We start from the raw sequence: 114,414 nt of genomic DNA, 5'->3' as shown, positions 1-114,414 counted from the left end.
TGCGCAAGCAACGCTTCAAGCTGGTTGCGCAAATCCAGAATCGGCAATGCCATTCCGCTCATCATTTGGTTGAACACTTTCTTGAGCAGCAAGACAGTCAAGTCATACTGCTCGATAAGTGCCGATTTGATGTAAACTTCCTTTGCTGGCTCCTGAAATTTATCTTGATTCGCTTCATCGGCATTCTCCGTGGGGGAATCAATATTTACAGAAGGGACCAGGAAAGCTTGCAATATTTCATACTCGCGCGGAGTAATGACTCTACCTTTATGAAAAAGCACGCTGCCAAGCGGTGTGAGAACATCCTGCGCAATTTTGTCACCAAGCTTAACTTGCGAAACCGCTACTGTCCCCATAGTCATCCTCCACGATGCTTGCAAAACTCTTTAGAAAGCCTATTCCGTTGGAGACGTTCCTAGGGTCTCCCCGCCATCGGCCTCATCCTCACTATTCTCCGCCTCTTCACTCCGGGCTACGCGCGTTACCGTCGCTACAGCATCGTCATCGCGGATATTAATGAGTCTAACGCCTTGCGTGTTGCGGCCCATGGTGGAGATGCCGGCCATACTCATACGAATAAGCGTGCCTCCGGAGGTCATAATCATCAAGTCTTCGTCGTTCTGTACAACTCTCAAGCTGACGATTGCCCCGTTTTTCCCCGTGACATTGAGCGTCTTAATCCCTTTACCGCCGCGGGTCTGGCTTCGGTATTCGCTCACTGGCGTCCGTTTGCCGTAACCGTTCGCAGTAACGATCAACACATCGTTCTCAGGTACGACGACATCCATGCCGATGACTTGATCGTCTTCGTCGGAGCTAATCCCTTTAACCCCTGTTGCCGAACGTCCCATCGGACGGACATCCTGCTCCGAGAAGCGGATGGACATGCCTTGGCTCGTGCCCATAATGATTTCTTGCTTGCCGTCTGTCAGTTTCACACTGATCAGATCGTCGTCTTCGCGCAGGTTAATCGCGATGAGACCGACCTTACGGATATTGGAGTAGTCATCCAGCGGCGTTTTCTTCACAATCCCCTGCTTCGTCGCAAAGAACAGGAAACGGTCCGGCTCAAACGATTCCACCGGAATAACCGCATTGACGGTTTCTCCTTGTTCGATCTGAATAAGGTTGATGATCGGCGTACCGCGTGCCGTCCGGCTGAGATCAGGTATCTCGTACGCCTTCAGCCTATACACTTTACCCTTATTCGTAAAGAAGAGCAGGTAGTGATGCGTGTTGGAAACAAACAAATGCTCGACAAAGTCGGTATCCTTCGTATCCATCCCGATAACGCCTTTGCCGCCCCGCTTCTGGCTGCGGTATGTCGTAACCGGCAAACGTTTCACATAACCGGAGTGGGTTACCGAGATGACGACATCCTCGCGAGGAATCAAGTCCTCGTCCAGAATCTCGTCTTCGCTCACCATGAGCTCCGTACGGCGCTCATCGCCGAATTTCTCTTTCACTTCTTCGAGCTCATCATTGATGATCTGAAGCACGAGCTGCTCATCTGCGAGGATCGCTTTAAATTCCGCGATCTTGCGAAGCAGCTCCGCGTACTCGGCTTCAATCTTGTCGCGCTCGAGTCCGGTCAGGCGCTGCAAGCGCATGTCGAGAATCGCTTGCGCTTGGTCGAAGCTTAGGCTAAAGCGCGATATCAAGCCTTCGCGCGCTTCTTCCGTCGTTTGCGATGCACGGATGAGCTTAATCACTTCATCCAGATTATCGAGCGCAATGCGCAAGCCTTCAAGAATATGGGCACGGGCTTCCGCTTTCTTCAAGTCAAACTCCGTACGACGACGGATGACCTCAATTTGGTGCTCAAGGTAGTAGTAAAGAATATCGCGCAGATTCAGTACGCGCGGCTCGCCTTTTACAAGCGCCAGCATGTTGAAACCGAAGTTCATCTGCATCTGCGTTTGCTTGTACAGGTTGTTCAAGACGACCGTCGGCGTTACATCGCGGCGAAGCTCGATAACGACTCGCATGCCGTTGCGGTCGGACTCGTCACGAAGATCGGTAATGCCCTCGATCTTCTTCTCGCGGACTAGCTCGGCGATTTTCTCGACAAGTCTCGCCTTAACGACCTGGTACGGCAGCTCATGCACGATAATCCGCGCTTTTCCGCCATTCTCCTCGATTGTCGCGCGGGCGCGCATCGTAACGGATCCGCGGCCAGTCGTATATGCTTGGCGCATCCCTTCGCGTCCCATGACGAATGCGGCCGTCGGGAAATCCGGCCCTTTGATGTAATCCATTAGTTCAAGCGGCGTAATCTCAGGATTACGAATAAGCGCCTGAACGCCTTCGATAACCTCGGTCAGGTTATGAGGCGGAATGTTGGTTGCCATGCCGACGGCAATACCTGTCAAGCCATTTACGAGCAGGTTGGGGAAACGTGCCGGCAGTACTGTCGGCTCTTGCTCCTCGCCGTCGTAGTTCGGGGCAAAATCGATCGTCTCTTTATTGATATCACGAAGCATTTCCATCGCTATCTTGGAAAGGCGCGCCTCCGTATAACGCATCGCTGCCGCCATATCGCCGTCTATGGAACCAAAGTTGCCGTGACCGTCGATCAGCATATAACGCAGCGAGAAGTCTTGCGCCATCCGAACCATCGTTTCATACACGGCCGAGTCACCGTGCGGATGGTACTTACCGATGACTTCGCCGACGATTCTCGCAGACTTCTTATACGGCTTGTCCGGAGACATGCCAAGCTCGGACATCGCATACAAGATCCGGCGGTGTACCGGTTTCAATCCGTCACGGACGTCCGGAAGCGCACGGCTTACGATGATACTCATTGCATAATCCATAAACGATTCGCGCATTTCGGTACCGATATCGCGATCGCGTACTTGCAGATTTTTCTCTTCTGCCATCGTGGACCTCCTTGGGTTGCATATACCATCAACTTGAGCCTTCGAATGCGCATGCATCGCATGCCACACCGGTAGGGCAGGAATAATTCGTATAACAGAATACTAGAATCCATTATAATTTTTTCTAAATCCGGCCAAACTTAAACGTTATGTCATGCAAAACATGCCTAGTTCCTTCTTACCATAAATTACTTCTTCCACATAGGCAAACACCCACTCCATGCGACTCCGTTCGCCATAATCTAACAAGGTATGATCCTGCTCCATGACAATGACCGGGAGAATGCAAAAAATAGGCATTATCCCTATTATAACATTGAATGACACCTCTGTCTCCTGCAGGCTTGGCAGCTATCCCTATTTCCCCCTTGAAAGGCGGGGCATCGCTTGCGCATCCAACGTATCGGCAGCAAATGGGCAAAAACCAAAGTATTGCAGCAGTCTGAAGCGCTAAACGAGCTTATTCCCATCACCAACGAGTGGAGCATTTCCGTCCTTGAGCAAATGCTCGGCGAACTCCAGATGCTCTACGTCAAGCCCGATCTCGGAACCTTCGGCAAAGGCGTGTTCCGGGTTGAGAAGCAAGCCGACAATCTCTATTCCTATCAGCTCGGGACCAAGCTTAATACATTCCCCGCTTTTGAGGACATGGCCAGATCGCTGCAGGAAGCGATTCAAGGGCGCCGCTACTTGATCCAACAGGGAATCCCGCTTCTGACCTACGACAGCCGGCGGTTCGATGTACGCGTCATGGTGCAGCAAAATCCGAAGAGAAAGTGGGAGACGACCGGTATTATTGCCAGATTGGGCGACCCGTCGAAAATCGTCACGAACTGTCACAGCGGCGGAAAAGCCGTCTCCTTCGATAAGCTGATGAGGCCTTACATGACACCGTCCCAAATGAGCGGCTATAAACAATGGCTTGCCGAAATTGGCTTGGCCACCGCCCATCAACTGCAGGCTACTTACGTCGGAGTCAAGGAAATCGGCCTCGACGTCGCCATCGACGAATCGTTTCGGCCTTGGATCCTGGAGGTCAACACCATTCCGGACCCTTATATATTCCGAAAGCTGACCGATAAAAACATTTTCCGCCGGATTTACCGGTATCATAAATCGAACAACCGACGAGTGAAATAATAACAAAGCCGCCCGAATGACCGGACGGCTTTGTTTTTTTGCTCGAGCGCAGGATTAGATGTCGAGATTTTTAACCGACTTCGCGAACTCTTGAATAAATTCGCGCCGCGGCTCAACATTGTCGCCCATGAGCGTTTCGAAAATATTGTCAGCCTCAATGGCATCTTCAATCGTCACTTGCAGCATTGTGCGGCTCTCCGGATCCATCGTCGTTTCCCACAGCTGGGAAGCGTTCATTTCGCCGAGACCTTTATACCGCTGTACGTTAACCTTTGCGCCTTCGCCGAATTCCGCGATAATCGCATCGCGTTCTTTCTCGCTTTGCGCATAACGAATCACTTTGTTGCGCTCGATCTTAAAGAGCGGCGGCTGCGCGATATAAACGTAACCGGCTTCAATGATTTTGCGCATGTAGCGGAAGAAGAACGTGAGCAGCAGCGTGCGGATGTGGGCGCCGTCGACGTCGGCATCGGTCATAATGATGACCTTGTGGTAACGCGCCTTGGATAGATCGAAATCATCCGCAATGCTCGTACCAAGCGCCGTAATGATAGCCCGAATCTCCGTGTTGGACAAAATCCGGTCTAGACGCGCGCGTTCGACATTCAAAATTTTCCCCCGCAGCGGCAAGATCGCCTGGAAATGCCGATCCCGGCCTTGCTTGGCCGATCCGCCCGCGGAGTCACCTTCTACGATGTAAATTTCACTGATGGATGCGTCCTTCGAGGAGCAATCCGCCAATTTCCCCGGCAATGCGCTGACTTCGAGCGCGCTCTTGCGGCGCGTGAGCTCCCGCGCTTTACGCGCGGCTTCGCGTGCACGAGCGGCCTGCAAGCCTTTCTCGACAATTTTCTTCGAGACGGCCGGATTCTCGTCGAGAAACTCTTGGAACTTCTCGGCAAAGAACGATTCGACGATACCGCGAGCCTCGCTATTGCCCAGCTTAGTCTTCGTTTGACCCTCGAATTGCGGTTCCGGTATCTTCACGGAGATGATCGCGGTCAAGCCTTCGCGGACATCGTCGCCTGAAAGGTTATTGTCGCTCTCTTTGATCACGTTCATCTTGCGGGCATACTCGTTGATAATCCGCGTGAGCGCGCTCTTAAAGCCGGACTCGTGCGTACCGCCCTCGTGCGTATTGATGTTATTCGCGAACGAGTAGATATTCTCGGTGTAGCTGTCGTTATATTGCAGGGCGACTTCTACATGAATGTTATCCTTGTCGCCCTCGACATAGATCGGCTCTTCATGGAGCGCTTCGCGGCTGCGGTTCAAATATTTGACGAACTCGATAATGCCGCCGTCATATTTGTACGTGTTGGACGCGCCGGTCCGTTCATCGAGCAGCGAAATCTCGATCCCTTTGTTCAGGAATGCCAGTTCACGTATACGCGATTGCAGCACATCGTACTCATAAACCGTTGTTTCCGTGAAAATTTCAGCATCCGGCTTGAACCGAACGGTCGTACCCGTTTCATCCGACTCGCCGATGACTTTTAGGTCATATTGCGGCACGCCGCGTCTATATTCTTGTCTATGAATCTGGCCTTCGCGTTTAACGGTTACTTCGACCCGCTCCGACAAGGCATTCACGACGGAAATACCAACGCCATGAAGGCCGCCGGAAACTTTATAGCCTTCGCCGCCGAACTTACCGCCGGCATGCAATACCGTCATAACGACTTCCAGCGTCGATTTCTTCAGTTTGACGTTCTCGCCTACCGGAATACCCCGGCCGTTGTCGATAACGGTGATGCTATTGTCTTCGTGAATGATAACTTCGATGCGCGTACAATAGCCTGCCAGCGCCTCATCGATACTATTGTCAACAACTTCCCATACGAGATGGTGAAGCCCCTTGCCGCTGGTGGAGCCGATGTACATCCCCGGGCGTTTGCGTACCGCCTCTAGTCCTTCAAGAACCTGTATCTGACTTTCATCATACGTATGCTGATTCGACGACATGCCCTAATTCACTGCTCCTCTCAACTACTCTTGCCGCGTTATGCAGCACTTCAAATCTCTGCCGCCTAGGTGGTTGCAAAATGGTGCGATCGTTTCTTCAGCGTAGAGGATGAGATCGGCGAATAGTAGATTTTGTGCTCGGTTACTACAATGGATTTCGCTTCTTCTTCACCAATTATTTCAACGTCTTTGCGCTTACGAGCTTGCGCGACGAACTGCTTCGAAAGCTTGGATGACTGCTCGATCGAGATATCGAAAATGGCTACGAGTTCCGCAGCGCGTATAATTTTTTCCCCGCCCAAATGAATGTACATGGCCTCCACCTCTCGTAGGCAACGCCCTAAGGCTTACTGTTCGACATGACCGTCCTTCACCTGGTAAACGCGGGAGTCATGGAGCTTGCTGATATTGACGCTTTCAAGCCCGGTCGTTGTGATGAACGTCTGCACTTTACTTTGAAAAGTCTCTATTAGCTGCGTCTGACGATGCTGGTCCAGCTCGGACAATACGTCGTCGAGCAGCAGCAGCGGATACTCGCCGATTTCTTCATGGATAAGTTCGATTTCCGCCAGCTTCAGCGAAAGCGCTGTCGTTCGCTGCTGGCCCTGGGAACCGTAAACGGCGGCCTCCTTGCCATTGATAAAAAAGGCCATATCATCACGATGAGGACCAACGAGCGTCATTCCTCGACGAAGCTCCTGATCCTTTACTTGTGTTAACTTTATCATAAATTGCTCAAATAATATAGTTTCATCTTCCGTCGGGTCGCTCTCGAAGGAGGGCCGGTAAACGATCGTCAGCTCCTCGCCGCCCGCTGTAATGCCCGCATGAATGTGCTGTGCCCACTTTTGCAGCTTCTCTAAGAAGTTTTGCCTTTTTTTCACGATTTTAACACCATACTCGGCAAGCTGCATATTCCATACATCCATCATCGCTTGGTTCGCGTTTCCCGGCGCAGCGGTTTTCAAATAGTTGTTCCGCTGCATCAGTACTTTGCTGTATTGACCTAACGCATGCAAATAACCGGGCTGTACCTGGCCGATTTCCATATCGAGAAACCGCCTTCGGATGCCCGGCGTGCCTTTCACTATTTCAAGATCCTCGGGCGCAAACATGACCACGTTAAGCGAACCGATAAATTCGCTCAGTTTGCGCTGCTCCAGCCCGTTGATCTTTGCTTTCTTCCCCTGCGTGGACAACGAGAGGTCCAGCGTCAGCGGACCATATCGTTTCTCCACTTCCCCGCGTATCCGCGCCTCACTGGCTTGCCAGCCGATCAGTTCTTTATCCTTGCTCGTCCGATGAGACTTGGTCAGCGCGAGCACGAAGATCGCTTCGAGCAAATTCGTCTTTCCTTGCGCATTGCGGCCGACAAAAAGGTTCACCTGGCTGTCGGTCGCAAGCTCGATTTGCTCGTAATTCCGGTAATGCTGCAATTGAATTTTCGTTAAACGCACTTCGATAGCCTCCCGCGGCGGTAGCTGCTGACGAGCGGCTTGGCCTGCCGATACTTAACGCTTTACGATCGTAAAACTTCCGAACCCCTTCACATCGATCTTATCCCCGATGTACAGCTTGCGGCCGCGCCGATTATCCGGTTCGCCGTTAATCAGCACTTCGTTTTCTTCCAAGAAGAATTTGGCTGCGCCGCCGGTATCAATGCAGTCGGAAAGCTTCAAAAACTGGCCGAGCGCAATGTAGTCTGTCGAAATTCCGATTTGTTTCATCGTTTGCTTCTCCTTCGTTAGCCTGTTGTCCGATAAGGCAGGATCAAGTGCAGGCTGTGCGGATGATCGGTAGGCTTAATGATAATTGGGCTCATCGCGCCGTTAAAGCCGATGAACAGATATTCGCTGTCGATGACCTTCAGCGCATCGAGCATATATTTGGAGTTGAACGCGATGCGAAGCGATTCGCCGTTCATATCTTTGACATCGAGTTTCTCCGTTACGCGGCCGAGCTCGGTCGAGCTGGACGAGATTTCAATTGTGCCGTCATCTTGCGAAATAAGGCGAACAATGTTCGTTTTTTCTTCCCGCGACATCAAGTAAGCCCGGTCGATGGCGTCCGTTAATTTTTTTGTGTGCAGGACGAGTTCTGTTTTGAACTGCTGCGGAATAATTTTAGAAGTGTCCGGGTACGTCCCGTCCAAAATCCGCGAATAGAACAGCACGTTGCCGACTTTAAACAGCACTTGATTGTCCGCGACAACGATATCCACATGTGTATGACCATCCGGAACAATTTTCGAAAGCTCGTTCAGCGTTTTACCGGAAATGACGACATTGGAGAACCGGTAGCCTTCCGGCGTTTCGACAACGGCCGTGCGGCTGGCCAAACGATGCCGGTCCGTGGCCACGAATTTAAGCTGGCCCTCGGTCAAGTTCCACAGCGCGCCTGTCAAAATCGGCGTTTGTTCGCTTGTGGAAGCGGCGAATACGGTCTGTCTGATCATCGCCTTCAGCAAATCGCCGGGAACCGAGATGGTTTCGCTTTGCTCGATGGTCGGCAAAATCGGAAATTCTTCCGGATCCAGGCCAACCATCTGAATATCGGACGAACCGGAACGAATCATCGTTTGATGATGCTCCTTCACTTCGATTTCGAGCTCGTCCGACGGCAGTTTCTTTACGATTTCAACGAAAAACTTTGCTGGCAGCACGACACTGCCCGGTTTTTGAACTTTTGCGATGACGAATTCACCATTCTCTACCGGTATAAAGCTTTGAATGGAAATATCCGTGTCGCTTGCCGTTAATGTAATGCCTTGGTGGGTAACGTCGATCTTGATTCCGCCGAGAATCGGAATGGCCGGTCTGGAGGAAGAGGCTTTGGATACTTGCTGAATAGCATCGTTAAGTTGATCTTTGCGAATCGTTAATTTCATAGTTTCACTCCTAAAGTGATGGTATCAATGCGGCGGCGAGTTGAAGCTGCGTTGTCACCTATATTTGATGATGAATTATTTTAAAAATTAGTAGAAGTCGTAGTAGGGCCGCTGAATATGTGGATAAGTGGTCCAAACACGGATAAAGCAAGCCTATCCACATGTGTATAGCGTGTGCATAGGCTTGCTGATTAAATGTTGAAGACTTGAATAACTTTTGAAGTCATTTTCATAGTCTTCCTATTTACGTGTGGTTTTTAATCTTCTCCGTCAGCGTTTGGACGATCTTGAACAGCTCGGAATCCACTTTCAGCTGCTGCGAAATCTTCTCGTGAGCATGAATGACGGTGGTATGGTCACGGCCGCCGAAAGCTTCCCCGATCTTAGGCAGCGAGTAATCCGTCAATTCGCGTGACAGATACATTGCGATTTGTCTTGGGAATGCGACGGCTTTCGTTCTTTTGCGCGCTTTAAATTCCTCTAGCTTGAGACCATAGAGCTCCCCGACTTTTTGCTGGATATCCTGCATCGTAATCATTTTTGGCCGGCTGGTTGGAATAATATCTTTGAGCGCTTCGGCCGCCAAATGGGACGAGATGTCCTGATTTATAAGCGAAGAATACGCCACGACGCGGATTAAAGCACCTTCAAGCTCACGGATATTGGTATCGATCTGACTTGCGATGTAAGCCATGGCCTCGTTCGGAATGTCCAGGTTCTCGGCCTTGGCTTTCTTACGCAAGATGGCGATCCGAGTTTCCAGGTCCGGCGGCTGAATATCGATCATGAGACCCCATTCGAAACGCGAACGGAGCCGTTCTTCGAGCGTAGGTATTTCTTTTGGCGGACGGTCACTGGATATGACGATCTGCTTGCGTTCCTCGTGAAGCGCGTTAAACGTATGGAAAAACTCTTCTTGTGTCTGTTCTTTGCCGGCAAGAAACTGAATATCGTCAATGAGCAGCACATCGATGTTCCGGTATTTATTGCGGAAGCTTTCGCCTTTGTTATCCCGGATCGCATTGATGAACTCATTCGTAAATTTCTCGGAAGACAAATAGAGAACCCGCGTGTTGGGGTTATGTTCCAGAATATAATGCCCGATCGCATGCATTAAATGCGTCTTGCCCAAACCTACGCCCCCATACAGGAAAAGCGGATTGTAGGCTTTAGCCGGCGCCTCGGCCACGGCCAAAGAAGCGGCATGGGCAAACCGGTTGTTTACGCCGATGACGAACGTGTCGAACATATATTTGGGATTGAGCATATGCATGAAGGGCTCTTCCGGCCCTGTCTGCACCGCCGGTAATACGACGGGCTGGATTTCCGCAGGCTCGGGAGGCTTGTTCTCTTCGATGACAAACTTAATGTCATACTGACGCCCGTAAAATTCCTGCAGTGTGGTCCGCACAAGCTTTGTATAACGGCTTTCAAGCCATTCGGCCGCAAAAGTCGTCGGCGCTGTCACAATTACGGTAGAATCGCCGCTAAACGAAGCCTTTGTTGCTTTGAACCAAGTATCGAAACTTGGTTTGCTGAGCTTCGTTTGAATGATTGACAGCACCTGATGCCACATTTCGTGCGTATGGCTATCCACAGATTGTCACTCCTTATCCAATTCGCCGCATACGGCGCTTTCCTGCTGCAGATGTCGAAACATCGGGTATTCTGGTTACTTTCATCCACATTATTAAGGATAGACAGATATAAATTATCAAAAGGGGATGAATGTTGTTCACATTGTTATCCACAGCCTGTTAATAATGTTGAGGAGTAATTGGAGTCATCCACACAGAAAACATATTCATCATAGCATTATAACCCTTGATATTCAACGATTCCGCTGATTTTATCCACATTTTCTATAGGTTGTGTATAATAGTTATCGACAACACTAGATATTGTTTATATCTTGTTACCAATTCGACATAATACGGGAATCTCCGATAAATTCATCCACATGTTATTAATTTATCGTCATCCAGGGTGCTTTTATACGTTTATCCACAACTCGGGAATCGTTCAGGTATTGGCGACTCTTCCCACCGGCGTTTTCGGTTGACTTCCAAGGGGGGCTGTGGTTTAATTGAAAAAGGCGTTTTTTCGCGGATGGACGCTCGTGGCTTGACTATCGAGACTGCGCAGCTGTTCAGGCTAAGAAAAAACTGACGATCGCTAATTGCGCCGGACGATAGAGATATGTAAGGTGAATTTGTGTAGGGAGGTGCATTGATAATGAGACCGACATTCAAACCGAACGTTAGCAAACGTAAGAAGGTACATGGCTTCCGCAAGCGTATGGCTTCGAAAAACGGACGTAAAGTGCTAGCAGCCCGCCGTCAACGGGGAAGAAAAGTACTGAGCGCGTAACCCTAAAGACCACATTACGTGGTCTTTTTTTCATTTTTACGGGAATAATAAAGAAATAAAGGTTCGGTGAAGGTGCACCCGTGCAAAGAAAACTGCGATTGCGTAACCGCGAAGATTTCAGCCGCATTTACCGGAACGGCAAATCGTTCGCTAACAGCCAGTTTGTCGTTTATTGGTCGCGCCAGCAGCAGGCCGACCCATTGCGGCTAGGCGTATCGGCTAGCAAAAAGATAGGGAATGCCGTCGTTCGCAATCGAATGCGGCGCCTTGTTAAGGAAATTATCCGGCATCAGAAGGACCGGATTACCGGGCAGCTGGATTTAATCGTCATTGTGAGGAAGCCGGCTGTAGGTCTTGAGATGAAGGAACTCGAAAAAAGCATGCTCCATGTGCTGAAACGGGCAGGGCTTCTGAAGAGTCCGCGTTAAGGCGTGTAATCGCTTTAATGCGGAGGGAGGCTTGTTTCTTTGTGCCATAAAATGTGATATAGTTTACGTGAATGAATTCGCAGAGGTCCTTAGTTTTGAAGGATCTTATTGCCACGGTATCCAGAGAGGAGATTTACATGTTGTCCCGTATTTCGAAACGAACCTGGCTGACGGCAATTGCTCTAATTGCGGTCATGCTTTTTCTGAGCGGCTGTTCATCCGCTACTCACACGGTCTCGATGGATGACCTAGAGCACGGCAACTTCTGGGAGCGAAACGTTGTTTATTATTTTGCGTTGCTGCTTGAAGCCTTTGCAAGATGGTTCGGCGGCGAGTATGGCCTTGCGATCCTGCTCATGGTGGTCATCGTCAGAACGCTGATTCTCCCTCTTACCATTAAACAGTACCGAAGCTCGAAGGCGATGCAGGCGCTTCAGCCGGAGCTTGCTAAGTTGAAGGAGAAGCACAAGGATAACCCGCAGAAGCAGCAAGAAGAAACGATGAAGCTGTTCCAGCAGCATCAGGTAAACCCGCTTGCAGGCTGTTTGCCGCTGCTTATCCAAATGCCGGTTTTCATCGCGCTGTACAATGCGATCTATATGAACGAGAACATCCGCGAGCACACCTTCCTTTGGTTGGAGCTCGGTCAGAAGGACCACACTTATGTGCTCCCGATCCTGGCCGCGATTACAACGTTCATTCAGTCCAAAATGATGTCGTCCCAGCAGAAGACAATGCCGGCTATGCAGGGAATCATGATGATTTTCCCTGTGCTGATCTTCGTTATGGCGCTGTCGTTCCCGGCGGCACTTCCGCTTTACTGGGTGTTCAGTAACATCTATACCATTGTGCAAAATTATTTCCTATATGTACGCACTTCATCTAAGGACAAGGAGAGTGTACCTGCGAAATGAAGAAAATCGTCGCATCGGGCAAAACGATCGAAGATGCTGTACAAAACGGTTTGACGGAATTGCAAGTGTCGGCGGATCGCGTTAACGTAACTGTTTTGGAGAAACCGTCTAAAGGTTTGTTCGGCTTGATCGGCGCGCGCGCTGCGAAGGTCGAGCTGGTAATCGTCCCTGCGGTTGAGCAGGAAAAGGCGTCAGAGCCTGCGGTGGCCGCAGAAGCAGTGAGGGATCCGCTCCATGAAACGGAACGGTTCATTTCCGAAGTGGCAAGAACGATGGGGCTTGACATTACGATTACACGTAACGATTCGAAAGAAGGACTCGTCCTCGCGTTATCGGGCGGCGGCGATCTCGGAATGCTGATCGGGCGCCGGGGTCAAACGCTTGACGCACTGCAGTATCTGACCAACATTGTGGCCAACCGTTATTCCAACAGCCATCTTCGCATCGTGCTCGATGCAGAGGATTTTCGCGAGCGTCGCCGGAAGACGCTCGAGGATTTATCTGACCGTTTAGCGGGGCATGTCATCCGTACGCGCAAGGAAGTCGTACTGGAGCCGATGTCCCCGCACGAGCGGAAGATCATCCATTCGCAGCTGCAAAACCATGCGAAGGTGAAGACCTTCAGCAAAGGCGATGAACCGAATCGCCGCGTAGTCATTACGCTTAAGTAAGTACGCATACTGCTCTTTTCCAGCAATGGCTTCTTCATGGTCATTGCTCATTTTTTTAACTACGAGGGAAAATACAATGATGATACAAGATACGATTGCCGCCATTTCGACTGCTGTCGGAGAGGGCGGCATTGCCGTTATACGGGTAAGTGGACCTGACGCGATCACCGAATGCGCGAAATGCTTTCGCTCCAAATCGAATATTTTCGCGGCCGATTCGCATACCGTTCATTATGGGCATATTGTCGATCCGGCCAACGGTGAAACGGTAGAGGAGATCCTGTTGACGATTATGCGCGGGCCGCGTTCATTCACGGCAGAGGATGTAGTTGAGCTCAGCACGCATGGCGGCGTTGTCGCGGTTAAGCGCGTGTTGGAGCTGATGCTGCGATCCGGCGGCGTAAGGCTTGCTGAGCCGGGCGAATTTACGAAACGGGCTTTCCTCAATGGGCGGATCGATCTGATGCAGGCTGAGGCGGTTATCGACTTGATTCGATCGAAGTCTGACCGTGCATTCTCGGTGGCGATGAAGCAAGCGGAAGGGATGCTGTCGAAAAAAGTTAAGGCACTTCGACATAATCTGATCGAACTGTTGGCGCATATCGAAGTCAATATTGACTACCCTGAGCATGATGTCGAATCGATGACTAGCGCTTATATTCGTGAAAGATGCGGCGAAGCATGCGCGGAAATCGACCGGTTGTTAAAAACGGCAAGCGAAGGCAAGATACTAAGAGAAGGCATTATGACCGCCATTGTCGGCCGGCCTAATGTCGGCAAGTCCTCTCTGCTTAATGCGCTTGTGCAAGAGAATAAAGCGATCGTAACGGACATTCCTGGCACGACCCGCGACGTAATCGAAGAGTACGTAACGCTGGGTGGCATACCGCTGCGATTGCTGGATACGGCGGGTATTCGGGAAACGGCGGATGTGGTGGAGCGCATCGGAGTTGAGAGGTCGCGTTCTGCGCTTGAGGAAGCGGATCTGATCTTGTTCGTACTGAATGTCAATGAGCCGCTTCATCCCGATGACCGGTTGCTGATGGAGCAGCTGAGCAACAGGCCGGTTATCGTGCTTCTGAATAAAACGGACTTACCCGTCGTGATGGATACGGCTGAGGTAGAGTCGATTTTTCCTGCGGATGCTATTGTTCGGCTGTCTGTGCTGCACGAGCAAGGGCTTGAAGCATTGGAGGAAGTTATTAAACGAATGTTCTTCGGCGGGGAGATCGAGTCCGCTGATTTGACATATGTCAGCAATGTTCGTCATATTACGCTGCTTGGACATGCGCGGCAATCGCTTGTCGATGCCATAGATGCGACAGAAAACGGCATTCCGATTGATATTGTGCAAATTGATGTGCGTACTGCATGGGAGCAATTAGGCGAATTAATAGGCGATTCGGTGTCGGATTCGCTGATTGATCAAATATTCTCTCAGTTCTGTTTAGGTAAATAATTTTGATGGTGGAGAGGCAAGGAGGGATACGGTAATGGGTTACCATGCAGGGGATTTTGATGTTATCGTCGTTGGAGCGGGACACGCAGGCTGTGAAGCCGCGCTTGCTGCCGCCCGGATGGGCTGCGAGACGCTGCTGCTGACGATCAATTTGGATATGGTTGCATTTATGCCTTGCAATCCGTCAATCGGGGGACCGGCGAAGGGTCATGTCGTACGTGAGATTGATGCGCTTGGCGGCGAGATGGGACGCAATATCGATAAAACGTTCATCCAAATGAGGATGCTTAATACAGGGAAAGGGCCTGCCGTACATGCGCTCCGTGCCCAGGCGGATAAGTTTCTGTATCAGCACTTCATGAAGGAGACGATCGAGGAAACGGATCATTTGACGCTGAGACAAGGCATGGCGGAGGAGCTAATTATTGAAAATGGGGCTTGCGTCGGGATTGTGACGAAAACCGGGGCGGAATATCGCGCGAAAGCGGTCGTGGTGACGACTGGGACGTATTTGCGCGGTAAAGTCATCATGGGCGAGCTGATGTATGAGAGCGGTCCGAACAACCAGCAGCCTTCGGTTAAGCTGTCCGAAAGCCTGCGTGCGCTTGGACTGCAGCTAGTGCGGTTCAAAACCGGAACGCCGCCTCGCGTGCATAAGGATACGATTGATTTCTCCAAAACGGAGATTCAGCCGGGGGATGAGAAGCCGAAGTTTTTCTCCTACGAAACGGAGTATTCCGATAATGAACAGCTGCCATGCTGGCTGACGTATACATCTGAGGAAACGCACAAGATCATCAGTGACAACCTTCACCGCGCGCCTATGTTTTCCGGTGCGATTGAAGGAACGGGTCCGCGTTATTGCCCATCGATCGAAGATAAAATCGTCCGTTTCGCCGACAAACCGAAGCATCAGATTTTTCTTGAGCCGGAAGGCAAGAACACGTCGGAGTATTATGTACAAGGTCTTTCGACAAGCATGCCCGAAGATGTGCAGCTAAGCATTCTCCGCTCCATCCCGGGTTTGGAAAAAGTCGAGATGATGCGTACCGGCTATGCCATTGAGTATGATGCGGTTGTGCCGACGCAGCTGTGGCCTTCTCTTGAGACGAAGCTAGTGCCTGGTTTGTTCACGGCCGGGCAAATCAACGGCACGTCCGGTTATGAGGAAGCGGCAGGGCAAGGCATTATGGCCGGCATCAATGCAGCTCGCAAGGCGCAGGATAAAGAGCCGATTATTATTGACCGTTCGCAAGGCTATATTGGTGTTCTGATCGATGATTTGGTGACGAAGGGTACGACGGAACCATATCGTCTGCTTACTTCCCGGGCGGAGTACAGATTACTGCTTAGACATGACAATGCCGATCTTCGTCTAACGCCTACAGGCTATGAGATCGGACTTATTTCTGAAGGGCGCTATCAGAAGTTCACGAAGAAGAAGCTGATGGTGGAAGAGGAAATCGAGCGTTTGAGAACCGTTAAGATCCGTCCGGATGAAGCGACGCTGCAGCTGTTGGAGGAAGTTCAATCGGCGCCGATCAGTCAGACGACAGATGGATTATCACTGCTGCGCCGTCCGGAAATTACGTACGAAATGATTGAGCGATTGACTCCTTCGACTGAGGAACTGTCCGAAGATATGAAGGAGCAAGTTGAAATCCAGATTAAATATGCAGGCTACATCGAGAAGCAGCAGCTTCAAGTCGAACGTCTGGCGAAGATGGAGAAAAAGCGGATTCCGGATGACATTGATTACCATGCCGTTACCAACCTTTCAAAAGAAGCGAAGACGAATTTGTCCAATATCCGACCGCTCTCGATTGGGCAAGCCTCTAGAATCGGTGGCGTAACGCCGGCCGACATTTCGATTCTGCTCGTTTATCTGGAGCACTATAACAAGGTTATTGCGGCACGGGGGTAACTATGAATTCAACTGAAATTTGGTTTACCGGGTTGCTTGAAGAGCATGGAGTGGCACTTTCGCCGCTCCAGCTGGAGCAATTCCAAACGTATTATGAATTGCTTGTCGAATGGAACGAGAAAATGAATTTGACCGGCATAACGGAGAGGGAAGCGGTGTATGAGAAGCATTTCTACGATTCCGTGACCCTCTCTTTTTTTGTGAAGATGGATCAGGCCTCTTCATTGGCTGATATCGGCTCCGGTGCCGGATTCCCGAGCATTCCTTTGAAAATTTGTTTCCCGCATCTGAGGGTAACGATTGTAGACTCATTGAACAAGCGAATTCAGTTTCTGCAGCATGTCGTCCAAGCTTTGAAGCTCGAACAAGTGCAATGTGTGCATGGCCGTGCGGAGGATATCGCTCGACTAGCTCCACATCGGGATGCGTATGACATTGTAACGGCAAGAGCCGTCGCAAGACTAAGCGGGTTAAACGAGTTGTGTCTTCCTTTTGTCAGTGATGGCGGCGTGTTTGCGGCGATGAAAGGTGCCGATCCAGCTGATGAAGTGAATGAGGCGAAGAGAAGTATGACGGAATTAAAAGCTAAGCTTACCTCGATCGAACATTTGAAGCTGCCATTCGAACAATCGGACCGTCATATTCTACTGATGAAGAAGAATGGTGCGACACCGGCTAAATATCCTAGAAAAGCGGGTTTGCCGTTGAAACAGCCTATTTTATAATTGATGTTGTTTGATTATGTTTCACGTGGAACAATTTTGTGGTGATAAAGAATTGTCACATATTATCTCTCTGTCAAGCAGGAAATCAATTAAAAGCCGACGAATTAAGTAAGAACGACAATCCTCGGCACTTTGAAATCGGGTGGTAGTTGACAATATGAAAGAACAATTCTCGCGATTATTCGGATTAAGCGATCCGAAAACGACAAGTCAAGACGAAGTCAAACAGCTCTCGATTGCAGATGTGGATACGAGTCCATACCAGCCGCGGACAGTATTCGATGATGAACGTATCGAAGAACTTAGCCAGACCATCCGTACACACGGTATCATTCAACCAATTGTTGTGCGTCAGCGCGGCGGCAGATATGAAATCATTGCAGGAGAGCGGCGTTACCGTGCGGTTAAGAAGCTCGGTCTTGAGGCGATTCCTGCTATTATCCGCGAATTCAATGATTCACAGGCAGCTTCCATTGCATTGATTGAGAATCTTCAGCGTGAAGGATTAACCTCCATTGAAGAGGCAGTCGCTTATCAGAAATTGATCGATCTTCACAATTTGACGCAAGAAAGTTTGGCGCAGCGGCTTGGAAAGAGCCAATCTACGATTGCAAACAAAATCAGGCTGCTTGGACTCGGTGATACGATCAAGAATGCCTTGATGGAACGCAAAATTACTGAACGTCACGCAAGAGCGTTACTATCGCTTGAGTCGGAAGAGCTGCAATTGAAGGTGTTGGAAGACATAGTTTCGAAAGAACTAAATGTCAAACAAACGGAAGCGCGAGTAGCTTTCTATAAAGAAGCGGCCAAAGAAGCAAAGAAGCCGAAACGGATTTCATTCACGAAGGATGTGCGCCTGGCGCTAAACACGATTCGGCAATCGATTGAAATGGTTTCGGGTTCCGGCATGCAAATCAAAACCAAAGAACAAGACCACGAGGATCACTACGAGATTGTCATCAAAATTCCGAAACGATAATAGCGATTCAGACAGCCGTCCGAACCATGGACGGCATCGTCATTTTCATTAAACAAGAAGAAGTGGCTGTCGCCATCTCTCTAAGACGTGCAAGTTCTTTCTATTAAATAATAAGTGAAGTATAGTGTGGTTTTCACATTCTTAAGATCTGAACAAAACCTACGGTTCATAGCATCACTAAGTAATCAGCATAGAGGTGAACGGTTTGTCTAAAACGATTGCAATAACGAACCAGAAGGGCGGTGTCGGAAAAACGACCACGTCCGTGAATCTGGGCGCGTGTTTAGCTTCACTTGGCAAAAAAGTATTGCTCGTCGATATTGACCCTCAGGGAAATACGACAAGCGGAATCGGGATTAATAAAGCAGACGTGGCACATTGCATTTATGATGTGCTTATTAATGATGTCCACCCGAAAGACGCTACTTGCCCTACTAATATACCAGGACTTAATATAATCCCTGCAACCATCCAATTGGCCGGTGCAGAGATTGAACTTGTTCCTACGATTTCTCGTGAACAGCGTCTAAAAAAGTCGCTTTCGCTTGTGAAAAACCAATATGATTACATTCTTATCGATTGTCCTCCGTCGCTTGGTATTCTAACAATTAATTCGTTGACGGCATCGGATTCTGTTATCATCCCTATACAATGTGAATATTACGCGCTGGAAGGTCTTAGCCAGCTGTTAAATACAGTTCGTCTTGTACAGAAGCATTTGAACACTTCGCTGCAGATCGAAGGCGTTCTGCTCACGATGTTTGATGCCCGTACGAACCTAGGCATTCAAGTTATTGAAGAAGTTAAGAAATATTTTCAACAGAAGGTTTATCAAACGATTATCCCGAGGAACGTCCGCTTAAGTGAAGCTCCGTCGCATGGACAGTCGATCATTACTTACGATCCAAGATCCAAAGGGGCAGAGGTGTATCTTGAACTCGCGAAGGAAGTGATAATGTATGAGCAAGCGGCTAGGTAGAGGACTTGATGCGCTTATTCCATCGCTTTCTGTAAGCGAGGACGACAAGGTGGTTGAGGTTTCGATATCTCAACTGCGTCCGAATCCGTATCAACCGCGTAAAACGTTTGATGATGATGCAATTAAGGAGTTAGCAGAATCCATCAAGCAGCATGGCGTTATTCAACCGATTATTGTCCGAACGGTTCTCAAAGGCTATGAAATTATCGCCGGCGAAAGACGGTTCCGTGCATCGCAGCTTTGCGGTAATACAACGATCCCAGCAGTCGTTCGCAACTTTACGGATCAGCAGGTTATGGAGATTGCGCTAATCGAGAACCTTCAACGCGAGGATCTCAATGCAATGGAGCTTGCGATTGCATATCAAGCGTTAATGGACAAGTTCAATCTTACTCAGGAAGAATTATCCATGAAAGTAGGGAAGTCCAGATCGCATATTGCAAACTTCCTTCGCTTGCTGTCGCTGCCAGAGCAGATCAAAGATAATGTTTCACGTGGAACAATTTCAATGGGTCATGCAAGGGCAATTGTGGGAGTGAAGGAAGATGCGCGCAAGAAAGAGCTTGCAGAGTTAACGATAACGAATGAGTGGAGCGTTCGCCAATTGGAGGAAGCAATTAAGAACTTGGATCAGCCTGCAGCTGCAAAGGCGAAGCCGCTTCCTTCGAAAAAACGGGATCCTTATATCGATCAACTCGAGGAAACACTGCGCGAGCAGTTTAAGACAACGGTTAAAATCAAACAGCAGAAAGATAAAGGGCGTATTGAACTCCTTTACTTCAACAAACAAGATTTAGAACGGTTGCTGGAGCTGTTGCAGCAGTTGTCCTAATTCGAATAGCCAACAACCTAAATAGCATACTCGATTGGCGGAGTCCGAATTTGATGCGGGCGTACCAATCGAGTATGCTATTGTTAGGATTGCAGAAATGATCGGTTTGTTTGAGGAGGGGATTGAAATGGAGCGAACGTCGGAACGGAAATTGATTTATCTTGATCATGCCGCAACCTCTTGGCCGAAGCCGCCGGAGGTGCTGAAGGCAGTTATGGACGCGATGGAGCAGGATGGGGCGAATCCGGGCAGAGGCAGTCATGCGATGGCGGTGCGGGCGAGCAGGATCTTGTTTAATACAAGAAAAGCGTTGTCGAAACTGTTTCATGTCTCCAATCCAAACGATATTGCGTTCGCACTGAATACGACTATGGCGTTAAATACCGCGATTAAAGGGTTGTTAATCAGTGGAGATCATGTAATTGCAACTGCTGTGGAACATAACTCGGTAAGAAGGCCATTGGAATATTTGAAGCGATTCATGGAGATTGAGGTCACCTATGTTGAACCTAACCAATTCGGCGAATTGGATGCCAAACAGATCGAAGCTGCTATTCAGTCCAATACAAAGCTTGTCGTCGTGAATCACAGTTCGAATCTGTTAGGTACTATACTCCCGGTTGCCGAAATCGGTGAAATCTCGCGAAAGCGCGGCGTTAAACTTCTTGTAGATGCAGCGCAGACAGCAGGGCTGCTGGAGATCGACGTTGAGCAGATGGGGATTGATATGCTCGCGTTTCCGGGCCATAAAGGGCTGCTGGGGCCGCAGGGGACAGGCGGGCTGTACATTCACCCCAATTTGGAGTTGGAGCCTCTCCTGCACGGTGGGACGGGCAGTCAATCGGAAGCGATTGAGCAGCCAAAAGTGCGTCCGGATCGGTATGAGGCAGGAACGCAAAATGCCGCTGGCATTAATGGGTTGAAAGCTGGTATTCAGCATATTCTGCATGAGACGGTACAAAACATCCATACTAGAGAATGGACGCTGACGCAGCAAATGATGGAGGGGCTGCTTGCCATTGATGGGCTGAAAATTCTGGGTCCGGAACTTGGGAAGCCGCGGACGGGAATTGTATCCTTTGTTATGCATGGGGCCGACCCGTCCGAGATTGGTTTTATTTTGGACCAGCATTATCAGATCGCCGTTCGAACGGGATTTCATTGTACGCCGCTTGCACATGCGACAGCGGGGACGGTGGATACAGGGGCAATACGGGCAAGTGTCGGATGCTTCACTACGCAACAAGAAGTTGAAGCATTCATTGCGGCTGTAAAAGAAATTAAGCAGCATTACAGCTAAAGTGGGATAAGTGGGGAGAGCTAAGCATCATGGATCAACTTATAGATACACCGTCGGATTGGGTGACGGCCGGTTTGCTGCTGGTCGTGCTTATTTTGGTGGTTCGCAGTTTTGTCATTGGCAGTAAGTTGAAGCGGTTGAGGAAAAGCTACAAGCAATTTATGAGCGGTGCAGGCGTAGAGGAACTGGAGAGCGTCATCATTGATTTGAAACAACGATTGGCCGAACAAGAAGAAGGACAGAACAAACTGAAGCAGAGCGTTAGATCCTTGAATGATACGTTGAAGAAAAAGAAAGGGAACATCGGCATTCATCGTTATAATGCGTTTGCGGAGCGCGGGAGCGATCTTAGCTTCTCGATTGCGGTTATAGATGATGCCGAAGATGGAATGGTGTTAAGCGGCATCCATGGCCGCGAGAATACGTTTTTGTACGCGAAGCCGGTTCAAGAAGGACAATCGAAATATCCGCTGACGCCGGAAGAAATCGAAGCGATCAATCTTGCGTCGCAGCGGGGATCGAAGTAGGGCGAACGCATTTCATAATGGATGAGAACAGGCTGTGCGAAATAATATCGGCCATTCGCATAACGAGATGAAGGCGCGTGTTTTGAAGGACGAAGTACTCCATAAATCCACCCACGTTAACGATTCCGGTAATATGAATGTCACCGACGGGAGGAAGATCTTTATTAACGCCGGCTCCTGGGCGAACAGGTCCCGTGCCGACTTGGATGCAACCAACGCTCGCGGCTTGGCCTAGACAAGCATCGATGCCAATGACAAAAGGCTTGCGGATGTACTTGTTGATGTCGAATAAGGTTTCATCCAGGTTCATGGCATGGACCGGTTCTTCCAGTGTGCCATATAGATCGAAGAAGGGGCTGCGGAATTTGCTGAGCGACGTGCCGACAAGCGGGCCGAGCGAATCGCCGGTGGAACGGTCTGTGCCCACGCAAACCACGACAAGCCTGCGATCGGCAGGAATACTGTCGAGGTGGTACGTGATGCGATTAATCAGAAGTCCGTTGATATTAGGCTCCGTGTACGGTACTTTGAGCGGTGTTTCTTTCATTCCTGGCAATTTCATAGATTCCCCTCCCGCCAACTCTATGAATTACGATAACTGGATAAAACGCGTGCTAGACTTCATGCAAAATGATAGAGCGGCTGTACTTGACGCTTGGTTACTAGTATATGGTTGAGACAACCATTTTATACTTGGCAGCCCTAACGAAACGCAATAAAATCAGTCTGGAGGTGCGATGCGTGCTTATAGCCTTTGACTCTACCCAGCAGGCGCTGCGGGCGGAGATGCTATTAGAATATGCAGAGATTGAAATAGATATCTGTCCTACTCCGAAGCAAATAACCGCTGGTTGTGCACTCTCAATCCACTTTCCTGAGTCGGATTTGCTAGCCGTGAAAGAAGTCATCACTGGGGAACAGGTAGAGATCAGAGGGATATTCCGGCGGATTGAGGATCGGTACGAGCCCATTGAGTTATGAGGTTCGAACAGATACGATAAAGATAAAGAAGCAAACATTGGATTAGGGGAGCGGATTGCGATGGAGAGGAAGCAGTTTGAGCTGGGCGATGTCGTCCAAATGAAAAAACAGCATCCTTGCGGAACGAACGAGATGGAGATCATCCGGATGGGGATGGATATTCGCATCAAATGCGTCGGGTGCAAACACAGCGTACTTATACCGCGTGCTAAATTCGAGAAGAACATGAAGAAGGTGTTGAGATCAAAATCTGCTGAGGGTGTAAACGAGGAAGAAGGCGGAAACGAACAAGCGAAAAATTAGCGCTTGCATTTGTACAAGTCCCGTGGTAATATAATTTTTGCTGACCGACATATATGGAGAGGTACCCAAGAGGCCCAAGGGGGCTGACTCGAAATCAGCTAGGCGTGTCACAGCGTGCGTGGGTTCGAATCCCACCCTCTCCGCCATACTTAATCAACCAACGACCTGAAGAGGTCGTTTTTTTGTTGTTCGAATTGAATGAGACAGCAACTGTGAAAAAGCGAAACAATGGAAAAAAGGGCTCTCGCGAGCCCTTCTCCAACGGTGTTTGATTTAGAAAACAGTCATCACTACAACTTCGTAAGAAACCTTGGTTCACCGATTTTTAATCGGTGTGCGTGTGTTACAGACACTGGTCTTTGGCACAACCCTCCGCTTCTATGCTGAGTGGACAAGATCTCCTTGAGGTTCGTGCACGCATTGGTTCAATGGAACCACACCTCTCTTTACACCGTCACAAACTATAATGCACAGACTGTGCTTTTTCTATACAGCGATTTTAAAATGATCATGCATCAAGCCGGGGTTGTTCGTTCAGTGGAATCTCTTCCACTTGCGATCCTTATTCGAAAGAGCAGGGAACTTATCGCCCTTCTTCAGCTGGATCTTCTGCGGCTTATTGACGCCCATATGGAAAGACGCTTCGCCGATTTCAATGTACATGCCGTCGTTAGGCGCACGGTCGCCTTCTCGAAATTCTGTCCATTCACCCATAATGAATTACACCTCCATGGCTGTTACACGACTGAGGACGGTAAAGTGCCCGTCCGAACTATAGTGTGCAACGATTGAAGGAGGATCATGAACGGAAGAATGAGGCAGGTTATGCGTCAGAATGGGCACTTGTCAAGCAGGTGCTAAGTTTGGTATAGTATTCAGGTATGCGAGAAATTAACTCGCTCCTTGCTCCCATATGGGGGCCGCACAGTCCAAGAGGAGGTGAAATAAATGCGCAAATATGAATTGATGTACATCATTCGTCCGGATGTGGAACAAGAGCAAGTACAAGCTCTGACTGAAAAGTTCCAAGCAATCATCGGAAACGGCGGAGAAATCGTCAAGCATGACGTGCTCGGCAAGCGCCGCCTTGCGTATGAGATCAACAAGATTCGTGACGGTATCTACGTACTGGTAAGCTTCAACGCAACTCCAGAAGTTGTTGCTGAACTTGACCGCGTCATGAAGATTACGGATGAAGTTATCCGTTTCTTGGTCACTAAAGATGTAGCTTAGTCTCATCAACGCAAGGATGTTTCGATTGGAGGCGATAGACGATGTTGAACCGCGTTATTCTCATCGGCAGATTAACAAAGGATCCTGAAATGCGCTATACGCCGGCAGGCGTTGCGGTAACGCAATTTACGCTTGCGGTGGATCGTCCGTTTACAAGCGGCGGTCAAGGTGAACGCGAGGCGGATTTTATTCCGATCGTCACTTGGCGGCAGCTTGCTGAAACTTGTGCGAACTATTTGCGCAAAGGCCGCTTAACGGCGGTTGAAGGCCGTATTCAGGTGCGGAATTACGAAAACAACGAAGGCAAGCGCGTCTACGTGACGGAAGTCATTGCCGACAACGTTCGTTTCTTGGAATCCGGTAACCGTGATAATGGTCCGCGTGAAGAAGGCGCTCCAAGCTATGGCGGCGGCAGCAGCTACGGCGGAGGCAACCAGCAAGGCGGCTTCGGCGGTGGCGGCAATTCGCAAGGCGGAGGCCGTTCGGGAGGCACACCAAGGAACAACAACAATCGTGATCCGTTCTCAGATGACGGACGCCCGATCGATATATCGGAAGATGATTTGCCATTCTAATTGAAAGGACGGATGAACATGAGCTTTAAGCAAAGAGATGGTGGCGACGAGCGTCCAGAACGCAAATTCGGCGGCCGTAAAGGCCGTAACAAACGCCGTAAAGTATGCTTCTTCACTGCTAACAAAATTACACACATCGACTATAAAGATACGGACCTGCTTCGTAAATTTATCAGCGAGCGCGGCAAAATTTTGCCACGTCGTGTAACTGGAACAAGCGCGAAGTATCAACGCCTTTTGACGATCGCGATCAAACGCTCCCGTCAAGTAGCGCTGTTGCCATATACAACGGAATAGGACGTACAACAGAAAGGCAGCCGATCCCGGCTGCCTTTTTTGCGTCTAATCATACATTAAAACTTGCTTGCTTCCCGCTCTGCGAATTCGCCGATCACCGGCAGCTTGAATCGCTTTCCTTGCAACGCGAGGATCATTAATGCAATCCATAATATAAATGTCAGCGGAGTAAGCAAAACGCCAAGCAGCCAGCCGATAAACGGGATAAAGCCGAGCAAAATATTGAGGATAAGCAAGGCGACTGAAACCATAATCGATTGCATGGCGTGAAATTTGACGAAGTTGCTCTTCTTCTCCAGCACAAGAAACAAAATGCCTGTAACAAAGCTGCCCAAATAGCAAAGCAGGCCGACGACCTTTGGGTCGATACCGGTTGAAGACGGATCCGGTCCTAATGGTTGCATACGTTCTTCCCCTCCCTATGTTAGGTATGTATTCGGCGAAAGCACGAACTATGCTTGTATCGCAAGACCAGAATTGGAAATGGAATGCTGCTAATCATTTGTAACTTTCGTGCGCATATAATCGTTTAGAATTAAGGAAGCCGCGTGTAAATAGATTTGAAGAGAATGGAGCGTTTACAACCATATGCAACCAAGAAAAACACGACGCTTATATACATGGCTCGCTGTGACGCTTGTTATTGTGCTGCTTGCAGGTACTGTCGGCTACTTCAATCGCAATGCATTGGCCTTGTGGGGATTTGATACGTTCTTTTCCGATACAGTCAAGGAGAAGCTGGAGAAGTCGTATCAGCCGTTGGAAGGCCATGAACCGGTCAAAACCACGTACAAGAAGGAAGAGCCGTTCACGATGCTGCTGCTTGGCGTTGATCAGCGCGGCAAGGAAGTCGGACGCTCGGATACGATGATCCTAACTGTCATCCGGCCGGTTGACGGGGCGATTCTGATGGTATCCATCCCGCGCGATACGTACGTCGATATTGTTGGCAAGAAGACAAGAAGGGGCAATCAATGGGAGGATAAAATTACCCATGCCTACGCATTCGGCGGAGCCAAAATGTCGGTAGAAACTGTCGAGCGATTATTCACCACACATGTCGATCATTATGCTACAATTAACTTTACCGGCTTCCGCGACGTCATTGATGCGATGGGCGGCATTTCGCTGCCGATTACGAAGGATCTGGTTAATGATGATCCGGGTCACGAGAAGTTCGTCGTTAAGGCCGGAAAAGAGCTCTACAACGGCACAGAGGCGCTCAATTATGTCCGCTTCCGCGAAGATGCCGGCGGCGATACAAGCCGCGCAGGACGTCACCAGCAGTTTCTAAACGCCATCATGGCAAAAGCTTCAAAAGTCGGGCAGTGGTCCAAGATTCCTGAACTAATTGATATTATGGGCAAAAATTACTCCACGGACCTGACGCCGGAGCATTCGATCGAATTGGCGAAGAGCATGCTGCAGACTGACAACCGTACCATTTACAGCCACACTCTTAAAGGCAAAGGTCAGTACAGCAAGAGAAATGGTGTGTGGTACTACTATGCGGATGAAAAGGACTTGGCTGCAACGAAGCAGTTGATCGCAGCTTGGCTCAATCCGAAGAAAACGAAAGCAGAGCTGCCGCTCCCTGAAGAGAACCAAGTGAAGGAGCAGAAACCGGTGCAGTCGTTATCGTCGATACCGGAATCAACAGCAGAGAAGCAGTAACGGCAATGGCACTGACGGAATCGATTCGTTAACTTGCAGCTAGGCCCGGAGCTCTTCACGGACAGAAAGATGAAAGTAGAAGGGAATGGGAAACCGAACATGAATATTGCGTTTTTTTTGCTGCCTAAGCAAGAGGTTGTATGGCTGACGGTCGATGCCACGCTTCGTCAAACGCTAGAGCGCATGGAACATCACCGCTATACGGCTGTACCGATCTTAGACGATGATGGCGGGTACGCTGGCACGCTGACCGAGGGCGATTTGCTCTGGTATATGAAGAATAATCCACAGGTCACATTTGACCAAACCAATAAAGTCAGGCTATCCGATGTAAAGATGCGCATGACGAACAAGGCCGTGCAGATTGATGCCAATATGGAGGATTTGATCTCGCTGGCTAAGGTCCAGAACTTCGTCCCCGTCATCGATGATATGAACCGGTTTATCGGAATCGTACGCCGGAGCGACATTATCGATTATTGCGAAGCCCTTATTTTTAATCAGCCTACAAGAACCGGAAACGAAATGGCAGCCGGTTAACCAGATGAATGCCGTCCTCTTCAGCAAGAGGACGGCTTTTTTACTTCTATGGCGGGGAGCCGGCTGGACAACGTCTCCTGTGTTGCTCAAATTGTTTTATGCTATAATGGGGAGTAAAGCTTAAGCTCTGTACTAGTATAACAGCAAGAGGTGAACGGTTTGAAAACCGGCTTTAAATCAGTGCTCTGGAGTGCCGCAGCGTTCGTTCTGCTGCTCATGGTCGCGGTTCCCGTCATAAATGCACTAGCAGCAGCCGTATTAATGGTGCCGACGGTAATACTTTACACGACCTTATCGAAACGGGCGTTTACGCTGCATATGGCAGCCGTTTACGGCATCGGCGTCGCAATCATGGGATTGCCTGCCTTAATCGTAGCGCTATTCTTCTTGGTTCCGTCGATTGTCATGGGGCATTTCTACCGAAAGGGGGTGCCGGCACGCAAAGTATTGACGGCCACGGTGTTAACGCTGCTTGCCCAGCTGCTGCTGGAGCTTGTGCTATTTGACCTCGTGTTTGATTTCTCCTTGCTGCGTGAAATTCGTGAAGTCACTACGAAGACCGTTGACAGCTTAAGAGAACAAGGGCTGATGCCGAGCGGTTGGACGGCAACCGTGACGGAGTCATACGTTCAAAGCTTGATCCATTCGATCCCGATGGCGCTCATTACCGTTTCGTTTCTGCTTGCCGTGATTACGCATGCCATAGCGGCTCCTGCGCTGCGCGGCAGCGGTCTGGCGATTCCCCGTCTGCAGGCAGCCCGCGAATGGAGATTGCCGCGGATTTTCGTATTTTACTACTTAATTGCGCTTATCGCGGATATGGCGACGCCGAACACCGGCACCTCGTTCATGACCGTGACGCTCCATAACCTGGTCCCGCTGATGCAAATGGCCTTCTCCATTCAAGCAATGGGCTTCTTCTTCTTCCTTGCGCATGAACGCAAATGGAATAAAGCGATACCTGTCCTTCTTTCTGTGCTAGTCGCGATTTTCCAGCCGCTCAGCTTGATTGGGGTCATCGATGCGGCTTTCCCAATCCGTAAAGCGTTTAAGAAATCGTGATACAGGGGCGAATGAGACAATGCCGAAGTTTTTAATAAAACGATGGCACGGCATGCACCATTTGTGGGCATTCGTGCTGATGATTTTGCTGACTATGACGCTCGCTTTTTATGAATGGAAGCTGGGAATGCTGGGGCTGCTGCTCTCAGGTGCGGTCGGATTCTTCTCCTTCATGGCAGAGCGCGCATTCCGCCGTGATTTGAAGATCTATCTAGGGACGCTGTCATACCGGGTGAAAAAGGCCGGCAATGAAGTAATCAGCGATTTGCCGTTTGGCATTATTCTATATAACGAAGACAAAACGGTGGAATGGCACAACGCGTTCGTAACGCACATGCTGGAGCGGGAATCGGTCGTTGGCGAGTCGCTCGAGGATTTGTTCCCGACGCTGTCGCAGGCGAAGGAGCGGGAAGGCACCGTTGAAGCGTCGATCGGCAACGCCGTGTATGAACTGATGTTCCGCTTCGATGAACGCTTGCTCTATATCCGCGATATGACGCAGAAATGGCAGCTTGCAAAACGGTATGAAGAAGAGAAAATCGCGCTTGGCATCGTCATGATGGATAATCTGGATGAAGTGACGCAGGGGATGGACGATCAGCAGCGCAGTACGCTGCTCTCGAAGGCGACCGCGGAAATTACGGAGTGGGCGAACAAGTTCCATGTCTACCTGAAGCGGCTCACCTCGGACCGCTATCTGGTCATCACCGACATGAAGACGCTAAAGCAGCTGGAACTGTCACGGTTCGTGCTGCTGGATGAAGTGCGGGAAATTACCGCGGAGAACAAAATCCCGATGACGCTCAGTATCGGCTTCGCTGCAGGCGCCGAGAGCATTGTAGAGCTCGGTCACTGGGCCCAAACGAGCCTAGACTACGCCCTTGGGCGCGGAGGCGACCAGGCGGCGGTGAAGGTCGGGCAGCGCCAATCCTTCTATGGAGGCAAATCCAATGCCGTCGAGAAACGGACGCGCGTCCGGGCAAGGGTCGTGGCGCATGCGCTGCGCGACCTGATGAAGGACAGCGACCGCGTCGTCGTGATGGGGCACAAAGTGCCCGATATGGACGCGATGGGGGCATGTATCGGCGTGGTGAAGGCTGCATCGCTCTTCAACAAAGAAGCATACATTGTGCTTGAGGGAGTAAACCCGTCCATCCAGAAAATGATGGAGATGCTGAAGGAAGAAGAGCGGATCGCGAGAAGATTTATTACGCCGGAACAGGCGAAAGAGCTTATTACCGGCAACACGCTCGTCGTGGTGGTGGATACCCATAAGGCGTCCATGGTAAAAGAGCCGAAGCTGCTTACGCAAACGGACAAAATCGTCGTGGTCGACCATCATCGGCGCGGCGAGGAGTTTATTTCGAACGCGATTCTCGTCTATATGGAGCCATATGCATCTTCGACGTGCGAGCTTATCACGGAGCTGCTGCAATATATTAATGACCGCGTCCTTCTCGATGTCAGAGAAGCGACCTCTTTGCTAGCCGGTATTACGGTAGATACGAAGAGCTTCTCGCTCCGTACCGGCTCGCGCACGTTTGAAGCGGCTTCGTTCCTGCGCCGCAATGGGGCGGATTCGTCCTTGATCCAGCGGATGATGAAAGAGGACTTGGCTGAATACATCAAGAAAGCCGAGATTATTAAGCAAGCCGAAATCGTATATGAGCATGTCGCCATCGCGATGACGGAGCAAGGGCGGCAATATTCGCAGCTGCTCATCGCCCAGACCGCGGATACGCTGCTGAATATGACCGATGTGCTGGCATCGTTCGTGATCGGTGAGCGCCCGGACGGGCTAATCGGCATTAGCGCCCGGTCGCTCGGCCATATGAACGTGCAAGTGGTCATGGAGCGGATGGGCGGCGGCGGTCATTTGACCAATGCCGCGGCGCAGCAAGAAGGAACGGTAGTGGAAGCAGCGCAGCGCCTCAAGCAGGTGCTGCATGATCTTGATAAGGAAGAGGGGTTATTCGAATGAAGGTAATCTTTTTGCAAGATGTGAAGGGGCAAGGTAAGAAGGGTGAGGTAAAGGATCTGTCGGAAGGATACGTCCGTAATTTCCTGTTTCCAAAAAATTTGGCAAAGCCGGCTTCGGAAGGCAACTTGAAGACAATGGAGTTTCAAAACGCAGCGGAAAAGAAGAAGAAAGAGAAAGAGAAGGAAGATGCAAAGGCGCTTGCCGAGCGTCTTGAAGCACTGAAGGTTATCGTGAAGACGAAAGCCGGCGAGGGCGGCCGTCTGTTCGGCGCCATTACGAGCAAACAAATTGCGGAGGCGCTTGAAGCGCAGGGCGTGAAGATCGATAAACGCAAAATCGAGCTCGAAGAGCCGATTCGGACGCTTGGCGTGACACAAGTTGCAGTGAAGCTCCATCCAGAAGTGAAAGCGAAGCTGAGCGTACATGCAACGGAGGAATAATAGCAAACAAAAGGGGAGTCTTGCGAACCAATGAGTAATGAGATGATGTTTGACCGTGTGCCGCCGCAGAATATGGAAGCAGAACAAGCGGTACTTGGCGCTGTCTTATTGCAAACGGAAGCGTTGATCACGGCGATGGAGCGGCTGCGGAGCGAGGATTTCTACCTGCCGTCTCATCAACTGTTGTTTGATGCGATGGTAGAGCTTGGAGAAGCCGGCCAGCCGATTGACTTGGTGACCTTGACCGCTTATTTGCAGGACCGTCAGCAGCTGGAGGAAATCGGCGGCGTCAGCTATCTGGCAAAACTGAGCAGCGCTGTGCCTACGGCGGCAAACATCGACCACTACGCGCAAATCGTAGAAGAGAAGTCGATGCTGCGCCGCCTGATCCGGACGGCGACGAACATCGTGTCCGACGGCTACGCCGCCGCGGAGGATGTCGGCGCGATGCTGAGCGACGCGGAAGCTCGCATCATGGAGCTGTCCAACCGCCGTTCGAGCAGCGGGTTTATTTCGATCCGCGATGTGCTTATGGAAGTGTTCGAACGCGTAGAGCATCTGTATACGAACAAGGGGGGCTCGACCGGGATTCCGTCGGGCTTCACTGATTTGGATAAAATGACCTCCGGATTCCAGCGCAACGACCTGATTATCGTCGCGGCGCGGCCATCTGTAGGTAAAACCGCCTTTGCCTTGAATATCGCACAGAACGTCGGCGTGCGCGCGCGGGAAACCGTCGCCATCTTCAGTCTCGAGATGTCCGCCGCACAGCTCGTGCAGCGGATGATCTGCGCAGAATCGAACGTAGATGCGGGCCGAATGCGTACGGGGTATTTGGAAGGCGACGATTGGGAAAAGCTAACGATGGCGATCGGTTCGCTGTCAGAGGCGCACATCTATATTGACGATACACCGGGCATTACGGTATCCGATATCCGGGCGAAGTGCCGCCGGCTTAAGAAAGAACGCGGTCTCGGCATGATTCTGATCGATTACTTGCAGCTCATTCAAGGGCGGGGCAAAGCCGGCGAGAACCGGCAGCAGGAAGTATCGGAAATTTCCCGTACGCTGAAGCAGATCGCCCGTGAGCTCGAAGTGCCGGTTATCGCACTGTCGCAGCTGAGCCGAGGCGTCGAACAGCGTCAGGACAAGCGTCCGATGATGTCCGACCTTCGGGAATCGGGTTCCATCGAGCAAGATGCCGACATCGTAGCGTTCCTATACCGGGACGATTATTACGACAAGGAATCGGAGAAGAAGAACATTATCGAGATCATTATCGCGAAACAGCGTAACGGTCCTGTAGGCACGGTGGAGCTGGCATTCCTAAAGAACTTCAATAAGTTCGTCGGCCTTGACCGTTCGCATCAGGAACCGGGGCAAGCCTCCTAATTCTGAGGGTCGAGACACATTTATCAAAATTCCGAACAATATGCTATACACCCTTATAATTGTTCGCTTTTCGTTGACTTTACCACAGCAGACTGCTAAACTATTCATGCTGCCTGAAGACGGCTGTAGGGTGTTTTTAAAGAAGAAACCAATTTCACCGCTTGCGATTGACTACGTTTCTTCTTGGTAATGCGCAAAACTTGTAATGGGGGTATATCCATGTCAACGGTAGTTGTAGTCGGAACCCAGTGGGGAGACGAAGGCAAAGGAAAAATCACCGACTTTCTTGCGGACGGTGCTGATGTTGTAGCCCGGTACCAAGGGGGAAACAACGCAGGTCATACGATTATGATCGGCAATAAGAAATATAAGCTTACAATGATTCCATCCGGCATTTTCAATGAGAATAAAATTTGCGTCATCGGTAACGGCATGGTTATCAATCCATCCGCGCTGATCGACGAAATCAACTATATACACGAAAACGGCTTCTCCACCGAGAACCTGAAAATCAGCGACCGCGCGCACTTGATCATGCCGTATCACCTGGTACTGGACGGCCTTGAAGAAGAGCGCAAGGGCGACAACAAGATCGGCACGACGCGCAAAGGCATCGGACCTTGCTACATGGACAAAGCAGCCCGCAACGGCATCCGTGTCGCCGACCTGCTTGACGCGGATGAGTTCGAAGCGAAGCTTCGCCGCCTGGTAGTGGAGAAGAACCAAGTGATCGAGCAAGTTTACGGCGGCGAGACGCTGAACGCGGATGAGATTTTACAGCAATACCTCGGTTATGCGGAAACTCTTCGTCCATATGTCACGGATACATCCGTTGTTCTGAACGATGCGATTGATACGAACAAGAAAGTTCTGTTTGAAGGCGCGCAAGGCGTCATGTTGGATATCGACCAAGGCACTTATCCATACGTCACTTCTTCGAACCCGACGGCAGGCGGCGTATGTATCGGTTCCGGCGTTGGCCCTTCGAAGATCCAACAGGTAATCGGCGTTGCTAAAGCGTACACGACGCGTGTAGGCGACGGTCCGTTCCCGACGGAGCTGAACAATGAGACGGGCGATTTGATCCGTGAGAAAGGCCACGAGTACGGCACGGTTACAGGCCGTCCGCGCCGCGTCGGCTGGTTCGACACGGTTGTTGTCCGCCACGCTCGCCGCGTTAGCGGGATTACGGGCTTGTCCTTGAACTCGCTTGACGTGCTTTCCGGCCTTGAAACGGTTAAAATTTGTACCGGCTACAAGCTGCGCGGCGAAGTGATTACGCACTACCCTGCAAGCCTGAAGCTGATCTCCGAATGCGAAGCGATCTATGAAGAGCTTCCGGGCTGGAGCGAGGATATCTCGAACGTGAAGACGCTCGACGAACTGCCGGAGAATACGCGCCGTTATGTGGAACGCGTATCCGAGCTGACTGGCATTCCGATCGCGATCTTCTCCGTTGGACGGAACCGCGAGCAAACGAATCAGGTTGCACCGATTTACGTTTAATAGTTGTCATTATGAGGACTGCGAGCCGAATCGCGGTCCTCTTTCTTTTTGCCCTGAAAGTGAATGGTTCGCAAGTTCCGTGCCCATACTAAGAAGTATGGGCGAAAACGCCATTGCATTGGAGGGTGATAACCATGTGGAAAATGACAGGATGGCTGGCAAAGACGATTGCCGCGGGGCTGTTGATCAGTTTTCTGTCGATCTGGACGACGGGCTACATCGTCAACAGCTATGTCGAAACGCTGCTCAAGCAATTCAACGTCCCGCTCGATGAGAAGCCGTTTGCGCTGAATGGGGTATGGGGAGGCTTGTGGGGCGTAGATCCGGTCGTGAAGGAGAAAGGGGACGCCAATTCCGGATCGGCGAATACGGAGAATAAGGAAAGCGCGGATAAAGAAACGGATGCGTCCGGCGGTAAAGACGCTGCGGCTAACGATACGAAATCGGAAGGCAACGGGCCGGAAGCGGTAGATGCTTTCGGGGATCTGCCATCGGGAGAATTGAGCGATATTGGAGGCGGCACTGGGCCTAAAGGCAACAGCGGTGCGGTGTCCAGCGACGATGAAGTGGCAATGTCAACCGAGGAGCTGAATGCGGCAAAGTCGCAAATTAGCGATGCCGACAAGGAACAGCTGTTCAAAGAGATGTCCAAGTTGCCGCAGGAAGCTTGGCAAAAGATATCGACCCTTATGGAAGAAGGGCTGACCGACAGCGAAATGACGCAGGTTCAGCAGCTCTTGGCACAGCATTTGGACCGCGCGGAATATGATAAAATGCTGACAATTCTGAGCAAATATTAATGTCGTTTCCAGTTCGTCCGGTTGAACCGGAATGTCGCGTTATGTTAAAGTAGAGTGCGTAGCCGGACGATGTAGAATTACGTTGTCGGATCCCCTCAAATTTAGCAACTATAACGCGAAAAGGAGACGATCATGGGCTTTTTTAAAGAAAAGGGTCGAATCCGGAAAGTGTGGAACTCATTCCGTCAGACTTTTCGGACACAAGACCCCGTTGGAACGAAGGCCGGCATGGGACGCATGCTGAGTAGAAAACCGCTGCTTCTTGCAGTAGGTGCTGTAGCCTTGCTGACCCTTGCAGGCTTTAGCGGCAATCAATTTGTACAAGCACGCACAGTAGATTATGTCGAAGTTTATCATAATGGCAAGTTGATTGGCGAAGTAAGTTCTGAGGACCAAGTAAAAGACCTCATCAGCAGCAAACAGAAACAAGTTCAGGAGAATAACGCTGGCGTGCAAATGGTGCTTGACACTGGTACGATCACGTATAGCGGTAAAAGCGCTTACAACGCAAAACCGGACTCGGATGCCACGTTGTCGAAGCTTGAAGGGCTTTTCGGCTCGCATGCTACAGGCGTTGAGCTCGTCGTTGACGGCAAACGGGTTGGCGTTGTGAAGGACAAGGCTACTGCGACTTCACTCCTGAAGCGGGTACAAAGCAAATACGCCCCGCAGGTGAAAGCAGGCAAAGTCGAGGTAACAGCGTTGTCTTATTCGACTGACGGCGGCTTGAAATCGAAGACGGCTCTGAAAGCGGTGAAATTTGTCGAGAAGGTCTCGACGAACACGGCGGATGTGCAGCCGGGAGATATTGCGGATCCGGAGCAGCTGTATTTGCAGCTCATTAAAGGAACCGTGAAGCCGACCAAATACACGGTTCAGGAAGGCGACTGCATCGGATGCATCGCGCATAAATTCGACATTTCGCCTCAAGTTATCTATGAGCGCAACAAATGGATTAAAGAAGATATGATTAAAGTCGGCGATGTGCTGGATTTGACGGTGCTGCAGCCGCAAGTAACGGTCGAGACGGTAGAGAACGTAACCGAAACCGAATCGATTGAACCGATTACGGTGATTCAGAAGAATAGTAACTTGAAAGCAGGTCAGTCGAAGGTGATTCGCGAAGGCCAAAGCGGGAAGAAGCAGTTAGTCTACCGTTTGGTAAAGCAGAATGGCTATCTGATGAGCGAGGAGCTGATCAGCGAGGTCGTTCTGAAGCCTTCCGTTCCGGCGATCGTCATGAAAGGAACAAAAGTCGTGCTTAGCGAAGGCAGCGGTCAATTCTCGTGGCCGGTTTCCGGGCATCGTTTGACCAGCTCTTTCGGCCAACGCTGGGGTACGCTTCACCGTGGTGTCGATATGGTCGGCAACCATAATATCAAGGCAGCGGACAATGGTACCGTCAGCTTCGCCGGTAAACGCACCGGTCTTGGCAATTGCATCATTATTAATCACCATAACGGCTACGAGACCGTCTATGGCCATCTCAGCAAAATTTCCGTCAAGAAAGGGCAGACGGTAGAAAAGGGTCAGCAGATCGGCATTATGGGTAATACCGGACATTCCTTTGGCACACATTTGCACTTTGAGGTTCATAAGAACGGCGCTTTGCAAAACCCGCTGAAATACCTATAAGCGAGAGTTTGCGGCCCCATCGAAGCACTGTCCGGCGGTAATGCCGGGCAGTGCTTTTTTGTTTGCGGAGAAACGCACGAAAGCCGCGGAAATTCGACCAATTCTCCCCTGATATGAGGGAACTTTCATTGGGAACTGCAGCGCTTCCTATGGTAGAATAGAATAAGATTGCTTATCGACAGGCGGTGTAGCGATGCACGGTAAAATATTAGTCGTAGACGATGAACAACCGATTGCGGACATTATAAAATTCAACCTCGAAAAGGAAGGCTATCAGGTCATCTGCGCCTTTGACGGCGGCGAGGCAGTGCGGCTAGCGTTCGAGGAGCAGCCGGATTTGATTTTGCTCGACTTGATGCTGCCGGTGAAAGACGGCATGGATGTGTGCCGCGAGGTGCGGACGCGCCTGCAGACGCCGATCATTATGCTGACGGCGAAGGATACCGAGCTGGATAAGGTGCTAGGCCTTGAGCTGGGCGCGGACGATTATGTGACGAAGCCGTTCAGCACGCGCGAGCTGCTGGCCCGGGTGAAAGCGCATTTGCGCCGGCAGAAGAACGATGCTTCACAGGCTTCTTCCGCGGTCGCGGGCGGCAATTCGAGCCCAGGCGCGGCTGCGCCTGCAGCAGTGAACGAGGACAAGCAGGGGCTGGGGATTTTCAACCTGTTTATCGATACGGACATGTATGTCGTCTATAAAGACAACGAGCCGCTCGATCTGACGCACCGCGAATACGAACTGGTCTATTATTTGGCCCGCAATTGCGGGAAAGTGATGACGCGCGAGCATTTGCTGCAGGCCGTATGGGGCTTCGAGTACTTCGGCGACGTCCGCACTGTGGATGTAACCATCCGCAGGCTGCGGGAGAAGATTGAGGATGATCCGAGCAGACCGGAATATATTTTGACCCGCAGAGGCCTTGGGTATCTGATGCGCAATCCGAAGTCCGGAGGGTTCGGCTACGGATGAACGGGATACGGTTTTTCCGAACCATTCAGGTCAAGCTGATCATTATTTACGTTCTGCTCATCTTGATCGCGATGCAGCTGATCGGCGTGTATTTCATCAGTACGATGAAGACGTCGCTGACGTCGACATTTACGAACAACATGAACGAGCAGGCGAATCTGTTGTCGCAAATCTCGGCGCAGACGCTGTCGAATCAGCCCGATCAGGCCGGCGACTCCAAGAAGCAGACGACCGAGGAGTACCTTAGAGTGCTCGTAAGCAGTCTGTTCAGCATCAGCGAGGCGGAGATTCAAATTCTTGACGCAAGCGGCAAAGTGCTGGCGACATCGATGCAGTCGCATCAGTCGTACATCGGAAAGAAGAATACGTCGCTTCCGGTGAGCCGGGCGCTACAGGGCATTAGGGACAACGAAGAGGAAATCATCGACGAAGACGGCTTGCGCAAGAAGATTATCGCCAAGCCGATTGTATATAGCGAGAAAATCGTAGGCGCGGTATATTTGGTCGCATCGATGAAGGAGCTGTATGCGACGGTAGACCGGATCAACCGAATCTTCATGTCCGGAATGCTGCTTGCGCTCGGGCTGACGGGCGTGCTCGGCATTTTGCTAGCGCATACGATTACGAATCCGATCAAGGCGCTGACCCGACAAGCCGCGGCCGTTGCGGAAGGCCGGTTCGACCAGCAGGTGCCGGTGCTTGGCAACGACGAGATCGGGCGGCTGAGCGAAGTGTTCAACGACATGACGATGCGTCTGCGCGATGCGCTCTCGGCGACGGAAGAAGAGAAGGAGAAGATCTCTTCGATTCTCGCCAACATGAGCGACGGCGTGGTCGCGGCGGACGAGCGCGGCGTCGTCATCATTACGAACCGGCGGGCGCAGGAAATGCTGCGCAAAGACGATTGCCAAGGACTGCGCCTGACCGAGCTGTTCGGGATGGATGAGGCGCAGCTAACCGGGCTGCATAAGGGGAGAGAGCAATCGGCGGTGCTCTACCACGTGCAGGCCGAAGGCGAAGAGGAAGAGCTGATGCGCGTTACTTTGACGCCGATTCACCGGCGCGACCAAGGCATTAGCGGTACGATCGCAGTGCTCCAGGATGTCACCGAACAGGAGAGGCTGGAGCAGTCCAGGCGCGAGTTCGTCGCGAACGTATCGCATGAGCTGCGCACGCCGCTAACAACGATCAAGAGTTATGCGGAGGCGCTCGATGACGGCGCAATGGACGAGCGGGAGCTCGGGCAGCGCTTTGTCGGCGTTATCCGCAATGAGACGGAGCGGATGATCCGGCTAGTCACGGATCTGCTGCACCTGTCGCGGCTCGATTCGAACCAGGCTCCGCTTCGGCGGCAGCAGACGAACGTGCCGGATATGCTGGAGGAGGTGGCCGACCGCTTCTCCTTCCAGTTGCGCAAAAAGGCGATTCGGGCGTCGGTCCGAGTGGAGGACTCGATTAAGTCCATCTGGCTCGACCGCGACCAGATCGATCAAGTGTTGGATAATCTCGTTTCCAACGCGATTAAATATACGCTCGACGGCGGGCGCATTGAAATTGCGGCCCGTCGGCTGGATGCCGCCTCTATCGCGATCAGCGTGAAAGATACCGGAATCGGGATTCCGAAGCGGGACCTCGGCCGGATTTTTGACCGTTTCTATCGCGTTGATAAAGCGCGCTCACGCAATATGGGCGGGACAGGCCTGGGCTTGTCCATTGCCCGGGAAATTGTGAAGGCGCACGGCGGTTCCATCTCGCTCGACTCTGAGCTCAATGAGGGCACGATGGTTACGGTTATTCTTCCTGCCGCTAAGCCGGGCGGAGGTGAGAGCGCATGATGGATAAGCTGAAGACGTGGGTGCTTACGGCGCTTGTTATTCTCAGCCTGATTCAAAGCTATCTGCTCGCTTACAGCATGCCCGGTCTTGGCGTAACGACAATACCGCAGCAAGATTACGTGCCGGCGGAGCCGATGGGACAGGAAGAAAAAGTAGAGAACGTTATTTTTCCGGAGGATATGGTTCTGCACTTGGGCAAAGGAAAGCATACGCTTCTTTACCCAGCATCCAATTTTTATAATCTGATTTTCGGCAAAATTAAAAGCCGGGAGTTTAAAGGCTTTCAGCGGAGCGCGGCCGTTGTGGTCGATTGGGATGAAATCCGCGACCGCGACCAAGGGCTCGAGCTGCGGTTCGGGCGGGGCGTTCCGGTCGAGCTGCTAAGCAAGGTGTTGAAGCTCGAAGGCGATACGACGTTCATGGATGACGTCGTGAACCGGATTTGGATTTATAAGAGCAGCGACCGGGATGAAGTGCGGACGTACTTCTTCAGCGGAGACGGCCTGACCGTCTATGAATCGGTGAAAGCGGATTTGACCGCCCAGGACGTGCAGATGTACGTCGGTTACGGCGAATATCAGACGAATTACCGGAGGCTCGGCCAAGATATCTACACCGCGGACGGACCGGTGGAAGCGATGCAGTCGGTGGTCGGCTACGATAGCTACTCGCCGGAGCAGATGCAGCGGTACTTGTTCTTCGATCCGGGCGTGACGCGGGTCATCAGCGACCAGGGCGGATCGCAGATCTATACGGATGGCAAACGCGGCTTGCAGGTGGAGCAGAACGGTCGATGGATCAATTACACCGACCCGGTGTCGGTCCAGGGACAGGATGATAACAAGAGCCAAGATGTATATGCAGCGATCCAGTTCATTAATGATCACGGCGGCTGGGATGGCATGCATCGCTTCGTGCATGAAGGGACTTTCGAGAGCGTGCAGGTGCTGCGGTTTCAGCAGTACTACGGTTCGTTCCCGATCATTCCGCAGGAGCCGTTCGTGTTCGGGAGCATGAAGCTGCGCGTACAGCAGGGCGTTGTATCGGAATATGAACGTTCTCTGCTGACGCTGCAGAAGAAGCCGAAGCAGCGGAATGTCCGATGGCTGCCTGGCGGCGACATGCTGGAGAGCGCATTCGAGAACTATGCTCGGAAGCAGGACGTGACCGCGATTTTCCCGGCGCTGCTTTCCGTTGCGGCGGAGAAGAACGTGATGAAGCTGGAGCCGGTTTGGGCTGTGCGCTTGCGGGACGGCTCGCAGAAGACGTTATTGCAGGCGATCCCGGGCGGTTATAAGCCGGGACCGGGCGAGCCGGGCGGCGCACCGCTGCAGAAGGCCAACCAAGATAGCGTTGAGCCGGACAGTATCGTCGGCTCGGGCGGCATCGCGCGGCTGAGCGGCGGGCCCTTGGATGGGCATCTGGGCGGCTAGGCAAGCTCGGAGAAATCCGGCGCCGAAGCAAGCGGCATGAGCGAGGCAATGATGCTGCGGGAACGGTAACCGGTAATAACGGTTCTGTCTATCGGGCGAAGGCAGACGATATCATGAACAAGCCGGGCAGCCGGTAGTGCAGCTGCCGCGATGGCGCGGAAGGAGATGAAGGGATGGACTGGGGCAGGGCGAAGAGTGTGCTGATTTTTGCATTTTTATTGCTGAATCTCGTGCTTGGTTATCAGCTCTGGTCCAATATCCGGGAGGGGCTGCGGACGAGCGCGGATGTGAGCGATTTGCGGCCGGAGACGCAGGCGATGATGGAGGAGAAGAAAATTAAGCTCAGTACGAGCATTCCTTCGGAGACGCCTGCTCTGCGCGACCTTACCTACAGGGTCAAAACAAAGCAGCTTGGCAAAGGCGTGCGGCACGAACTGAAAGAGCCGGTGGACAGCAAAGTGGTCTTCGAAACCAAGGAGCTGGAGGAGAGCCTTGGCGGCATCATTCCGGAGCTTAAAAATTACGCGCTGGGCCCGGTGTATGAGAATGAGTTTATTTTGTACCGGATGGCCGAAGGGCGCCCGATGTTCGATGTGAAGCTGGAGCTTTTCTACAAGAATCAGAAGATCATTGCATTCAAGCAGGACCTAATTGAGCTGCTGCCGCCGCAGGATGCGGTTTCGCAGTCGGTGCTGTCGGCCACGAAGGTGGTGACCAGCTTGATTGAGAACCAGCTGCCTAACGGAGCGGTCATCGAAGAGATCAAGCTTGGGTATCACGGCCAGATCTTTGAATCGGATATCCAGGTATCGGCGCCGACATGGCGCGTGCTGCTAGAGGATGGCGGACAGTATTACATGAATGCCATCAGTGGGGAAGTTGTAACGGAATAAGCGTTGGTTATGGGGAAAGGGCAGGTTTTGAGCAGCATGGGACTTCGATTTACGGTACTGGGGAGCGGTTCGACAGGAAATGCCACGATCGTGCAGTGCGAGGATTCGACCGTTCTCGTCGATGCTGGTATGAGCGCGAAAAGGCTCGAGGAGCTCATGCGGGAGCGAGGCGTGGCCGGTCATGAGATCAATGCGATTCTCGTAACGCATGAGCATTCTGATCATATAAAAGGACTTGGCGCTTTCGCTAGAAAGCACAATGTGCCGATTTATGCGAATGAAGCGACATGGGGCGCGCTGGAGCGCCACGTCGGCCAGATTACATGCGAGCAGCGGGTGATCTTGGAAACGGGCGAGACGGCGAAATTCGGCGCGATGCGGACGACCTCGTATGCGATTTCGCATGATGCGGCCGAGCCGGTCGGGTATGTTTTTGAAGATGATGATGTGAAACTGAGTCTGGCAACGGATCTTGGCTACGTGAGCGATAAAGTGCGAGCGATGATTGAAGATTCCGACGTGCTGGTGCTGGAGTCGAACCATGACGTGAATATGCTGCGGATGGGGCGTTATCCGTGGAACATTAAGCGCCGGATCTTGAGCGATATTGGGCACTTGTCCAATGAAGCGGCGGGCGAGGCGCTCTGCCAGCTCATGACGGACCGCACGAAGCGGGTGTATCTGGCACATCTCAGCCTGGATCATAACATGATGGATTTGGCCAAGCTGACGGTGAACGGCATTCTGGAGAACAATGGCTTCTTCTTCAAGAAGGACGAGCATCCGCTGCGGGAAACGTACCATGACCGGTCTACGGCATGGGATGAAGTGAGAAGGCGATAAGCTCGTCCATCTCGCTGTCGAGCGAGGCGATTTTGCGTTCGAGCTCTTCCGGGGCAAGCAGTCCTTTCTCGATAAGCAGCTCGGTGATTGCGCTGAGGGTGAGCAAGGCACGGTAATGATCCTCTTTGAGGTCAGCCAGCTTGGCTACCAGATTGAGATGATCCAAGGCTTGCGATGAGGCGCGGGAGGTTCTCGGCTTCATTGGGATTCGCTCCTTCATTTTGATTAAAGGTTTCTATTATTATTGTAGACTGTTCTACCGATATCATTCCTAGATTCGTAAAATAATGATCTCTGATGCCCGGAAGGTATCGAGAGGAGCGATTATAGATGAGCTTATTTGATGATGATTTTTATTCCACGCGTGTCTCGCGCCGCATTCGGTCGACAGGCCGCAGCCGCGATGTATCGTTCAGCAAACGCGGCTTCCGCTGGACTTGGACACCCGTTCGCATGGCGGCTGCTTCTTCGGTGGTAAGTGCGCTCGCGGTCGTGTTGGCGTTTGGTTTGTTCACAGGCTTCGAGCGCGGCGAGCAAGCGGTTTCGGCCGTATCCGGTGTCACCAACGTCGGAATGAGCGGCGATCCGCTGGAGAAAACGATCTCCGCCGCGGCGAAGATGCGTCCGGCCGTCGTCAGCATTATCAATGAGCAGGCGCAGATTGAGGACGGCGCGGCTGACGGAGGCACCGATGCAGGGGAAGGTTCCGAATTGGAGCAGGCAGCGGTTGGTTCCGGCTTTATTTTCGAGAAGGTGAAGGGCAAAGCGCATATCATTACGAACAATCACGTTATTGAAGGTGCGGCTGCCGTTAAAGCGGTGCTGAGCACCGGCGAGACGCGCGAGGCGAAGATTGTCGGAACGGATGCGATCACGGACTTGGCTGTTCTGGAGATCGATGCGGACGGTATCGACGAAGTGGCGGAAATCGGCGACTCGGATGAATTGCGTGCCGGACAATGGGTCATGGCGATCGGCAATCCGCTCGGTCTGAGCGACTCGCTCTCGATGGGCATCGTGAGCAAGACGAAGCGGGTTATTCCTATCTCGCTTAGCCAGGATGGCAACTACGACTGGGAACAGGAAGTCATTCAAATCGATGCGTCCATTAACCAAGGCAATAGCGGCGGTCCGCTGATCGATCTGGACGGCAACGTGATCGGCATTAACAGCATGAAGATCGCCGAGTACGGCGTGGAAGGCGTCGGGTTCGCGATTCCTTCGCATATTGCGATGCCGATTGTGCAAAGCTTACTGGAGTATGGGAAAGTGAAACGCCCTTATCTAGGCGTGTATACGATGGATCTTGAGGTGTATTTGTCCCAGCAGGCTGCGGCTGCGTTGCCTGATGCCGGCGGCAATGGTGCTGATGCCGGTTCTTCCGATGATGAAGCAGCGGGTTCCGAATCCGGCGAAGGCATTGTGCCGGGCGGAGACGAGGGCATCGCGCTTCCTCAGGGCGATCTGAAGCTGCCGGAGGGCGTCGACCAAGGCGTCATCGTGCTGCAGGCGGTCGGTCCGGCTGCGGAAGCGGGACTGGCGTTTGGCGATATCATCGTGAAGCTGGATAACCGGTCGATCAGCAGTACGATGGAGCTGCGCAAGTATTTGTACTACGAGAAATCGATCGGCGATGAGATTGAAATCACCTTCTACCGTAACGGCGAGAAGCTGTCGACAACGTTTAAGCTGACGGAGAAGACGGAAGAATAACGGTATAGTCGCAATGCGGATCAGCCCGTGCAGGCCAAGTGTTGGCTTGCGTTACGACGGGCTGATCTCTTTGCGTGAGTGGATGCTTATGTGGAACATAACTAGTATGGGGGATCGGATCGATGTATTGTGTATGCAAAGAGCATGTGGAGCTGGCCATTGATAAATTCGTGGATGAGTACGAGGATGCACCTGATATCGTGGATCTGGTGAAGACGAAATTCACGGCTTGGGAAGCGCCGGCCACGTGCGAGATGTGCGACCACATTGCCGAGTATTTGGTGGTGTAGCCGATGCATATTCAGATTGCGGCCGTCGGGAAGCTGAAGGAAAAATATCTCGTGCTCGGCATCGCCGAATACGCGAAGCGTCTTGGTCCGTACGTGAAGCTCACGCTCACGGAGGTGCCGGACGAGCGGGCGCCCGAGACGATGAGCGCCGCCGAGGAGGCCATGGTCCGCGAGCGCGAGGGGGAGCGCTTGCTGTCGGTTATTAAGCCGGATGCGCATGTGATCGCGCTGGCGCTGGACGGGGAGCTGTGGTCGAGCGAGGACCTCGCCGGCCAGCTCGATTCATTAGCCACGTATGGGCGGAGCCACGTGGCTTTTGTTATTGGCGGGAGCAACGGCCTCGCGCCCGCCGTGATGAAGCGCGCCCAGCAGAAGCTGAGCTTCGGGCGCATGACTTTGCCGCACCAGCTCATGCGGCTGGTGTTGCTGGAACAGGTGTATCGGGCGGTGAAGATTAACCGCGGTGAACCGTATCATAAATGACGCAAATTATTGGAGATAATATAGAAGCCCCCAAGGTTCAACAATCTCAGAGAGCAGGATAAGTTTTAATGACAGTCAATCAAAAACAGCGTTATCGCTTCAGCGATGCACCGATATGGGTCCTACAGAGGCAATATTACGAAGAAGAAGGATTGAAGGCTTGGAACAACGATCAAGTGCCGCAATACATAACGAGCAATCCGATGATCGCGACCGCATATGCAGAAATGATTTTTGGTTTTCTTCAAGATCGGGCGAATAAGGGATATGGTTCGGAGCCCGTGATGATCGTGGAGCTTGGAGCGGGAGCCGGGCGATTTGCTTACCATGTGTTGCGCGAGTTATGCCGGTTGAGGGATTACGCAGGGATCGTATTGCCTACGTTCCGTTATGTGATGACGGACATAGCGATGAACAATGTTCGGGCTTGGAAGGATCATCCCGCTCTGCAAGCCTTTATTGCCGAGGGGATTCTGGACTTCTCGCGGTTTGATGCTATCCATGATATATCCCTGAACCTCGTACTGTCAGACGAAATGATTCGTCAAGGTGACTTACAACAACCGTTAGTCATCGTTGCCAACTACTTTTTTGACAGCATCCCACAAGAGTTGCTTTATATAGGCGATGGACAGATTTATGAAGCGGACGTGAACGTCGAATATCTCAAGCATCATGATTCAATGAAACCATCGGAATTACTAGATCAAATCGTTTTAAGTTATGAGCATCGGTTGGCGCCGGAGTACGAACAAGAAATCTATCCATACCGTGATGTCATTGCCGTCTATAAGGAGCAACTCGAAGATTCGTACGTTTTATTCCCTGTCGTAGGATTGAATTGCTTAGAGCGACTAAACAAGTTGTCGCAGAATGGATTTCTATTAGTCACGGCCGATAAAGGAAATCACTTGCTTGATAACTGGAAATCCGCAGAGCCGCCGGAGCTGATCCTGCACGGCAGCTTTTCTTTAACGGCAAACTACCATGCGATTCAATATGTCTTTAAACAAAGAGGAGCAGCGGCGTTATTTCCACCGCATCATTATAAAAGTATTAATGTTGGTTGCATTCTCAATTTGGAACAAACGATGGGCTATTCCCAAACGAGATTAGCTTATCGTCGGTTTATCGAACGCTTTGGACCTGACGAATTTTTTAGCATGAAGGTATGGGTAGATCGCAATTTAGAAAGCATGGGTCTGCAACAAATCTTAAGTTTTTGGCGTTTGGGCGGATACGATGCGGAATTTTTCATTCAAAGCGCGAAGCGGATCTCTAGTCTAATTTCGGATATGAATGATGAAGAAAAGCAGGATCTTTTGACAGGCATACAGCAGATGTGGTCCTCGTACTACGTCATGGAGCAGCGTTACGATCTTGCGCTTGATGCGGGTGTGGTACTGTTTGAGATGAGCATGTACGAGGAGTCCAAACGGTTTTTGGAAATATCGATTCTTGAAGAACAAGATGAAGTCGTATCGACCGTATACTATTGTCTAGCTATTTGTTGTTTTGAGTTAGAGTTAGTCAAAGAGGCATTGAATTACTTGCGCGAGTTACTAGTGCTTGATCCAGGTCATGAAGAGGCAATGGCGTTGTTAAGTCTGATTAAAGAGTGAATGATGTCTGGTTTCACCGACGCTCTTGAAGGGTCCACATTCTTTCGCCGATAGCCGCGGTAACTGAACCATATCATAAGTAGATCGAACTTTTGACACAATCAAAGAGGACAATAAAAAAATGCCTAGCGTTGAAACCAGAAGGGTGGTTGCCATGAGCGTAATACGTTTGGAGAACGTCACGAAGAAGTATGAAGAGTCCATACGGTGAACCGTACCACAAATGACGCAAATTTTTGACGGGCACGGAGATCGGCGATCTGGCCAACTACGGCGTCTCCACCTACGGAGAGGTCGTGCCGCTGTTCCGCAAAGGGGACTGAGTTGAATAGAGTTGGGAAGAAGCGATCTTTCGTCACTGGAAGATCGCTTTGTTTATTTTAAAACGAAAATTTTGAGCGCTCCTGTGATCCAATAGACCAGCATGCAATTTTTTGTTACAAATTGAGAATCATTTAATGTGGAGCCAGTATTAGAAATGTGAATAGATTGACAAGCGAATAGACAAATGATACATTTAACCACATGGTTAAGTGTCGTGATGGTGAAATTTTGAATAATGTCTTTTCAGTTCTTTCCGATCCGACGAGACGAGCAATAATTACACAGTTAGCCAAAGGCGAGATGACAGTCATGAAACTAGCCGAGCCTTTCGAAATGTCTTTACCTGCAGTATCAAAGCATTTGAAGGTTTTAGAAAAAGCTGGCTTAGTTTCAGTGCGGAAAGAGGGGAGGTTTCGCTATTTTTATTTAAATCCAGCATCAATTGACTGTGCCAATGAATGGTTAACGGATTTACGGCAATTCTGGACTTCGCAACTATCGAGGCTCGAACGCTTTCTGGACCAAGATACGACATATGAATAAAGGAGCTAAATAATTATGATTACAATGCAAGCAGACAAATTTACACTACAAATCAATTATAGCTATAAGGCTAATAGAGAAAGAGTATTTCAAGCGTGGACGAAACAAGAACTGTTGAAGCAATGGTGGGGCCCGGAAGGTTTCACAACTACCATTGATCGAATGGATGTTGTTGAAGGAGGAGGCTACCGTTTCATCATGCTAGCTCCTAATGGATCAAATCATATAATTGGCGGCAACTATTTATCGGTTATCCCTAATGAGAAGCTAGTCTTTACTTGGAAGTGGGAGCATGAAGGCTCTGGCGAGGATCAGGCGGATACGGTTGTTACAATCGTATTTCTTGAACAAGGTGAAGGAACTGAACTATTAGTCACGCATGAGAACTTCTCTACAAAGGATGAAGCTGAAAATCATAATAATGGCTGGAGCAGTTCTTTAGGTGGCAACTTAAAGAAATACCTGGAACTAAATGTCTAAAAAATGTGTTTTCTGAAAGATTGAAAAGAGGAGAATGATCATGACAAAACAAAATTTAGCTAATCATCGCAGATATCATCCGCCATTTCACTACTTTTTACCTTTAGTATTGCTGGCTATGTTAGTGGCAAACATCTTTTATGTAATCAAAGAGGGACTAAGTCTCTCTAGCATTCTTATGCTGCTTACTTTTGTGTATCTCATTACTATTAACTTTTTTGTTATCAGAAATTATCCAATGAAAGCTCAGGATCGGGCGATCAGAGCGGAAGAAAACTTGCGCCACTATGTGCTAACAGGACAAACGCTGGATTCAAGGCTTACACTTCAACAAGTTATTGCGCTGCGTTTTGCTAGTGATAGAGAATTCGTTGAACTTTGTAAAAAAGCGGTATCGGAAAGTTTAAGCCCAAATGATATTAAAAAAGCAATTAAAGATTGGAAAGGCGATTACTACAGAGCGTAGAGTATGCACGAGAATCTACATGTAGTAGCCAAGATGTAGGCTCATGCGATTCAGGATCATATGGACATGCTGAAGTTGAACTAATTCGGAATAAGTAAACTGAAAACCGTTATGAACTGCGTAGCGGGTTTCAGTTTCTTTATCTTTGCGGAGAACCGTATCATAAGTAACGGCAAGTTTTATTCACCATAAAGGAGTAGCGAATCCCAGATAGAATACTAGTAATGTCTACATATGCACGATAGGACATGAGCTATACTTTTCATTCTTGCGGAGGTGTGATATGAAAGCGTTATTTATTGGAGGCACGGGAACGATTAGTTCGGCAATCACTAAGCAGTTATCGGAAGAAGGGTGTGAACTGTACCTTCTTAACAGAGGCAATCGAAACGCGAGCCTTCCGGCTAACGTGAAAATTCTTCAAGCGGATATCAACGACGAAGAAAAAGTATCGCAGCTAATCCATAACTTGAACTTTGATGTCGTGGCGGATTTTATCGCTTTTCATCCCGAGCAATTGGAAAGAGACTACCGTTTATTCCACGGTAAAACGAAGCAGTTTATTTTTATTAGTTCCGCTTCTGCTTACCAAAAACCTCTATCGGATTATCGCATTACGGAAAGCACTCCACTTTCTAATCCCTATTGGGAATATTCCAGAAACAAGATCGCTTGCGAAGAATATTTGATGAAGCAATACCGTGATGAGGGCTTCCCCATTACTATCGTGAGGCCAAGTCACACCTATGATGAACGTTCCATACCACTTGGCGTGCATGGGAAAAATGGAAGCTGGCAAGTAGCCAAACGCATGCTGGAAAACAAACCCGTGATTATTCATGGAGACGGAACTTCCCTTTGGACGATGACTCACAGCAGCGATTTTGCAAAAGGCTTCATCGGTTTAATGGGCAATATTCATGCTATTGGGGAATCCGTTCACATTACCTCCGATGAAACCGTTACTTGGAATCAAGTCTACGAGGCGATAGCCGACGCTCTTGGCATAAAGCTTCAAGCGGTCCATGTTTCGTCTGAGTTCTTGGCTGCCTGCAGCAAACAGGATTATCGGGGTGGATTAATCGGCGATAAGGCGAATTCCGTTGTCTTCGATAATTCTAAGCTGAAAAGACTAGTTCCCGGCTTTGTAGCAACAACGCGCTTTGACCAAGGGATTAAGCGTACTGTGGACTATATACTATCCCATCCTGAGCATCAGAAGGAAGATAAAGAGTTCGATATTTGGTGCGATAAGGTGATTCATGCATTGCAGATAGCTGCGGCATCCATATCAGAATAGTTCACAACAAAACAGTATTCGTTGCCTCTCAAATATAATTAGGCCGTCCCGCCGAAGGACGGCCTAAAAACTTGCCGTTACGGAAAACGCGGAGGTGATATAATGAAAATCGGAATGATTGGTATTGGAGATATTGCTAAGAAAGCTTACCTTCCGGTATTAACGCAAATGGAAGGGATTGAGCTATATATATGCACTAGAAATGAAAAGGTTTTAAGAGAAACGGCAGCTAAGTGCAAAATAAACTATACATATACTGATATGAATGAGTTGTTAAAAAGCGGTATAAAAGCGGCTTTTGTCCATTCTGCTACTGCTTCTCATGAAGAGATTATAAATAAATTGCTCGATAACGATGTTCATGTTTATGTTGATAAACCTATTACCTCCGATGGCGAATCTTCTAAAAGGTTGGTCGAGAAGGCGAAAAGCAAAGGTTTAGTATTGATGGCAGGCTTCAATAGACGGTATGCGCCACCTTATCAAAAATTGAAGGAAATAGAGAACCCCAATTTGATCATTATGCAAAAAAATCGTGGTCATCAAGCCTCTGATTTACGTACGTTTGTATTCGATGACTTTATTCATGTCATCGACACCTTGCTTTATTTGTTTCCATACAAAATTGACAATATAAGGATAAGCGGAAAACAAGTGGATGGTTTGTTGCACCACGTCATCCTGCAGCTTGAATCCGAGCAAGGAACAGCAATTGGAATTATGAACCGTGAAGCTGGGACCTCAGAAGAAAAAGTAGAAGTTATGAGCAGCAATGAAACAAGGGTTGTAAAAAATGTAAACGAAATTTTTACGCATAAAGATAGACAAATTTTGAATTACGGATCTAATGATTGGGAGCCAACGCTTTATAAAAGAGGCTTTCATGGAGTCGTTTCAGCTTTTATTGAAGCAGTAAACAATGGATCAAAATCCTATGATGGTTATGATCGAGATTTACAAGGACATCAAATTGCAGAGAAGGTTGTTCAAACCCTTAAATAAGCGTTTAAACCGCGTTATATTTATTGTTGGATCATTCAAGAACATAACAGGGCACCCAAGCGGGTGCCTTTCGAATTCGCTCTATAAAGGATACGGTATGAAATTAATACTTAATATATGGGGGAATGAATGGTGAATAAGAGTTCAGATCCGGTGCTCCCAAATGATGAAATCTTAGAAAAGTTTAAAATCAATGTGGCCGCCCCGCTTGGAGGGAGACTCAATCAGCATTGGCTTGTAAACTTTAACAACGAACGCCTAGTTTTACGCCTCTGGTCCAATGCAATTCACATTGATGATATCCAGTATGAGGTGAGTCTGCTCAAAAGCGTTGCTGAGCTTGGTTGGCCTGTTGCAGCTGTCATTGAAGGTCCGATTGAGTTTGGGGGTCAAATGTGGGGGTTGTTCCCTTATCTTCACGGTGAACCGCCTTCCGTCGAGAATCCGGCAGCCGAACAGCGTGCAAGGGGACGCCTAATGGCTCGGTTCCACGCTGATCTCAGGGGGCTCAGCGGAATTGGACAGCGTAAGGATTGGCGGCGGTGTGAAGAGATTCTTTTTGACGACGAGTTAGATCTATTGCTCTCAGAAAATGAAATGAAGAGACCAGAGGAAATACGAGTCCTGCGGTGGCACCTAGAGCGTGCTCGCAAACGAGTGGAGGGGCTGAAGCTTCATTCCCGCCCTGGTATCGTGATCCACGGTGATTTTACACCATGGAATTTACGATTCCAAGAAGGAAAGCTATCCGGTATTCTCGACTTTGAACTTGCGCATTGGGATCATAGAGTCGGCGATTTTGCTCTCTCGTGGCGTGGAAAGTACGACGAGGTTGTTTATGGTTACGATGAAGTATCGCCCCTTGAGCCAGAGGAGTGGGAGTTGCTAACGCCAATGTGGTGGGCGGGACTCATTGAGGGTGCATGTAGGCACTTGAAGGAAGGCACTCGTGACGATGGCTGGATCATCAAGAAATTGTTGGAGCGCTCACCATTGATGGGTCAGGATGCTATTGCATTTAGTTAAATGAAATAGGAGCGAGTAGAGGAGCCTTCCGCATTAACGCGGAAGGGAACTATTGACATTTACCATCCTTTCATGTATTTATTAATTAATAAATAAATGAGGAGTTCGAGAAGTGGCTAAAGAGGACCGCAAACAGCAAATTATCGAAGCAGCAGTATCCGTCTTCGCCAAACAGGGTTATTATAAAACTACTACGGCACATATAGCTCAAGCAGTGGGGGTTACTCAGCCGTATGTGTTTCATTTTTTTAAAACGAAGGAAGAGCTGTTCATTGCAGTTTTGGAGCAATCCGTCAATCGTATTGCAGGCATATTCAGGGAGGTTGAGGCGCCGACTGAGCACCTGCAGGACCGGATGGGCGAAGCGTTCTATGGGCTGTTAGAAACACACCGAGACGAAACATTGCTGTCTATGCAGGCTTTTACGACGGTTGAGCCAGTCATTCGCAAGAAGGTGCAGGAAGGCTTTGCCCATATCCATAAGGTGGTAAAGGAGAAATTCGAGCAAGCGCAAATACCGCAGCCTGGTTTTCAGGCGTCTGCTTTCATTGGCATCGGGATGGCTACGGTAGTGTCGGAAGTACTGGAGCTGCCAGAGCTTTTACCTTACTGCGAGAAGGACTAACAAGCCTTCTCCAACTTTTTAGGCTTTGATTTATTGATTAATAAATAAAAGTTTAAAGGAGATGAAGGTAATGGGAAAAGTAATACCAGGTAGATACACAGCTCGTATAGAGGGCGACTTCGTCGTTTTCCTAATTGGCATGCGCGTCAATCGGTTATGGGCTGTACACAAGTGGCTGCCCGTGTTTCTGGCAATGGGACCGATGCTGAAAGAACTTTATACCAATAAGAAGCTCGGCTTCCGGGGTACCGAGTTTATGGTAGGGTGGCGCAGCGTGCATCTGCTCCAATATTGGGATTCGTATGAGCAGCTTGAGGCGTATGCCCGCGGCGGACAGCATCTTCAGGCATGGCGGAAGTTTAATCGCAGTGTCGGAACCGATGGAACAGTCGGGATCTACCATGAAACCTACAAAGTCCGTGCCGGCGATTATGAGTGTATTTATGGAAACATGCCGGTGTTTGGCCTTGCAAAGGTGGCGGAGCATATTCCGGCTACCGGCCGAATGGAGACGTCGCGCCGCCGCATGGGTGGAGAGAATGAGCCTGCCGTCCCGACGCCGGAAGAGCGGCCTCGTCGTTAAGGGAATGTTTACGCGCATTGATTTAAGTCAATAGACAAGCCTAGGGATGGAGGGATACGATGGGAAATACCGATAAGTTCGATATGATAGCTAACCTATATGACACTCCTGAAAGAATCCAAATTGCAAAGGTATCATCGGATGCCATTCGCAACTATTTAGTTGACGCTAAAAGCAAGAATGCCATCGATTTTGGCTGTGGAACCGGTCTTGTCGGAATGGACTTGTTAAACGAATTTAATTCGGTGCTTTTTCTGGATACATCGCCAAACATGATTAATCAAATCGAGCAAAAAATTTCTGATTTTAATCTTCAGCATGTAGATACATTATGCTTTGATTTTGAAAAGGAAGGCTTATCGGAGCTTCATGCCGACTACATTTTCATGGCTCAGGTTCTGCTTCATATTCCTGACGTCGAATTCGTTTTATCAAGGTTGTTTGAGGTTCTGAATGAAGGAGGGCATTTGCTAATCGTAGATTTTAATAAAAATGAAAAAATCGATTCAGATCTCGTTCATAACGGATTCAATCAAGCAGAGCTGGCCGACATGATGACCAAAATAGGATACAGGGATATTCAATCCGAAACTTTTTATACGGGAAGTAAACTATTCATGGGCCATGACGCATCTATGTTTATTCTTGATTCTCGAAAGAGGTGATAGGAAAATGAAAAAAGCGTTGCCAAACACAAGGGTGCTTTGTGAGGGGATGCTTGGTCAAAATTACTGGTTTCACGGCTGTATGGAATATTTGATGGAATGCCTTGGTGAGAGCAGAGAATATAATTATTGGTTTTTCTCCGAGCGAGTTTCATGAACTGATTTTCGTTGGAGATACGAAAGAACGCCCGACATTGGCCGATGCTTACAGACAAGCGGTTATGAATATCCCCTCGCTAATAACGATGCCCGCCACAGCCGAGTATTCTTTTGGCAGACAGGCCTTTTTGGATTGGGCTGACAGCTTTCAAAACGGAACGTTTGATCATGTTTCTTCATTAAACGTTTGGAATGTACATGGAACTTATCTTTGCATAGCAGGGACAAACGGTTGTTCAAGGGGATTCTTGAACAGAGCATTGGAATTAAACCCTGATATGATCTTTATTCATGAACTTGAGTCGCTATATGAAGAACAAGGCGACGTATTTGAAGAGTTGGCCTATCGTGGTCAGAATGGAAATAACGATTACGAAAATGGCGGAATGCAGAACGGATTTAAGATTAAGCCCGAAGTCATAACAAATAAAGAGCTTATGAAGCCAATCAGTGATAAGATTTTGGAGTCGGTTACCTATTGTGACGAAATACTTCGGATTTTTTCGCAGCAACGTTGTTAATACTAGACTATGAGAACGCCATTATCTTAGCCCTGGGAGGGATGGAAGTGTCCTATATCGTTGATTTTAAAGATGTGTCTACGGTTGGTTTAGAGTCTTCGCCTGTAGTAGATGCGCTTGCCGGTTTGCGTGCGAATGAAGCCCGTTACTTTATGAACAAATACAAGCATGAATTTACGGTCGTACCGGCTAGCGAAAGCCAAGACACCCTTGATTATGTGAACCGGGTTTTAAAAGAAGAACGCGGCATTGAGTTTGCGGCTAAACCTTTGGAAACGTCGCTTTTCCTAGTGGAAAACATCAGATGGGCGTACGTCTTTTATGAGGATGGTCTTGAGGTCAACGTTTTATATACGATCGATGACCCCAAGAAGCGGGCCGTTGGTTTTAAGCTTTCCGAGGGAATGGAAGTACCGAAGGAGCTGGAAGGGAAGTTTAAGTTCGCTAGGCAGAAATCTAAACTTGCCGGGACGATTCGGGGATCGTTTTTTGTAATTAAGGGCGAGTACTGAAATAAACAAAGCGCAGGCCTCTATTCCGAATGGCGGAATAGAGGTTTTTGTCGTGATCGCCAATAGGGCAGCGGGAGGAATTGTTTCGGCGAGGGCGAATAGATTTGAGGATATCTCAGTAATAAAAGCTTACTTAGGAGGTATTCAGAGTTGATACAGCAAACAACGAACCGCAAGATCGTAACGATCGGCCTGCTGGCTGCACTGTTCATCGGTGCGTTAGATGCAACGGTCGTCAGTACGGCGATGCCGCATATTACGAAGGAGTTAAGCGGGTTTAGCTTGATCAGTTGGGTATTCTCGATTTATACGCTGACGATGTGCGTCGCGACGCCTATCTTCGGTAAGCTGGCGGACTTATATGGAAGAAGATCGGTGTTCACGGCAGGTTTGCTCATCTTCGCGATCGGATCGATTTTATGCGGAGCGGCGACGAGCATGACCGCCCTCATCTGGTTCCGCGCAATTCAAGGGCTTGGCGCAGGGGCGCTCACGCCGGTAACGTTCACGATCGTCGGCGATTTGTACCCGGGAGAGCAACGGGCGAAGGTTCAAGGGATATTCGCCTCCGTATGGTCGGTGGCGGGATTGCTTGGTCCGCTTGTCGGAGGGACATTCGTCGACTACATCTCTTGGCGCTGGATTTTCTACATGAACGTGCCCGTGTTCGTGATTGCCTTCATTCTCGTCGTCGGATTTCTGCATGAGAAGTTTGAGAAGAAAGCGAAAAATATTGACTTCATCGGCGCGATCGTATTCACGATTGGTCTAACGGCACTCCTGTACGCGCTGCTTAATGGCGGTGAGAAGTATGCGTGGGATTCCGCTCTGATCATTGGGCTGTTGTGCATTGCGGCGGTCTTCATCTCGCTGTTCTTGTTCGTGGAGACGCGGGTGAAGGAACCGATGATGCCGCTTGAGTTGTTCAAAACGAGAGAGATTCGCGTTATCTACTTGCTAAGCTTTTTAGGCTTCGCCATAACAGCTGGTGTCATGGTGTACGCGCCTCAATGGATCCAAGTCGTACTTGGTCACAGCGCGACGAACTCGGGGTTCACGCTAATGCCGATGTGCATTGCATGGCCATTCGCGGCTACGATGACGGGAAGGCTGATGTTCAAGTATGGGCCCCGTCTCTTTATCATCTCGGGTGCTTTCATCGTTGCGGCAGGCAGCTTATGGCTCATGCTGATCGATCCGGATTCTCCATACTCGTACTTGGTCGGGATACTGATCGTCATCGGTTTCGGCATGGGCTTATTGACGACGCCGATTCTGGTACTGATTCAGAACGCCGTAGATTGGAGTAAGCGGGGGGTTGCCACCTCGACGAACTCGCTCATGAACGCGTTAGGGCAGACCGTTGGCGTTGCGATGTTCGGCACGCTATTCAATAACGCGGCGGCAGGGCTCGAGACGAAGCAAGTCGCTCATGGCATGCACGTCGTCTTTATCTCCATTTTTATCATATCAATCGCTGTCGTGCTGGTTGTCGGTTTATTGCCGTCGCAACGCAAGGAATCCGGTAAGCCGCAGTCTAGTGTGGCTGGGTAAGAGGTCAGCATACTTTCACTTGGAGAGGCCATCCTGAAATGGATGGCCTTTAATATAATCAAGTACCAATAGGAATGGCTGTTTCGATCGCATTTCGCTTGTTACGCTTGTAAAATAGAAGCAGGGAATACGCGGCAAGAATGATATTCACGGCAGCAAACAGCTGAAGCCAAGTCGATGATATAGCTTCGGCGTGAACCCCATACTCACCGGTCGAGAAATATTCGACACCATCCAGTATGATGTGGAACACGATGACAGGGTATAAGCTGTTATTACGAAGTCTCATCGCAGATAAAGTGACTCCGCTTGCAAATGTCCAAATTGTCTGGTACAAGGCAAACGTTGCGTCGCCGCCGATAAAAGCATTGGTAGAGTGCGCAAAGGCAAATAATGCACTCGGAACAAGGATCGCGACCCATGAACCCCATTTCATAAAGCCGCGAAGCAAGATTCCCCGGAACAAAACTTCTTCATTTATGGCAACCCCGATGGCAGCTATGGCAAGAACAAGATTCTGTGCGAGACCCCAGGACTGTATGCCGGTTTCTATAAAAATCATAAGAGGGAGAGCTAACATTGGCGTCACTAGCAGCCATTCCTTTGCAGAACTCGGTTTCTTCAGTCCAACTTCATTTGCCGTATTCGTCCAGTAAACAAGACTGACTATGACACTGGCATAAAGAAACATAAGCAGCCAACCGAGATCATCTTTAATATTCATGCCCGGCTGTAATTGCTGGATAATCGCAACCGTGCCCAACCCCGCAACACGACTGGCAATCAGGGCAAAGAAGGCAAACAGGAAGGGGTGATTTCTTAAAAACCTTTGCATATTCGATACCATTTTCAATCTTCTCCTCGCTTGATTGTTTTGGATACCCCTATTATGCAATTCGCCGGAAATTCGCCCTAGTGCGTGCAGTAAGGTATTTGCCCCCTTAGTCATATATGACTGAACCATGACTGAAGGGAGTCTATTCCCGTTTCGACCATGGTATGATGGTAAGCATAAAGGTCAGGGAAGGGGAACGAAATAGGTATGGTTACCGCCCATAATATTCATTGGGGAATAAGAGCATTGTTTTATACTAGAATCATTTGGGTGCTGCTTCATCTCTTTTTACTTGGTTATGCGTATAAAACCCAGGATTGGACGTGGTACGTCGTTCTCCTATCATGCCTGTTTGTCGGCGTGATCCCGCAACTCGTATGGATGAAGACCTTACATAAACCCTCTTGGGCATACCCGGTAACAGAGCTTTTGTTTGGCGGGTTGTTTCTTATTAGCGCCTCTTACGCAGTAGGGCAATATTTCTCCTATCTCGCAATTCCGGCCATGTGCGCCGCGGCCGTGACTCCTTCGTCAAGAATCCGAATTCCCCTATGGATCTGGTTTTCCATTATTCCGGCAATCGCGATGGCGGTCGTTCGACCTTTGTCATCATTCACCATGTCCATTATCGAAGGCTTCTTCTTCTTTGGCTTGGGATGCGGAATCTGGAAGATCCTTGATACCCAACGAAAAATGTTATCGCTCCTGGAAGAAAATGAACGTCAGCGCCAAGTGCTTGAGCATTATGCCAAGCAAGTGGAGAGCATAACGCTTTTGGAAGAGCGAAATCGGCTGGCGCGGGAATTGCATGATACCATCGGTCATACGTTAACGTCGGTGATCGTGGGGCTCGATGCTCTATCTTACATCATTGCCGAAGCTCCGGAAGAGGCTCCTGCAAGCATCAATCAGCTTAGAAGCGTAAGCAGGAAAGGCCTGGATGAAATGCGGAACCAAATTCATCATATTGCTCCCGAGAAAGGGGGAGAGCCGCTGGCTGTTCAGTTAAAGAGAATTGCCGGCGAGTTTGCCGTTCATACAGGCACAAACATTGAGTTCCAAGCCGACGGGCCCGATATCTCGGTTCCGCTGCCGATTACTATGACGCTTGTTAGGTGCTTGCAAGAGTCTTTAACGAACGCGAAACGCCACGGAAGCGCCGATTATATCCAGATCTCGCTTAACATCATGCTGGATTCGCTTTCTCTTGGCATCCAGGATAATGGCCGCGGTATGGAGGAGGTCCGCTATGGATTCGGTCTCTCGGCGATGAAGGAGAGGATTGAAGCGTATCAGGGCGAATTAAAAGTAAAGTCGATTAAGAACAGCGGAACGACCGTATACTGTCAGCTGCCGCTTAAGAATAGGAAGGCTGTTTAGGATGATAAAAGTGTTAATCGCCGACGATCAAGATTTAATTCGGGGCAGTCTACGCATTGTATTGCGAAGCGAGAAAGACATTGAGGTCGTTGGCCTTGCGGCTAATGGAGCGGAAGCGGTAGAGTTGTGCAAGCAGTATGAACCGGATGTAGTGTTAATGGACATTCACATGCCCGTGTTGGATGGAATTGAGGCGACACGGCATATTACCAAGCATCACCCAACGGCACGCGTTGTTATGCTTACGACATTTCACGATATGGATTATGTCAAAGAGGCGCTTTCCGCCGGGGCCGTAGGATACCTGCTTAAGGCTATGCAGCCTGAGGACTTGGCAGCTAGTATTCGTCTGGTGAACAATGGCGAGACATTGATTCCGCAAGATATCGCAAAAATAATGGTGGCTGAATGGACAAGTCGGGGAACTGCCGGTAAACCGAAAAAAGAGAAGGAGAAAAAGCCTCGATACGGACTTACGGAAAGAGAGGTTGATGTTTTGCGATTGCTCGCTGACGGAAAGGATAACCGTGAAATTGCCGGAAACCTCTATTTGTCGGAGGGAACCGTCAAAAATTATATTTCGACGATCTATTCGAAGCTTGAGGTAACCGATCGGCTTCACGCCGTTCTGAAAGTGAAAGATGAGAACCTGCTCAATTGAGGTGCATCACTCCGCGGAGGGTTCGCTCCAATGGGCGATTATATCGGCAGAACGCTTTTTAGGTCAGCGCCGCGAAGTTAAAAAGAGCCTGCTCCCAAGTTAATGGGGCAGGCTCTTTTCGTCATTTGAATGTTACGCGAAGTTTTATTTGGCTTGTGTTTGAAGCATAGGCTGATAGGCAAGAATGGTGAAAAGATAAGCACAGCATGTGTTTGTACGACATTATTCATTGCCGGAGAGATTAACTTGTTCCAGTACAGCCCACGAAAATCCAGAATGCTGCTTAGCGGCAACGGTATGACCTATATATGGCGGCGTAGCCCGTTTACTGTCATGTGGCTGTCCGCTGCTTTTCCGGGCTTTGGTCATGTGCTCATGAATCAATACGCGCGCGGCCTTTTGCTTACTTTGTCGGAAGTGGCAATCAATACGCTGGGTCATGTGAACGAAGCCATGGTATATACATTTTGCGGACAATTCGAATTGGCAAAATCGGTGCTCGAGCCCCGGTGGATGTATGGTTACTTGATCGTTTATTTTTTTTCCATGTGGAGCAGCTACCGCACGGCCTTCACCATGAACCGGCTCAGCCACTTAGCGGAACTTGAAAACACGCCAATGACGAGACTGCATATCACCAACTTTGATATTCAGTTTCTGGAGAGAAAAAATCCGATCATGGCCGCCATGTGGTCCTTCTTCTTTCCCGGACTTGGATTTTTGTATAATCAACGCATCTTTCTTGGGATTTACGCCATCGCCTGGTGGTGGATAAAAGGCACAATGGCACATGCTTATGATTCGTTATTTTTGTTGTTTTCCGGGCGAATAGCGGAATCGATCGCCGTCCTCAACCCCCAGTGGCTGCTGTTCATGCCCTCGGTATTAGGGGGATCGATATACTACTCCTACACGCAAACCGTTGACCAAAATCATCTGTTCATGGTTGAACAAAAGCGGTTTTTCGTTGAACAGTATAGAGGCGGCATGATTCACCGATTCTTCCAGAGGGAGGAGGAAGACCATGCTCATTGTTAGTACTTTCGAGCATACTCTTCAACTCGAACAAGCTTTGGCGGTATTGGAAAAGAAAGGTATTAATAAAGAAAGCATCTTGGTCATACCAATGGATCTCTATGATAAAAATCCGCATGAGCTTCTCATTCGGGCGGAGGATATTAGAGTTAGGGGATTCGAGATTGGTACGGCTCTTGCAACGGCCTTAGGCGTTATCGGAGCAAGCGTTGGATTTAAATTGAAATGGGGTCCCATTGCGTGGGGGCTGATTTATGCCTTTATAGGAATGCTGATTGGGTTCGGTGCGGTATGCCTGGTTAGAATGTGGAAAGGGGAGCGTCCGATCGCTCGTTCTCCGCGCAGGCCGCTGCCTGAAGTTACAGTGATTGTCCATTGCGGTGAAGGACAGTCTGATGAAATACGTAATATTTTTTGGCAATATCGGGCCATCTCGGTGGGGGACGCAATGGAGCCCGCATCGTCATAAACAAAGAAAAGGGCTGTCCTGCAAGTCTTCTTTAGAGACTAGAGGACAGCCCTGTTCGTTCATATCCAAAGCTCGCCGATGAACCCGCAGGCGATGCCGATAGTGATAACTGTGCCAAGCACAAGCAGCAAGATTTTACGCGGAAAGGCACGCGACAGCATCAACAAGGAGGGCAGGCTAACCGCAGGAAGCGTGACTAACAACGCGGTTGCGGGTCCGATCGCGACGCCGGCCGCAAGGAATGACTGAATGATCGGAATTTCCGCAGCTGTCGGAATCACGAACAGCGTTCCTGCTATTGCAAACAATAGGATCATGACAACGGCGGGACCGAAGGACACTGGAAACAGCCAAACTTTTATTGCCCCGAGCACGAGAACAGCGATCAAATAAGCTGGAACGACATGCAGCAGCATGCTGCCGAGGCTGCTCATCCATCGGCTCCAGAAGGGAGCTGATGCCGGTTCTGGCGCCGATACGCCGGAGGATAGGAGACCCGGCTGCAATTCCGATTCATGGCCTCGCATCAGTCGGTTGGCGATGTAGCCGATGCCGAACGTCAAGAGAACTCCGAATACGACGCGCAGTACGACGAACTTCCACGATAACACAAATGCCATAAACACAAGCGTCGCCGGGTTAAGCAAAGGATTGCCGATCCAGAAGGCGAGAGCAGCGCCCGCCGACGCGTTTTTGCGCCGCATTCCCGCGGCGATCGGAGCCGCGCAGCAGGAGCACATCATGCCCGGAAGCGAAACTAGTCCACCGCACAGCACGCTCGCAAAATTCGATTTGCCAAACAGACGCAGCAGCCAGCTCACGGGAATCAAAACCTGTAGGAGAGAGCCAAGCAAGATACCTAGTACGGCCGCTTTCCAAACGGATTTGAAATAGGTCTCCGCGTAATCGACCGCATCGTTCCACGTCGGAGTACCGGTGTGCGCAGCCGGTTTCCCGAGAATGGAGCTGCCGATCGAATGCGTGTCTGCCGCAGTTAATGCTTTATGATAATACGGCCACCATTTCACATACATCAAACCCAATGCAGCGATCAGCAGAAACACGATTAGCATGATAACCGCCCGAGCAGCACGGGGTTCGGTTCGCAATTTCAAACCACTCTCTTGCAATAGGACTACCTCCATATGATCAGTCAATGATTTCTCAAAGTCTACCTTTTAGGATTATATCATAGAAAATGAGTCCTATGAGGTGAAGGAGTCAATTGAGAAGCTCGGAAAAAATTTGAACTCCATAGGCAGGTTATTTCGTATATCTATTGATGGTCAAGCGAAACATAACGTTGTCCAATTTAACACGGATGTAGGGGGAGAATTCAAGTTGGAGTCACTTTGGCTGGAGTATGCATGGGCTTTATTGATACTTATCGGTTTGGAAGGCTTGCTATCGGCGGATAATGCTCTTGTTTTGGCGGTTATCGCTAAGCATTTGCCGGATGAACAGAAGAAGAAAGCCATCAATTACGGAATCATTATGGCTTTCGTATTCCGATTCGCCGCTCTGTTTGCGATCTCGTTTATTGCGAATGTCTGGCAAATTCAGGCGATTGGAGCCGCTTATCTTCTATATCTCGGGCTAAAGCACATCATCAAGGCGCGCTTCGGCAAAGAGAACGAGAACAATCAAAAGGAATTAAAGAAGGATGCCGCAGGAAATGGCTTCTGGCCAACCGTGGGGAAAATCGCTATTGCGGATCTTGCCTTTGCGATTGATTCGATTCTTGCCGCGGTAGCGCTCGCGCTGGGTCTTCCGGATTCGCCGCTTGATGAGTTCGGAGGGATGGACGGAGGACAATTCATAGTTGTCTTGCTTGGCGGAATCGCTGGGCTTGTCCTGATCAAATTCGCGGCTGCCTGGTTTGTAAAGCTGCTTGGGGAGCGACCTGCTCTAGAAACCACGGCGTATGCAATCGTGGCTTGGGTTGGCGTAAAGCTCGCCGTGATTACCCTTGCACATGAAGACATCGGTGTGTTAGATCATGATTTCCCGCATAGCACAGGCTGGTCGCTGATCTTCTATGGCGTACTGGTCGCGATAGCCCTTCTTGGATGGTTTGCGCCGGCGAATAAAAAACAATCGCAGGCAGATCAACAAGTGTAGGTCCCGCATAAGGACTGCCCATAAATGAAAAAGGAGCCCGGCAACCTTGCCGGGCTCTTTGATATAAAGAATTGCACAAAATGAGCGCTTGTGATAAAGTTAGAGAACTGCTGTTTACTTTTTTGTAAATGATCATAATTATTGCATTTTATCTACACTTTAATCTTACCACATTGCTGCTCGGATTGTCAAATGTTCTTTTTCTTCTGATTTCATTTTGAAAGGGGCATGTTAAGGAGAATGATAAACGCGAATGATTGGAAGCAAGAACAGGAGCGGCTGGAGCTGGTTACGGATAAGCTGCAAGCAAGAATCTCCGAGCTGGAGCCGGAAGTGACGGGACTGCACGATCAGGCGGTGGACATCCGCAAACGCTTTTGGGAAGAAGTTACGGTCAACACGAGCACGGAAGAAGACATAGAAGAGACTTTTTATAGCATCAAGCAGCAGGAGGCGTTGTTATCCGAACGGGAGCGCAGCCACCGGCAGCGCATGCAGCAATGGAAAAACATGAAACGGCTGCTGTCGTCGCCCTACTTTGGGCGCATCGATTTCCGTGAGGATGGACTGGACTTCAGCGAGCAGGTCTATATCGGCGTATCCTCCTTCGTCGATACGGATGGCATGAGCTTTCTTATCTACGACTGGCGTACGCCAATTGCGAGCATGTACTACGACTATTCCCCTGGATCAGCCGGATTTGACACGCAGGGCGGACGCGTCACAGGAACGATGGAGCTGAAACGGCAGTACCAGATCCGCGAGGGCCAGCTTCAGAACGTGTTCGATACGAGTGTAACGATCGGCGACGAATTGCTGCAGCAAGCGCTCGGTCAGGGCGCGGACAACGAGATGAAGAGCATCGTGGCAACCATCCAAAAGGAGCAAAACGCCATTATCCGAGAGGACAAAAGCCGGATGCTCATCGTGCAGGGGGTGGCCGGCAGCGGAAAGACTTCTGCGGCTCTGCAGCGTGTGGCGTACTTGCTGTACAAACACAGGGATCGGCTCAAGGCCGATCAAATCGTGCTCTTTTCCCCTAATCCGATGTTTAATAGCTATGTATCCACGGTGCTTCCCGAGCTCGGCGAAGAAAACATGCAGCAGACGACGTTCCAGGAGTACCTGGAATACGGGGTCGGCACGACATGGTCTCTAGAGGATTCGTTCGATCAAATCGAATACGTGCTGACCGAGCAATCGTCGCAAGGGTACGAGGCCCGGCTGAATGGGATCCAATACAAAGCATCTGCGGACTTCCTTCAGGCTCTCCAGCATTATGCGGAGTGGTTGGGGCAAGAGGGCATGCGGTTTAACGGCATTCGTTTGCGGGACCGCGATCTGATTACGGCAGAACAAATGAAAACCCAGTTTTACAGCTATGATTCCTCTATTCTCTTGGCCAACCGCGTCGCTCAACTGCAAGAGTGGCTGCTGAAGAAGCTGACCTTGCTGGAGCGAAAGGAGCAGGAGGCGCTATGGGTACAGGAAGAACTCAACTATCTCGATAAAGAGCAGTACGCCGAGGTTTATAACCAGCTGCACAAAGAACGGGGCGTCTTTGATTTCGCCGAACTTTATGAAGAAGCCCGAGAGAGGATGAACGGCAAGAGCCGTCGGGACGAAGGCGACTTCGATTTTGCGGAGCGGGAGGAAGGAATGCTGCGGCGCATGATTGTGAAGGAGCATTTTAAACCGCTGAGGCGAAGCGTGAAGCGGATGCTGTTCATCGATATGGCAGGGCTGTATGTTCAGCTGTTCAGCGAGGAAGAGGCCTACCGGAGGATGACGGATGAGTCCTTGGTGCCCGAGCTTTGGCCGGAAATCTGCGGGCAAACCAAGGAGAAGCTGGGCCGGCTAGAGCTGTTCTATGAGGATGCGACCCCGTACCTGTACTTAAAGGAGCTAGTTGAAGGCGTTCGGACGAATACGGAGGTACGGCATATTTTCGTCGATGAGGGCCAGGATTACTCCATGTTTCAATACGAATTTCTCAAAAAACTGTTCCCTCGTGCCCGCATGACGGTACTCGGCGATTTCAGCCAGGCCATTTTCACTCAGGCGACGGAATTGCACGGCGCGGATTCGCCGCTAATCCGGCTCTACGGCGAGTCGGAAACGAGCCTGATTCGCCTTGTTCGCAGTTATCGGTCAACCCGCGAGATTGTCGAGTTTACGAAGCCGCTGCTGCCAGGCGGCAAGGAAATCATACCGTTCGACAGAAACGGGAAAAAGCCGCTCCTCTCGAAGGCGGGCAGCAGAGAGCAGCTGGCAGCGCGAATAGCGGAGGATCTTGCGGCCCTTCAGGCGGAAGGCTTCGCATCTATCGCCGTGATTACGAAAACGGCGGCCGAGGGCAATGATGCATTTGAGCTCCTGACTGCCCAGGACTGTCAGGACCTGAAGCTTGTAACGAAGAAGACGCCAATCTTCGAGAAAGGCACGCTGGTGATCCCCGCGTATCTCGCGAAGGGCGTTGAATTCGATGCCGCGCTGATCTACGATGCTTCTTCCCTGACGTACAACCGGGAAAACGAGCGCAAGCTCTTCTACACGGCGTGCACGCGCGCCATGCATCGGCTCCGGCTCTATGCGGCAGGAGAGTGGACGCCATTCATTCAAGCACTGGAATCGTCTTTGTACGAGGTCAGGCAATGAGGATCAAATGAGCAAGAAGCCCAAGCGTAATCTAAAAGGCAAGTTCCCAATCCCGCATGCGGGTACGGGAACTTGCCTTTTTGGCGTTTTCGCTCAGGGTTGGACTTATTTACATGTTCGCCATTGCAATAATTTGCGGGCTTTCTTGCGTCTACTGCTATGTAGGCGTTTGAAATGAGAGCTTTTAAAAAAAATTGGCCGCCATGAAAAATAATTGGGCGCTGAGTTGTATTTAAAGTGAAAGGGGGTGCCGAGGTGTACAATTCATATGAGCTCAATGAATCTGTACGAAGGGCCTTGGATTTATATTCGCAAAGCATGATCAAAGTCGCCTTTGCCTATTTGAAAAATATAACGGACGCGGAAGAAGTGGCGCAGGACGTTTTTCTCGCCTATTTGCAAAAACGCCCTGTATTTGAAAACAGCGAACATGAAAAAGCGTGGCTGATCCGAACGACCATCAATAAAAGCAAAAACATGCTGAAAGCCGGATGGTTCAAAAGCAGAAACCCGGTTCCCGAAGACCTGAGCTACCTCCCGAAGGAAGAGAATGAGGTCTTGCATAGCGTACTCGCTTTGGACAAGAAATATCGCATTCCAATTCATCTGCATTACTACGAGGGATATTCGATCCAGGAAATTGCGGTTATTCTGCAGGCCAAGCCTGCAACGGTAGGAACATGGCTTGCCAGAGGACGACAGCTCTTAAAAGAGAAGATCGGAGGCCTGGAGGATGAAGAAATCTGTTTATAAATCCGCGATGTCCCATGTAAAAACCAGCGAGGACTTCAAAGAGGCGACTTATCAAAAGCTGATGCTGGAAATGGAGAAAACAACGCAACCTAATAAAACGAATCTAAAGGAGAGCATGCACATGGAAAAAACAATGAAAAGAAAGTTAACAGGTTGGACTGTCGGCATCGCGGCGTGCGCGGTATTATCGATCGGCATTTACGCGATGAGTCAAAATGCGCCGGCGCCAACGCCGACACCAACGCCAACGGAAACGGCATCGAATGCGCCTGCGACCGCGCCTGCGGCCACGACTCCATCCGAGACACCGGCTGAAGCGACGAAGCCTCCTATCATGGGTAAAGTGCGCGTCAATATTGACGGTGTTATTTCGGAAGTAAGCGCGGACGGCAAAAGCTTCAAGGTTGGCGATTTGTGGGTAACCGTTACGCCGGAAACCATCATGGGCATAGACGGTCCGACAGCCGCTGAACCGTCCGATGAGCTGCTGCAAAAAGAATTCAAAGTCGGCAACATCGTATCCGGATTCACGTCGGATGATGTAAGCACGGGGAAAGTAAATGCAACGCGCATTTACAACAATATGGCGCCGCAAAAATAAGGGTTTTGTCAAACCACTCCATATGGAGTGGTTTGTTGTATGCTCGGATGGATTTGCCGTACTGTGCAATCGCCGTATCTTTCGGTTTATAATATAGAAAATTTGGGGTACGGGAGATAGTAATGATGAAGCATGTGCTGCTGGCTGATGATGACCCGAATATTAGAGCGTTGGTCCGTTTTGTCATGACCCGTGAAGGATACCAAGTGCATGAAGCACAGGATGGGGCTGAGGCGATTAAGGTCATGAATCGGTCACCGATTGACTTGGCTATTCTTGATGTCATGATGCCGTATATGGATGGCTTTGAGCTGTGCGGGCATATTCGGCAGCAATTCGATATCCCGATCATAATGCTTACGGCCAAGGATCAGCTGCCCGACAAGGAGCAGGGTTATCTTAGGGGGACCGACGATTATGTGACCAAGCCTTTCGAGCCGGAAGAGCTCCTCTTCCGGGTAAAGGCGCTGTTCCGCCGCTATAACCGGATATCCAGCGATACGATCCGGATGAATCGCATTACCATTGACCTTCAAAACATTGAGGTATCCGACGGCCAATCGGTCCTGCTGCTGCCGATGAAAGAATTCGAGCTGCTTGCGCAGCTTGCGCAATATCCGGGACGTCTATTTTCCCGCGAAGATTTGATTCGTCTCGTATGGGGAGCGGACTACGAGGGGGATGACCGGACGGTTGATGTCCATATCAAGCGGCTGCGTCAGCGCTTCGCCAATTATGCCGATGACTTCACCATTCAGACAGTACGCGGTATCGGCTACAAGATAGAGGTGAGAGGCAAGTGAAGTCGCTGTACTTTCGGGTATTTCTCATTACGCTAGCAGTCATCCTCGCCAGCAGCATGCTCGGGTTTCTAACGTCTAACATCTACTATCATATCAAGCTAAAGCCTTATAACGATGAGAAGCTGGTTGGCATTGCCGAACAGATGAAGTTGTTTATCGAGTCGGAGCCTGACGCGATGGAGCGGTATCTGCAAAATGCGGCCTCCTTAGGGTACGAGATTTATGTAACGGATGGGCAGGGCGAGGCGCATTTCTACGGGCAGCGATTTCGCCAGCAGGATCTGGACAAGCAGATTGTCGCGCACGTCCTGAACGGGGACGTCTATCACGGTGTGGCACAGTTTCCGAATGAGCCGTTTATCTCCGGCTTCTTCGAAAACCGGTTAAGCAACACGGTAGGCGTTCTCATCCAGCCATCCGATAAGAGGTTTGCGCTATTCATGCGGCCGGATGTGCTGCTGCAGTTTGGGGAGCTGCGCATCTTCTTTGCCTTGATCGGGCTGTTGACCGTCATCATAAGCATAGTGCTCTTTTTGATCAGTACACGCTATCTGGTCAAGCCGATTACAAGGCTAACGGAGGCGACCAAACGTATCGCCCAAGGCAACTATAACCTTCGCCTGCCGACAAGAAGACGCGATGAAATCGGCCAGCTTGCCGGTCATTTTATGATCATGAGCCGGGAACTGGAACGCGTCGATCAGGCGCGACAGCAGTTCGTAGCCAATGTGTCACATGAAATCCAATCACCGCTCACCTCCATCCAGGGCTTTGCGAACGTATTGGCCAAGCAGGAGCTGCCGAAGGAGGAACGCGAGCGGTATGCCGCCATCATCGAAGCGGAAAGCCGGCACCTCTCTATGCTGGGCAAGCAGCTGCTCACGCTCTCCTCATTGGATCAGGGAGCGGAGGCGCTGAACAAAAAGGTATTCTCCTTGCGCAACCACATTCGTCAAGCCGTGCGGGTGCTGCAATGGCAGCTGCAGGAGAAGGAACTGCTGATTAAACTGTCAGTACCGGAGTCCGTCGCGATCTATGGCGATGAGGTGCTGTTAATGCAGGTGTGGATGAATCTGCTGGGTAATGCGGTCAACCATATTCCGCCGGGCAGTAGCATTGAAGTCCGTGCGGAGCAATTGCCATCGCATACGACCATTTTCATTGAGGATACGGGAGAAGGTATCGATCCTGAGCATTTGCCGTTTCTGTTCGACCGGTTCTATCGTGTCGACCGCGCTCGTGAGCGGGCTTCGGGCCGAACCGGCCTTGGCCTGGCCATTGTCAAAAAAATCGTGCAGCTGCACGAGGGCAAGATCGAGGTCAGCAGCTCGCCTGGGACAGGCACGCGCTTTACGTTGACGCTTCCCCAATTGTAATTTGTTATTCATGCGCCGTTCATTTTCGCTTCCTACACTGAAATCATTAAGAAGGAGGGAAGCGCAATGTATCTGGCCATTCGAGAGATGAGATTCGCGAAAGTCCGTTATTCACTAATCGCAGCCATTATGCTGCTAGTCGCCTTTCTCGTGCTGTTCGTAAGCGGGCTTGCAAAGGGTCTCGCTTACGACAACGCGGCTTCGATTCAGAATCGGCAGGCAACTCATTTTATTATGGAGAAGGATTCTAATGCCCGCTTCACCCGATCTCTGGTCGGAGAACAGGTGTCGGAGCGGGCAAGTACGATTGTAGGCGAGGAGAATGTGCAGCCCCTGGGCGTTAAAATGACCACCGTGACAGCCGAAGGGACTGCCGCCAAGCTTGACGTGACGGTGCTTGCAGTGAGGCCGGAAGGCTGGCTGATGCCCGCGGTAACCGAAGGAGCAGTCATCGACTCGCAAAGCGAAGGACAAGCGATCGTGGACGACAAATTAAAGGATTCGGGGGTTGGTCTCGGTACGGTCATCGTTGATCAAGCTTCAGGCTTGAAGTGGGAAGTCGCCGGTTTTGTCAGCGATGAATCGTTTAGCCATTCACCCGCTGTTTTTATAAGCGGGCGCGATTGGCAACAGCTTCAGGCGAGTGCTGCGGTCCGACCGGGAGGCGTTGAAGAGGCAGAGGCAGGCAGCAACAGCACGAACTATAACGCGATTGCCGTAAAGGGCGACACGGATCAGGCCAGACAGCTTGCGGCTGCGCTGCCGGACGCTGAAGTGGTGACGAAAACGGCGGCCGTTTCGGCCATCCCCGGCTACAAAGAAGAGCAGGGCTCTCTCTTGATGATGATCGTATTCTTGTTTGTCATTTCAGCGGTTGTGTTAATGGTGTTTTTCTATGTTATCACGATCCAGAAGAGCAGCCAGTTAGGTATTTTAAAGGCAATCGGTACGCGTACGGTCTATTTGGCGAAAAGCGTAACCCTGCAGGTGCTGTTCCTGTCGGCAGGCAGTCTGATGATCAGCGTGCTGCTTGTGCAAGCGGTTGAAGCGTTATTGCCGAGCGGAATGCCGTTCCGGCTTCCTGCTTCGACGCTTGCGTTAACATGCGGGTCCTTTATCGTCATGTCACTAATCGGATCCCTGCTTTCCGTTTGGAAAGTGATCCGAGTAGACCCCTTGGATGCGATCGGGAGGTCGGCACTATGAGACACCGGTTGATCTTGCGAAATATCACGCAAACTTTCGAGGATGGCGGCATGCATCGGACGGTTTTGGATCATCTTAACTTACAGGTAGCGGAAGGGGAGCTGGTCGCCGTTATGGGACCCTCCGGCTCCGGGAAGAGCACGTTCCTGTCCATTGCGGGCGCGCTCCTGGAACCCACCGGCGGCGATGTGCTGCTCGACGGCGAATCGATCATAGGTAAAGAGAAGCAGGAGCTTGCCGACATGCGGCTCCATAAGCTCGGATTTATTTTTCAAAGCGCGAATTTGATTCCTTATTTGAAGGTGGAAGAACAGCTGCTGCTGATCGCGAAGCTTGGCGGAATGGACAACTCGAGGGCCTCCGGGCGCGCACGGGGGCTGCTGCACAAGCTTGGCTTGAGTCAACGTCTCAGCGCTTATCCCGAGAAGCTGTCCGGAGGAGAACGGCAACGCGTCGCAATCGGCAGAGCGCTCATGATGGACCCGGCTGTATTGCTGGCGGACGAACCGACGGCAAGCCTAGACGCCTCCAGGGGGATGGATGTTGTTCAGATGCTAGCTTGCGAAGCACGGGAGATGGGGAAGTGCGTGGTCATGGTCACGCACGACGAACGCGTCTTGACGTTATGCGATCGCGTTCTTTATTTAAAGAATGGGCGTCTGACCGAAAATGGTTAGGTACTTAGGACAAGCAAAGGCCACCCCGTACGGGGTGGCCTTATTCGGATCGGAATGGATGATAATTAAAAGTGCGTTAGAGTCAAACCTTCGTTTAGCTGCACATTGTGTAAGACCTTGAGCGCTACTGCGACGGCCGTATCATCAAAGCTGTATCTCTTCGAAGAAACAACGGCAGATTCTTTGACTTTTCTGTTCGCATAATAGATTTCAACCTGTCCTAATTTTTGAAGCGGGAAAATGCCGTTTCGCAGAAGATCATTGTTGTTTGGCGGATTCTGGACCATTTTGGTTTTGAACTGAGAGGGAGGCAGAGCAGTAGGGATATAGATATCCTGCTTTAATTTTGCTTCCACTTGTTGATCAAGCACGCTCAGTTTTGGTTTCCAGCTATTTTGATCCACAACCTTCACCATTTTTACTTTGCCAAAGCCATATGCATCTAAGAGTTTCATATCTTTTACGTACTTGTCCTTTGATGAACGAAGCACGACATGAATCAGGGTAATATTATTTTTTTTGCTTACCTGAACCAATGTATGTTTGGAAGCTCCTGTGTATCCGGTTTTTGCGGCCATAAAATAGGGCTTATTGTAGACAGGGCTGTCCTTTGTTAATAGGACTCTTTGCCGAGAGGTTTGCACGTAGGTTTTTGTTGTGCTCATGGCCTTTACCAGAAGCGGATGCTTGATGGCCTCCCGCGTAATCATGGCTAAGTCATAGGCAGTTGTCTGATGCTGCGCATTCGGTAAACCGCTTGCATTCACGAAAGTTGAGTTCTTAGCGCCCAGCTCCCTCGCTCTCGTGTTCATTAGAGCTGCAAACTTGCTTATGCTGCCGCTGATGCGTTCCCCGATGGCATAGGCAAGGTTGTTATTGCTGTTGACCATCAAGATTTTGATCGCTTCGTCTCTTGTGATTCTTTCTCCTTCTTTAAATACGATTTGATTGTTGTTGATCTCCTCTTGAAGGCTTTTTTTTGACATCGTAATCGTATCCGTCGGCTTTAATTTTTCAATGAGCAACAACCCCGTTAATACTTTCGTAGTACTTGCCGGGAAATCTCTGATGGTTCCGTTTTTGGAGTAAATCACTTCTCCGGTTTCGGCAACGATCGTGATCGCTTTATTGCTGTATACCGTTGGCTTGGCATCTGCACCATTAACCGTCCTTAAGGGAAGAATTGCGCAGGCGGAAAAGACGATAGAACAAAATAAAATCAATACTCTTTTCATTTTCTCTCCTTGATTGCGTTATCGATGACGAAACATAGCTAGTCTAGCAGAGGATTCTATCAGGGACAAGAGACCAAAATCATAGAAGCCACTCTATCCATAGAGTGGCTTTGTGTCGCGTTTCGGTTTAGAGAATCCGATTAGCCCGCGGGATGGACCGCAGTACGGCAGCCGCAAGGAAGCAGGAAATGATGCTTAGAATACTTTAGAGAACAAAAAAGAGGGGGAGCTAGTCCCCCTCTTACAGGCCGAATAACATACACCTTATTCTAAATTTGCATGATTCCCGTACATTGTACCGGAGCTTTTCTCTTGAGTCGCCATTAGTTGAAGAATGACCGCATCCAAGAAAAGCAAGAGCGTCTGTTCGAAAAGGGATCCCATCGGCTGAACGGTTAGATCGGTCCCTGAGGACTGATCCTTAGGCGCCCCCGGCAACTCAATCACAAAATCGGAACGGCTGCCAATCGAAGATTGCGGGTGGATGGTTACGGCAGCAACGGTTGCATGCAGAAGCTTGGCCTTCTCGACCATACCGATTAAACTTCTTGTTTCACCCGAGCCTGTGCCGACAATCAGAAGGTCATCCTTAGCAATACCGGGTGTTACCGTTTCGCCGACGACATGAACCCGGAATCCCAGATGCATAAGACGCATCGCAAAAGCCTTCATCATTAGGCCCGATCTCCCGGCTCCGGCAACAAAGATGTTGTTCGCGCCTTGGACCGCAGAGGAAAGCTGTTCCGCCGCAGCATCTGAAATCAAAGCCGCCGCGCGTTCGAGCTCCTTCACAATTTGCGCCGTATTCATCATTAACGCTGCGCAATGAGCTGCTTCATTTCGGATGCAGCCGCACGCTTGTCTTGTTGTCCTGTAATCCCGCCGCCTACGATCACAAGATCGGGGCTTGCTTCGATGACTTCAGGCAGAGTTGCCAGCTTGATGCCGCCGGCAATGGCCGTTTTCGCTTGCTTCACCACTTCTTTGATCACGCGAAGCTGTTCAAACGAATTTTCGCCTTCTGCTTGCAAGTCATAGCCGGTATGCACGCAAACATAGTCAACGCCTAACGCATCGACTTCACGCGCACGCTGCTCTAGGTTTTTCACGTTGATCATATCCACCAAAATCTGCTTGCCATGCTTCCGGGCTTCTTCTACTGCGCCTCTGATTGTAGAATCATCGGTTGCGCCAAGGACGGTAATGATATCCGCACCGGCTTCGGAAGCTTTCATCACTTCATATGCGCCGGCATCCATAATTTTCAGGTCGGCTAGCACCTCAAGCGACGGGAACGCGGCTTTGATTTCCTTAACGGCACGAAGACCTTCGTTGATTACCACCGGTGTTCCGATTTCAACGATATCGATATAATCCTGAACCTCTTTGACGACTTCTTTCGCCTCAGGAATATTGACCAAATCGAGTGCAAGCTGCAATTTCATAATCGATAATGCCTCCTTAAAAGTTCTCTAGACTACGGTCCCTATTATAAGCAAGCGGTATCGCTATTGTAAGTAGGCACATTTTTATTATATAGTGTCAAAAAGTATACTGTGGATCAAAGAAAGGGATGTGAACGCATTGTCGAGGAACAAAGAAAAGGTGTTCAACTGCGAGAAGGAATTGACGTTATCCATCATCGGGGGCAAATGGAAAATGATCATTATGTGGTATTTAGGAAAGGGAGGCACGAAACGGTTCAGCCAGCTGAAGGCGCTTCTTCCGGATATTACGCAGCGAATGCTGACGACTCAGCTAAGGGAGCTTGAGGAAGATGGAATCGTGAATCGCAAAGTCTATCCTGTCGTGCCGCCTAAGGTGGAGTACAGTCTGACCGCCCGGGGCGAGAGCTTAATCCCGATTCTTGATCTCATGTATCAATGGGGGAAAGACTATTTGGAGGAGTTCGACGGAGAAGTCACCATCAGAGTCGCCTCGGAGTTGAACGACTTTCATACGCCGTCTTCGTCTTAACCGGCCTTTTTGAATTCCTAGGGTTTGCTGGACGGTTTCTCACTGCTTCGCTTAATTTTTCCGGCTTTTAAATCATAATTAACTATCATATAATAGTAAATATCTTTATCTATACCGGAACGTTGCTATGACAGGTTTAATTGATGCTTTAAGGTGATAGACTAGATCGTATCCTGGCTTGTTTAAGCCTAGGCGGTGCGGCTATGTCTTTTTTTTAAAATTTTAGGATGTAAGGGACGGTAAACATGAGTGACAGACAAAACGAAACAGACGTTATCTTAATCGGTGCCGGCATCATGAGCGCGACTCTCGGGTCAATGCTGAAGGAATTAGCGCCGGACTGGAAAATCACGGTCATCGAGCGGCTTGCAGGCGCGGGCGAGGAAAGCTCGAACGAGTGGAACAATGCGGGTACAGGGCATGCGTCCTTGTGCGAGCTGAACTATACCACGGAGAAATCGGACGGATCGGTCGATATTAGCAAAGCGATTAAGGTCAACGAAGAGTTTCAGGTGTCCAAGCAGTTCTGGTCCTACCTTGTCGACCGCAATATGATCCGCAGTCCGCGCGATTTTATTATGCCGATTCCTCATATGAGCTTGATTCAAGGGGAAAAGAATGTACAGTTTCTGAAGAAGCGGTTCGAAGCGATGTCGAACAATCCGTTGTTCGAAGGGATGGAGTTTTCCGACGATCCGGCTCAATTGAAGAAATGGATCCCGCTGATCATGCAAGACCGCCCGGTAAACGAGCCGATCGCGGCAACAAGATACGAAACAGGAACGGATGTTAACTTTGGCGCTTTGACGCGCATTCTGTTCGACCACTTGAAGAAGCAAAATGTCGACATCAAATACAAGCAAAATGTAGATAATATTAAACGAAACCGCGACGGCTTGTGGGAACTGAAGGTACGCAATGTGGAGACCGGCGCGGTCGAACGCCGCACGGCCAAATTCGTCTTCATCGGCAGCGGCGGCGGCAGCCTGCATCTTCTGCAGAAATCCGGGATTCCGGAGGGCAAAGGAATCGGCGGGTTCCCGGTTAGCGGCATCTTCATGGTATGTCAAAAGCCGGAAATCGTCTCGCAGCATACGGCCAAAGTGTACGGTAAAGCACCGGTCGGCGCTCCGCCAATGTCGGTTCCGCATCTGGATACGCGCTACATCGACAACAAAAAAATGCTGTTCTTCGGACCGTTTGCCGGCTTCTCGCCGAAGTTTTTGAAGAATGGATCGATGTTTGATTTGATTTCCTCCGTCAAGACGAGCAACCTCGGAACGATGCTCGCGTCGGGCGTAAATAACGTATCCTTGACCCGATACCTGATCAAAGAAGTGATGCAGTCGAAGGAACAGCGCATGGCAGCCCTGCGCGAATTTGTTCCGAACGCGAAGAGCGAAGACTGGGATCTCGTGGTTGCCGGCCAGCGCGTACAGGTTATCAAAGATACGCCTAACGGCAGAGGTACGCTGCAATTCGGTACGGAGGTCGTTAGCGCTGCGGACGGATCGATTGCCGCTTTGCTCGGCGCTTCGCCGGGCGCGTCGACTGCGGTTTCCGTTATGCTGGAGCTTATCAAGAAATGCTTCCCGCAGCATATGAAGGCGTGGGAGCCGAAAATCAAAGAGATGATTCCTTCGTATGGCGTACAGCTCATGAAGAGCCCGGAACTGATCAAGGAGATTCATGCATCAACGGAACGGACGCTTGGCCTGAGCAGAGAACTTCAATCGGTCAGATAGAACGTGTACAAGCCATAACAATTACTAAAGCGGTCTTTTTCCTGAATTCCCAGGGACGAAGGCCGTTTTTCATTTTTACGGTAACGCGCAAGAGTAGAATATGTATACAGGATTAGGAGAGTGATCGGCTAATAGCTTCTAGAGCGGACAATATAAGAAAATTACGCTATAGCTGAAGAGTCATCTTGCCTGAATTTCCCAACCAGACGTACAATAAGAGTAATCCCTGTGAAAGCGAGTGGTGATCATGACAATGACCAAATTCCTTCAGCCGGCAGCTATTAAGGTACGGAAGGGATAGTCGGTTCGATTAGCCCTTCCGTGATTACAACAAACGGAGGGAATCGAGTATATGTCTGTGGACGCTTACGGAAAGCTATGCAACGAGGTCTATGATTTCACGAAGCCGGTCGGTCATTCGATCGGCGGCGATTTGGAGTTTTACTTGGAACGGCTCCGCACCTGCCGAGGACGCATTCTGGAGCCGATGACCGGCTCCGGCCGGTTTCTCGTTCCGCTGCTTGAAGCGGGTCATGTTGTGGACGGCGTCGACGCATCCCCTTATATGCTGGATGCTTGCCGCAAGCGGTTAGAGGAGCGGAATCTGAAGGCGGATCTGTATCAGATGAAGCTGCAGGAGCTTGAACTGCCGCATCGTTACGATGCCATTATCGTGCCGACCGGCTCGTTCCTTCTCATCGAGAAGCGTTCGGAATCGATCGATGTGTTAAAGAGGTTTTACAGTCTGCTAGCTCCCGGCGGGAGAGTCATCATCGATCTCGAGATGCCCCATAGTCCGACCTTTAATTTCGAGCAGGAATGGAAAAGCTCGTATGAGCTCCCGAACGGTGATACCATCACGCATCAAGGCAGAACCGTGGAAGCCGACTTGTTCGACCAGTATCATGTGATTCTGTCGCGCTACGACAAGTGGCGGGACGGACAGCTCATCCAGAGTGAGCCGGAGCGGTTTGCCATGCGTTGGTATGGTGTCGAGGAGTTTCGTTACGTGCTGCAGGACATCGGTTTTACCGAGGTGATCATTTCAGCTGATTATGTACACGGCGTCATGCCGACGAACAGTAAGCAAATGTTCACTTACGAAGCTGTAAAGAGATAAGAAAAAGGGAGTGCCCCGGCGCCAATGCAATTGGCCGCAGGGCAATCCCTTTTAACCCTTTAGAAACTCCTTTTTCCAAAACTCCACCACCGTATGGCCGGGCAGCTGTACGGAAGCCCATGAGTTTTTCGATTTGAACCCGTAGCCCTCCATGGTCTGGATGACGTTCTTCACGTCGGCATCAGCGATTCGAACCTCCATGGAAATGGTATTTTCGATAATGCTCAATAGCTCATTGGGCGTAGTCGATGCGACCATACGATTCATCCTTTTCCAGCGTTATGTGTTGTTATCGTTTCCTGAAAGCGGCTTAACGATGTAAACGTAGCTGAAACTTAAGCTGAGCGCTGAACCTCCGGACCGATCATCTAAATCCGCTGCCTCCTGGGATATCGCCGTGCCGTTTCATGGCCGGAGCAAGTAATCTATCCCGAGTGATGCTAAGGAGATGATGGGATGTCGAGTGGAGGCAGGGGTAGAAGCATATCGGTCAAGGATAAATGGAAGAAGACGAAATGGCTGCTGTCAGACCGCGTATTAAGAAACTATGTTCCTGAAACGAAGCCATTTACTAGCTTATCGCTTAAACGCATGATCGGCCGATACAAAATGGTCTATTTCAAGCCGACGACCGGCTCCGGCGGCAACGGAATCGCGCGTATTGTGCGGGCGTCATCTCGTAAATTCCAAGTTCGGAAGGACAGAAACACGTATGCGGCGACTTCCGCCTCGTTGTTCGGCCGACTGAAGGCCATTGCCCGGGGCCGCAGATACCTGCTTCAGAAGGGCATCTACTTAAAGGCTTGCCGAGGACGGCCCTTCGACCTCCGGATGACGATGCAGAAGACGGCAAAAGGCAGATGGGTGCCGACCGTCATGTTCGTCAAGCTCGGCAAACCCGGCAAGGTCGTCACCAATTACCACCAAGGCGGCAAGCTTGCGCTCGTGGATGGAACGCTGCGCCGCGCGGGCTACACGCAGGCCCGGACGAATGGGTATAAACGGCTTATGAAGATGCTGGGCATGAGAACCGCCCGCTGCTTCGACCGCCGCAGCAAGAGATTTTATGAGCTTGGGCTTGACATTGCGCTCGACCGCAGCGGGAGGCTGTGGATTCTAGAGGTGAACACCAGGCCGAATTTCACGGCACTAAAGTCGCTGGCCGACAAGAGCTTGTATCGGACAATCGTTCGGTACGGCAGGCAGTATGGACGAACGAGATAAGCGATAGCAAAGGGCTGTTCGGCCGGCGTGCATGATCGCGGGCGGATAGCCCTTCTTTACGTTCCGCGGGGATGTTGGACGAGCCTCGTGAATCGTACTCCGGATGTATGTTAAACTTAGTTGGAAATGACGAACCTGCCTGAGCGATAGGAGATGATTGCTTATCTACGAGGTCAAAACGAAAGAAACCGACAACAGCGTCCTTGAGTTCATCGAAAACGTCGATCACCCGCAGAAGCGGGAGGATGCGTACCGGCTGCTTGACCTGTTCACGGAAACGACGGGCTATCAGGCGAAAATGTGGGGCCCGAGCATCATTGGTTTCGGCTCGTACCACTACAAGTATGCGTCCGGTCACGAAGGGGATGCGGCGCTTGTCGGCTTCTCGCCCCGGAAGGCGCAGATCAGCCTTTATTTCGCCCCTGGAGACACGGCTAGGGATGAATTGCTGAAGAAGTTCGGCAAGCATACAACAGGTAAAGCATGCGTGTATATCAAGAAAGTCGCCGATATCGACACTGACGTGCTGCAAGAGTTAATTCGGCAGTCCATCCGTTTTCTCGGAGAAACATATAAATAAATGAATGAATGAAACACTCACCATCCGGTGAGTGTTTTTATTTGGGAATAATCGCCGCGGCATCGACAAATTCTATACAGCAGCAAATGGAATTTGAAAGGAGTAACCGCGGATGAACAACTTGGATTTGGCTAGATGGCAGTTTGCGGTAACGACGATCTATCATTTTTTATTCGTTCCGCTGACGATCGGACTGTCCTACTTGATCGCATTTATGCAGTCCGTATATGTGATTAAGAAGAACGAGATCTACAAGAAGATGGCGATTTTCTGGGGCAAGCTCTTCTTGCTCAATTTCGCCGTCGGCGTTGTAACCGGCATTATGCAGGAGTTCCAATTCGGGATGAACTGGTCGAATTATTCACGATACGTCGGGGATGTGTTCGGCGGTCCGCTTGCGGTAGAAGCCTTGATCGCCTTCTTCCTGGAGTCTACCTTCTTGGGATTGTGGATATTTGGCTGGGAACGCCTGCCGAAAAAAATCCACTTGGCGTGCATATGGCTGGTTGCAATCGGAACGACGATCTCCGCCTTCTGGATTCTGCTCGCGAACTCGTTTATGCAAGAGCCGGTGGGCTTGGCCATCCGAAATGGCCGTGCCGAAATGACGAGCATTTGGGCGCTTATGATCAATAAGCAATTATGGGTCGAATTTCCGCACGTCGTCTTCGGCGCATTAGCGACCGGTTCTATGTTTGTAGCGGGCATTAGCGCTTTTAAGCTGCTGAGAAAACAGCAGACAGCGGTGTTCAGGCCATCCTTTATCATCGCCGTTGTCGTCTCCTTGGCGGCAAACCTATCCGTATCGGTTACCGGCCATGACCAAGCCCAGCATCTGATGAAGACCCAGCCGATGAAGATGGCGGCATCGGAAGCGCTATGGGAAACCAGCGGCGATAGCGCAGCCTGGAATATCGTAGCCGGGATCGATACGAAGAATCACGAAAATACGTTTGAGATTGCCGTTCCCGGTTTGCTCAGCCTGCTGGCGTACAACAAGTTTGAGGGCAGCGTGCCAGGCATCCATCAGCTTCAAGACGAATATACCGCCAAGTATGGTGAAGGCAACTACATACCTCCGGTCAAAACAACCTTCTGGAGCTTCCGGATCATGGTCCTTGCCGGGACGCTCATGATTTTGCTTAGTCTTTATGGCGTGCTGACCATCATGCGGAGAACGCTCGATAAGCAGCGGTTTTATTTCCGCCTTATGGTGCCGGCCATTGCCTTGCCTTTTATCGGCCACACCTTCGGATGGATTATGACGGAGGTCGGGCGGCAGCCTTGGGTCGTATTCGGGCTGCAGAAGACGCCGCAAGGGGTCTCGCCGACGGTTACGGCCGGCATGGTCTGGACGTCTTTTCTTGGTTTTACTGTCGTTTACGCTATTTTGGCGGCGGTGCTGGTGTTTTTGTTCGTAAGGTACGTTAAGAAGGGGCCGGAGGAAGAGAAGCCGCATGGGCACGATGAATCCCCTGAGTTGGTTCCCGTTTAACCCATTAGAGACATGAAAGGCGGAGACAGCGATGTTGGCAACGGTATGGTTCGTCTTAATTACGGTGTTGTTTATCGGGTTCTTCTTCTTGGAGGGCTTCGATTTCGGCGTTGGCATGCTGCTGCCGTTCCTTGGCAAAAGCGACGTGGACCGGCGGGTCATTATCAACACAATCGGACCGGTCTGGGACGGCAATGAGGTCTGGTTCATTACGGCGGGCGGAGCGATGTTCGCTGCATTTCCGAACTGGTACGCCACCTTGTTCAGCGGGTTCTATATGGCGCTCTTCCTGCTGCTGATCGCCTTGATCGGCCGAGGCGTGGCATTCGAGTTCAGGAGTAAACTGCCGAGCAAAGCTTGGCGTTCGACATGGGACTGGATTATTTTCTTCGGCAGCGTGCTTCCTCCGCTGTTATGGGGCATTGCGCTCGCCAATCTCATGAGGGGCGTGCCGATAGACGCCAGCATGAACTTTGTCGGGAGCTTCTGGGATTTGATCAGCTTATACTCGGTCACGGCCGGGGTCAGCATGGTATTGCTGTTTCTGCTGCACGGCTCTTTGTATCTGTCATTGAAAACAGTCGGCACAATAAGGGAGCAGTCCGGCAAGGTGGCACTGGGGGTAGGCGCGTGGACGACCGTATTGATGGTTTTGTTCATCGTGCTTAGTTATTTCGAGACCGATATGTTCACGAGGCATGGCGTCGATCCGGGCACGGTGCCGATCTTAGCGGGCTTGTCGCTGTTCTCCGTCTGGTACTTTATCCGAAGCCATTATATGGGCTGGGCTTTCGCGATGACGGGCGTGACGATCGTGCTGTCGACGATTACGGTGTTCATGTCCTTGTTCCCCCGCGTCATGATAAGCTCGATCGACCCTGCATTCGACTTGACGATTTATAATGCGTCCTCAAGCCCCTATACGCTGAAAGTGATGACGATCGTGGCCGTTACGACCATCCCGTTCGTGCTCGCCTATCAAATCTGGACCTACTGGGTATTCCGCAAACGAATCAGCCCGACGGATCATCTGGAATATTAGGATGAACCAGAACCGAAGATTATTCCGATACGTTCCGGCGGCGCGCTTTCGCATAGGCGCCGCCGTAGTTTTGGCGGGCACGGGCGGGCTTGTTCTCTTGCTGGAAGCATCCCAGCTCGCGCATATCGTCGATGGGGCATTTATAGGCGGGAAATCGCTTCGAAGCCTGATCCCCGCTTTATGGCTGCTGCTCGGCTGGATCGGTTTACGGGCGGTGCTTCTGTTGGTCAGCGAATATGCAGCCCTGCAGGCGGCGGCGCGGATGAAGAGCGAGCTTCGGCTGCGGCTTGCCCGGCAAATTTCAGAGCTCGGACCCGTTTATGCGAAGGGGGAGCGGAGCGGGGAGTTGGTCAGCGTCCTTTGCGAAGGTGTAGACCAACTGGAAAACTACGTGGCGAAATATTTGCCGCAAAGGAGTCTGTCCGCCTTTCTGCCGCTGGCCGTACTCTGCATGGCGGCGCCTCTCGATTGGATATCAGCCGGCATTATGGCGGTTACGCTCCCAATGCTCATTGTCTTTATGGTGATCATCGGCCAAGCGGCGAAGAAGAAGGCCGATCGCCAGTTCCATCAGCTGGGCTTGTTGAGCGGGCATTTTTTCGATGTGCTGAGAGGATTGCCCACGTTAATCCTGTTCAACCGGAGCAAAGCGCAAATCGAAATTATTTCCCGTATAAGCGAGAAGCTCAGGACGACGACCATGTCGACCATGCGGATTGCCTTCATGTCGGCCTTCGTTATGGAGCTGTTCGCGACGCTTAGCACGGCCGTTGTCGCCGTATTCTTGGGCTTGCGGCTGATATCCGGCGAGCTTATCTTCTACCGGGCCTTCTGCGTGCTGCTGCTGGTGCCGGAATTTTATGCGCCGATACGTCAATTAGGAGCCCAGTATCATGCCGGCTTGAACGGTATGACCGCCGCGGAGCGCATACTTCAGGTATTGGACGTGGAGCCGCTTGGCTGGCCGGAACAACCGGACGGAAGGAGCCTGCCCGCCAGCAGCCGGGGATATCGCATCGAATTTGACCGCGTAACCGTTCAGTATCCGGACGTGCCGATCCCGGTCTTGTCCGAGGTGTCCTTCGTGATCGAACCTGGTGAGCGGCTGGCCATCGTCGGCCCGAGCGGAGCGGGTAAGAGCACGCTGCTCGAGCTGCTGCAGGGGTATATCAAGCCGGCGTCGGGGCGAATTCTTATCGATGGAACCGATATGAGCGAACTTTCAATGAAATGGTGGCGCTCTCAGCTGGCGGTTTGCGAGCAGAAGCCTCACCTGTTTCCGGCTACAGTTGAACAAAATCTAACGTTAGGGCATCCTCATGCCGCCGCAAAGGATATCGTACGGGCAGCCTGCATGGCTAATGCGGATGGATTCATTCGGGAGCTTGCCCATGGCTATGAGACCGTTCTATCGGAACAAGCGCAGCTGAGCGGCGGGCAGGTGCAGAGAATCGCTCTCGCGAGAGCGCTGTTGAAGCAAGCGCCTTTGCTCGTGCTGGACGAGCCGACGGACCAGCTGGATTTGGAGAATGGAGAGTTTATTAAGAGGTCTCTAGAGCAATGGGGAAGGGGCCGAACGACGGTCCTGGTCACGCATCATATGGATTTGGCACGCACGGCGGACCATATTGTGGCTTTGCAAGACGGTGCGATCGTTGCAAGCGGCAGCCACGAAGCTTTAATGGACGCAAACGGGCTGTACGCTAGCATGATGAATGCCGAAGAGCATGAATCTGCGCAACATCGCGCAAAAGCAAGAGAGCAGGAGGGGATGGCCGGATGAGCACGTTCTGGCGCATGCTGCATTTCATGAAGCCATACCGGCTGCAAATGTCGGCCGCGATTTTGCTCGGATTCCTCACTGTCGGGGCGAACGTCGGGCTCATGGGGACTTCGGGCTATTTGATTGCGGCAGCCGCTCTGCATCCGGAGAACGTGCTGTTAATCTGGCTGCCGATCGTCGGCGTACGGTTCTTTGGTTTGTCGAGAGGCGTATTCCGCTACTTGGAACGCCTCTTTTCGCATGATGCGGCATTCCGCGTGCTCGCAGGCATCCGGAAATGGCTCTATGGCCGCTTGGAGCCGAGAGGAGCCGAGCTGCTGGAGAAGAATCGCAGCGGGGACATGCTGGGCTCCGTCGTCAGCGATGTGGAGCAGCTGCAGCATTTCTTTCTGCGCCTTGTTGCTCCGCCGGTGATTGCTTTGCTTACCATAGGGCTCTGCTTTAGCATTTTAGCCGCCTATCATTACTCGCTCGGCTTGCTTGTGGCCTTGATGCTGATACTGGCCGGAGCAGGGATTCCTTACGCTGCCCATCGCTTCGGGCGCGTAAGAGGCGAATCGTTGGCAGAGGCTAGGGCGGAGCTCTACCTGCAGGCTTCGGAGCTGGTCACGGGTCTGCCGGAGCTTGTGGCAGCAGGAAGAGAAGGCGAACAGCTGCTACGGCTGGAATCTACCCAAAGAAGGATCGACGGCCTGAATACCGGCATGAACAGAATCGCCTCCCTATCCGGAGCCGCTATGTCTGCAATGGCGAAGCTCGCAATGTGGCTCGTGCTGCTGACCGCCATTCCGTTGATCGGGCAGGGCAAGCTGGAAGGCTTGGCACTCCCGACGTTAATTCTCGTTACGCTGGCAGGGTTCGAATCGGTTATGGCGCTTCCAGCCGCATTCCAGCAAGCCGGTCAAACGCTTGCGGCAGGAAAGCGGTTGTTCGCGCTCGCCGATGCGCCGCTAACGCAGCCGTCCTATGGACAGGCTGCAGGGTGTTCGGTCCAGGGACTCATTGAGCTGAATCAGCCGCCGTTGGAAATACGGTTTCAACAGGTACAAATGCACTACCCGGACGGGACGTCTGCTTTGCGCCAATTATCCTTTGAGCTAAAGCAAGACCAGCATGTGGCGATCGTCGGCGAAAGCGGGGCGGGCAAAAGCTCGATCCTGCAGCTGCTGCTCAAACTGCGTCCCTACCAAACCGGCTCCATCCTCCTCAACCGGATGGAATTGCGTGAGCTGCCGGAGGAGGCTGTACGCAGTCTCTTCGGGGTGGTATCTCAGCAGGTACAGCTGTTCAACGCGACGGTGCTTGAAAACTTGCGGCTCGGCAAACCCGGCGCCTCGGCAGAGGAATGCATGCATGCAGCGAAGCTCGCGCTTATCCATGATGCGATTGAGGCCATGCCGCAAGGCTATGATACCGTCATCGGCGAAGGAGGGGCGCGCTTGTCCGGCGGAGAGCGGCAGCGGGTGGCTTTGGCTCGCGCTTTGCTTCGGGATGCCCCGATCACGCTGTTCGATGAACCAACCTCCAGCTTGGATCCCTTGACCCGGCAAGCTTTCGTCCAATCGATGCGAACGGTTCTAAAGAACAGAACGGTGCTGTGGATCACGCATAGGCTGGAAGGACTGGAAACGATGGACCATATTATCGTCGTTCGCCAAGGCAGCGTGTGCGAGCAAGGCACGCATCCAGCGCTGATCGAAGCGAGAGGGGCGTACTGGAAGCTGCGGGAGGCCCAGCGAAGACGGTGGATATAAGCGAGAAGGCAAGAGACGATCCGTGGGAGGATGGTCTCTTTTTTTTGGGACCAGGCTCGCGTCATGATCCGACAAATTCAAATGAGAGAAGCTTAATGCGCCGTGGGACTGTAGCATGATGCCTGCTAACACCGTGTATGGCAAAGTAATACCAAGGAATGTAATTGTCGTTGACGTGACGTGCAGGCGGTTGGCTGGGATGACCAAAACCAATACCTAGTTATAGGGAGGATTCAAGAATGAATTATCATTTCTTTGTAGGCAACGATAACGGGAACAGCGAGCATGATCTGGTGATTGACGGCAGATTGATTCGGCAGCCGAACGTGAATTGCAGCGTGGACGAGCTTCCGTGGCGCGAGGAGCAGCTTCCGGAGAGTTTCCTCAAGAACTTGCAGGATCAACTTGTCGTTACGATCGATTCGCCTTCTACGAAGCCTGGGATGTACTATGTCGGAAAGTTCGCGCTCGAGAGCGGCGAAATCATCGATAATATTCAGATCGGCATCGATTCCAAGAGCGATATGGACCTGCCTGTCGTAAACACGCTGGCGCAGATCGCCGCGGTAGCGGTTCAGAAGGCCTATAACGAGGAGAAAAAAATCCCGGCACAGCTCGACATTGAAGTCGATATGGCGACGGCCCTGCCGGTAACGCAGCATAATGACGAAACGTCCGCCCGGTTCGAGAAGCGATTCACGAACGGCAAGCATCATGTAACCGTCCATTTGGGCATTCAGCGCGTGGCGGTCAACATCGTGTTCCCTTTCGTCAAAGTCGTGCCTGAAGCGACGCCGGTTATTTTTACGCTCCAGAAGGATAGCGTAGGGAATTGGCGGGAAGGGGAGATCTTCTCCGAATTCGCGGCATCATACGGCATTGATAAGAAATTTAACGGCAGCTTCTTTAAAGATAAGCGCATTCTGCATGTCGATATTGGCGACGGCTCTACGGAGTATCCGATTACCGAGGGCAACCGCTTCCTGCGGCAGTTCGTGCATGGCAGCCACCATGGAGCGGGCTATGCGATCGAAGAAGCGCTGCAGGAATTCAACCGCTTGATCCATCTGCCGGACAGTCCGCGCCAATTCTTTAGCGACGTGCTCAAAAATCCGAGGCACAAGTACCATGCGAGAGCGCTCAAGACGCTGCGCCGGCCGCTTGAAAGCCAGGTCAAGCAGATCGTGCAGCATGTCAAGAAGCAGCTGACCAAAGCGCGCAACGAGATCGACTTGATTTGCGTTTATGGCGGAGGCAGCATCCTGATGCGGTCCATTCTGTCTCCGTATCTGAGGGAGCTGTGCGACGAGCGGGAACTCAAGCTGCTCTACATTCCGGCTGAGTATGCGGTGGAACTCAACGCAAGGGGGCTCGACTCCTTCGTACGCGGCAAAATCTTCGAGGCGCTGAAAAATAAAGCGGTGGAGCCCGTTGTAACTCCCGCGTAACTAATGATGCCGGCAGGTGATAGGAATGAAGAAGACGAAGCTTCCGGGCGACAATATTAGCCTGAAGACCAAGAAGACGGAAGATCCGCTCGTAATGGCGTGGCTGAACATGCAAACGAATCTGATGGATTCCTTTCGTTACTTGGTAGAGAACGAAATTATGCTTCATGGGGTTCGTAACCTGCAGCTGTATATACCGGCCGAGAGGATAGGCATCCAGGATTCCGGCACAGGTGCGGGCATGGCGGCCTCCATGGAAGCTGACGTCCTAGCGGAAGCCCGGCAGGAGACAGCAGCTGCCGCGGCGGAAGCGGTCACTGCGGCCGAAACGATTGATGCGGCTGCGGAATCCGAGGCACCTGTTGCGCCTGATGCATCTGAAGCGTCCACAAACTCTGCAGCCTCTACGGCGTCTGAATCGCAGCTCTCTCCCTCTTTTGAGCCGGCTGTCGCGGATGAAATCGATGAGGAAGACATAGAAGCATGGAGCTAATGTGACTCGGTATTACTTAGTAACACGAAGTCGCACCGGGTAATACCAAGTATCACTATGTATTTCCGGGTGTTACAAAGGGTTATGAAGCAGTGCCGAGGCAAGTGAAACCGGAGTAGCGAAAATGGTATGATAAAGGCAAGCATGACCATGCGAAACGGAGGATGCCAAGTGTCGTCTAAGACCATAGTGGACAAGCTCAATTTAAACAAATATAAGAAGGCTGCGATCCTGTATAAGCCTGAAGGCGGCGAAGATCATTTTGCCGGACTGGAGGGTTACGATACTAAGCTAGCGGCCCCCAGCTACGATCTGATTTTTGCGTACACGCTTGATATGAAAGCACTGCAAAACCTGATCCAGCAAGTCATTGCGGGCGATTATTTGACGGTGGGCGGCTACTTGTACGCGGCGTATCCCAAGAAGGGGAATAAGGTCTATCCGACCTATATTCACCGAGACAGCCTCTTTGAAGGGTTGGGTGCCGACGAGGACGGTTATATCGGGACAAGCAGCCTGAAATTCGCGCGGATGGTCGGTCTGGACGATGTGTTCACGGTCGTTGGCTTCAAGATCGAGCCGCCGAAGAAGGCGGCTTCATCGAAGCCGAGTCAATGCGTGGACGACTACATCGCGATGATTCCGGATGTGGAGCTGGATCTGCAAGATGCTCCGGAGGTGCTGGCCTTCTACCGGTCGCTAACGCCCGGCTACCAGAAGGACTGGGCACGCTATGTGTACAGCGCCGTGCAGGAAGATACGAAGGCCAAGCGCAGAGAAGAGATGAAGGGAATTCTTGGCGCGGGCTACAAAAGCGTCGATCTCTACCGGAGGAGCAACAGGTAACGAAATCATAAAGAAGCCTTTCCTGATGATCGGGAAAGGCTTCTTGCATTTTACTAAGCGTATCTGCGGATCGTCTCCGACAGCTGATCGGCAATGTAGCTCGTGCCGGCAGCCAGCTGGCTGCGGTCGAGGCGCATTCTGACGAAGCTCTCGTCGGTATCGAACGCTTCGGCGAATAGACCGGATAGGCCGCGGGCTTTGCGATCGATTTGGAGCAGCAGTTCGATGCCGCTCTCGCTCGGGCTGAAGATGAGTTCCAGCTCATCCAGCTGGCCCCGGAACTGGGAGGTCGGAACGAATTCGAATTCCTGCACGAACGGCAAGCCGGTGAGCCGGCCGAAATGCGGCGCGTATTCGCACGATACCTCGCGGAGACGGAAGCCAAGCTGTTCGACGGCATCCAGAACGGCTTCCGCATGCGGATGCGGGCGCACTTGCAAACGATCATGATCCTTAGGATCGACGGCTTCTTTGATATCCAGTCCGGTTTGAATCCAGATCGGCGTACGGCCCATAGATATCGGCGTATTGGACGGAAGCTGGAAAGAGACCGGGAATTCGTAGACTTGCTCCGCCTTCACCATGAATTTTCCGGTTAACCGGAATTTTGCCACCGTTGCTTCATGTTCGATTTTCGAATCGTTCTGTTCTTTCAAGTAACGCGTCATAACGTAGGCATAGACGTCATCGACCTGCTGGTCGACGCGGCCGCCTTGAATCCGGACAACCCCGCTTATCGTATCCCCTGCGTGAACTACATCCTCATGAAGCATAAGATCGACTTGAGCCGCGCCGATTCCGACGCTCGCGAGCATTCGTTTGAACATGGACATGAATAAACCCTCCTTGAATCTGCATGCTCACTAATACGATGCAGAATCAAAGGAAGTTTCATGCGCGTTCATAATCTTTAATTCGCGTAAGCTTCTCAGGATTGGACACCAGATAGACGGCGCGAATGGTGCCGAATTGTTCATCCGGCTCCAGCACGAAGGCGAACGGAGGCTGGCCCTCGCGCAGCAAAAGCAGCCCCTGCTGACCGCTGATCCGGACGCGCCGCAGCTGGCCGGCAAGCGAGCCTTTGCCGGCGATTCCGGCAAAGAAAGCGGCGATCCGCTCGCGGCCTTTGATCGGGTTGAGCGCCGAGCGAACGATGCCGCCGCCGTCGCTCAGCATGACGGCATGATCGGTGAGCAGATGAATGAACGGCTCGAACCGGCCCGTATCAATCGCCTGGGCAAAGGCTTGCACGAAGCGGTCCATGGACGCGTCGAGCGCCGCTTCGTCTTCAGGCCGTGGGCGGCGTCCGATCTTCTCGGCGGCACGGCTGAAGATTTTGCGGCAGGCCGCCTCGGTTTTATCCAGTATCGCGGCAATATCCGCGTAATCATAGCCGAGCGACTCGCGCAGCACGAATACGGCGCGCTCCTGGGGCGTGCATGTTTGCAGCAGCACAAGCATCGCGTAGCCGAGCTGCTCGCGCCGCAGCAAATGCTCCTGCGGCTGCTCCTGCTTCGCGGCATCAAGCTCGATGACAGGCTCAGGGAGCCATTGTCCCGGGTAGCTTTCACGTTTCCGGGGCGCGGCCTTCATCATGTTGAGCGCGCGGTTCGTAATCATTTTGACGAGATAGGCTTTCGGGTGCTCGATCATGCGATCCCCGCCGAGCTTGCTGACAGCTACGAAAACATCCTGGACTGCGTCCTCAGCTTCGCTCATCGAGCCAAGCATCCGGTACGCGATGGAAGCGAGCAGCGGCTTATAGTCGCGGTAAAGCTGGTCGATATCCAGCAGCGGTTTGTTCAGCGTCATTCGGGCTCGCGCCTCCCCTTCTTCGTTGTATTTAGATTACCCTTGGATGAACAAGAAAACCACCCGGTGAGGGTGGTTTTCTGTTTTTAGAAACAGCCGGGGTACATGCCCGTTGCAATGGCGATGCGGTTCCAGCAGTTGATGGCATTGATCGCCATGATCAAGGACACGTATTCGCTCTCGCTGAAATGCTTGCGCACTTCATCGTACACCTCCTGCGGCACGCCGGCCTCGGAAATGCGCGTAACCGCTTCGGTAAGGGCAAGAGCGGCCCGTTCTTTCTCGGTGAAGAGCGGGGTTTCCCGCCAAACGAGAATCAAGTTCACCCGCTGCTCGGTCTCGCCGATGTTGCGCAGGTCGGTCGTATGCATATCCAAGCAGAAGGAGCAGCCGTTGATTTGCGAAGCGCGGATCTTGATCAGCTCGTACAGCACGGGATCAAGGCCCATCTTTTTTGTAGCATCTTCTAGTTTAAGCAGGGCTTGAAAGCCTGCAGGGTTCACGGCACGGTGGTTCATTCGTAATTGCATGATTCATTCCTCCATCGCAATTTTGATGTTTTACGCTATCTAAGACAATCGGCGTGTTTAGTTTGTGACAAAAACCTTATAAAAAATTAAAAAGTGTCTTATGTTGCTTTTGGTTGTTTTTTATTGACGTGCATCAAGGCCCGGCGTATGCTTAAAGGGAAATCATTCAATCGTATACAAGGGGGAAACAATCAATGGCAGCCGTTAGTCGCGTAATCATTATTGGATGGGATGGAGCGGGGAATTTCGTTCAAGCTGCGCATACGCCGCACTTGGATCGTTTAATACAGCGTGGAGCGATTGCATTCGATGCGCAGACGGCCTCGCCGACCATCAGCGCGGAATGCTGGGGAGCGCTTATGCATGGCGTAAGTCCCGATAAGCATGGGCTGACGAATTACAAGGCGGAGAAGCAGCCTTTTCCCGACAATTCGCCGTATCCATCGATCTTCCGCATCATCCGGGAAGCCGATCCGGCAGCCAAGCTTGCCTCGTTCAGCTCCTGGGAGCCGATTAACTTCGGCATTATCGAATCCAACCTCGGGGTACATAAAATATCGCTGCCCGATCGCGAGGTAGCGCAGGCGGCGGCAGACTACATCACGGGCAATCCCGATATCGGACTGCTGTTCGTGCATCTGGATGTGCCGGATATTGCCGGCCACAAGCACGGCTATAACACGCCTGAGCAGCTTCGCGCGATTGAAGAAACGGATGAAAACACAGGCATTATTCTGGATGCGCTTGAGCGGGCGGATCTGCTGGAGGATAGTCTGGTCATCATTGTGTCCGACCACGGCGGGGGCGGCGAGATCGACACCGACCACGGCAGCGACCACCCGCTCGACAAAACGATTTTCTGGGCATGCGCTGGGCCTGGAATTGAGCCGGGAACGATCATGGCGGCTGGCCTGACCATCACGGACACCGCTGCCGTTGTCATTCATGCGCTCGGATTGGATGCACCGCCTGCATGGGAAGCCAGGCTGCCTGAACGCTTGTTCGGACAACGTGCCATCGGGTGACCGGCATGCTGCTGCTAGCCGTTCTTCTTGTTCTGTGCTCGGGTCTGACGCATGCGGTGTGGAATTTATTCGCCAAGCGCAGCGTGAACAAAGCGGCGTTCTTATGGCTGATTCTTCTTCCGTCCGAGCTCGCATTGATCCCAGCGGTCGCCGGCCGCCTGATCGGCGGCAAGCTCCCTTGGGAAGGATATGCGCTTATTTTACTGTCCATGGTCCTTCAGGGGTGTTATGCGTATATGCTGACGAAGGCGTACGACGCGGGCGATTTATCGCAAATGTATCCGGTGATGAGAGGGACGGCCACGCTTCTCGTTCCGGTTATCGGGGTTGCCTTTCTGGGCGAATCGTTGTCCCTTTGGGGGTGGCTCGGCATTTTGTGCATGATTGTCAGCTTCTTCAAAATCAGCGATTGGTCGTTCAGGCGGCATCTTCAGTCCGTGCCAATGCCTGAATCATCCAAGTCGAAGCCGATCCTCCTCGCATTCGGGGTCGGCTTATGTATAACCAGCTACGTATTCGTGGACAAATTGACCCTCGACTACTTATCGCCGCCGGAGCTGCTTGGGGTGGGCAATCTCGGTTTCATGCTGGCGCTGACGCCGATGGTGCTACGCTCCCGAAGCTGGAAGGCGGAGCTCCGCGCGAATTGGCGGGTCGTGCTGATCGGTTCCGTGCTTTCGCCCGGTTCCTACCTGCTTTTCTTATTCGCCATGAATCTGGCTCCTATTGCTCATATATCGCCAATTCGCGAAATCGGGACGGTGTTCGCGACCTTGCTCGGCATCCTTGTGCTGAAGGAGCAGCAGGGGATGAAGCGGATCGCATCGTCGGCGACGATTGCCGCCGCGATTGTGGTCATCAGCGTGCTGGGCTAAGGAGACAGCCACCGAATGGCATTGTCCTCGAGCGGCCGCTCCCAATCCGCTGGGGGCGCTTGACCGCAGGCTATATGCGTAATATCCGCAAAGTCGCCGAGCTTATACGGATACCGGTGACCGAGCTTGGTCGAATCCGCCATCACGATTGCGGCAGTCGCCTGGGCAATCGCTTTGCGGGACACGGCGGACTTGCCGTCATCCAAGCTGGTTAGGCCTGCCTCGGGCTGCAGCCCGTCAACGGAGATGAAGGCTTTATCGACGTAATAATGGTTCAGCGCCGTCTCGGTCATCGAGCCCGAGCAGCGTGAGTGCCGCGCGCTGATTTCCCCGCCGAGAAACAAGACCCGGCCGTCGAAACTCCCTTGATTGTGCTGTTCCATCAGCAGGGCGGCCGCAGGAAACGAATGGGTCAACACCGTCAAACCGCTTTGCGTTAAATGGGGAATGAGCGTGAGCGGCGTCGATCCTTCGTCGAGAAAAATCACTTCCCCGTCGCGAACCAGGCCGGCCGCCAGCCGGCCGATTCGTTGTTTCTCCTCGCGCTGCAGCGCCATCCGCTCCAGATAGGGAGGCTCCTCGTAGCCGGCGGCGGGCTTCACGGCCCCGCCGTATACTTTTTTCACCTTGCCCTGGCTCTCCAGCTCATCCAAGTATCTTCGCACCGTTTCCTTCGATACGTCAAAAAGCCGAACCAGTTCGGACGATGAGACATTGCCGTCCGTTTCAAGCAGATCGAGTATTTTCCGTTTCCGTTCCTCGCCGATAAGCGACATCGTGGGTTCCTCCAAGCCATGTGCTGTACTACCTGTCATTTTAGCAGAATTTGCGGCCTCGTTCACCGAACGGCCCAGCAGCATTTTCAAATCGGCGCGGCTTCGTTACAATAAGTGAAAAGGAGAGATGCAAGCACATGAAACAGCAGCAATCGGTCAAAATCATGACGTTCAATACGTGGCTCGGCGGAGAAGCCGTGCGGGATGGGATTAACAAGATCGCGAAGGCCGTAGAGCTGTCGGGCGCGGGCATCGTCGGGTTCCAGGAAACGCCGGAGCCGGGCAAAGCCGTAGCGGAGAAGCTGGGCTGGCATTATTTTCAGAATAAGAACGGAGAAGCAAACTGCAGCGTCATCAGCCGGTTTCCGATTCTTGAGGCCTCTTATATCGAAGGGATGAGCGCGGTTCTGGCGCATATCCAGCTGCCGTCCGGCCAGGTCATTCTCGTCGCGGTCACGCACTTGTACTATGATCCCTACGGCCCTTATTGGGCGATGTTCGATAAGCGATCCGTGGATGACATCATTGCGATGGAGAACGAGGCCCGAGGATGGCAAATGAAGCTGGTGCTGCAAGAACTGGCGCCGCATTTGGCATCGGACATGCCGCTCTTCCTGATGGGCGATTTCAATGCTCCATCCCATCTGGATTGGAGCGATGACAGGAAGGCTCAGCACGAGGGGTATGCCGTGAGATGGCCGGTCAGCGTACAAGCGGAGGAAGCGGGGCTGCTCGATTCGTACCGGGTTGTCCATCCGGATCCGGCTGCGATGCCGGGCATCACCTGGTCGACCGTCCATACGCCGGAGCATCCTTGGGGCGACAATCCCTTCGAGCCTCAGGACCGTATCGACTTCATCTACTATCACGGTTCGAATGTGAAGGTTGTGAGCTCCGAGGTGTTCGTGGCGGGCGAGCCGAAGGGCTTCGGCAGCCATGAGGACAATGAATGGCCGTCCGACCACGCGGCGGTCATCTCGACATTTGAACTCTTATAAGCAGAAGGGAATCGGGTTTGTTGCCCCGATTCCCTTTTTTACGGCCGTTTCGCCTGCCTTTTCCGCCTAAGTGCGGTAACTGTTACCTCTCATGGGGCTGCTTTCGTTGCTTTTCGGTACATGTGCGGTAACTGTTACCTCTCTTGGTGTTACTTTCCGCGCTTTTCGGTACATGTGCGGTAACTGTTACCTCTCTTGGTGTTACTTTCGCCTGCTTGTCCTGTACAGCGCTTTGATGAAGCCGCCGAATACGTCATGACTGAAGGCAAACCCGCGGCTGAGGTAGAAATTCAGAGCGTCGTCGTTGCCATTCGATACATAAACGAAGACCAGATCGACGTCCGGGAAGCTCTCGAGCCAGTCCATCGACAGGTTGAACAGCTTGGAGCCGAGCCCTTTGTCCCGGTAGCCGTCCCGCAAGTACAGATTATTCAACGTGCCGACTTTGGACGGGAGGCAGTCCCAATCGGGATAGAAGCCTTTGCTCACGGCTGGGTCCTGCACGGGCGCCCATTCCGGTATGGCGCTTTGACGATTATTGATCTCATCGATGGTGGAAAATACATAGCCGACAGGAACGCCGTCGTCTTTCACCACCACGACCTGGCTCTCGGCCGCACGCTCGTAGCTGCGCTTCATGCGGTTGTCGAAATTCATCGTATCGAATACTTCCGGCGCGATCGATGCTTTCGATTTCTGAAAAGCCATCAGCTCGTCGCAAAGCGGCCAGCACATTTCGATATTGCCGTCTTGTATCACTTCAATGGTGATGCTGCCCATCATTCGTCGCCTCCTTATATGATCTTAACACTCCATTCATCCGGTATGCGACAACATTGTCCCGCATGTGCGGGTCGCAATACGGCGCTCGCCGTCACAGATCGTTGCGAATTGCTGTGATTGGAATCACACGGCCGTGCCGCGCTTACTCGTATACTTGGATTATACCAAGTGATGAAAGCGAGGAACCTATCATGCTAAGCAACCAAACGATAGCGATTATTAAGTCAACTGTCCCGGTGCTTGAGGTTCACGGTACTGCGATTACGAAACGGTTCTACAACTTGATGTTTACAGCCTACCCGGAGCTGCTGAATATGTTCAACCACGCGAACCAAAGACAGGGCAAGCAGCAAAACGCGCTGGCCAATGCCGTTTACGCGGCTGCGCTGCATATCGATAAGCTGGAGGCGATCTTGCCGGCCGTCAAGCAGATCGCGCATAAACACCGGAGCCTTGGCGTAAAACCCGAGCAGTATCCGATCGTCGGTCAAATGCTGCTGCAGGCGATCAAGGATGTACTGGGAGACGCGGCGACGGAGGAGATTTTGCAGGCGTGGGCGGATGCTTACGGCGTGATCGCAAACGTCTTTATCGAGACGGAGGCGGAGATGTATCGCCAGTCGGAACAGCAGCAGGGCGGCTTCGCCGATTTCCGCGCGTTCCGAATTGAGAAAAAAGTGGGGGAGAGCGACGTCATTACATCGTTCTATCTGGTCCCGCAAGATGGCGGCGCGATTCCAGCCTTCGAACCAGGCCAGTATGTAAGCGTGAAAATGAGCATTCCGGGAGAAGAATATACGCATATCCGGCAGTACAGCTTGTCCGATGCGCCGGGGAAACCCTACTATCGAATCTCGGTGAAGCGGGAGGACGCGTTGCCGGGCAAACCGGAAGGAAAGGTATCGACCTACTTGCACGAGACCGTTCAGGAGGGCGACGTGCTCTGGCTGTCGGCGCCGGCCGGCGATTTCACCTTGGATCGGAACGATGAGCGTCCGATCGTCCTTATCAGCGGCGGCGTAGGGTTAACCCCGCTCGTCAGCATGCTCGCCGACCTGTCGGAGACGAATCGTACGAACCGCCGAGTCACCTTCATTCACGCGGCGCAGCATGGCAACGTGCACGCGCTGCGGTCGCAAGTGGAAGAGCTCGCGCAGCGCTCGCCGCAAGTGTCGGTCTATTGGTGCTACGATAAGCCGACGGCGGACGACCGGGCAAACAGAGCCTTCGATAAAGAAGGATACATTGACCTGCCATGGCTCCAAAGCGTCGTGCCGACCAAGGATGCGAGCTTCTACTTCTGCGGCCCCGAGCCGTTCATGAAGCTGGTGTACCGGCTCCTGAAGGAGTGGGGCGTAGCCGCTGCCGATATCCATTTTGAATTTTTCGGCCCGATGGGCAGCCTGGAGCCTGCGGCAGAGCCGAAGGAAACGGCAGCCCGCAGCTAGCGGTCCGCGCCGTCGTCCGGCTTGCTTCGCAGCAGCCGGTTTACGGTCTCGCGGCGCAGCCCGATCAGCTGCCCGATCTCGTCCTGCGTCAGCACCTCCGTGAGGGAAGCGGGCGAGATATAGGCTTGAAACCAAGCCTGAAGCTTGCGCAGCTTCTGGGCGGGGGCGACCTCGGTCAGCTGGTCGATCCGCTGCTGCATCATGCGGAGCCTTTCCTGCAGCATGAGCGCGATATCGCGGCATTTCAACGGATCGCGCTCCAACGCCGCGTACCATTCCTCGGCCGGGAGGACATCGACTTCGCTTGTCACGAGCGCAATAGCCGTCCCGAAATAGGGATTGGGGCTGATTAATGAATGATGGGGGATCATTTCGCCGGGCACGATGATGTTGACCAGCAGCTGCGCCCCGTCCTGATGGACGCGGACGATCTTGAGCAGCCCGCTGCGCAACTGATAGAGCGGTCCGGATTCGCCCTGGCGGAATAGGGTTTCGCCTTTATGTATGATCATAGCAACCTCAGAGAAGCTGCCGGTACTTGCCGGCAGTTTTTTTACCTATTATACCAAGGATGATATGATAACGGAAAAGGAGGCGTACCCAGATGAAGCAAAATAAATACGACGATCCGGATTTTTTCGCGGCCTACAATCAAATGCCGCGCTCTGTCGGCGGCCTGGACGCGGCCGGAGAGTGGCCGGCGCTGCGGGCTCTCATGCCCGAGCTGAAGGATAAGAGGCTGCTTGACCTGGGCTGCGGCCTAGGCTGGCATTGCCGGTATGCGCTCCAGATGGGCGCCAAGTCGGTGATCGGCATCGATCTATCGGATAAAATGATTGCCCGCGCCAAAGCTTTAACGGATGATCCTGCGATCGAATACCGCAGGATGGCGATTGAGGACATTGATTTTGAAGCGAGGCAGTTCGATGTGGTGATTAGCTCCCTGGCGCTCCACTATATTGAACGCTTCGATGACGTCTGCCGCAGCGTCTTCGAAGCTGTCGTGCCCGGAGGCAGCTTCATTCTCTCGGTCGAGCACCCGGTATTCACGGCGCGTGCCGCGCAGGATTGGCATTACGGGACCAAGGGTGAGCGGCTGCACTGGCCGGTAGACGATTACCAGCAGGAGGGGAAGCGGGACACCCGTTTTCTGGGAAGCGATGTGGTGAAATATCACCGGACGGCCGCCACGCTCATCAACACTCTTATTGAGGCGGGGTTCACGATCAAGAAGCTCTCCGAACCGCAGCCGACCGAAGAAGCGCTTGCCGCTTATCCTGACATGCGGGATGAGACGCGTCGGCCGATTTTCCTGCTGATCGCAGCGGAGAAGAGCTAGCGCTCGCCGCTTTGGTCTGCCGCCGGCACGGGCCGCTCACCGTTTTGGTCTACCGCCGGCGCAAGCCGCTCACCATTATTTGTAGTGATTATCGAAGCCGATCTGGAGCAGCTTGCGTGTCGCAAATCGGTACAGAAGGATAAGCTGTACAGCCGCGATCGGGTAGGTCGGAATGGAGTAATAAAGCTTCCAGCCGGTATACACCAGAAAGCGGTTATAGACGCATATCCATTCGAAGAGCAGCGCGAAGCAGGTCCATCCCAGGATGTACCAGACGGTTTTATGTCCATAAAGTTCAAATTTGTCATAAAGGAACAGGAACAGAAGCGATGCGCTGGGGTACATAAACAGATGAAACAGCCCCCCGGACAGCTCATAGGAAGGATTGTCCCCGAATATGTAAACTTTGAAAGGCGTGGCGATTAGGAAGTAATCAATGGTGGACACCAAAAAGATGTTGTACATCACCACGATGACGACCATGGCGGCAGAGAAGTAGCCTCGAACGATGAGAAAATTCAAGAATGCGATCGAGGACGCGAAGATGGCGAACCATTCGTTCCAGTCAAAGGTGACATTCATTTCGGCACATTCCTCCGGAACAGGATTTTGCGAAACGCGGTCATGAAGCCAAGCAGGACAAGCAGCGTGCTAAGCCAGAAGACAAGGGACCACCAGAAGTGCCAATTCTTGTGGACGACGACGCCAAGCCAGTGATCCATCCATTCGAGCCCCGTGAGGAGACCGATGTAAAGGACGGCCAGCAGCAGCTTCGCCAGGAACGAACCTAGGCCAAGATAGACATGGAGGAAGACAACTATCAGTGCGGGGTACAGCAGAATACGGCTTAAAAAATGGGCAAGTTCGTAACTGAGCTGATCAGGGATAATGAGCGTCTTGAAATTCATGTAGCAGAGGGCAGAGAGATTTTGATACATGTAGGAGGCGGCAAACCAGTACATCATGACCTCCAGGATATGCAGCCTTTTCTTTAAACGGACGAAAAATACCACGGCAGCCGCGTTGATGATGGCATAAAACAATAGAATCATGTTAGGGTACTCCCTGCATGGACCGATTGTTGAACCGATCATTTGTTCATGATCTTCCATTTATGGTGCCCTTCCTTATGGATTTTAAAACCGTGAAAACACCCCGCCTTAGACAGCATTTCGGCTGCATGGACGGGGTGTTTGGCATTAGGCTCGTCTGAGGGGTTTTTATTTTGGTAGCAAGCTATAATGGAATGAGCTATTGACTCTGTGGTGCACCCCACGGTTTATGATGGGTGAGGGAGGAGATGCATGTACAAGATCGGCGAATTCGTGGAAATGACGGGACTGAGCAAGGAGACGCTGCGCTACTATGCGGAGGTGAAGCTGCTGGAGCCGGCGTATATCGATCCTGTAACCCGCTATCGGTACTATGACGACGGCAGTTATTTTGAAGCGGTGCTGCTTGCGAAGCTGAGACGATTCGGATTTACGATCCAGGAGATGAGCGCGGTCATGAAGGACGAATCCTTTGCGCATTTAGAGGCTTTATTGGAGCAGAAACGGGAAAACAAACGCATGCAGATCCAAGATCTTCTGGCACAGGTTGAGGAGATTGACGAATTTCTTGCATCGGGGAGGGAATAGCGCATGTTGGAGTGGAGCGAGCGGATCACGATCGCAGCCAATATCGAGAAAGTGTGGGACCTATTCGCGGATGCGAATATGAAGCGGATTATGCCGAAGGTCGAGGAGCATACGCTTATCGAGAAGACCGAGCGGGAAGCAGGCGCCAAGCACCGGCAGAAGTACCGCGAGGGCAAGCGTGTGGAAACGTATATCGTGGACACGCTGGTTTACGAAGATACCCCGGACGCCAAGCGGAAAACGATCCACTTCGTGCTAGGCAAAGCGTTCGAGATTACGCTCACGTTTGCGCTAACGAGAATAGACGATTCGCATACGGCGTTCGTGTACGAGGGAAGCAACAAAGGAGTCAATTTCGTGGGACGGGCCATGCTGAAGCTCGGCAGCCAGAAGGCCAACCTGAAGGTGGTCCATGAGTTTATGAAGCTCGTGGAACAGGAAGCGATGAAATAAGGAACGCCACTCCTAGGGTGAAGGAGTGGCGTTTCATTTTAGAAATTGAAATTATCCGGGTCCGGCCCGATGCGGCGGTTCTCGTTAAGCCCGTCGATCCGCGCCATATCCTCCGCGCTCAGCTCGAAATCGTACAGCGACGCATTCTCCATGATGCGCTTCTCGTTCGTCGATTTCGGGATCGTGACGACGCCGTGCTGCAGGTCCCAGCGAAGGATGATCTGCGCGACGGACTTGCCGTGCTTGGCCGCGATGTCGCTAAGCAGCGGATCGCCCAGCAGCTCGCCCTGCATGAGCGGCGACCACGCCTCGAGCACGATGCCATGCTCCTTCGTGAAGCGCTGCAGCTCCGGCTGCGTAAGCCGCGGATGGAGCTCCACTTGATCGACCATCGGCTTGATCGTCGCGATGCTCATCACATCTTCCAGATGATGTACGTGGAAGTTGCTGACGCCGATCGCTTTCACGCGGCCATCCTGATACAGCTTCTCCAATGCCCGCCACGCGTCGTTGTATTTCCCCTTAACGGGCCAGTGAATCAGATACAGGTCAAGGTAGTCGAGTCCGAGCTTCTCCAAGCTGGTCTCATAAGCGGCCAATGCCGATTCATACCCGAGGTCGCTGTTCCACACCTTCGAAGTAATGAAGAGCTGCTCACGCGTCAGCCCATTCTCCTGCATGGCCTCACGAACGCCTTGACCGACGCCGCGCTCGTTCTTGTAAATCGCCGCCGTGTCAATGCTGCGATAGCCGTGGGCGATCGCCCATTTGACCGATTGGACGACCGTCGCGCCTTCCTCCACTTTATAGACGCCAAGGCCAAGTAGGGGCATTTTCACTCCATTATGTAACGTAACGGTATCCGCAATATGATTCATCGCTTCATATCTCCTCTGTCATTTGTTCAGTTCCTGCATCCATTCTCCCCATTTCTTGAGGGAATAACCATCATAAAGGCTGGTTTGCCATCCGAGGCCGTCTGTGCCAGAATAGGCGGTGAATACTAAGAAGAATGGAGCCTGCTGACCTTGTCTACTGTACCTAATTGCCCGAAATGCAACTCTGAATACACCTACGAGGACGGGACCCAATTCGTGTGTCCGGAATGCGCGCATGAGTGGAACCCGACATCGACAGACGATCGCGAAGGCGACGTGCGGATCATCAAGGACGCCAACGGCAACGTCCTGAACGACGGCGATACGGTGTCCGTCATCAAGGATTTGAAAGTAAAGGGTACCTCGCTCGTTGTGAAGATCGGCACTAAAGTCAAGAACATTCGGCTCATAGAGGGCGACCATGACATTGATTGCAAAATCGACGGCTTTGGCGCCATGAAGCTGAAATCGGAGTTTGTGAAGAAGATCTAGCATGCGTGCAGGGAAAGCGTCAGCTCAAATAGGAGCAGGCGCTTTCTTACGTTTTAGTCGATGTTGTTCGCGATCAAGCCCGCGCTGCTGACCGGCAGCCCGGACCGGTAAATATGGCCGATGTCCCCGACGCCGTAGCAGCGCGGAGCCGCCCAGCCGTGGTCGTGCTCTTCCATGACGACGGTTGTGACCGAACTCGGCGCGATCCAAAACCCGGACCAGATCATGGGCAGGGGCAGCTCGAGCAGGTGGGACAGCCAGGCCAAGCCGAACCCAAGGTGGCAGAAGATGGCGATCGCATCCCGATTCGGGCGCTCGATCCGATACCGCCCGCCATCGCGCCGGTACCCGTTTTCCAAGAAGAAGCGGTCCGAGTTATCCTTGATCTCCTGGAACCGTCTTGCAAAATCCGGATTATTAAAGGGCGCCCGCTCATGCCAATCGTCGCTCGAAGGAAACGGGCGGTGTTCCCGAACCCAGGTAGGATCGCAATTCCAAGCGATCATGGACTCGCCGGCGGCATTTGTCATCTGCCAGCCGCCCAGTTCTTCCAGCCACGGCAGCACGGTCGCCTGCATGCCGAGCGCATCGGCCGTATACTGCATCGTGTGCAGCGCTCGTCCGAGCGGCGAGCTGTAGATGCGGTCAATCTTGGTGCCAGCCAGACGCTCGGCCAGTGCCTGAGCTTCAAGGTGGCCGGGCTGGGTTATGGTGTTATTGGGGTAGTCCGGCTCTGCATGACGGATAATATACAGTTTCATAAGGGCCTCCCTGCGGCAAGGATAGATTCACACCCAGTATAGTGCACCCCTTGTTGTCAGGCAATATCTGTCAAATAAATCGTGAGGCTATCAGATAAAATCAGGTATAATGGACTGGTGTCAGTCAAATCGGAAAGGGTGACGGATCATGGGTTTGGGACGAAAAGATATATTGCTGCACAGCTGGGGCGTTGTCATGGAGGAGGAAGGCTGGCATCCGCCGCTTGTCCAGGCGCTTGAAGGCGTGACGGAGACGCAGGCGGACTGGCGTCCTGAGGGCGGGGCATCGAACACGATCCGCGAAACGGTTCATCATCTGACTTTCTACAAGGAGCGGCTGCTGCAGCGGCTGAAGGGACTGGAGCCTGCGCCATATAACGGCAACACCAATACGTTCCAAAACAGTGATCCTTCCATGGATTGGGAGCAAGCCATTGCGAAGCTGGTCGCCGTTCACCGCGAAATTAACGGCTATCTGACCGACTTTCAGGATGCGGACCTGGACAAGCCGCTTCCGGAGACGCCGGTCGGCGGGCAGCTTCTCTCGCTAGCGCTTCATGACGCATACCATACGGGACAAATTATTTTACTGCGGAAGCTTCAAGGATCGTGGCCGGGCAGCAGGGAGTTCGAGTAGATGCGGATAACGGTCGATCAGCAGGGGAACTCGAAGGTGGCCATCCTCGAAAGCCCGGATACTCTGATTAGCGATGTACAAAGCGCTCTCGATCTGATGGCTGCGATCCGGTACGCGGAGGGCTGCGACAAGATTTTATTGGACAAATCGAACGTGACGGAAGATTTCTTCGAGCTGCGGACCCGTCTCGCGGGGGAGATTCTGCAGAAGTTTACGAATTACAGCTTTCAGCTGGCGATCGTCGGCGATTTCGACGGATATGACAGCAAGAGCCTGAAGGATTTCATTTACGAGAGCAACCATGGCAAGCAAGTCTTCTTTCTGAAGGATCGGGACGCCGCGCTTGCCGCTCTGCACAGCGTGTAATAGAAGAAGAAGAGCCGTTTCGCGTGCCTCGATTGGCGGGTGCGAAACGGCTCTTTAGATTGCGCTACTTTTTCAACATATGGAAGACTTGCTCTACGTCCTTGTCGCCGCGGCCGGAGAGGTTGATGATGACGATTTGGTCCGTGGTCATCGTCTTCGCCAGCTTCTTCGCATAGGCTACGGCATGCGCGCTCTCGAGCGCCGGAATAATGCCTTCGGTGCGGGAAAGCTCTTGGAATGCAGCCAGCACTTCCTCATTGCTGACCGTTACATATTCCGCCCGTTCCGATACCTTCAGGTGGCTGTGCTCCGGTCCGATGCCAGGGTAATCGAGTCCGGCGGCAATGGAATAGGTTGGCTTCGGATTGCCCTCTTCGTCAAGCAGGACCAAGCACTTGAACCCGTGAAGGACGCTTGGCACGCCCTCCGTCAATGTCGGCGCTTGATCCGGCTCGACCCCGATCAGCCGTACGGAAGGCTCGTCCAAGTAATGGGCGAACGCGCCGATCGCATTGCTTCCGCCGCCTACGCAGGCCAGCACGGCATCGGGAAGACGTCCTTCCTTCTCAAGAATTTGACGCTTCGACTCCTCGCTGATGACCGATTGGAATTGCTTCACCATCGTCGGGAACGGATGCGGACCAACGGCCGATCCGAGCAGATAGAAGGTATGCTTGTAGTTCTGGATCAGGTCGTTAAGCGCCTCGTCCACGGCGTCCTTCAAACGGCCTTGTCCTTTATGCACAGGTACGACGGTCGCGCCCAGCAGCTCCATGCGGAACACGTTCAGCGCTTGACGGCGGGTATCCTCCGCACCCATGTAGATGACGCATTCCATGTCGAACATGGCGCAAGCCGTTGCCGTGGCCACTCCGTGCTGGCCGGCTCCCGTTTCGGCGATGACGCGTTTGGCGCCCATCCGCTTGGCGAGCAGGATTTGGCCGACAACGTTGTTGATTTTGTGCGCGCCGGTATGGTTAAGGTCTTCCCGTTTTAAGTAAATTTTCGGACCGCCCCAAGCCTCGGTAATTTGCTTGGCAAAGGTGAGCGGATTTTCGCGGCCCACATACTCTCGTAAATAATAGCTCAGCTCTTCCTTGAACTCCGGATCGTCCTTGTAGGCGTTGAATTGCGCGCTTAAAAAATCAAGTACCTCTTGCAATTCAGGTGGAACAAAGCTGCCGCCGAACTCTCCGAAATAACCTTCTCGCACTTGCGCGTCATTCATTCTGTAAGCGCCTCCAATTGTAAAAGATGATATGGACAAGCTTGCTCTCATCGTATCATAATGCCGCCCATTCATGCTGTGGTTTTTTTACCCTTTTTCGCCCGCTTGATAATTAGCCGCGATTTGGATATCGTATGTGTTGACAATAAATAGGTATTTTCAAATCAAACGAGGGAGATGAACGGATAGTGAGCAGCGGCATCCAGAAGATTATGACATTCCTCATGTTCGAAGGACGAGCGGAGGAAGCGATGAACATGTACACGTCCATTTTCGACAACTCGGAGATCGTGGACATCATGCGGTACGGTCCAGAAGGGCCGGGCCCGGAAGGCAGCGTCTATAAGGCGACGTTCACCTTGCAGGGACAAGCGTTCATGTGCATCGATAGCCACGTGAAGCATGCGTTTACGTTCACGCCTTCGATCTCGTTGTTCATTACCTGCGAGACGGAAGAGGAGATCGATCGTTTGCACGAACGGCTGTCGGAGGGCGGAAGGGTGTTGATGCCGCTCATGGAGTACCCGTTCAGCAAGAAGTTCAGCTGGGTATCGGACAAGTTTGGCGTAACGTGGCAGCTGAGCCTGCCGTAAAAACATACGTAAAGCAAAACAAGGTCACCCGAATTGGGTGACCTTGTTTATTATACAGTAGCATAAGAGCCGATAGGTGCCGTTAAATAAGCAGCCAGCCGATCGGCGCTCTCCGCGATTTCTTCATCGGAAAGATGAGGCGCTCTAAACAGCAGGAATGGCGGGACGTACTTCATTTCCGTAAGCAAAATGGTCGCTTGCAGAGGCAGCAGCAGCTGCTCCATCGTGTAGAGGCTCTCGCCGTCGGGACGATAGGACTCTTCGGTGCGACCGACGGAAATGGCGAGCACGTACTCCTTGCCCTTCAGCTTATTGCCTGTGCCGTAGCCGAAGCCGTAGGTGTACACTTCATCTTGCCATTTTTTCAGCAGGGAAGGAGTGCTGTACCAGTGAAACGGGAATTGGAAGACGATGCGGTCGTGCTGCAGCAGCAGTTCCTGTTCTCTTTTCACATCGAGCATTTCGGACGGGTAGGCTTCATATAGGTCATGGACGGTAACGCCCGGCTCTTTCATCAGCCGTTCCTTCCATATGCGGTTGACTCTCGACTCATGCATCTTGGGATGTGCAACGATAACAAGCGTTTTCATGGCGGCGTAACTCCTTGTTGAAAAAATAATACAAGAATTATAGCACACCTGGGGGACAATGAATAATGCGCTAAGCCAATCAACCGATCTACACCGTGCCTAAGTAAATCTCCGTCTCGTACGGAAAGCGAACTGCGCCATCCTTCTGATGAGCCTGAAATAACGTTTCCAGTGCTTTCATGTATGGCTCGAACGCGGGCGAGCCTGGCAGCGGCACGTAGGACGAGGACATCGTCCGGCCTTTCAACCCTTCAAGATCAAACAGCTGCTGGTTGGCAAAAACCGCTTTGGCATACTTTCCTCCTTGGAAGAAAGCGGCGAAGTCCTCGTGGCTCAGCCGGCGATGGTTCACATCTTTGTACTCCGGCGCGTAGTGTAACAGAAGCCGGTCATACTCGGAACAGAAATCATCCTCGACCAGCCGCTTGTTCCAAATGAGCGCCGTTTTGCTGCCGGGGCGGACGATGCGGCGAAACTCAAGCCGGGTCGATTCCGGCTCGAACCAGTGGAATGCCTGAGCGGAGACGATGGCGTCCACCGAGGCGTCAGGGAGCGTGGTCGCCTCCGCTGAGCCGTTTACGGAGCGGAAGCGATCGAAGTCGGAAAGCTGCTCCTCGGCCGCCAGCCGCATGTCCGTGTTTGGCTCTACCGCATAAACGGCGTTGCCGCGCTCGAGCAGCAGCCGGGTGAAAATGCCCGTGCCGGAGCCGACGTCCGCTATGACCGAAGAGAGGGTCAGCCCAGCCTCGGCGTAGAGAAAGTCGACCGCCTCCGCGGGATAGCTTGGGCGGTACCGGACGTATTGCCCGACTCGATCCGAGAAACGTTTTTTACTGTCCATCGGGTGAAGATCCCCCTTTGCCGCAATTATTTTTGTTGCTTTTCGAGTAATTCTCCACGGTTTGGTTAAATTTCTGCAGCAAATCGCAAAAATTTGCAGTTTCTTCTAGCGTCCATTCCTGCATCAGCTCCGTATAGAAGGATTGACGTATGCTTCTCACCCGAAGCAGCTGCCCGCTGCCCGAAGACGTAACCTGCAGCAGGCTGACCCGGGCGTCCTTGGGGCTTGCGGTCCGTTCGACGTAGCCCTTGCTCTCAAGCGATGCCGTCTGCCGGCTCGCTGTCGAAATATCCAGCTGGAACGTATCGGCGAGCGCCTTGATGCTGAGCGGCCCGTTATCGTAGAGATGCGTAAGCAATAAATAGGTGGAGCGATCCAGACCGGTAGCGTTGAAATAAGCGATTCGGGCCGCCTCCGCCCGACGGATAAAAATAGCCATTTCATGTTCGATTCGATGCAAGACATCGATATCATTGTTCATACTGTTCACCGTTTCTTGATTTTGGAATCTCTATTCAACAAGCATATAGGTTCAATCCGCCCGACGCAAGGGAGCATGCGGCGATTGACAGACCTTGTTTTGCCTGTATAATACCAGTATATAATAGTTGCATGGTACAACTAAACATCGGTACGTAACAAATTTCACAAGCAATTCTATGAAAATTTCACATTTTTTTGAAACTCTAGCGCATTCGCTGCGTCAAATGATAGAGTGAAGGTTGATCTAGTTTGTTCGGGAAGGAGCTGCTTTACGTTGCCTTTTTTAATGAGGCTGCTTAACCGCAGATTTTTTTATTTTACGCTAATTCTATTAGTGAAGGGCATATTGGCATGGTCCGTTGTTTTCGATGAGGGGCCGTCGTGGATGACGCTCGTGACGGAAATTCCGTTCTTCTGGGTCGTGTTCTGCCTGATTGAGTGGCTGGCGGGCAAACGTAAAATGCTCTATTACATGCTCGTGAATTTCCTGCTCACGCTGCTCTATTTTACCGTTCTGATGTATTACAAATACTACGGCATTATCGTGACGTATCATGCGCTTGCCCAAGCGGGCAAAGTAGCCCAGGTAGGGGAAAGCACTTATTCGCTTCTTGACCCTTATTACTTGTTTATCTTTCTCGATATTGTCGTGCTGGCATTTATCATCTGGCGGCCGAAGCATAATCGGATCCAGCAGCGCGTCAGCATGCGCCCGGTGAAGAAGAAAGGCATCCTGGTTCTGTTCTCGATTTCCGCGCTGCTCTGCCTGCTCAATATTTGGCCGAACCGCGCAAGCATGAACGGGAACAAGCAGGCCGAGGAGATGGGGCTGCTTAACTACGAGCTTTATACCATCTTCGCCGACAGCCACAAGGATGGTGAAGTCGTGCCGATGGCAGACATTACGCAGGATGCGATCGACGAGCTGAAAGGCGTCACGCAGCCGCTGCCTGTGCCGCAATACCACGGCGTCAGCCAGGGCAAGAACGTCATCATCATCCAAATGGAATCGTTCCAGGATTTCCTGATCGGGCTTAAGATCGACGGCCAGGAAGTGACGCCGAACATCAATAAGCTGGCGAATGAGACGTTTCATTTTAACCACTTCTATACGATGGTTGGGCAGGGAACGACCTCGGATGCCGAATATGTCGTGAATACGTCCCTTTATGTGCCGGAGCATGAGGCTGCCACCGAAAATAACGTGGACAAGGCGCTGCCGAGCTTGCCGAAGCTGCTTCGCGCGCATGGATACACGACGGCGACATTCCATACGAACGACGTGTCGTTCTGGAACCGGACGGAGCTCTATAAGTCGCTGGGCTGGGATCGTTATTACGACAAAACGTTTTACGGGGATGAGGACCACATCGCGTTCGGTTCATCCGATGAAGTGCTGTACGACAAAACGATCGACGAGCTGGTGAAGTTGGATGAAGGCGAGCAGCCGTTCTATGCGCAAATTATTTCGATGAGCGCCCACCATCCGTACAATCTGCCGGAGTCCAAGTATCGGATGACGCTGCCCGAGCAATTCGACAATACCATTGTCGGTAACTATATTCATGCCCAAAACTATGCCGATTACGCGCTTGGCCGGTTTATTGAGGATCTGAAGGCACGCGGGTTGTGGGAGGACAGCATCATTCTGTTCTACGGCGATCACCAGGGGTTGTCGCTGTTCTCGCTTGACCGCGACGAGAAAAGCCTGGTCGCTGGCATGCTTGGCCACGAGTACGGTTATCCCGATATGTTCCGGGTACCGCTGCTGCTTCATGCTCCGGGCGTGACTTACCCTGCCGCGAAGGAGCAGACCGGCGGTCAGATCGATATTATGCCAACGGTTGCGAATCTGGTCGGCGCCTCGCTGAGCGGGCAGATTCATTTCGGCCAAGACTTGTTGAACCAAGGCTCGAACATGCTGCCGATGCGGCATTTCCTGCCTTCGGGGTCGGTCATTACCGAAGACGACATGTTCCTGCCGGGCATCGGTTTCGAGGACGGCACGAACTATTCGCTGCGGGACGGCAGCGAGCCGGAACACGGGGCGACAGAGGATCAATACAACCGGACGTTGAAGCTGCTGGACTTGTCGGACAGCTATGTGCAGCAATTGCCGGACAAAGAGGAATAGCCGCAAAAAAAGCCGCAAGCATTGTGAATGCTTGCGGCTTTTTTTGCCGCGGCTGCAGCGCTCAATAAGGATCGGCCCCATGGCCCTCGCGTTTCGCCTTATCGACGGCCTGCTCCGCCATCGACGGCCGATCGCGGTCGGCCTGCTTCAGCCCTTCCGCGACGCGCCGGCCATAATCGGCGTCTGCCTCGGTGAAGTACCCGACCATCCGCGACCGGATATCCTCCTTGCACCCCGACAGCGCGCCGACCAAATTGTTGACGAGTTCGTCCTGCTCCCAGCTCTCGAAGGCGCGGAACGTGTCGCCGGCCTGCTTGAAATCGTTCGTGCGGTCGATCTTGTGCCTGGTCAGCTTCGCGTCGTAGTGCGGCTCGTGATCTTTGCCGCTCTTCGCCGCTTCCTGCAGGCCGCCCATCGAGGATGGCTCGTAGTTCACGTGCGGATTTTGCCCGGAAGCACGGTCCGCACGGTACTGCATTTGCCCGCCGCTCTGATTCGTCGCCACATGCGTTTTCGGCGCATTTATCGGCAGCTGCAGGTAGTTGGTGCCGACCCGGTGCCGCTGCGTATCCGAATACGAGAAGGTGCGGCCCTGCAGCAGCTTATCGTCGGAGAAATCGAGCCCATCCACGAGGACGCCCGTGCCGAAGGAGGCCTGCTCCACCTCGGTGTAATAATCTTCCGGGTTGCGGTTGAGCGTCATTTTGCCGATGGGGAGGAACGGGAACTGCTCGGGCGGCCATAGCTTGGTCGGGTCGAGCGGGTCGAAATCCAGCTCCGGATGCTCATCGTCGGTCATCAACTGAACGCACAGCTCCCACTCCGGATAGTCTCCGGCTTCGATCGCCTGATACAGATCGAGCGTGGCATGGTTGAAGTTCATCGCCTGGATTTCGCTCGCTTCGCTTTGCAGCAGGTTCTTGATGCCCTGCTTCTGCGGTTCCCAGTGATATTTTACAAGCATCGCTTCGCCGGCGGCATTCACCCATTTGTACGTATTGACTCCCGAGCCCTGCATCTGCCGGTAATTCGCGGGAATGCCCCAAGGCGAGAACAGGAAGGTGATCATGTGCGTCGCTTCCGGAGTCAGCGAGACGAAATCGAAGAAGCGCTGCATATCCTGCACGTTGGTCAACGGATCGGGCTTGAACGCGTGGACCATATCGGGGAATTTGAGCGGATCGCGGATGAAGAAAATTTTCAAGTTATTTCCGACCATATCCCAGTTGCCGTCTTCGGTGTAAAATTTCACCGCGAAACCGCGCGGGTCCCGGAGCGTCTCCGGCGAATGCCCGCCATGAATAACGGTCGAGAAGCGGACAAATACCGGTGTCTGCTTGCCGGCCTCCTGAAGCAGCTTCGCGCGCGTATATTTCGAGACCGGCTCATCGCCTGCTTTGCCATAGGCTTCGAAGCTGCCGTGCGCGCCCGCCCCGCGGGCATGAACGACGCGCTCCGGCACGCGTTCCCGGTCAAAGTGGGTAATTTTCTCGATAAAATGGTAGTTCTCCAGCGTGCTTGGGCCGCGGTTGCCGACCGTGCGGATATTCTGGTTATCCGTTACGGGATGGCCCTGCCGGGTCGTGAGCGTTTGATTCGAATCGTGTTCCAACGCCAAGCTCCTCTCAAGGGGAATGTAAACTTCAGTGGTAATGTTGCCCAGATGAAGATTATTTGATGCAATCGCAATCTGGTGGACACGGCAGCAGAAACGGTTAACAATAGTGTCGGCATGGCGTTGACATGAGGAGAATCGTCGATTATGATATATACCCATAGGGGTATACAAGCCGGAACGGGCGAGCTATCTCTAGAATGGACCAAGGGGCTAGAGGAGAATGGAAGTGATCATCAATGTATGTTTTGCCGCCGTTGTCGTTTGGTTTGCTTACAGGCAGTTCGGACCGGCGAAGGGATTACGCAGTTTACGGTCGGAAGCCTTTCTTAAGGAGCTGGAAGCCGGCGGATCGCTGCTGATCGATGTGCGGGAAGCCGCTGAATATCATAGCGGTCACATTCCAGGGGCGCGTAACATGCCGCTCTCCCGGCTGGGTGAACGTCTCAGCGAACTGCCGAAGGAAGGCCGGCTGCTGCTCTACTGCCGCAGCGGCATGCGCAGCAAGACGGCGGCGCGGCTCTTGAAGAGCGGCGGCTATGTGCAGTTGGCGCATCTGAAAGGCGGACTTGGCGCATGGAGCGGCAAGCTGACGAAATAAATGAATAAAGCTCGTTTGCGGCTGAGAAGAACGCTGCGGACGGGCTTCTTTTGTCTAGGATAGGCGGCCGCGAACGGGTACAATAAGGATCGAGAATGAAGACGGCGGGAAAAATCTAACGTTGACGTTAACGTTATAGGAGGAGTAAGATGAAATCAAACGAGTCAATCGAATCGAAACAAGAGAGGAGGAACGGAATCATGGAGGAGCGCTACAAAATCGATGAAGTGGCCAAGCAATGCGGGCTGACCAAGCGCACGATCCGTTACTACGAAGAGCTTGGCTTGATAACGCCGCCGGAGCGGACGGAAGGCGGCACCCGGTTGTACACCCGTCTGCATATCGAACGGCTGAAGCAGATCATTAACGCACGCGATGTGCTCGGCTTCTCGTTGCAGGAGATTACCGATTTTGTTGCGCTCCGCGAGCAGCTCGCGCAGTCCGGCGATGCCTACAGGCAGGCCGAGGAAGTGGAGCTCAAGCGAAGCAAGCTGCTCGAAGCAGGGCAGATGATCGATCAGCAGCTTCGAATGATCGACCATAAGCTCGAGAAGATGAAAGAATTCCGGAAGGAAATCGAGCGGCTCCGCAAACGCGTGACGGAGGGACTCGAGAAACTACAATGAACGAAAGAAGGAGAATAAGTGTCAACGCAAACGTCAGCCGCGCGCAAGTCTGCACCGAAGGATCCGTTGCAGCCTAGCGCGCAAAAAACATCGATGTTCAATCAGCCGATCGCCGTTTGGGCGATCGCGTTCGCCAGTATTATTGCATTCATGGGTCTCGGTCTCGTCGACCCGATCCTCCCGATGATGAAGGATCAGCTGCATGCAACCGACAGCCAGCTGACTCTGCTTTTCACCAGCTATAACGCTGTCATGGCCGTGGCCATGCTTATTACCGGCGTTATTTCTTCGCGTCTTGGCATTAAGAAAATGCTGCTGACCGGCATTGTGCTGATCGCGCTGTTCTCTGCGCTCGCAGGAAGCGTGAACGAAGTCATGGGCATCGTTTGGCTTCGCGCCGGATGGGGCCTAGGCAATGCGTTCTTCGTCGCTACCGCCTTGTCTGCCATCGTGTCGCTGTCTCGCGTCGGCGTGGCGAAATCGATCATTCTGTTCGAAGTCGCGGTCGGCCTGGGCATTTCCGTCGGTCCGCTGCTTGGCGGCGAGCTCGGCGCGATTTCGTGGCGCAGTCCGTTCTACGGGGTTGCATGCCTGATGGTCCTTGCATTCTGCTGCATCCTGTTCATGATGCCGAAGTCGAATGCGTCTACGGTGAAGACGATCAGAAAGAAAGTTTCCTTGCTCGATCCGTTCCGTGCGCTTAAGCACCGCGCGCTGCTGATCTTCGGCATTTCGGCCGCACTCTATAACTTCGGATTCTTTACACTGCTTGTCTATGCTGCTCTTGTGCTTGGACATTTGCATCACTTGGATGTTCACGGACTGGGCTACGTATTCCTGGGATGGGGCCTCCTGCTCGCGTTCACGTCCGTCATCACGGCTCCGAAGCTGCAGCAGCGCTATGGAACGATCAAGGCGATGTGCATGCAATTGCTGCTCTTCGCGGTCACCTTGTTCGTCATGGGTTACTGGACGACCGATAAGACGGTCATCATCGCGATGGTTATCTTGGCAGGCGCATTCTTAGGAAACAACAATACGCTAATCACGACGGCGGTCATGAACGCGGCACCGGTCGAACGTCCGACAGCTTCCGCGGCATACAGCTTCCTTCGCTTTATCGGCGGTGCTCTAGCGCCTTACTATGCGGTGAAATTCGCCGAATGGTTTGACTTCCACGCGCCATTCTACATCGGCGGCGGCTTCGTCGTTCTGGCGGTCATCTTCATCTGGGTGAACCGCAAGCATTTGAAGCATGTAGATGAGGCGGAAGCGCACTAACGGAATGAAGCTAATTTTTTTATCCTAAATATAACGTTAACGTTAATGTGAAGTTGGCCCGAAATCGGCTCCTGTGGAGTCGGTTTCGGGTTTTTTCAGTTCATTGCAAGTTGCGGCAGTGGTGCAAACGAGATTGGGCACAAGAGTGGCACCCAGAGCAGCGCATTGGCTGAAAGTAATACCAAGAGAAGTAGCAGTTACCGCACATAGGCGGAAAAGCGGCGAAAGCAGCACCAAGAGAGGTAGCAGTTACCGCACATGGGCGGAAAAGCGGCGAAAGTAATACCAAGAGAGGTAGCGGTTACCGCACTTAGGCGGAAAAGCGGCGAAAGTAACACCAAGAGAGGTAACAGTTACCGCACATGGACTGAAAAGCGGCGAAGCAGCACCAAGAGGGGTAGCAGTTACCGTACACGGGCGGAAAAGCGGCGAAAGCAGCACCAAGAGAGGTAGCAGTTACCGCACATGGGCGGAAAAGCGGAGAAAGCAGCACCAAGAGAGGTAGCAGTTAGCGCACATAGGTGGAAAAGCAGCGAAAGCAGCACCAAGAGAGGTAGCAGTTACCGCACTTAGGCGGAAAAGCGGCGAAAGCAGCACCAAGAGAGGTAGCAGTTACCGTACATAGGCGGAAAAGCGGCGAAAGCAGCACCAAGAGGGGTAGCAGTTACCGCACATAGGCGGAAAAGCGGAGAAAGCAGCACCAAGAGAGGTAGCAGTTACCACACATGGGCGGAAAAGCGGCGAAAGCAGCACCAAGAGGGGTAACAGTTACCGCACATAGGCGGAAAAGCGGCGAAAGCAGCACCAAGAGAGGTAGCAGTTACCGCACATAGGCGGAAAAGCGGCGAAAGTAACACCAAGTGAGGTAACAGTTACCGCACATAAGCGGAAAAGCGGCGAAAGCAGCACCAAGAGAGGTAGCAGTTACCGCACATGGGTCCGGAAATGGCCGTCCGCAGCCAGAGATTCGGACCTGCGGACCAACTGGCGCCTACCTTCTCGGAATCGTCTAAATTTTACCCCTATAAGCTAAATCAATCGGGGAGGGGATTGGCTATGATGGGAGAAGTAGAAAGGTAGAAAGAGGTGGCTGAGGTTGGACCAAAGAGAGCAGCAAGTCTATGTGTGCAAGAAAGCAAGCGCTGAGGGCGAGATCAGCGGGGAATGGGTCGAGCTGCGTGACACGGTAAGCGCGGAGGCGCCGGCGGAATGGACGAAGGTCCGCTGCGGGTGGACGACCGATGCGCTTCTGATCCAGTTTCTTTGCGGAGACAGCCATATCGTCTCCGACTACACCGAGCGGGATGAGCCGCTGTACAACCAGGATGTCGTGGAGGTATTCATCGACGAGGCGGGCAGCGGTACGGGCTATCTGGAGCTAGAGGTGAGCCCGAGGAACGTCGTGTTTGACGCACGCATTGCCAATGACGGCAGCGGCACGCTTGGGATCGATACGAGCTGGGATATTGAAGGGCTGCACACGAACGTGAGCGAAGTGGAGGCCGGAGTGCGGCTGTACGACATTCGCGTACCGGCAGGCAGCTTCGCGCAGCCGCTTGAAGCCGGTCAGCGCTGGCGGGTTAATTTTTACCGAATTGATGAAAATCGCGCTGGCGTCCGGGAGTATCAGGCTTGGCAGCCGACGGGCTTGGTGAATTTTCATAAGCCGGATCGATTCGGCACGCTTCTATTCGAAAATTAAGGAGGAATTCAAATGGAGAATCGGAACGAAATCAAGCTGGAGACACGCTGCGTCAGCTCGCTGGCCAAAATTTTCGCGGAGGACACGGAGCTCCTTGAGCCCGCATACAAGAAGGGCAGCGCCCTCTGGGGCGAAGCATACGCCTTTCAAGTGGCATTCCGCAGCGATCGGCTGCTGAAGCATATCCAGGTTCAGGCAAAAACCGCTCTGCCGAACAGCTCGATCTCCGTCCGTTCGGTGGGGCTTGCGCCTTCCGAACTGCCGATCTATGAAGACCACGACAGCCGCATCTTCCAGTCTAAGCCCGGCCTATTCCCTGATCCGCTCTTCCCCGTGAAGGC

At 51.8% G+C, this 114,414-nt stretch carries 122 protein-coding genes and 1 tRNA gene (2 of these 123 cut by a window edge); 90 read left to right on the top strand and 33 right to left on the bottom strand.

All coding sequences use genetic code 11. From position 1 onward, the window contains the following. Both DL346_RS24820 and gyrA read right to left on the bottom strand, forming a co-directional pair. A protein-coding gene (locus DL346_RS24820) for an HD-GYP domain-containing protein (protein ID WP_112885071.1) crosses the window boundary here: on the bottom strand, positions 1–356 show its start. It extends 724 nt beyond the left edge of the window; the window shows 356 of its 1,080 coding nt (coding positions 1–356); the start codon lies at positions 354–356; its stop codon lies off the left edge, out of view. Between the two features lie 39 nt (positions 357–395). Next, the gene (gene gyrA, locus DL346_RS24815) at positions 396–2,885 is read right to left on the bottom strand and encodes a DNA gyrase subunit A (RefSeq protein WP_112885070.1); all 2,490 of its coding nucleotides are present in this window, start codon (positions 2,883–2,885) and stop codon (positions 396–398) included. 387 nt (positions 2,886–3,272) lie between these two features. Between gyrA and DL346_RS24805 the strand changes: the two genes are divergently transcribed. Further along, a complete protein-coding gene (locus DL346_RS24805; RefSeq protein WP_112885068.1) occupies positions 3,273–4,025 on the top strand; it encodes a YheC/YheD family protein in 753 nt (250 codons plus the stop codon). A 54-nt stretch (positions 4,026–4,079) separates the two neighbouring features. Here the strand turns inward: DL346_RS24805 and gyrB are convergent, their stop codons facing one another. The 6 genes from gyrB to dnaA all read right to left on the bottom strand — a co-directional run bounded on the left by gyrB (position 4,080) and on the right by dnaA (position 10,474). Continuing rightward, the gene (gene gyrB, locus DL346_RS24800; RefSeq protein WP_112885067.1) at positions 4,080–5,990 is read right to left on the bottom strand and encodes a DNA topoisomerase (ATP-hydrolyzing) subunit B; all 1,911 of its coding nucleotides are present in this window, start codon (positions 5,988–5,990) and stop codon (positions 4,080–4,082) included. Between the two features lie 65 nt (positions 5,991–6,055). After that, positions 6,056–6,304, bottom strand: a complete 249-nt coding sequence (gene remB / locus DL346_RS24795) for an extracellular matrix regulator RemB (RefSeq protein WP_112885066.1) — start codon at positions 6,302–6,304, stop codon at positions 6,056–6,058. Positions 6,305–6,337: 33 nt separating this feature from the next. Further along, complete coding sequence (gene recF / locus DL346_RS24790) at positions 6,338–7,447, bottom strand: DNA replication/repair protein RecF (RefSeq protein ID WP_112885065.1); 1,110 nt, start codon at positions 7,445–7,447, stop codon at positions 6,338–6,340. A 54-nt stretch (positions 7,448–7,501) separates the two neighbouring features. After that, positions 7,502–7,717: a S4 domain-containing protein YaaA gene (gene yaaA / locus DL346_RS24785; RefSeq protein WP_112885064.1), complete on the bottom strand. Its 216-nt coding sequence runs from the start codon at positions 7,715–7,717 to the stop codon at positions 7,502–7,504. 17 nt (positions 7,718–7,734) lie between these two features. Further along, entirely contained in the window at positions 7,735–8,877 is a 1,143-nt protein-coding gene (dnaN, locus tag DL346_RS24780) for a DNA polymerase III subunit beta (RefSeq protein ID WP_112885063.1), read from the bottom strand. 244 nt (positions 8,878–9,121) lie between these two features. Beyond that, positions 9,122–10,474: a chromosomal replication initiator protein DnaA gene (gene dnaA, locus DL346_RS24775; protein WP_112885062.1), complete on the bottom strand. Its 1,353-nt coding sequence runs from the start codon at positions 10,472–10,474 to the stop codon at positions 9,122–9,124. Positions 10,475–11,112: 638 nt separating this feature from the next. On the opposite strand from dnaA, the gene rpmH reads away from it, so the two are divergent. The 12 genes from rpmH to DL346_RS24715 all read left to right on the top strand — a co-directional run bounded on the left by rpmH (position 11,113) and on the right by DL346_RS24715 (position 21,988). Then, a complete protein-coding gene (gene rpmH / locus DL346_RS24770; protein ID WP_112885061.1) occupies positions 11,113–11,247 on the top strand; it encodes a 50S ribosomal protein L34 in 135 nt (44 codons plus the stop codon). A gap of 80 nt (positions 11,248–11,327) precedes the next feature. Then, entirely contained in the window at positions 11,328–11,675 is a 348-nt protein-coding gene (gene rnpA / locus DL346_RS24765) for a ribonuclease P protein component (RefSeq protein WP_112885060.1), read from the top strand. A 137-nt stretch (positions 11,676–11,812) separates the two neighbouring features. After that, positions 11,813–12,589, top strand: a complete 777-nt coding sequence (locus DL346_RS24760) for a YidC/Oxa1 family membrane protein insertase (RefSeq protein ID WP_112885104.1) — start codon at positions 11,813–11,815, stop codon at positions 12,587–12,589. Beyond that, positions 12,586–13,260 (top strand): RNA-binding cell elongation regulator Jag/EloR, encoded by a 675-nt coding sequence (gene jag / locus DL346_RS24755; RefSeq protein ID WP_112885059.1) that lies wholly within the window; start codon positions 12,586–12,588, stop codon positions 13,258–13,260. The genes DL346_RS24760 and jag overlap by 4 nt, the downstream gene beginning before the upstream one ends. A gap of 79 nt (positions 13,261–13,339) precedes the next feature. Then, on the top strand, positions 13,340–14,719 hold the full coding sequence (gene mnmE, locus DL346_RS24750; RefSeq protein WP_112885103.1) for a tRNA uridine-5-carboxymethylaminomethyl(34) synthesis GTPase MnmE: 1,380 nt from the start codon (positions 13,340–13,342) through the stop codon (positions 14,717–14,719). Positions 14,720–14,753: 34 nt separating this feature from the next. Further along, complete coding sequence (mnmG, locus tag DL346_RS24745; RefSeq protein WP_112885058.1) at positions 14,754–16,643, top strand: tRNA uridine-5-carboxymethylaminomethyl(34) synthesis enzyme MnmG; 1,890 nt, start codon at positions 14,754–14,756, stop codon at positions 16,641–16,643. A 2-nt stretch (positions 16,644–16,645) separates the two neighbouring features. Next, positions 16,646–17,368 carry a 16S rRNA (guanine(527)-N(7))-methyltransferase RsmG gene (gene rsmG / locus DL346_RS24740; RefSeq protein ID WP_112885057.1) on the top strand — a complete coding sequence of 241 codons (723 nt, stop codon included), beginning with the start codon at positions 16,646–16,648 and terminating at the stop codon, positions 17,366–17,368. Positions 17,369–17,525: 157 nt separating this feature from the next. Next, positions 17,526–18,350, top strand: coding sequence for a nucleoid occlusion protein (noc, locus tag DL346_RS24735; protein WP_112885056.1), 825 nt, complete (start codon positions 17,526–17,528; stop codon positions 18,348–18,350). A 205-nt stretch (positions 18,351–18,555) separates the two neighbouring features. Then, positions 18,556–19,329 carry a ParA family protein gene (locus DL346_RS24730; protein WP_112885055.1) on the top strand — a complete coding sequence of 258 codons (774 nt, stop codon included), beginning with the start codon at positions 18,556–18,558 and terminating at the stop codon, positions 19,327–19,329. Continuing rightward, positions 19,310–20,161 (top strand): ParB/RepB/Spo0J family partition protein, encoded by an 852-nt coding sequence (locus DL346_RS24725; protein ID WP_112885054.1) that lies wholly within the window; start codon positions 19,310–19,312, stop codon positions 20,159–20,161. The genes DL346_RS24730 and DL346_RS24725 overlap by 20 nt, the downstream gene beginning before the upstream one ends. A 127-nt stretch (positions 20,162–20,288) precedes the next feature. After that, positions 20,289–21,461, top strand: a complete 1,173-nt coding sequence (locus DL346_RS24720; protein ID WP_112885053.1) for an aminotransferase class V-fold PLP-dependent enzyme — start codon at positions 20,289–20,291, stop codon at positions 21,459–21,461. Between the two features lie 29 nt (positions 21,462–21,490). Continuing rightward, entirely contained in the window at positions 21,491–21,988 is a 498-nt protein-coding gene (locus DL346_RS24715; protein WP_112885052.1) for a DUF4446 family protein, read from the top strand. Here the strand turns inward: DL346_RS24715 and yyaC are convergent. Next, a complete protein-coding gene (yyaC, locus tag DL346_RS24710; protein ID WP_112885051.1) occupies positions 21,957–22,550 on the bottom strand; it encodes a spore protease YyaC in 594 nt (197 codons plus the stop codon). The two genes, DL346_RS24715 and yyaC, sit on opposite strands and share 32 nt — an antisense overlap. Positions 22,551–22,729: 179 nt before the next feature. On the opposite strand from yyaC, the gene DL346_RS29600 reads away from it, so the two are divergent. The 3 genes from DL346_RS29600 to DL346_RS24695 all read left to right on the top strand — a co-directional run bounded on the left by DL346_RS29600 (position 22,730) and on the right by DL346_RS24695 (position 23,418). Continuing rightward, complete coding sequence (locus tag DL346_RS29600; RefSeq protein ID WP_276311582.1) at positions 22,730–22,969, top strand: putative Se/S carrier protein; 240 nt, start codon at positions 22,730–22,732, stop codon at positions 22,967–22,969. A 60-nt stretch (positions 22,970–23,029) separates the two neighbouring features. Then, entirely contained in the window at positions 23,030–23,272 is a 243-nt protein-coding gene (locus DL346_RS24700) for a DUF951 domain-containing protein (protein WP_112885049.1), read from the top strand. Between the two features lie 55 nt (positions 23,273–23,327). Continuing rightward, positions 23,328–23,418 (top strand) — tRNA-Ser (locus tag DL346_RS24695). 388 nt (positions 23,419–23,806) lie between these two features. Here DL346_RS24695 and DL346_RS24690 read toward each other — a convergent pair. Then, positions 23,807–23,986, bottom strand: coding sequence for a YjzC family protein (locus DL346_RS24690; protein ID WP_112885048.1), 180 nt, complete (start codon positions 23,984–23,986; stop codon positions 23,807–23,809). Between the two features lie 234 nt (positions 23,987–24,220). Here DL346_RS24690 and rpsF point away from each other — a divergent pair, with 234 nt between their 5' ends. Genes rpsF through rpsR form a run of 3 tightly spaced genes read left to right on the top strand, consistent with a single transcriptional unit; the run spans position 24,221 to position 25,377 of the window. Then, positions 24,221–24,505: a 30S ribosomal protein S6 gene (gene rpsF, locus DL346_RS24685; protein WP_112885047.1), complete on the top strand. Its 285-nt coding sequence runs from the start codon at positions 24,221–24,223 to the stop codon at positions 24,503–24,505. Positions 24,506–24,546: 41 nt separating this feature from the next. Next, the gene (ssb, locus tag DL346_RS24680; protein ID WP_112885046.1) at positions 24,547–25,080 is read left to right on the top strand and encodes a single-stranded DNA-binding protein; all 534 of its coding nucleotides are present in this window, start codon (positions 24,547–24,549) and stop codon (positions 25,078–25,080) included. A gap of 18 nt (positions 25,081–25,098) precedes the next feature. After that, positions 25,099–25,377: a 30S ribosomal protein S18 gene (gene rpsR, locus DL346_RS24675; protein ID WP_090649321.1), complete on the top strand. Its 279-nt coding sequence runs from the start codon at positions 25,099–25,101 to the stop codon at positions 25,375–25,377. 56 nt (positions 25,378–25,433) lie between these two features. Here rpsR and DL346_RS24670 read toward each other — a convergent pair whose 3' ends face one another. Beyond that, the gene (locus DL346_RS24670; RefSeq protein ID WP_112885045.1) at positions 25,434–25,781 is read right to left on the bottom strand and encodes a DUF4870 domain-containing protein; all 348 of its coding nucleotides are present in this window, start codon (positions 25,779–25,781) and stop codon (positions 25,434–25,436) included. A 184-nt stretch (positions 25,782–25,965) separates the two neighbouring features. On the opposite strand from DL346_RS24670, the gene DL346_RS24665 reads away from it, so the two are divergent. From DL346_RS24665 to DL346_RS24600, 14 genes are all read left to right on the top strand, one after another. Beyond that, a complete protein-coding gene (locus DL346_RS24665) occupies positions 25,966–27,051 on the top strand; it encodes an LCP family protein (RefSeq protein ID WP_112885044.1) in 1,086 nt (361 codons plus the stop codon). Between the two features lie 99 nt (positions 27,052–27,150). Beyond that, positions 27,151–27,591 carry a CBS domain-containing protein gene (locus tag DL346_RS24660; protein WP_112885043.1) on the top strand — a complete coding sequence of 147 codons (441 nt, stop codon included), beginning with the start codon at positions 27,151–27,153 and terminating at the stop codon, positions 27,589–27,591. Between the two features lie 159 nt (positions 27,592–27,750). Continuing rightward, entirely contained in the window at positions 27,751–28,653 is a 903-nt protein-coding gene (locus DL346_RS24655; protein ID WP_112885042.1) for a DUF2232 domain-containing protein, read from the top strand. A gap of 19 nt (positions 28,654–28,672) precedes the next feature. Further along, positions 28,673–30,634 carry a DHH family phosphoesterase gene (locus tag DL346_RS24650; protein ID WP_112885041.1) on the top strand — a complete coding sequence of 654 codons (1,962 nt, stop codon included), beginning with the start codon at positions 28,673–28,675 and terminating at the stop codon, positions 30,632–30,634. Then, positions 30,631–31,074 carry a 50S ribosomal protein L9 gene (gene rplI, locus DL346_RS24645; RefSeq protein ID WP_112885040.1) on the top strand — a complete coding sequence of 148 codons (444 nt, stop codon included), beginning with the start codon at positions 30,631–30,633 and terminating at the stop codon, positions 31,072–31,074. The genes DL346_RS24650 and rplI overlap by 4 nt, the downstream gene beginning before the upstream one ends. 30 nt (positions 31,075–31,104) lie before the next feature. Beyond that, a complete protein-coding gene (gene dnaB / locus DL346_RS24640; protein ID WP_112885039.1) occupies positions 31,105–32,466 on the top strand; it encodes a replicative DNA helicase in 1,362 nt (453 codons plus the stop codon). A gap of 219 nt (positions 32,467–32,685) precedes the next feature. After that, positions 32,686–33,972, top strand: coding sequence for an adenylosuccinate synthase (locus tag DL346_RS24635; RefSeq protein ID WP_112885038.1), 1,287 nt, complete (start codon positions 32,686–32,688; stop codon positions 33,970–33,972). Positions 33,973–34,106: 134 nt separating this feature from the next. Then, positions 34,107–34,772, top strand: coding sequence for a hypothetical protein (locus DL346_RS24630; protein ID WP_112885037.1), 666 nt, complete (start codon positions 34,107–34,109; stop codon positions 34,770–34,772). A gap of 132 nt (positions 34,773–34,904) precedes the next feature. Next, positions 34,905–36,407, top strand: coding sequence for a peptidoglycan DD-metalloendopeptidase family protein (locus tag DL346_RS24625; RefSeq protein ID WP_112885036.1), 1,503 nt, complete (start codon positions 34,905–34,907; stop codon positions 36,405–36,407). A 193-nt stretch (positions 36,408–36,600) separates the two neighbouring features. Next, positions 36,601–37,377 (top strand): response regulator, encoded by a 777-nt coding sequence (locus DL346_RS24620; RefSeq protein ID WP_112885035.1) that lies wholly within the window; start codon positions 36,601–36,603, stop codon positions 37,375–37,377. Then, a complete protein-coding gene (gene walK, locus DL346_RS24615; RefSeq protein WP_112885034.1) occupies positions 37,374–39,212 on the top strand; it encodes a cell wall metabolism sensor histidine kinase WalK in 1,839 nt (612 codons plus the stop codon). Before DL346_RS24620 ends, walK begins: the two co-directional genes overlap by 4 nt. Beyond that, entirely contained in the window at positions 39,209–40,645 is a 1,437-nt protein-coding gene (locus tag DL346_RS24610) for a YycH family regulatory protein (RefSeq protein WP_112885033.1), read from the top strand. Before walK ends, DL346_RS24610 begins: the two co-directional genes overlap by 4 nt. 173 nt (positions 40,646–40,818) lie before the next feature. After that, positions 40,819–41,538, top strand: a complete 720-nt coding sequence (gene yycI, locus DL346_RS24605) for a two-component system regulatory protein YycI (RefSeq protein WP_112885032.1) — start codon at positions 40,819–40,821, stop codon at positions 41,536–41,538. A 36-nt stretch (positions 41,539–41,574) separates the two neighbouring features. After that, a complete protein-coding gene (locus DL346_RS24600) occupies positions 41,575–42,381 on the top strand; it encodes an MBL fold metallo-hydrolase (protein WP_112885031.1) in 807 nt (268 codons plus the stop codon). On the opposite strand, the gene DL346_RS24595 is transcribed toward DL346_RS24600, so the two are convergent. After that, positions 42,350–42,583 carry a hypothetical protein gene (locus DL346_RS24595; RefSeq protein ID WP_112885030.1) on the bottom strand — a complete coding sequence of 78 codons (234 nt, stop codon included), beginning with the start codon at positions 42,581–42,583 and terminating at the stop codon, positions 42,350–42,352. The genes DL346_RS24600 and DL346_RS24595 overlap by 32 nt on opposite strands. Before the next feature lie 128 nt (positions 42,584–42,711). On the opposite strand from DL346_RS24595, the gene DL346_RS24590 reads away from it, so the two are divergent. The 16 genes from DL346_RS24590 (at position 42,712) to DL346_RS24515 (ending at position 56,249) form a co-directional block, all read left to right on the top strand. Further along, positions 42,712–44,094, top strand: a complete 1,383-nt coding sequence (locus DL346_RS24590) for a S1C family serine protease (RefSeq protein WP_112885029.1) — start codon at positions 42,712–42,714, stop codon at positions 44,092–44,094. Between the two features lie 122 nt (positions 44,095–44,216). Further along, complete coding sequence (locus DL346_RS24585; RefSeq protein WP_112885028.1) at positions 44,217–44,384, top strand: CxxH/CxxC protein; 168 nt, start codon at positions 44,217–44,219, stop codon at positions 44,382–44,384. 3 nt (positions 44,385–44,387) lie between these two features. Next, on the top strand, positions 44,388–44,867 hold the full coding sequence (gene rlmH / locus DL346_RS24580; protein WP_112885027.1) for a 23S rRNA (pseudouridine(1915)-N(3))-methyltransferase RlmH: 480 nt from the start codon (positions 44,388–44,390) through the stop codon (positions 44,865–44,867). Positions 44,868–44,935: 68 nt separating this feature from the next. Then, the gene (locus DL346_RS24575; RefSeq protein WP_112885026.1) at positions 44,936–46,489 is read left to right on the top strand and encodes an SAM-dependent methyltransferase; all 1,554 of its coding nucleotides are present in this window, start codon (positions 44,936–44,938) and stop codon (positions 46,487–46,489) included. Positions 46,490–47,014: 525 nt separating this feature from the next. Further along, complete coding sequence (locus DL346_RS24570) at positions 47,015–47,356, top strand: ArsR/SmtB family transcription factor (RefSeq protein ID WP_112885025.1); 342 nt, start codon at positions 47,015–47,017, stop codon at positions 47,354–47,356. Between the two features lie 15 nt (positions 47,357–47,371). Continuing rightward, positions 47,372–47,836, top strand: a complete 465-nt coding sequence (locus DL346_RS24565) for an SRPBCC family protein (protein WP_112885024.1) — start codon at positions 47,372–47,374, stop codon at positions 47,834–47,836. A gap of 40 nt (positions 47,837–47,876) precedes the next feature. Further along, entirely contained in the window at positions 47,877–48,302 is a 426-nt protein-coding gene (locus DL346_RS24560) for a DUF6526 family protein (RefSeq protein WP_112885023.1), read from the top strand. A 283-nt stretch (positions 48,303–48,585) separates the two neighbouring features. After that, positions 48,586–49,602, top strand: coding sequence for an SDR family oxidoreductase (locus DL346_RS24555; RefSeq protein WP_112885022.1), 1,017 nt, complete (start codon positions 48,586–48,588; stop codon positions 49,600–49,602). Between the two features lie 102 nt (positions 49,603–49,704). Continuing rightward, on the top strand, positions 49,705–50,604 hold the full coding sequence (locus DL346_RS24550; RefSeq protein ID WP_112885021.1) for a Gfo/Idh/MocA family protein: 900 nt from the start codon (positions 49,705–49,707) through the stop codon (positions 50,602–50,604). A 129-nt stretch (positions 50,605–50,733) separates the two neighbouring features. After that, a complete protein-coding gene (locus DL346_RS24545; protein WP_112885020.1) occupies positions 50,734–51,630 on the top strand; it encodes a phosphotransferase enzyme family protein in 897 nt (298 codons plus the stop codon). Between the two features lie 112 nt (positions 51,631–51,742). Further along, on the top strand, positions 51,743–52,255 hold the full coding sequence (locus DL346_RS24540) for a TetR/AcrR family transcriptional regulator (RefSeq protein WP_112885019.1): 513 nt from the start codon (positions 51,743–51,745) through the stop codon (positions 52,253–52,255). A 70-nt stretch (positions 52,256–52,325) separates the two neighbouring features. Then, positions 52,326–52,838, top strand: a complete 513-nt coding sequence (locus DL346_RS24535) for a DUF4188 domain-containing protein (protein ID WP_112885018.1) — start codon at positions 52,326–52,328, stop codon at positions 52,836–52,838. A gap of 59 nt (positions 52,839–52,897) precedes the next feature. Then, positions 52,898–53,503: a class I SAM-dependent methyltransferase gene (locus tag DL346_RS24530; RefSeq protein WP_112885017.1), complete on the top strand. Its 606-nt coding sequence runs from the start codon at positions 52,898–52,900 to the stop codon at positions 53,501–53,503. A gap of 107 nt (positions 53,504–53,610) precedes the next feature. After that, entirely contained in the window at positions 53,611–54,183 is a 573-nt protein-coding gene (locus DL346_RS24525) for a hypothetical protein (protein ID WP_112885016.1), read from the top strand. A gap of 47 nt (positions 54,184–54,230) precedes the next feature. Further along, positions 54,231–54,695 carry a phage tail protein gene (locus DL346_RS24520; protein WP_112885015.1) on the top strand — a complete coding sequence of 155 codons (465 nt, stop codon included), beginning with the start codon at positions 54,231–54,233 and terminating at the stop codon, positions 54,693–54,695. A gap of 150 nt (positions 54,696–54,845) precedes the next feature. Next, the gene (locus DL346_RS24515) at positions 54,846–56,249 is read left to right on the top strand and encodes an MDR family MFS transporter (RefSeq protein ID WP_240633399.1); all 1,404 of its coding nucleotides are present in this window, start codon (positions 54,846–54,848) and stop codon (positions 56,247–56,249) included. Between the two features lie 58 nt (positions 56,250–56,307). Here DL346_RS24515 and DL346_RS24510 read toward each other — a convergent pair whose 3' ends face one another. Further along, on the bottom strand, positions 56,308–57,096 hold the full coding sequence (locus tag DL346_RS24510) for a CPBP family intramembrane glutamic endopeptidase (RefSeq protein WP_165822655.1): 789 nt from the start codon (positions 57,094–57,096) through the stop codon (positions 56,308–56,310). Positions 57,097–57,330: 234 nt separating this feature from the next. Here DL346_RS24510 and DL346_RS24505 point away from each other — a divergent pair, with 234 nt between their 5' ends. The 4 genes from DL346_RS24505 (at position 57,331) to DL346_RS24490 (ending at position 60,629) form a co-directional block, all read left to right on the top strand. Further along, positions 57,331–58,464 (top strand): sensor histidine kinase, encoded by a 1,134-nt coding sequence (locus tag DL346_RS24505; RefSeq protein WP_165822654.1) that lies wholly within the window; start codon positions 57,331–57,333, stop codon positions 58,462–58,464. A gap of 1 nt (position 58,465) precedes the next feature. Further along, positions 58,466–59,125 carry a response regulator transcription factor gene (locus tag DL346_RS24500; RefSeq protein WP_112885012.1) on the top strand — a complete coding sequence of 220 codons (660 nt, stop codon included), beginning with the start codon at positions 58,466–58,468 and terminating at the stop codon, positions 59,123–59,125. A gap of 246 nt (positions 59,126–59,371) precedes the next feature. Beyond that, complete coding sequence (locus DL346_RS24495) at positions 59,372–60,163, top strand: hypothetical protein (protein WP_240633397.1); 792 nt, start codon at positions 59,372–59,374, stop codon at positions 60,161–60,163. Then, a complete protein-coding gene (locus tag DL346_RS24490; protein ID WP_112885011.1) occupies positions 60,150–60,629 on the top strand; it encodes a hypothetical protein in 480 nt (159 codons plus the stop codon). Before DL346_RS24495 ends, DL346_RS24490 begins: the two co-directional genes overlap by 14 nt. A 59-nt stretch (positions 60,630–60,688) precedes the next feature. Here DL346_RS24490 and DL346_RS24485 read toward each other — a convergent pair whose 3' ends face one another. Then, entirely contained in the window at positions 60,689–61,702 is a 1,014-nt protein-coding gene (locus DL346_RS24485; RefSeq protein WP_240633396.1) for a permease, read from the bottom strand. A 268-nt stretch (positions 61,703–61,970) separates the two neighbouring features. On the opposite strand from DL346_RS24485, the gene DL346_RS24480 reads away from it, so the two are divergent. From DL346_RS24480 to DL346_RS24445, 8 genes are all read left to right on the top strand, one after another. Further along, positions 61,971–62,750, top strand: a complete 780-nt coding sequence (locus tag DL346_RS24480; protein WP_112885009.1) for a TerC family protein — start codon at positions 61,971–61,973, stop codon at positions 62,748–62,750. Between the two features lie 240 nt (positions 62,751–62,990). Further along, complete coding sequence (helD, locus tag DL346_RS24475) at positions 62,991–65,408, top strand: RNA polymerase recycling motor HelD (RefSeq protein WP_112885008.1); 2,418 nt, start codon at positions 62,991–62,993, stop codon at positions 65,406–65,408. A gap of 255 nt (positions 65,409–65,663) precedes the next feature. Then, positions 65,664–66,161, top strand: a complete 498-nt coding sequence (locus DL346_RS24470; RefSeq protein ID WP_112885007.1) for an RNA polymerase sigma factor — start codon at positions 65,664–65,666, stop codon at positions 66,159–66,161. Continuing rightward, the gene (locus DL346_RS24465; protein ID WP_112885006.1) at positions 66,142–66,762 is read left to right on the top strand and encodes a hypothetical protein; all 621 of its coding nucleotides are present in this window, start codon (positions 66,142–66,144) and stop codon (positions 66,760–66,762) included. The genes DL346_RS24470 and DL346_RS24465 overlap by 20 nt, the downstream gene beginning before the upstream one ends. 125 nt (positions 66,763–66,887) lie before the next feature. Next, positions 66,888–67,565 (top strand): response regulator transcription factor, encoded by a 678-nt coding sequence (locus DL346_RS24460; protein WP_112885005.1) that lies wholly within the window; start codon positions 66,888–66,890, stop codon positions 67,563–67,565. After that, positions 67,562–68,941 carry a sensor histidine kinase gene (locus tag DL346_RS24455; RefSeq protein WP_112885004.1) on the top strand — a complete coding sequence of 460 codons (1,380 nt, stop codon included), beginning with the start codon at positions 67,562–67,564 and terminating at the stop codon, positions 68,939–68,941. The genes DL346_RS24460 and DL346_RS24455 overlap by 4 nt, the downstream gene beginning before the upstream one ends. A gap of 66 nt (positions 68,942–69,007) precedes the next feature. Beyond that, positions 69,008–70,147, top strand: a complete 1,140-nt coding sequence (locus DL346_RS24450; protein WP_112885003.1) for an ABC transporter permease — start codon at positions 69,008–69,010, stop codon at positions 70,145–70,147. Continuing rightward, the gene (locus DL346_RS24445; protein ID WP_112885002.1) at positions 70,144–70,824 is read left to right on the top strand and encodes an ABC transporter ATP-binding protein; all 681 of its coding nucleotides are present in this window, start codon (positions 70,144–70,146) and stop codon (positions 70,822–70,824) included. Before DL346_RS24450 ends, DL346_RS24445 begins: the two co-directional genes overlap by 4 nt. 65 nt (positions 70,825–70,889) lie before the next feature. On the opposite strand, the gene DL346_RS24440 is transcribed toward DL346_RS24445, so the two are convergent. The 3 genes from DL346_RS24440 to hxlA form a co-directional block, all read right to left on the bottom strand. Next, entirely contained in the window at positions 70,890–72,059 is a 1,170-nt protein-coding gene (locus DL346_RS24440; RefSeq protein ID WP_112885001.1) for a D-alanyl-D-alanine carboxypeptidase family protein, read from the bottom strand. 264 nt (positions 72,060–72,323) lie between these two features. Then, the gene (hxlB, locus tag DL346_RS24435) at positions 72,324–72,869 is read right to left on the bottom strand and encodes a 6-phospho-3-hexuloisomerase (protein ID WP_112885100.1); all 546 of its coding nucleotides are present in this window, start codon (positions 72,867–72,869) and stop codon (positions 72,324–72,326) included. Between the two features lie 2 nt (positions 72,870–72,871). Further along, positions 72,872–73,504 (bottom strand): 3-hexulose-6-phosphate synthase, encoded by a 633-nt coding sequence (gene hxlA / locus DL346_RS24430; RefSeq protein ID WP_112885000.1) that lies wholly within the window; start codon positions 73,502–73,504, stop codon positions 72,872–72,874. A 139-nt stretch (positions 73,505–73,643) separates the two neighbouring features. On the opposite strand from hxlA, the gene DL346_RS24425 reads away from it, so the two are divergent. The 3 genes from DL346_RS24425 to DL346_RS24415 all read left to right on the top strand — a co-directional run bounded on the left by DL346_RS24425 (position 73,644) and on the right by DL346_RS24415 (position 76,901). Then, positions 73,644–74,036, top strand: coding sequence for a winged helix-turn-helix transcriptional regulator (locus DL346_RS24425; RefSeq protein ID WP_112884999.1), 393 nt, complete (start codon positions 73,644–73,646; stop codon positions 74,034–74,036). Positions 74,037–74,281: 245 nt separating this feature from the next. Beyond that, positions 74,282–75,781, top strand: coding sequence for a malate:quinone oxidoreductase (locus tag DL346_RS24420; protein WP_112884998.1), 1,500 nt, complete (start codon positions 74,282–74,284; stop codon positions 75,779–75,781). 352 nt (positions 75,782–76,133) lie between these two features. Continuing rightward, positions 76,134–76,901: a class I SAM-dependent methyltransferase gene (locus tag DL346_RS24415; RefSeq protein ID WP_112884997.1), complete on the top strand. Its 768-nt coding sequence runs from the start codon at positions 76,134–76,136 to the stop codon at positions 76,899–76,901. Positions 76,902–76,952: 51 nt separating this feature from the next. Here the strand turns inward: DL346_RS24415 and DL346_RS24410 are convergent, their stop codons facing one another. Continuing rightward, entirely contained in the window at positions 76,953–77,159 is a 207-nt protein-coding gene (locus DL346_RS24410) for a hypothetical protein (RefSeq protein ID WP_112884996.1), read from the bottom strand. Positions 77,160–77,357: 198 nt separating this feature from the next. On the opposite strand from DL346_RS24410, the gene DL346_RS24405 reads away from it, so the two are divergent. The 9 genes from DL346_RS24405 (at position 77,358) to DL346_RS24365 (ending at position 87,566) form a co-directional block, all read left to right on the top strand. Continuing rightward, a complete protein-coding gene (locus DL346_RS24405) occupies positions 77,358–78,125 on the top strand; it encodes a YheC/YheD family protein (protein WP_112884995.1) in 768 nt (255 codons plus the stop codon). Positions 78,126–78,288: 163 nt separating this feature from the next. Beyond that, positions 78,289–78,705, top strand: coding sequence for a DUF1801 domain-containing protein (locus DL346_RS24400; protein ID WP_112885099.1), 417 nt, complete (start codon positions 78,289–78,291; stop codon positions 78,703–78,705). Positions 78,706–78,817: 112 nt separating this feature from the next. Further along, positions 78,818–80,200 (top strand): cytochrome ubiquinol oxidase subunit I, encoded by a 1,383-nt coding sequence (locus tag DL346_RS24395; protein ID WP_112884994.1) that lies wholly within the window; start codon positions 78,818–78,820, stop codon positions 80,198–80,200. A gap of 31 nt (positions 80,201–80,231) precedes the next feature. Further along, a complete protein-coding gene (cydB, locus tag DL346_RS24390; RefSeq protein ID WP_112884993.1) occupies positions 80,232–81,242 on the top strand; it encodes a cytochrome d ubiquinol oxidase subunit II in 1,011 nt (336 codons plus the stop codon). Position 81,243: 1 nt separating this feature from the next. Beyond that, positions 81,244–83,025 carry a thiol reductant ABC exporter subunit CydD gene (gene cydD / locus DL346_RS24385; protein ID WP_112884992.1) on the top strand — a complete coding sequence of 594 codons (1,782 nt, stop codon included), beginning with the start codon at positions 81,244–81,246 and terminating at the stop codon, positions 83,023–83,025. Beyond that, positions 83,022–84,779 (top strand): thiol reductant ABC exporter subunit CydC, encoded by a 1,758-nt coding sequence (gene cydC, locus DL346_RS24380; RefSeq protein ID WP_112884991.1) that lies wholly within the window; start codon positions 83,022–83,024, stop codon positions 84,777–84,779. The genes cydD and cydC overlap by 4 nt, the downstream gene beginning before the upstream one ends. A 239-nt stretch (positions 84,780–85,018) precedes the next feature. Then, positions 85,019–86,227 carry a ParM/StbA family protein gene (locus DL346_RS24375; RefSeq protein ID WP_112884990.1) on the top strand — a complete coding sequence of 403 codons (1,209 nt, stop codon included), beginning with the start codon at positions 85,019–85,021 and terminating at the stop codon, positions 86,225–86,227. Between the two features lie 25 nt (positions 86,228–86,252). Continuing rightward, positions 86,253–86,720, top strand: a complete 468-nt coding sequence (locus DL346_RS29335) for a hypothetical protein (protein ID WP_206098581.1) — start codon at positions 86,253–86,255, stop codon at positions 86,718–86,720. A 171-nt stretch (positions 86,721–86,891) separates the two neighbouring features. Beyond that, entirely contained in the window at positions 86,892–87,566 is a 675-nt protein-coding gene (locus DL346_RS24365; protein ID WP_240633395.1) for a YdeI/OmpD-associated family protein, read from the top strand. A 53-nt stretch (positions 87,567–87,619) separates the two neighbouring features. Here DL346_RS24365 and DL346_RS24360 read toward each other — a convergent pair whose 3' ends face one another. The 3 genes from DL346_RS24360 to DL346_RS24350 form a co-directional block, all read right to left on the bottom strand. After that, the gene (locus tag DL346_RS24360; RefSeq protein WP_112884989.1) at positions 87,620–88,399 is read right to left on the bottom strand and encodes a sporulation protein; all 780 of its coding nucleotides are present in this window, start codon (positions 88,397–88,399) and stop codon (positions 87,620–87,622) included. A 58-nt stretch (positions 88,400–88,457) separates the two neighbouring features. Next, on the bottom strand, positions 88,458–89,378 hold the full coding sequence (locus tag DL346_RS24355) for a sigma-70 family RNA polymerase sigma factor (RefSeq protein ID WP_112884988.1): 921 nt from the start codon (positions 89,376–89,378) through the stop codon (positions 88,458–88,460). Between the two features lie 86 nt (positions 89,379–89,464). After that, positions 89,465–89,908 (bottom strand): carboxymuconolactone decarboxylase family protein, encoded by a 444-nt coding sequence (locus DL346_RS24350; RefSeq protein ID WP_112884987.1) that lies wholly within the window; start codon positions 89,906–89,908, stop codon positions 89,465–89,467. A 194-nt stretch (positions 89,909–90,102) separates the two neighbouring features. On the opposite strand from DL346_RS24350, the gene DL346_RS24345 reads away from it, so the two are divergent. Both DL346_RS24345 and DL346_RS24340 read left to right on the top strand, forming a co-directional pair. After that, positions 90,103–90,933, top strand: coding sequence for an alkaline phosphatase family protein (locus DL346_RS24345; protein ID WP_112884986.1), 831 nt, complete (start codon positions 90,103–90,105; stop codon positions 90,931–90,933). A gap of 5 nt (positions 90,934–90,938) precedes the next feature. Then, positions 90,939–91,808 carry a DMT family transporter gene (locus DL346_RS24340; protein ID WP_112884985.1) on the top strand — a complete coding sequence of 290 codons (870 nt, stop codon included), beginning with the start codon at positions 90,939–90,941 and terminating at the stop codon, positions 91,806–91,808. On the opposite strand, the gene DL346_RS24335 is transcribed toward DL346_RS24340, so the two are convergent. Then, positions 91,805–92,584, bottom strand: coding sequence for a DeoR/GlpR family DNA-binding transcription regulator (locus DL346_RS24335; protein WP_165822653.1), 780 nt, complete (start codon positions 92,582–92,584; stop codon positions 91,805–91,807). The genes DL346_RS24340 and DL346_RS24335 overlap by 4 nt on opposite strands. Positions 92,585–92,721: 137 nt before the next feature. Here DL346_RS24335 and DL346_RS24330 point away from each other — a divergent pair, with 137 nt between their 5' ends. Further along, complete coding sequence (locus tag DL346_RS24330; protein ID WP_112884983.1) at positions 92,722–93,582, top strand: endonuclease/exonuclease/phosphatase family protein; 861 nt, start codon at positions 92,722–92,724, stop codon at positions 93,580–93,582. A gap of 201 nt (positions 93,583–93,783) precedes the next feature. On the opposite strand, the gene DL346_RS24325 is transcribed toward DL346_RS24330, so the two are convergent. Next, positions 93,784–94,365: a GNAT family N-acetyltransferase gene (locus tag DL346_RS24325; protein WP_240633394.1), complete on the bottom strand. Its 582-nt coding sequence runs from the start codon at positions 94,363–94,365 to the stop codon at positions 93,784–93,786. A gap of 191 nt (positions 94,366–94,556) precedes the next feature. On the opposite strand from DL346_RS24325, the gene hmpA reads away from it, so the two are divergent. Next, positions 94,557–95,813, top strand: coding sequence for an NO-inducible flavohemoprotein (gene hmpA / locus DL346_RS24320; protein WP_112884981.1), 1,257 nt, complete (start codon positions 94,557–94,559; stop codon positions 95,811–95,813). On the opposite strand, the gene DL346_RS24315 is transcribed toward hmpA, so the two are convergent. Next, positions 95,810–96,325, bottom strand: a complete 516-nt coding sequence (locus DL346_RS24315; protein WP_112884980.1) for a Crp/Fnr family transcriptional regulator — start codon at positions 96,323–96,325, stop codon at positions 95,810–95,812. The genes hmpA and DL346_RS24315 overlap by 4 nt on opposite strands. A gap of 92 nt (positions 96,326–96,417) precedes the next feature. On the opposite strand from DL346_RS24315, the gene DL346_RS24310 reads away from it, so the two are divergent. Next, positions 96,418–97,152 carry a class I SAM-dependent methyltransferase gene (locus DL346_RS24310; protein ID WP_112884979.1) on the top strand — a complete coding sequence of 245 codons (735 nt, stop codon included), beginning with the start codon at positions 96,418–96,420 and terminating at the stop codon, positions 97,150–97,152. A gap of 75 nt (positions 97,153–97,227) precedes the next feature. On the opposite strand, the gene DL346_RS24305 is transcribed toward DL346_RS24310, so the two are convergent. Next, entirely contained in the window at positions 97,228–97,734 is a 507-nt protein-coding gene (locus tag DL346_RS24305; RefSeq protein ID WP_112884978.1) for a hypothetical protein, read from the bottom strand. Continuing rightward, positions 97,731–98,204, bottom strand: a complete 474-nt coding sequence (locus DL346_RS24300) for a hypothetical protein (RefSeq protein ID WP_133257568.1) — start codon at positions 98,202–98,204, stop codon at positions 97,731–97,733. Before DL346_RS24300 ends, DL346_RS24305 begins: the two co-directional genes overlap by 4 nt. Positions 98,205–98,456: 252 nt before the next feature. Here DL346_RS24300 and DL346_RS24295 point away from each other — a divergent pair, with 252 nt between their 5' ends. Together DL346_RS24295 and DL346_RS24290 are read left to right on the top strand one after the other, a co-directional pair. After that, positions 98,457–98,792, top strand: coding sequence for a MerR family transcriptional regulator (locus DL346_RS24295; protein WP_112884976.1), 336 nt, complete (start codon positions 98,457–98,459; stop codon positions 98,790–98,792). A 3-nt stretch (positions 98,793–98,795) separates the two neighbouring features. Beyond that, positions 98,796–99,245: an SRPBCC family protein gene (locus DL346_RS24290; protein WP_112884975.1), complete on the top strand. Its 450-nt coding sequence runs from the start codon at positions 98,796–98,798 to the stop codon at positions 99,243–99,245. 38 nt (positions 99,246–99,283) lie between these two features. Here DL346_RS24290 and DL346_RS24285 read toward each other — a convergent pair whose 3' ends face one another. Then, positions 99,284–100,123: an aldo/keto reductase gene (locus DL346_RS24285; protein WP_112884974.1), complete on the bottom strand. Its 840-nt coding sequence runs from the start codon at positions 100,121–100,123 to the stop codon at positions 99,284–99,286. A gap of 150 nt (positions 100,124–100,273) precedes the next feature. Here DL346_RS24285 and DL346_RS24280 point away from each other — a divergent pair, with 150 nt between their 5' ends. After that, positions 100,274–100,615, top strand: a complete 342-nt coding sequence (locus DL346_RS24280) for a zinc ribbon domain-containing protein YjdM (RefSeq protein ID WP_112884973.1) — start codon at positions 100,274–100,276, stop codon at positions 100,613–100,615. Between the two features lie 53 nt (positions 100,616–100,668). Here DL346_RS24280 and DL346_RS24275 read toward each other — a convergent pair whose 3' ends face one another. Further along, the gene (locus DL346_RS24275; protein WP_112884972.1) at positions 100,669–101,376 is read right to left on the bottom strand and encodes a histidine phosphatase family protein; all 708 of its coding nucleotides are present in this window, start codon (positions 101,374–101,376) and stop codon (positions 100,669–100,671) included. Between the two features lie 148 nt (positions 101,377–101,524). On the opposite strand from DL346_RS24275, the gene DL346_RS24270 reads away from it, so the two are divergent. Next, positions 101,525–102,013 carry a DinB family protein gene (locus tag DL346_RS24270; RefSeq protein ID WP_240633393.1) on the top strand — a complete coding sequence of 163 codons (489 nt, stop codon included), beginning with the start codon at positions 101,525–101,527 and terminating at the stop codon, positions 102,011–102,013. Beyond that, on the top strand, positions 102,014–102,379 hold the full coding sequence (locus tag DL346_RS24265; protein ID WP_112884971.1) for a DUF4180 domain-containing protein: 366 nt from the start codon (positions 102,014–102,016) through the stop codon (positions 102,377–102,379). Positions 102,380–102,443: 64 nt separating this feature from the next. Here the strand turns inward: DL346_RS24265 and trpB are convergent, their stop codons facing one another. Beyond that, positions 102,444–103,607: a tryptophan synthase subunit beta gene (gene trpB / locus DL346_RS24260; protein ID WP_112884970.1), complete on the bottom strand. Its 1,164-nt coding sequence runs from the start codon at positions 103,605–103,607 to the stop codon at positions 102,444–102,446. A gap of 188 nt (positions 103,608–103,795) precedes the next feature. Here trpB and DL346_RS24255 point away from each other — a divergent pair, with 188 nt between their 5' ends. After that, positions 103,796–104,200: a VOC family protein gene (locus DL346_RS24255; protein WP_112884969.1), complete on the top strand. Its 405-nt coding sequence runs from the start codon at positions 103,796–103,798 to the stop codon at positions 104,198–104,200. Between the two features lie 50 nt (positions 104,201–104,250). Here the strand turns inward: DL346_RS24255 and DL346_RS24250 are convergent, their stop codons facing one another. The 3 genes from DL346_RS24250 to DL346_RS24240 form a co-directional block, all read right to left on the bottom strand. Then, on the bottom strand, positions 104,251–104,790 hold the full coding sequence (locus tag DL346_RS24250; protein ID WP_112884968.1) for an NAD(P)H-dependent oxidoreductase: 540 nt from the start codon (positions 104,788–104,790) through the stop codon (positions 104,251–104,253). An 88-nt stretch (positions 104,791–104,878) separates the two neighbouring features. Further along, positions 104,879–105,631: a class I SAM-dependent methyltransferase gene (locus tag DL346_RS24245; RefSeq protein ID WP_112884967.1), complete on the bottom strand. Its 753-nt coding sequence runs from the start codon at positions 105,629–105,631 to the stop codon at positions 104,879–104,881. Beyond that, complete coding sequence (locus tag DL346_RS24240) at positions 105,621–106,112, bottom strand: MarR family winged helix-turn-helix transcriptional regulator (RefSeq protein WP_112884966.1); 492 nt, start codon at positions 106,110–106,112, stop codon at positions 105,621–105,623. The genes DL346_RS24245 and DL346_RS24240 overlap by 11 nt, the downstream gene beginning before the upstream one ends. A 276-nt stretch (positions 106,113–106,388) precedes the next feature. On the opposite strand from DL346_RS24240, the gene DL346_RS24235 reads away from it, so the two are divergent. After that, positions 106,389–108,248, top strand: a complete 1,860-nt coding sequence (locus DL346_RS24235; protein WP_112884965.1) for an LTA synthase family protein — start codon at positions 106,389–106,391, stop codon at positions 108,246–108,248. Positions 108,249–108,309: 61 nt separating this feature from the next. On the opposite strand, the gene DL346_RS24230 is transcribed toward DL346_RS24235, so the two are convergent. After that, a complete protein-coding gene (locus DL346_RS24230) occupies positions 108,310–109,902 on the bottom strand; it encodes a catalase (RefSeq protein ID WP_420849601.1) in 1,593 nt (530 codons plus the stop codon). Positions 109,903–110,086: 184 nt separating this feature from the next. Between DL346_RS24230 and DL346_RS24225 the strand changes: the two genes are divergently transcribed. The 5 genes from DL346_RS24225 to DL346_RS24205 all read left to right on the top strand — a co-directional run. Next, positions 110,087–110,464 carry a rhodanese-like domain-containing protein gene (locus tag DL346_RS24225; RefSeq protein ID WP_112884964.1) on the top strand — a complete coding sequence of 126 codons (378 nt, stop codon included), beginning with the start codon at positions 110,087–110,089 and terminating at the stop codon, positions 110,462–110,464. 149 nt (positions 110,465–110,613) lie between these two features. Beyond that, positions 110,614–111,090, top strand: coding sequence for a MerR family transcriptional regulator (locus DL346_RS24220; RefSeq protein WP_240633391.1), 477 nt, complete (start codon positions 110,614–110,616; stop codon positions 111,088–111,090). 18 nt (positions 111,091–111,108) lie between these two features. Continuing rightward, on the top strand, positions 111,109–112,371 hold the full coding sequence (locus tag DL346_RS24215; protein ID WP_420849598.1) for an MFS transporter: 1,263 nt from the start codon (positions 111,109–111,111) through the stop codon (positions 112,369–112,371). Positions 112,372–113,467: 1,096 nt separating this feature from the next. Continuing rightward, a complete protein-coding gene (locus DL346_RS24210; protein WP_165822652.1) occupies positions 113,468–114,073 on the top strand; it encodes a carbohydrate-binding family 9-like protein in 606 nt (201 codons plus the stop codon). A gap of 12 nt (positions 114,074–114,085) precedes the next feature. Then, positions 114,086–114,414: the 5' portion of a DUF4091 domain-containing protein gene (locus DL346_RS24205; RefSeq protein ID WP_112884961.1), read on the top strand. Its footprint extends 1,324 nt past the window's final position; the window shows 329 of its 1,653 coding nt (coding positions 1–329); the start codon lies at positions 114,086–114,088; its stop codon lies off the right edge, out of view.

The organism is Paenibacillus montanisoli (genome assembly GCF_003268025.1).
Taxonomy (GTDB): Bacteria; Bacillota; Bacilli; order Paenibacillales; family Paenibacillaceae; genus Paenibacillus_Z; species Paenibacillus_Z montanisoli.
This window is presented reverse-complemented; position numbering and strand designations above follow the sequence as displayed.

Coding starts and splice junctions, on each gene's coding strand:
- DL346_RS24590 (WP_112885029.1), top strand. CDS start 42,712: ATGAGCTTATTTGATGATGATTTTTATTCCACGCGTGTCTCGCGCCGC.
- DL346_RS24310 (WP_112884979.1), top strand. CDS start 96,418: ATGAAGCAAAATAAATACGACGATCCGGATTTTTTCGCGGCCTACAAT.
- DL346_RS24565 (WP_112885024.1), top strand. CDS start 47,372: ATGATTACAATGCAAGCAGACAAATTTACACTACAAATCAATTATAGC.
- DL346_RS24555 (WP_112885022.1), top strand. CDS start 48,586: ATGAAAGCGTTATTTATTGGAGGCACGGGAACGATTAGTTCGGCAATC.
- DL346_RS24550 (WP_112885021.1), top strand. CDS start 49,705: ATGAAAATCGGAATGATTGGTATTGGAGATATTGCTAAGAAAGCTTAC.
- DL346_RS24270 (WP_240633393.1), top strand. CDS start 101,525: ATGGGTTTGGGACGAAAAGATATATTGCTGCACAGCTGGGGCGTTGTC.
- cydD (WP_112884992.1), top strand. CDS start 81,244: ATGAACCAGAACCGAAGATTATTCCGATACGTTCCGGCGGCGCGCTTT.
- DL346_RS24225 (WP_112884964.1), top strand. CDS start 110,087: ATGGAAGTGATCATCAATGTATGTTTTGCCGCCGTTGTCGTTTGGTTT.
- cydC (WP_112884991.1), top strand. CDS start 83,022: ATGAGCACGTTCTGGCGCATGCTGCATTTCATGAAGCCATACCGGCTG.
- DL346_RS24305 (WP_112884978.1), bottom strand. CDS start 97,734: ATGAATGTCACCTTTGACTGGAACGAATGGTTCGCCATCTTCGCGTCC.
- DL346_RS24660 (WP_112885043.1), top strand. CDS start 27,151: ATGAATATTGCGTTTTTTTTGCTGCCTAAGCAAGAGGTTGTATGGCTG.
- jag (WP_112885059.1), top strand. CDS start 12,586: ATGAAGAAAATCGTCGCATCGGGCAAAACGATCGAAGATGCTGTACAA.
- DL346_RS24650 (WP_112885041.1), top strand. CDS start 28,673: ATGCCGAAGTTTTTAATAAAACGATGGCACGGCATGCACCATTTGTGG.
- DL346_RS24530 (WP_112885017.1), top strand. CDS start 52,898: ATGGGAAATACCGATAAGTTCGATATGATAGCTAACCTATATGACACT.
- noc (WP_112885056.1), top strand. CDS start 17,526: ATGAAAGAACAATTCTCGCGATTATTCGGATTAAGCGATCCGAAAACG.
- rplI (WP_112885040.1), top strand. CDS start 30,631: ATGAAGGTAATCTTTTTGCAAGATGTGAAGGGGCAAGGTAAGAAGGGT.
- DL346_RS24760 (WP_112885104.1), top strand. CDS start 11,813: ATGTTGTCCCGTATTTCGAAACGAACCTGGCTGACGGCAATTGCTCTA.
- DL346_RS24630 (WP_112885037.1), top strand. CDS start 34,107: ATGTGGAAAATGACAGGATGGCTGGCAAAGACGATTGCCGCGGGGCTG.
- DL346_RS24300 (WP_133257568.1), bottom strand. CDS start 98,204: ATGATTCTATTGTTTTATGCCATCATCAACGCGGCTGCCGTGGTATTT.
- DL346_RS24290 (WP_112884975.1), top strand. CDS start 98,796: ATGTTGGAGTGGAGCGAGCGGATCACGATCGCAGCCAATATCGAGAAA.
- DL346_RS24220 (WP_240633391.1), top strand. CDS start 110,614: ATGAAATCAAACGAGTCAATCGAATCGAAACAAGAGAGGAGGAACGGA.
- DL346_RS24360 (WP_112884989.1), bottom strand. CDS start 88,399: ATGTCCATGTTCAAACGAATGCTCGCGAGCGTCGGAATCGGCGCGGCT.
- hxlA (WP_112885000.1), bottom strand. CDS start 73,504: ATGAAATTGCAGCTTGCACTCGATTTGGTCAATATTCCTGAGGCGAAA.
- DL346_RS24395 (WP_112884994.1), top strand. CDS start 78,818: ATGAACAACTTGGATTTGGCTAGATGGCAGTTTGCGGTAACGACGATC.
- dnaN (WP_112885063.1), bottom strand. CDS start 8,877: ATGAAATTAACGATTCGCAAAGATCAACTTAACGATGCTATTCAGCAA.
- DL346_RS24355 (WP_112884988.1), bottom strand. CDS start 89,378: ATGACGCTGAACAAACCGCTGCTGGATATCGACCAGCTTTACCGCGAC.
- hxlB (WP_112885100.1), bottom strand. CDS start 72,869: ATGAATACGGCGCAAATTGTGAAGGAGCTCGAACGCGCGGCGGCTTTG.
- rsmG (WP_112885057.1), top strand. CDS start 16,646: ATGAATTCAACTGAAATTTGGTTTACCGGGTTGCTTGAAGAGCATGGA.
- DL346_RS24595 (WP_112885030.1), bottom strand. CDS start 42,583: ATGAAGCCGAGAACCTCCCGCGCCTCATCGCAAGCCTTGGATCATCTC.
- DL346_RS24610 (WP_112885033.1), top strand. CDS start 39,209: ATGATGGATAAGCTGAAGACGTGGGTGCTTACGGCGCTTGTTATTCTC.
- DL346_RS24670 (WP_112885045.1), bottom strand. CDS start 25,781: ATGCAACCATTAGGACCGGATCCGTCTTCAACCGGTATCGACCCAAAG.
- DL346_RS24340 (WP_112884985.1), top strand. CDS start 90,939: ATGCTGCTGCTAGCCGTTCTTCTTGTTCTGTGCTCGGGTCTGACGCAT.
- DL346_RS24345 (WP_112884986.1), top strand. CDS start 90,103: ATGGCAGCCGTTAGTCGCGTAATCATTATTGGATGGGATGGAGCGGGG.
- DL346_RS24245 (WP_112884967.1), bottom strand. CDS start 105,631: ATGGACAGTAAAAAACGTTTCTCGGATCGAGTCGGGCAATACGTCCGG.
- DL346_RS24240 (WP_112884966.1), bottom strand. CDS start 106,112: ATGAACAATGATATCGATGTCTTGCATCGAATCGAACATGAAATGGCT.
- DL346_RS24570 (WP_112885025.1), top strand. CDS start 47,015: ATGGTTAAGTGTCGTGATGGTGAAATTTTGAATAATGTCTTTTCAGTT.
- DL346_RS24410 (WP_112884996.1), bottom strand. CDS start 77,159: ATGGTCGCATCGACTACGCCCAATGAGCTATTGAGCATTATCGAAAAT.
- DL346_RS24315 (WP_112884980.1), bottom strand. CDS start 96,325: ATGATCATACATAAAGGCGAAACCCTATTCCGCCAGGGCGAATCCGGA.
- helD (WP_112885008.1), top strand. CDS start 62,991: ATGATAAACGCGAATGATTGGAAGCAAGAACAGGAGCGGCTGGAGCTG.
- DL346_RS24325 (WP_240633394.1), bottom strand. CDS start 94,365: ATGATGGGCAGCATCACCATTGAAGTGATACAAGACGGCAATATCGAA.
- DL346_RS24485 (WP_240633396.1), bottom strand. CDS start 61,702: ATGCTAATCGTGTTTCTGCTGATCGCTGCATTGGGTTTGATGTATGTG.
- remB (WP_112885066.1), bottom strand. CDS start 6,304: ATGTACATTCATTTGGGCGGGGAAAAAATTATACGCGCTGCGGAACTC.
- hmpA (WP_112884981.1), top strand. CDS start 94,557: ATGCTAAGCAACCAAACGATAGCGATTATTAAGTCAACTGTCCCGGTG.
- DL346_RS24535 (WP_112885018.1), top strand. CDS start 52,326: ATGGGAAAAGTAATACCAGGTAGATACACAGCTCGTATAGAGGGCGAC.
- DL346_RS24460 (WP_112885005.1), top strand. CDS start 66,888: ATGAAGCATGTGCTGCTGGCTGATGATGACCCGAATATTAGAGCGTTG.
- trpB (WP_112884970.1), bottom strand. CDS start 103,607: ATGAATGACGCGCAAGTGCGAGAAGGTTATTTCGGAGAGTTCGGCGGC.
- DL346_RS24725 (WP_112885054.1), top strand. CDS start 19,310: ATGAGCAAGCGGCTAGGTAGAGGACTTGATGCGCTTATTCCATCGCTT.
- DL346_RS24445 (WP_112885002.1), top strand. CDS start 70,144: ATGAGACACCGGTTGATCTTGCGAAATATCACGCAAACTTTCGAGGAT.
- DL346_RS24285 (WP_112884974.1), bottom strand. CDS start 100,123: ATGAATCATATTGCGGATACCGTTACGTTACATAATGGAGTGAAAATG.
- yaaA (WP_112885064.1), bottom strand. CDS start 7,717: ATGAAACAAATCGGAATTTCGACAGACTACATTGCGCTCGGCCAGTTT.
- DL346_RS24720 (WP_112885053.1), top strand. CDS start 20,289: ATGGAGCGAACGTCGGAACGGAAATTGATTTATCTTGATCATGCCGCA.
- DL346_RS24545 (WP_112885020.1), top strand. CDS start 50,734: ATGGTGAATAAGAGTTCAGATCCGGTGCTCCCAAATGATGAAATCTTA.
- ssb (WP_112885046.1), top strand. CDS start 24,547: ATGTTGAACCGCGTTATTCTCATCGGCAGATTAACAAAGGATCCTGAA.
- DL346_RS24700 (WP_112885049.1), top strand. CDS start 23,030: ATGGAGAGGAAGCAGTTTGAGCTGGGCGATGTCGTCCAAATGAAAAAA.
- DL346_RS24510 (WP_165822655.1), bottom strand. CDS start 57,096: ATGGTATCGAATATGCAAAGGTTTTTAAGAAATCACCCCTTCCTGTTT.
- gyrB (WP_112885067.1), bottom strand. CDS start 5,990: ATGTCGTCGAATCAGCATACGTATGATGAAAGTCAGATACAGGTTCTT.
- mnmE (WP_112885103.1), top strand. CDS start 13,340: ATGATACAAGATACGATTGCCGCCATTTCGACTGCTGTCGGAGAGGGC.
- cydB (WP_112884993.1), top strand. CDS start 80,232: ATGTTGGCAACGGTATGGTTCGTCTTAATTACGGTGTTGTTTATCGGG.
- mnmG (WP_112885058.1), top strand. CDS start 14,754: ATGGGTTACCATGCAGGGGATTTTGATGTTATCGTCGTTGGAGCGGGA.
- DL346_RS24420 (WP_112884998.1), top strand. CDS start 74,282: ATGAGTGACAGACAAAACGAAACAGACGTTATCTTAATCGGTGCCGGC.
- DL346_RS24620 (WP_112885035.1), top strand. CDS start 36,601: ATGCACGGTAAAATATTAGTCGTAGACGATGAACAACCGATTGCGGAC.
- DL346_RS24250 (WP_112884968.1), bottom strand. CDS start 104,790: ATGAAAACGCTTGTTATCGTTGCACATCCCAAGATGCATGAGTCGAGA.
- DL346_RS24265 (WP_112884971.1), top strand. CDS start 102,014: ATGCGGATAACGGTCGATCAGCAGGGGAACTCGAAGGTGGCCATCCTC.
- DL346_RS24295 (WP_112884976.1), top strand. CDS start 98,457: ATGTACAAGATCGGCGAATTCGTGGAAATGACGGGACTGAGCAAGGAG.
- walK (WP_112885034.1), top strand. CDS start 37,374: ATGAACGGGATACGGTTTTTCCGAACCATTCAGGTCAAGCTGATCATT.
- DL346_RS24275 (WP_112884972.1), bottom strand. CDS start 101,376: ATGAAACTGTATATTATCCGTCATGCAGAGCCGGACTACCCCAATAAC.
- DL346_RS24600 (WP_112885031.1), top strand. CDS start 41,575: ATGGGACTTCGATTTACGGTACTGGGGAGCGGTTCGACAGGAAATGCC.
- DL346_RS29335 (WP_206098581.1), top strand. CDS start 86,253: ATGAAGAAGACGAAGCTTCCGGGCGACAATATTAGCCTGAAGACCAAG.
- rpmH (WP_112885061.1), top strand. CDS start 11,113: ATGAGACCGACATTCAAACCGAACGTTAGCAAACGTAAGAAGGTACAT.
- yyaC (WP_112885051.1), bottom strand. CDS start 22,550: ATGAAATTGCCAGGAATGAAAGAAACACCGCTCAAAGTACCGTACACG.
- DL346_RS24415 (WP_112884997.1), top strand. CDS start 76,134: ATGTCTGTGGACGCTTACGGAAAGCTATGCAACGAGGTCTATGATTTC.
- DL346_RS24375 (WP_112884990.1), top strand. CDS start 85,019: ATGAATTATCATTTCTTTGTAGGCAACGATAACGGGAACAGCGAGCAT.
- DL346_RS24490 (WP_112885011.1), top strand. CDS start 60,150: ATGCTCATTGTTAGTACTTTCGAGCATACTCTTCAACTCGAACAAGCT.
- DL346_RS24585 (WP_112885028.1), top strand. CDS start 44,217: ATGTATTGTGTATGCAAAGAGCATGTGGAGCTGGCCATTGATAAATTC.
- DL346_RS24575 (WP_112885026.1), top strand. CDS start 44,936: ATGACAGTCAATCAAAAACAGCGTTATCGCTTCAGCGATGCACCGATA.
- gyrA (WP_112885070.1), bottom strand. CDS start 2,885: ATGGCAGAAGAGAAAAATCTGCAAGTACGCGATCGCGATATCGGTACC.
- DL346_RS24465 (WP_112885006.1), top strand. CDS start 66,142: ATGAAGAAATCTGTTTATAAATCCGCGATGTCCCATGTAAAAACCAGC.
- DL346_RS24405 (WP_112884995.1), top strand. CDS start 77,358: ATGTCGAGTGGAGGCAGGGGTAGAAGCATATCGGTCAAGGATAAATGG.
- DL346_RS24450 (WP_112885003.1), top strand. CDS start 69,008: ATGTATCTGGCCATTCGAGAGATGAGATTCGCGAAAGTCCGTTATTCA.
- DL346_RS24335 (WP_165822653.1), bottom strand. CDS start 92,584: ATGTCGCTTATCGGCGAGGAACGGAAACGGAAAATACTCGATCTGCTT.
- DL346_RS24330 (WP_112884983.1), top strand. CDS start 92,722: ATGAAACAGCAGCAATCGGTCAAAATCATGACGTTCAATACGTGGCTC.
- DL346_RS24625 (WP_112885036.1), top strand. CDS start 34,905: ATGGGCTTTTTTAAAGAAAAGGGTCGAATCCGGAAAGTGTGGAACTCA.
- DL346_RS24500 (WP_112885012.1), top strand. CDS start 58,466: ATGATAAAAGTGTTAATCGCCGACGATCAAGATTTAATTCGGGGCAGT.
- DL346_RS24715 (WP_112885052.1), top strand. CDS start 21,491: ATGGATCAACTTATAGATACACCGTCGGATTGGGTGACGGCCGGTTTG.
- yycI (WP_112885032.1), top strand. CDS start 40,819: ATGGACTGGGGCAGGGCGAAGAGTGTGCTGATTTTTGCATTTTTATTG.
- rpsF (WP_112885047.1), top strand. CDS start 24,221: ATGCGCAAATATGAATTGATGTACATCATTCGTCCGGATGTGGAACAA.
- DL346_RS24350 (WP_112884987.1), bottom strand. CDS start 89,908: ATGCAATTACGAATGAACCACCGTGCCGTGAACCCTGCAGGCTTTCAA.
- dnaB (WP_112885039.1), top strand. CDS start 31,105: ATGAGTAATGAGATGATGTTTGACCGTGTGCCGCCGCAGAATATGGAA.
- DL346_RS24665 (WP_112885044.1), top strand. CDS start 25,966: ATGCAACCAAGAAAAACACGACGCTTATATACATGGCTCGCTGTGACG.
- rpsR (WP_090649321.1), top strand. CDS start 25,099: ATGAGCTTTAAGCAAAGAGATGGTGGCGACGAGCGTCCAGAACGCAAA.
- DL346_RS24690 (WP_112885048.1), bottom strand. CDS start 23,986: ATGGGTGAATGGACAGAATTTCGAGAAGGCGACCGTGCGCCTAACGAC.
- DL346_RS24560 (WP_112885023.1), top strand. CDS start 47,877: ATGACAAAACAAAATTTAGCTAATCATCGCAGATATCATCCGCCATTT.
- DL346_RS24440 (WP_112885001.1), bottom strand. CDS start 72,059: ATGAAAAGAGTATTGATTTTATTTTGTTCTATCGTCTTTTCCGCCTGC.
- rlmH (WP_112885027.1), top strand. CDS start 44,388: ATGCATATTCAGATTGCGGCCGTCGGGAAGCTGAAGGAAAAATATCTC.
- DL346_RS24635 (WP_112885038.1), top strand. CDS start 32,686: ATGTCAACGGTAGTTGTAGTCGGAACCCAGTGGGGAGACGAAGGCAAA.